The sequence below is a fragment of the Chitinophaga filiformis genome, from assembly GCF_021646545.1.
Classification (GTDB): Bacteria; Bacteroidota; Bacteroidia; order Chitinophagales; family Chitinophagaceae; genus Chitinophaga; species Chitinophaga filiformis_A.
Genome location: NZ_JAKIRP010000001.1, coordinates 1,499,457 through 1,582,912, shown reverse-complemented (window position 1 = coordinate 1,582,912; position 83,456 = coordinate 1,499,457). Strand labels below are relative to the sequence as shown.

Here is an 83,456-nt window from a genome sequence, read left to right as displayed (position 1 = left end):
TTTACCGCCGGCTTCCTTCAGATTCCTCCTCACGGAGGACACCCTTGCCTTGGGTTAACGCTTCCCACTATCAAGGCGCGTTCGGGACTTACACCCTAGAGTTTGCGCCCGTGCCGGGCGCACAATAAACAAAGGCCCGCTCTCATAACAAGAGCGGGCCTTTCTGTTTTATATTAAATCCTACAGTCCTGGTTAGTCCATATTCACCTTCACGCGTAATGCCCTCAGACCACTTACTCCCTGCAGGTCTTCGAGGTCGAGCATTTCCACTTCAGATGCCAATACACCTTTATTCTGCAGGAAGGTGATATACTTCAGATATTCTTCCATTTCCTTCGCATAGGCATATACAATAGAAATAGTACCCGGTTGTGTAAGGCGTTTACCTGTCTGGCGGATGTGTACTTTATCTATCCGTTTCTTCATGATCTCATAACGGATATTGTAAGCACCTTCCACATCAAAGCGGCGTTCATCCTGACGGAAGCTGATATCTATCGGATTGCTGTGCACCAGGATCAGCTGTGTGGTCTGTAGAGGCACTTTCAGCTTGTCTTTCAGCTTATTTGTCATCTTCGCGATCTCTGCCATGGAAGAAAGCTGCCACAGACGGAGGTTGCGCAGGTACAGCAGATCGAATTTGCGGTTCTGGGCGATAGCCTGTCCGATATAGATATTGTATTCAACACCGTCGGTACGGTACTTTTCAAAGTAGCAGGGGAAAGAATGCTGAATATTCTCTTTCTCTTTATCCAGATATTTATTGATCTTCTCATTGATCTTCGCCAGGCTTTCTTCATATTCCTGACGGTGATGCAGGATGTGCCCTTCTGAGGTATCTACCAGGGAGAAATACCGTTCCAGCACCGGCTGCAGTTCAGCATGGCTTTCATGCAGGTGTCGGAACAATGGTCCTATTTCTTCATCGAGGTAGTTGTTGGTCTTCAGTTCATCTTCTGACAGCATGCCGCTGGTGATACCAGTGATCAGCTCATCATTCTTAAACTTCAGTTCCTCCAGCAATGGCAGATAGATCGTGTTACCAATATAATCAAGTGTTTCCCTGATCAGCAGCAACTGTTCCCGCAGGTCTTCATGGATCGCATTGCTGCGTTCTGTAGAAGAGTTCCTGATATCAACAGCGCCATATAAAGGATATACATCTTCAAAAGAGATATTACCAATGTCCTTACGTTCTTCTGCCGGCGTATGGAGATAATGCCAGGCGGCATCTGTAAACTTCCATTCCACTGAAGGTTGTAAGGCAGTGAATTGCTCTTTGATCACCTGCACGATGCGGTTATTCACGATATCGGCCCCTCTTGTCAGCAGCATCATCACCTGCTGATGAGCAGGATATGCCCTGCCAATGGTCTCGGCAGTGATCTTATTAGCTTGGGAAGACGCTATTTCAACAATACCGAGCAACTGACCTTCATACCATACAGGCGCCATCAGGTAGCTCTTAATACCTTTTAGTGGCAGGTAACGCAGGAAAGGATAAGACAACAAGGTAGCATCTGTCACTTCGGGGATGAGCAAGGGATCTTTCTGCCGCATCAGGTGTTCCAGCAGTTGCTGGAATAATTGCTGCTGCTGTTTTCCATTGTTGATCACACCCAGCATGACACCACTTTCGCAAAGGTCACATTCCAGTACATACTTACCATTGATCTTTGGGATCGGTACAATATGCACACTGATATCTTCCTGCTGGATCAGTGATTCCAGTTCCTCTTCCATTCTACGGTAGGTCTCTTGCTCGTTACCGTCGTGCATGTTAAGGATCAGGTTCTTCATGGTGTTCTGCACCTCATCTTTTGTGACATCCTGTATAGTCCAGATCACAAAACCTTCCAGTGCAAAATTGCTCAGTGGCAGCAATTCCTGTAATGTTTCAAGCGCGAAATGCTGCTGGCAGATGTTATCATATTTCAGATTAGGGATCTCTCCTTTCACTTTTACATCTACGAAGCGTGCGTCAATATGTAGTTTTACATACTTCTTCAACCCGTTACTTTCGGGCAGGGTTACATGATGGATGATCTCATTCTGATAATCCATCGGGAACCCATATACTTTTTCAAGCAAGAGTTTGTATAACCATTCCAGTTTGTCTCTTTTTACTTTCTCAACAGAGATCCCTTCCGGCACTGCCACCAGCTTATCGCCATTAGCGGCGAAGAGCTTCTTGAACAGATCGGAATAATAGAAGATGGCAAACTTATGCGGCACGCCTATGCCATATATGTCTTTCTCCATGTCGACGGTGACAGGGAATATTGTGGCGATAATGAGGTCGAGATACTCCTGGTAGGCAGACAGATCGTCCGCACCGGCGATGGGGCCCAATAAAGCAGGGTTACCTTCAAACTGCTTAACTATCTTCTGATAGTAAGCAGAACGCGCGTCCGATGTCTTAGCAGCCTTTTCTTTCAGAAACTTAACGTAAGGTCCAAATGAGATATGGCTGTCTATCATTACTTCCTCTTCCCTGAACACTTCGGAGTTAGCTGATAAAACTTTCATAAACTATAATGTGTAAAAAATACTCATCGTATACTATAACAGACGAATGGAACAATAAATTATTTTATTTCATGGCAGTATAGACAGTGTGCAGGTAAAAGCAGGATTACAAGGTGAATAATCCTGCAAATTTATGTTAAAACTTGTTATCACACTTCAAAAAAAATGCAGATTTGCTTATACAAATCTGCATTAGTAACTTAAGTATTAACTATTTAGTTATTATAACTCGATCTGGTTGCGCAGCAGGTCTTCCAGTACATCCCGCTTACGGATCAGCTGTGCTTTGCCGTCCTTTACCAGTACTTCTGCCGGTTTCAGGCGGGAGTTAAAATTGGAGGACATTTCGAAGCCATAGGCGCCGGCATTGTAAAACACCAGGTAATCTCCTTCTTTCACTTCATTCAGCTTACGGTCCCAGCCAAAAGTATCTGTTTCACAGATATTTCCGACAATGGTATAGATACGCTCAGTTCCTTTAGGATTGGAAATGTTGCGGATCAGGTGGAAAGCATCGTAGAACATAGGTCTGATCAGGTGGTTGAAACCTGAATTCACTCCCACGAACACGGTAGCTGTAGTCTGTTTGATAACATTCGCCTTTACGATGAAATAGCCGCACTGGCTTACCAGGAACTTACCTGGCTCAAACCATACCTGCAATGGACGGTTGTAGGTCTTGGTGAATTTATTGAAGGCCTCTGACAGCTTTTTGCCCAGGAGGTTAATGTCTGTTTCGGGATCGCCGGACTGATAAGCAACTTTGAAGCCGCTACCCAGGTCAATGAACTCAAGGTCAGGGAAATGTACTGCCTGTTCGAACATAATCTCAACGCCGCGCAGGAATACATCTACATCCTTGATCTCAGAGCCGGTGTGCATGTGCAGGCCCGTCACTTTCAGCCTGGTGCTCTTCACAATACGCTCAATATGGCGCAGCTGGTGAATGGAGATGCCGAACTTGCTGTCAACGTGCCCGGTAGAGATCTTATAGTTTCCACCGGCCATGATGTGCGGGTTCAGGCGGATACAGATAGGGTAAGTATCGCCAAACCGGTTGCCAAACTGCTCCAGGATGGATATGTTGTCGATATTGATATGAACACCGAGGTCTTTCGCAGCGATAATCTCGTCCAGGTCCACACAGTTAGGGGTGAAGATGATGTTATCAGGCGAAAAACCTGCTTTCAGCCCCAGCATCACTTCCTGGATGGATACGGTATCCAGTCCGCAACCCAGCGAGTTGATGTACTTCAGGATGTTGATATTGGTAAGTGCTTTACAGGCGTAGAAAAAGCGGGCATCCGTTTTATGGAAAGCGCCTTGCAGCTTTTCGTACTGGATCTTTATTTTTTCAGCGTGATATACATATACCGGTGTTCCAAATTCTTCTGCCACTTTCACGAGGAAGTCGGCTGAGAGAAGATCGCTTTGCTTAGACATTTATGGATAATGATTTACAAATTTTCACATGCAGGTGGCTGATTTTCTGCAAAGGCCGCCTGAAAAGTCTGCGAATTTACTACTGAAACCGGAGATTTTTAGAAATCTTCTTCGCCGCCCATGAAGTCATCCAGTTCACGGCGTTCCTTTTTGGTCGGACGGCCGATCTTGCTGGGACGCTTACCTGTCTGGAACACAGAGGCTTCACGGTGCTGTTGCTTGTCTTCTTCGGGGGTGATGTCGTTATAATACTTTATCGCTTCCGTGAACTGTACACGGTTGGCCAGCAGGCCAGTCACCTGTATCACCCATTTACGGCCTTCAGTCCTGATCTCGTAAATATCGTTAACAGCTACGGAGCGGGCAGCTTTTACCGCTACTCCATTCATCTTCACCCTCCCTGATTCACAGCCGGCAGAGGCCAGGGAACGGGTCTTAAAGATCCTGATAGACCAGAGGTATTTGTCGATACGTACTTTTTCTACTGCTTTCATCTTTGAGATATGTATAAGGCCGGCCCGTAGTAACGAGCCGGCCTTCAAATTTATCAATAAATAGCGTTATCAGGCTATTTGCTCATTTCCGCGAAATACTTGTGGAAGTACGGGATGGTCTCAATTCCTTTATAGAAGTTGGCCAGGCCATACTTTTCGTTTGGAGAGTGCAGGTTATCGCTGTCCAGGCCAAAACCCATGAGGATGGTCTTCAGTCCCAGTTCCTTCTCAAACAGTGCTACGATAGGAATACTTCCACCGCCGCGCATTGGGATCGGACCTTTACCGAAGGTAGACTTGATAGCTTCGCTGGCTGCCTTGAAAGCTATGTGATCTGTTGGCGTTACGTAAGGGCTGCCACCGTGATGGGTAGTTACCTTCACCTTCACGCTTTTCGGAGCGATCTTTTCAAAGTGCGCCTGGAACAGTGCAGAGATCTCTTTCCAGTCCTGGTTGGGCACGAGGCGCATAGAGATCTTGGCAGAAGCTTTGGACGGCAATACCGTTTTGGAACCTTCGCCGGTATAACCGCCCCAGATACCATTCACTTCCAGGGTAGGACGAATGCCGGTACGCTCGATAGTAGTATACCCCTTTTCGCCCCACAATTCATCCACACCCAGGTCAGCCTTATATTCAGCTTCGTCGAAAGGAGCGGCGTTCAGGGCTGCACGCTCTTCTTTCGTCAGTTCCTGTACTTTATCGTAAAAACCAGGAATAGTGATGTGATTGTTTTCGTCGTGCATGGAAGCGATCATCTTACACAGGATGGTAGCCGGATTAGCTACAGCGCCGCCATAAACACCGCTGTGCAGGTCGCGGTTCGGACCGGTCACTTCCACTTCCATATAGGAAAGACCGCGCAGGCCGGTATCCAGTGAAGGATTTTCCAGGCTGAGCATCGCAGTATCGGAGATCAGCACCACGTCTGCTTTTAATTTTTCTTTATTATCCCTGATGAAGACGCCGAGGTTGGCAGATCCAACTTCCTCCTCTCCTTCTATCATGAATTTGATATTGCAGGGTAAGGTGCCGGTTTTGGCCATGGTTTCAAATGCCTTTACATGCATATAAAACTGTCCTTTATCATCGGCGCTGCCGCGTGCATAGATCTTCTCTTCCTTGATAACGGGTTCAAACGGACCGCTATGCCAGAGCTCCAGCGGATCTGCAGGCTGTACGTCGTAGTGCCCATATACCAACACGGTAGGCAGTGCAGGATCTACGATCTTTTCTCCATATACTATAGGATGGCCCGCAGTAGGGCAAATCTCCACTTTCTCGGCGCCAGCTTCCTGCAGGCGCAGTTTCACAGCTTCCGCACAGGCTTTAACATCCTTGCTGAATGAGGAGTCAGCACTAACAGAAGGGATGCGCAGCAGTTCCAGCAGTTCTTCGAGGAAACGATCTTTGTGTGTAACCTGGTAATCTTTCCAAACTTGCATGTTCCAGTAAATTAACTTTTAGAAAGGTGCAATTTAAGGGAAAGTCGGAAATATTGATTTGTCTGTTTCAGCTGATCAATTTGACCACATTAACACCGTATTAACAATTTTGTTGAACTTTTGATCGAACTTAACCTTACCAAACCGATACACACTACACAATCCCAAATAGTATGCAAATCAGCGAGGACATCACAATGTTATCAGCCCTCCAGAAAGATAACAGACTTGAGGCTTACCAATACTTCTTTATGAAATACTATAAGCCCCTTTGCTTTAAAGCCTGCCAGATGCTGGGGGACCAGGAGCGTGCGAAAGAGGTAGTGCAGGAATTATTCATAGAGGTATGGAAAAAAAAGAGCTACAGGCAAATAGCCCATTCACCCGGAGGATTTTTTTACCATCTTTTACTTGAACGATGCCGAAGGATACAACAGGCGCCAGCCAGTCCTTGTCCGCCCTGCCAGACGGGACCTGCCCTTGTACCCCAGGCCTTATCTTCGCAACTGGCAGTAATGCTCGACTCATGAAGAACACCACATCTACATCACCCAAAATAATCCTCTCACCAGAAGATGAAATACGACCAAGAGTATATATACACATTACTCCTGCGTAAGCAGCTGGGCGAATTAAGTGAAGTGGAAGAGACGTTGCTGCAAAATGTTATACACACCGATGAACAGGTTCGTAAATGTTACTATGAACAGGAAGAAGCGAAGCTATATACTGACAATGCTTTTCTTGACGATCTGCGGATAGAACATGACTGGTGTAAAGTAGCAGCTGTACTTGCCCCTAAGCCCTTACACACGAGGATCGCGCTGTTTGTTAAACGGAACAGCGCTATTGCAGCCGCCTTCGCTACGGCTGTTGTATGTGCGGCAGGCTGGCTGGCCGACAAACGGGGTTATTTCCAGAAACCTACCGAAGCCCCGGCATATGCGTCAATGGTATATCATAAGGCGCCATCAGTAGTAAAAAAGACTACCCCGGCGCCCGATGTGGTATCGCCCGACACTACCGTTTGCGTTGGAACTAACCCTGTATTGATCGCCGGAAATTTTCCATTGGGGCCGGCTGAAGATACTGCAGCCTCCCAGCCCATCCATCCGCTTTCCGGCAGGCAGATCACGCACGACAGCATTTACCAGAGCAGCACCATTGAGTGGAATACACTGGCGGTACCTCCGAGAATGGATTACAGGATTGAATTATCCGACGGTACGGAAGTGCACCTGAATGCCAGTTCCACCCTGCGGTTCCCGTTCATATTCCCTGGCAGGACCAGGGAGGTTTACCTGGAAGGAGAAGCCTTCTTCACGGTAGCGCATGACCCGCAACACCCTTTTATTGTACATACGGGTACTACTTCCGTGATCGCATTGGGCACGGCGTTTAACGTAAATTCTTACGATCATAACATGATCACAACCTCCCTTGTCACAGGCAGTGTGGTAACAGATGTAGGTGATAGTCTTGATGTAACCCTGAAACCGGGTTATGAGGCCATTTACAAACCGGGTGAACGTTTTAAGGTAAAACGTTTTGACGAGAACGTTACCCTTGGCTGGAGAGATGGGATCTTCCGCTTTCACAATAAACCGCTGGAAGATATAATTCCGGTCATGAAGCGCTGGTTTGGCCTGAAGGTATCATTTGCAACCCCCAGCATGGCTAACCTGCTCGTTTCCGGTGATCTTGATAAGGATAAACCCGTTGCTGACTTTCTGAATGCCGTCTGCCAGGAAAAAGGTCTTGATTTCAAAATCTATGACGGTACCATTCACTTTACCGTAACGAAAAAATAGGCGGAGGAAATCAGGAAATCAGTTTCTGCCGTAGCAGGAATTCAAGTTTCTCGTTCACATCCAGCAACTTGGCTGTTAGCTCTTTATTCTCTTTCCGGAGGGAGTAAACTTCGTATGCCTTGTCTATATTCTGCTTCAGCTCATCATCGTTCCAGGGTTTTGAGAAGTATTTGTATACCTGCCCTTTATTGATGGCATCTATTACAGCATTGATATCGGCATACCCGGTTAACAGCATCCGGATCGGTTCCGGATATTTATCGAGAATGGATTCGAAGAACTCTATTCCCGTCATCTTGGGCATCCGCTGATCAGAAACGATGATGTGTACCTCCTGCTTGGCCAGCACCTCTTCCGCCTCCTCTGCAGAAGTAGCCGTAAACACTGTGTAGAGCCTACGGAAAGATGCCTTGAAAGCATTTAAATTGTGTATCTCATCATCAACATACAGGATATGGATGTGTTGTGCACTCATTGACGCAGCCTTGGATTCAAATAATTAAAAAAATGCGTTACAAACGAATGAAAGAAGGATAGACACTGAAAAACAAGCGCTTATATTGACCCATTCAAGGATAACATCCTCATATACAAGCTGTTCCGTACCTTGCTACCGTGAAATATTAGTAAAATTATAGAGAAACGTACATACCACTGCCGATTTTTTTGACAATGACAATATCTTTTCTGTGAAAGTGAAATAACGCCGTTTTATCGTTTAGCACTACACCCTTGAAGATTAAAAAAAAGCTCCTATGTTTGCTCTTGCTATCCAGTTTATTTCATGGAGGTCTGACCGGATGCCCCCAAATTGCATTCTAAGTTACGATAAACCAAAGTGATATAGTACTGTTGTATTTTAAACTGCAAACCATAGATTAAACTTAAATCCTTATTGACATGAAAAAAAACACGCTTGTTATCTTAATTATCATAGCCGTAATCGTAATACTCGGTGGTTGTGGTGTATCAAAATATAACAAAATCGTAGGGCTGGACGAAACCGTTAAAACTTCCTGGGGTACCGTACAGAGCCAATATCAGCGCAGATCAGACCTCATCCCGAATCTTGTTGCAACTGTAAAAGGCGCTGCCAACTTCGAGCAGGAAACACTGACCAAAGTGGTAGAAGCACGTGCCAAGGCTACGTCCATCAACGTGAACCCTGAAGACCTCACTCCTGAAAAGATGCAGCAGTTCCAGCAGGCACAGGGCCAACTGAGCACCGCACTGGGAAGATTACTGATGGTGACTGAAAACTATCCTCAGCTGCAGGCTAACCAGAACTTCCGTGACCTGCAGGCACAGATAGAGGGTACTGAAAACCGTATCGCTGTTGCCCGTAAAGATTTCAACGAAACCGCAAGAGTATATAACAGCACCATCCGTACTTTCCCGAACAATATCGTGGCAGGCTTCGGTGGCTTCCAGCAGAGACCTTATTTCGAAGCACAGGCAGGTGCAGAAAATGCCCCTAAAGTGCAATTCTAAACGCAAGCTGTATGAGCATATTCCCATTCAAAAAAAAGGAGCTCCTGACAGAAGCTGAAAAAGAACAACTGGTACAGGCTATACGCGATTCTGAGCGGCTTACCAGCGGTGAGATCAGGCTGTATGTGGAAAGCCATTGCAAGTACGTCAATCCCATGGACCGTGCACAGGAAATATTCCTGCAGCTGGGCATGGACAAGACCAAACGCAGTAACGGTGTTATCCTGTACATCGCTATGAAAGACCGCCAGTTTGCCATCCTGGGCGACCGGGGCATTCATGAGAAAGTAGGCAGCGACTTCTGGGTAAAAGAAGGAGAACTACTGGTCAGCTATTTCCAGAAGAAGGACTACGTTGGCGGCATAGAAGCCTGTATCAGGGAAATAGGAGAATCGCTTTGCAAGTATTTTCCTTTTGAAGGGAACGACGAAAACGAATTACCCGACGACATAGTGTTTGGAAGATAAGCGGCGGGTGAGAATCCTCCGCACTGTAAAATTTTATATGATGAGGAAAATATGCTGGTTATGGCTGGTTATACTGTTGTTCACCGGATGGAAAGTACAGGGGCAGGATATTCCACCCCGTCCTAACCCTCCACGGCTGGTAAATGACTTTGCAGGCGTATTGATAGGCAACGAAGCAGAAATGCTGGAGCATAAGCTCCGTGCCTATTACGATAGTACCTCCACACAGATCGCGATCGTAACGATGAACACCATCGGCGACTACGAAAGCAGTGAAGTGGGTTTAAAGATCCTGCGTGACTGGGGCATCGGTACCAAAGGGAAAGACAATGGTATCCTGATACTGGCAGTCATACAGGACAGGAAAGTGCGTATTGAGACCGGCTACGGCATGGAAGGAGTAGTGCCAGACGCTATTGCCAACCGTATCATAGATGAAGCGCTCAAACCTAATTTCCGTCAGCAGCATTATTACCAGGGCTTTGACGAAGCGGCTGACAAGATTATTGCAGCTGCTGCAGGAGAATACAAAGCAACTCCCGGTAGCCGCGGAGGCAAAGGGAAAGGCAGCAATGCGCTCTTCATGGCCATCTTTGTCATTATCATCATTCTTCTCATCATGAGGAACCGCGGTGGCGGTGGCGGCACCACTATCAGCAGAAGAGGATCCGGAGGCTGGATAGGCCCCACTATAGGAGGTCTCGGAGGCTTTGGCGGTTTCGGTGGTGGAAGCTCCGGCGGAGGCTGGGGCGGTGGTGGTGGAGGCTTTGGTGGCTTTGGTGGCGGCTCCGGAGGCGGAGGCGGCGCCAGTGGGAACTGGTAACAACACATAAATACCGTATAAAAACAAGAGGCTGTCCGCATAAATGGACAGCCTCTTGCTTTTATACCTCCGTTAGCGGGAACCAGACACTCACTCTGGTGCCACAAGGTTGTCCCGCTTCGTCGTACAGGTCTTCTATATCAAATGTGGCATCCAGATTAAAGCGCCTGTTATACAGTGCCAGCCTGTCTCTTGTAATCTGTAGTCCGCGGGAATGATGCTCATTTCCCTGCTGCCGCTGTGCAGCGGCTTTCTCCCTGCCAATGCCATTATCTTCTATCATACACAACAGACTTCCTTCCCGCTGATGGAAAGTAATGGACAGCCGGCCATCCCCTTTTTTATGTAATAAGCCATGCCAGATGGCGTTCTCCACAAAGGGCTGCAGGATCATAGTGGGGATATCTGTAAAATCAGGATCCAGCGCATCATCTACCATAATGGTATAACTGAACTGGTCTCCAAACCGTAATTTCTCCAGTTCCAGATAGTTTTCGAGCATCTTCAGCTCTTTTGATATGGGGATGCTGTTCAGCTGCGAATTGTCCAGTACATTCCTGATCAACCTTGCAAAACGGCTCAGATAGGACAATGCCTGCTCTGTTTCCCTCTTCATCATGAAGGTCTGGATAGAGTTCAGGGCATTGAAAATAAAATGAGGATTCATCTGTGCACGCAGCGCTTTCATTTCCAGCTGCGCTATCTGCTGCTGGATGACCGCCCGCCGGCGCGCTTCCTTCTTAATAGCGTTCACCCGCAGTTTAAAATAGATATAGATCAGCACTATGGTCAGCAGTGCGCACAATACCCGGAACCAGGCCGTTTGCCAGAAAGCGGGTAAGATATTGATGGTAAGGGTGGTAATACCGGTTGAAAATGTTCCGGCAGGATTTACACTGCGCACCTTGAACCGGTAGCTGCCGGGTGGCAGATTGGTATATCTTGCTACCAGCAGGCCTTCTGCCTTCACCCATTCTTCGTCTACCCCTTCCATCTGGTACAGGTAGCCAACCGATTCATGGTGGTACTGCAGGCTTTTGAACTCAATACTGATAAAGTTCTGCCGGTGCGATAAGGTAAGCGGCGAATACCGGCCACGCTCGGCCCCAATATTTATCACACTGTCCATGGTCCGGAAACTCAGAATAGTTACATCCGGCGGGGGCGGCGCCACCTCCAGTACTGTCGGATCAAATATTACAAAGTGATCCGAAGCACCAACCATTAGCCGGCCGTCCCGCAACTGACTTACGGAGCGGCGTACCTTCCTGTTATTATCTATAATATCTCCCGACTGTACAAAAGTCTCAATAGTTCCCTGCTGCCGGTTGAAACGGTAGAAACCATATTGGGTAGTGAACCAGACTCCTGTCTTTCCGATTACCTGCAGGTTCAGCACCCACTCGTCGAAAAGGGCGCCGTTGATCATCAAAGGCCTTCCCTTCGCATTGACAGTGTTATAGATCCAGAGGCCATGATCGGTTCCTGCTACAAGCGTACTATCGTCCAGGAATTCAATACAGGTAATATTGCTGACCGTTAGTTTATCCTGCAGGAAAAGTGCGGACTTGCTCACCTTTCCCGTCTTAATATTAAACCTGATCAGCCCTGCATCGCTGGTAGCCATCCACAGCAGTGAATCATGCTGCCGGGCTATATCCATTACTGTTATAGGCCTTCTGACATACTCCAGCAGGCCGGGGTAACGCACGAATTCATTGGTACGCGTGTCCCATCTGACAAGCCCTCTCTTATATAGTCCTATCCAGACGGCAGTATCTTTTTCGGGCAACATGGTCATCAAAGTCTGCTCTCCGAACGTTGGCGAATGGTAGTGATTCACGAACATGCCCTTTTCCGGATCAAATACGGAGAGGTGGCCATTTTCCTGACCTATCAATACTTTTCCGTCCTGCATTTCAGCAAAACTCCAGACAAGGCTCCGCTCTTCCGGCAACTGGTAAGCGGGGCTTTTGGCATCATGCAGGAATTGTGCCTTCAGCTCGAGCGACGGATTTAACCAGCTGAAGCCTTTCCCCCAGTACCCCGCATATATATTTCCCCTGCTGTCCTGAAACAATCCTGTTACCTCCGCCCTGGGCAAACGTTCGGCAGTGCCCTTGAACACCGTGCGGTGATCCATGATGCGGAAGGAGTTTTCCGGCGTATTTAAGATGTTAACACCCAGATCTGTTCCTATCCAAAGGCGGCCGTTGCGGTCGTTCAGGAAACAATTCACTTCGAAATCGTAATGCAGGCTCTGGTCGTCTTCGTTGTTGGCGCGGATGTTTGTAGTGAATTTGCCGGTGCTTTCGTTAAATCTGTAAATACCTCCTGTTTCGGTGGATACCCAGATATTCGTCCCTTTGTCAGACACGATGTCTGTCACCATATTCCCATCGCCGGAAGGCAATGAAAAGGAAAAGGCTTTCAGCTGACGGGTATCCGGATGATATTGATAAAGGGTATCTCCTCCCCTGGCGGCCACCCACATGCGTTGCTGGCCGTCTATGTAAAATCGCTTAACGCTGCTCATGATAGCAAGCAGGGGGTGATGATGGGGATTATTTGCATGATAATAGAGATTCTTACGGGGAGGATCAAACATGTAGATGCCTGTGCGTCCGCTGATCCAGAGGTTACCTTTTGCATCTTCTATAATCGTGCTGTACAGGTCTTCGCGTATAGCTTCCGGGATATTAGCGGGCTTGATAAAACGGCGGTTCGTCTCATCATACTGCAGGAGCCCTTCCTGGGTAGTGGCCCATATCACACCGGCATGATCCTGTATGATACGGCTGCAATGCAGGCTGCCATGCAAAGAGGGCGCAATATCGATCTTCAGTACGGACACCGCTGATGCAGCAGGGTCATAATAACGGATATTATCCGGAGCCCCCATCCAGATCCGTCCTTTGTTATCTTCACACAGGCAGATATCGTCATAGTAGATAGATCCCGGCACTTTATCAAAACTGGCGATCGTCACCAGGTTGATGCCGTCATAACGCTGTAATGCGGTGCTGGCGATCCATATGAAGCCTTTGCTGTCCTGCAGGATGGCGGAAACGTGATTACTGGCCAGACCATTTTTACGGTCAAGGTGTGAGAAGGTATACGCAGTGCCTTGTGCCTGCAAACCCAAACAATACCATGCCATCAGCCATAGTAACAAGACTGAGACAGATAAACGTTTCGATAAATGCAGTTTCTTCAAGTGGTGAAAGCGTTAAATTGTTTTGTGCACCCTGGCTATACCGACAGCTGCCTGGTATTTCCCTTCATCGAATGCATTTTCACTTTTTGCCATCACAATGGTAGCCACGCCATTTCCGATAAGGTTAGTAATAGCACGCGCCTCAGACATAAAACGGTCTACGCCGATCAGAATGCCCAGTCCTTCGATGGGGATCACCTTAATAGCAGTAAGAGTAGATGCCAGTACAATAAATCCGCTGCCAGTAATACCGGCAGCTCCTTTTGAGGTTATCATCAATATACCGATGATGGTTAGCTCCTGCCAGATGTCCAAATTTACGCCATAGACCTGAGCCAGGAATATTACTGCCATAGAAAGATAGATGCTGGTACCATCCAGGTTGAAGGAATAGCCGGCCGGTACTACCAGCCCTACTACCTGCCTGGCGCATCCGAGATCTTCCAGACGCGCCATCAGCCCCGGTAATGCAGATTCGGAAGAGGAAGTGCCCAGTACGATCAGTATTTCATTGCGGATAAATTTAAGATAATGCCACAGGCTGAAACGGTAAATACGCGCAATCCCACCCAGCACCAGGCCAATGAACAACAGCATAGTGAGGTATACACAACCCATCAGTTTCAGCATAGGATATAAAGAAGCCAATCCGAAGCTGCCCACGGTATAGGCCATCCCTCCGAAGGCGCCCAGTGGGGCCAGTCGCATGATAAATTTCAGGATGTTGAAAAACACTTCAGACAATTTCTCGAAAGTAGCCAGCAGCGAATTGCCGACGCCATTCATTTTTGTAACGCCGTAACCAAACAATACGGCGAAGATCAATACCTGCAGGATGTCTCCTTTTGCGAAAGAATCCACCACATTGGAAGGAACGATATGCATCAGAAACTCCGACCATTTAAACTCCTCCGCCTGTTGCTGGTATTTGGCTACTGCGGATGTATTCACATGTTCAAAAGCCCTTCCCACCCCTGGCTTCAGCTGATTGGCCACCAGCAATCCGATAGCGATGGCCAGGGTGGTAATGATCTCAAAGTATAATATAGCTTTACCTCCTACACGACCTACTTTCTTCATGTCTCCCATACGGGCAATACCGAGCACGATGGTGAGGAAGATGATGGGGGCGATCAGCATTTTGATGAGGTTAATGAAGACTTCACTCATGAACTTACCTGTGGTAGCGATGGAAGGGAATAGGGCGCCGGCAAGTATGCCAAGGATGATTGCAACGACTACCTGGAAGTATAAATGCCTGAAAAGTTTACTCATATAGTCAAGATACAAAAAAACGCTTAACGCAGCATGCTATTTGCATGCGACGTTAAGCGTTTATAATATGGTGTGTACTACTATCCCTTGATAGCGGCAATACCTGGAAGGGTCTTACCTTCGAAGAATTCCAGCATAGCGCCACCACCGGTAGATACGTAACTTACTTTTTCAGCCAGGCCAAACTGGTTTACTGCAGCTACGGAGTCACCACCACCTACCAGGGAGAACGCGCCCTGTGTGGTAGCAGCTACGATAGCATCAGCTACAGCTTTGGTACCTTTCTGGAAAGCTGGCATTTCAAAAACACCCATCGGACCATTCCACAGGATAGTTTTTGACTGTTGGATCGTTTCGCTGAACAATGCCACAGATTTCTCGCCTATGTCCAGTCCCATCCAGCCGGCAGGGATGTTGTCGTTGCTAACGATCTGGGTGTTGGCATCAGCAGCAAATTTATCAGCAGCTACTGAATCGACAGGCAGGATCAGCTGAACGCCTTTAGCTTTGGCTTTAGCCAGCAGTTCCAGCGCCAGTTCCAGCTTATCATTTTCGCAGAGGGAGTTACCGATCTCTTTACCCTGCGCCTTCAGGAAGGTATAAGCCATACCACCACCGATGATGATGTTGTTGGCTTTTTCCATCAGGTTCTCGATGATCAGGATCTTGTCGCTCACTTTAGCGCCACCCAGGATGGCGGTGAAAGGCTTTCCGGCACCGTTCAGTACTTTCTCAGCGTTACCTACTTCGGCTTCCATCAGCAAGCCAAACATGCGTTTGTCAGCAGGATAGAATTCAGCGATAACTGCTGTAGAAGCGTGTGCACGGTGAGCGGTACCGAAGGCGTCGTTTACATATACATCGCCCAGTTTGGACAGTTTTTCCGCAAAGGCTTTATCACCTTTTTCTTCTTCTTTATAGAAACGCAGGTTTTCCAGCAGGAGCACTTCTCCGGCCTGCAGGTTAGCGGCTGCGGATTCTGCTACAGGACCGATACAGTCTTCAGCAAATTTTACAGTAACACCATCCAGCAGTTTTACCAGGTGGTAAACCAGGTGTTTCAGGGAATACTTCTCGGTAGGACCATCTTTCGGACGACCCAGGTGAGACATCAGGATCACGCTACCGCCATCTTTCAGGATTTTCTTGATAGTTGGTACGGCAGCTGTCATACGGGTATCGTCGGTGATCTCGTATTTATCATTGAGCGGCACGTTAAAATCAACACGTACCACAGCCTTATGGCCGTTGAAATTGAAGTCGGAGAATTGACTCATTTGCAATTATTTTAAAAGATGGAGAAGTAATCTGAGAATAAAATATAAATGGTGAACAGTGAATGGTGTGTATAATCACCATTTACCATTCACCACTTACAGTATAGCAATAAGCTTATTTGCTGATCAGACCGGCGAAGTACTTAACAGTACGTACCAGCTGAGATACATAGCTCATTTCATTATCGTACCAGGATACGGTTTTAACCAGTTGTTTGTCGCCCACAGCAACGATCTTGGTCTGTGTAGCATCAAACAGGGAACCGTAAGTGATACCGATGATATCGCTGCTCACGATTTCGTCCTGAGTATAACCGAAAGACTCGCTGGAAGCGGCTTTCATTGCTGCGTTGATTTCATCAACAGTCACTTTCTTCTTCAGAACGGTTACCAGTTCAGTCAGGGAGCCGGTGATAGTTGGAACACGCTGTGCGCTACCATCCAGTTTACCTTTCAGGCCTGGCAGTACCAGACCGATAGCTTTAGCAGCACCGGTGCTGTTAGGAACGATATTAGCGGCAGCAGCACGAGCACGGCGCAGGTCACCTTTCGGGTGAGGAGCGTCGAGTGTGTTCTGGTCGTTAGTATAAGCGTGGATAGTGGTCATAGTACCCAGTTCGATACCGAAGCTGTCATCCAGTACTTTCGCCATCGGAGCCAGACAGTTTGTAGTACATGAAGCGCAGGAAATGATGGTTTCGCTACCATCCAGGATATCATGGTTCACGTTGAAAACTACTGTTTTCAGGTCGCCGGTAGCAGGAGCAGAGATTACTACTCTCTTAGCACCAGCAGTCAGGTGAGCGGCTGCTTTATCTTTATCTGTAAAGAAACCTGTAGATTCAATCACTACATCAATACCATGCTCTTTCCAGGGAATTTGTGAAGGATCTCTCTGTGCGTATATTTTTACTTCATTACCGTCAACGATGATCGCGTTATCAGAATGTTTAACTTCTGAATCGAAACGACCCTGTGCAGAATCGTACTTCAACAGGTGAGCTAATACAGCGGGACTTGTAAGGTCATTAATAGCTACCACGTCTATACCTGGCATCTTGTAGATCTGACGGTATACTAAGCGGCCAATACGACCAAAACCATTAATACCGATTTTAAGAGTAGTTCCCATTTTACACTGAGTTTGTTGAGATTGAAAAAAATTGAGTAGCGAATTTACAAGCTATAGCGGGATAAAGCAATATAAATTTAAGTTAAGCAAGTTTTTTTTGAAAATATCAAAAATGCGATTACCTTTGCAGTCCTCTAAACATGGTGAGCATGTTTAAATGGGGGATTAGCCGCGTTGGTCAATCGGCTAAGACGCCTCCCTTTCACGGAGGAATGACGGGTTCGACTCCCGTACGCGGTACCAGCACGGAAAAGGGAACATCAAATGATGTTCCCTTTTTCATTTTTGGCCGATTCCTTTTCCGCCCCTGATATCTTACCCTTATTTTTTCATTATTGATAGTAAGGAAACTTGATCATAGATTTTGGCCCCATTCTTATCTGCAACAAAATCTATCTTCTTATCACCTAACCTCCCCACAAAGACTTTATAGTTCTGCTGTTGGCTTATTAATAAATGAAATTAACCTATTAGTAAATAGTGCCCGTTGTATCAGTTTCATGTATATCCTAAACTAAATCGCCTCCCATCACTGGGCTTAGAGTCTGACATTTCAATTCCTATTTTTGACCATTCATCCGCAGTTGTCTTTGTATCCCAATAAGTTTTACAGCCAACTACGTATACAACTTTTTATACATACTTAGTATATTAATTTATATAATGGAAGTGAAATTAAAAATACCTCAGTATACGATAGGGAAAGGATTATCATTGGGAAAATGGTTTTGACATTGAGATCGGGATTAAGAATGGAATAATCAATATCATTGCAAATAAAGAGGGCCTTATTTCACTAGCAGGTCATTTATTAAACCTGTCACAAGAGGGTTTACCTTCAGGTTATCATTTACATTTTGATGAACATAATTCCTTAAAGGAAGGTTCTATGGAACTAATTATTCAAAAGAAGTAGAAGCAGAAGGACCTGATAAAACTTGGATATTTGCTTCAATCCTCCGTCCAATAATTCGACACTTGTCCGGACCAAGCCGACCTCAGATCGCTGATCAAAAAAAGTCTCATTTACCCACAGGATTTCAAACATCTTTTTGCTAGGACATTTCTTAAAAAAATAGTGAAAATTGAGCTGTATAATTTCGTCTGTCTGACTAAATCCCATACGTGGTAGCGGGGCACTGATATCACTAGCCTAATATTAATAATTTAGCCCTAACACAAAAGTGCAATAACACACATCGCTTATTCACAATATATTTGGCTTCAAACGTTTAAGCTATTATGTTCGTTATCCGAACATTGTAATTGTTAACAAATGCATAGTTAGCCTCTAAACATAATTATTCACTCATTTTTTATTCTGAATGAAAAGATCCCTCTGCCTGGGCTTGCTCTGCATATTGCTTGGCAGCTCACATCACTTATTTGCGCAGGTAGACCTCCCCACAGGAAGTGCGCAAGTCAATTTTCCTTTGTATAATTATAGTAATGACGGCAAACTAGGACTAAATGTCAGCTTGAACTATACTGGCGGGAATGGCATCAAAGTTACAGAAGTTGCTTCCAGTGTCGGTCTCGGTTGGACCATACAGGCTGGCGGCGTAATTAGCCGCTCAACCCGGGGAGAGCCCGACGATCAGGTGGGAGGAATTCTCGATGGAGACAATATCCCTACCGGCCGTATATACAGCAACTACGCCTATACTACTATGCCGGTAAAAGCAGGATGGATCCCACTGCAGGATTATGTCGTTCACTATTATCGCGGTGATGCCTCGGTTATCGATGATAGAGAAGCGGATATACTTACCTACTCTTTCAATGGCCGTCAGGGTAGTTTTATGATCGGTCCCAATGGATCAGCTATGGTACTGGACAATTCCAAATTGAAAATTGAAAAAGTAGACGAAAACCTTAGTACGAGTAACATCCTCACACGTTGGAGTAAATTCATTGTAACCGATGAAAATGGTATCCGATATACCTTTAGCGAAAAGAATCTGGATCGTATCATTCTTTACGAAACCTACGGGCAAAAAAGATTTTTCTTTGACCCACCTGTAGCAAACATCCAGACTTATACTTGTAAGCAGACTTACAAAGTGACCAATTATTCTGCGGTCAATAACTGGTACCTTAGTGAAATTTTAGATCCTCTCACCAACAAAAAAATCACATTTACTTACGAAAATTATAATCTCGACTACATTTCCGGTATTCAGGCCAGTTACAGCGTCAATCCCGCCGATGACGGCCAGCAGCAAATAGTGGCGCAACGAATAGAGCCACATTATACAGGTACCGTGAAACGACTCACTAACATAGATCTTCCTGACAACAACCAATTAACTTTCTCTTATTTTAGCAATGAAAGAGCTGATCTGCCAGGTGATAAAGCCCTGTTTAATATTACCATCAAGAAAGCGGGTTCAACTCAGTATGGCTATATTTTTAACTATCAGTACTTCTCCCAGACCAATGTAAGGGACTTTTTCTATGGATTTACTTCCGCCGAAGCAGCTTACTCAAGATTATGTCTACAGTCGTTTAATAAATTTGGTGTAGGTAATTACCCAGATCAAAAATATACATTCACTTACAACACCGGCACCTCCTCACGTGGCGTCCCAGGTAGGAACACCCCTGCTTTCGACCATTACGGATACTATAACGGTAACACTACATATGACTGGACTACAGATATTGGCATCTATAATAATGCACAAAACCTTTGCCTACCCAATAAACGGGTCGTAATCGGTAATGTGGATTACATGGGAGCAGGCATGTTGACAAGTATAAAGTATCCAACTGGTGGTATTCTCAGCTATGAATATGAAGTGAATGACGCACGTGATGGCGCTTCTAACGTAAAAACAGGCGGGCTGCGTGTTAAGAAAGTCATCTCCAGTGATGGCATAGGCGCCAATCCTGACATCGTCAAAGAATATAAATATGTGCAGGAAGACGGTACCAGTTCCTCAGGCTGGGGCTATGAAGCACCAAGATATCTGGATACATCAAGGACTGTACTTGTCATTCCTACAAAAGGGTCATATATCGCTGCCAATCTGGCCTATTCTGTAGCAATGCCCACTGCCCAAACGCTCTTCAAGATTTATGCAATGAAATCAAATTTGATGGCCGGTATTGCCAAAGGAAAAACTGAAGCAGGCATAGCTACTTCACAGATCAGTAGTCTCACCACATCGCTTGCTTCTTCTCTTGTCTTTATTGCCGTCAGCTATCTCGTAAGAGACGCATTTACTTCCGATTCCAGGACTACTATTTTTGATAATCAGGTTTACTACAGCGCACACGCTGCCAATCAAAACCCTCTGCCTATGCTTTACCGCAGGGTGGAAGTGTATGAAGGCACCAGTACCGACAATCTTGGGAAAACAATATATGAGTTCACTTCAGATCAGGACTTCGCAATCAATCACCCGATCCGCAATTCCATCAATGCCCCCAAACAACGTTATCTGCCTGGATTATATGGCCTCCTGAAACGACAGGTGATATTGAATAGAAATGGAGAACTGGTAGAAGATAAATACAATAAGTACACCGCTGACATAAAGGTAGAAGGTGATAACAGCATATTTACCTCTACTACATACAGAGCAAATCAAATGTTGGTTACTAACACCGAAGGATATGCGTATAATTACTCCCGCATTAGTTTTGCATCAGAGAAACATAGTCCTATCTCAGGCAACGCCATGCTAGCTTATACTATCGATAAAAAATATACTGGCAACAACTATCAGATGAAAAGAACGGATTACGAATATGATCCCACCTACTATAATCTGAAAAAGATCACCGTCCTGAATAGCTTCAATGAGAAAGAAGAAAAACGCTTCTATTATCCATATGATTATACAGCCAGTGGGGTTTTCAAGACCATGCTAGACAATCATATCTATAACATTCCTATCTCTTCTGAAACCTGGATACTTAAACCCGGAGGGGAAGAACAACTGGCCGGCGCAGAGATCAAAGAATATCAGCTACTCAACTCCGGGCATATAAAGCCATCAAAAGTATACCTGCTCTCTACAAATGCTCCTATCCCCCAAAGTACCATTGGCGCGTTCAGTTCATCTACCCTTGTGAGGAACAGCACTTATTTTAAAGAAGCCGTGAACTACAGCTATAATACAGCCGGTTATCTGGCCACCACTTCTTCCCTGAATAGCCTTACCTCCTATATCTATAATGACGATAATGAAGTAATCATCGCACAGGTAACCAATGCAGGAATAACAGACATCGGCTACAGCAGCTTTGAAGCAGGTGCAAAAGGGACATGGACAGTCAACGCATCAGGAACAGCTTCCACCAGTATAATTAACAATACTTCTCCTTCAGGCCAGTATTGTTTAAGCATGCCTGCAGTATCATCTGTGACAAAAACCGGGTTGAATACTTCTAAAAAATACCGCATCACTTATTGGCAGAAAGATGGTACCATCAATGTTTCCGGAGGTACAAAAACGGATCAAAAGGCTCTCTTGGTCAGAAACGGATGGACCCTTATGGCCATGACTATCACACAGGCAACAAGTATCACGATTACCGGAACAGGTCTCATGGATGAGCTGAGACTTTATCCAGAGCAATGCCAAATGGTTTCATTCAGTTATGACTCACACTTCAATGTGATCACTACCACCAGTCCGGATAATACTGCCATTTACTTTGAGTATGATTTGTTAGGCAGGTTAAAAAACACCTATGATGCGGATCGTAATCTCGTAAAATCAACAGATTACAAATATGTACAACAGTAAAACTCTATCATGAAATTATTCAATAAATATTTAAGACATCTGCTTTTGATGCTGGTGCTCCTGATTACTGACATAGAGACCCGAGGACAATGTATTACCGACTTTCCTGTAACCGTTGGCACTGTTAGCAGTTATGAATTTAGTGGCTCCGGTATTGCTACAAATATTACCTGGTCTGTCTCCGGCATAGGAACTATAATTAGCGACAAAAACACACGAGAGTGCGACGTCCGCTGGAACCAGATTGGAACAGGTACAATAGCTGTCGAATGGTATGAAAGCGGTCAACAAATGAACCAATGTTGGACCAGATCAGTAGTAGCTGAAATGCTAGGTGGTACTATCACTTCCTCAGTTACATCCTTTCCTCTCAATCAAATTTTCTCCTATACGGTACTTACCAGTACTGAGGGCGCATCAGGTGGCATAGGAAAAGACTACAACGTTCCATACACTTATAAATGGCAAGAATCAACAGACGGTAACAACTGGACAATGGTAGTTGGCGCCGTAGGATTAAATGGTTCTGGCAGTATACTGTTTGACAAGACCATGTATTTCAGAAGACAGGCATTTGATGGATATAATTTTGCTTTTTCCAATGTACTAACCGTTACGCTGGCAAATAATGTCACGGGAGGCATCATCTCAGCTGCACAAAAAGTACTGCCAGGCAATCTTCCGGCGAAACTGGTTAACACCATTTCGGCGGCAGGAGGGAATGGCTCCTTTGCGTACCAGTGGGAATCAAGTACTGACGAAGATACATGGGCGGTCATCAGTGGAGCTACTGCAGCCGATTATCAACCAACAGCACTGTCAAAAACCACCTGGTTCAGAAGGAAGGTCACATCCCTGGCGCAAACAGCGAATAGCAACGTGATTCAGATTCTTGTGAAGTCTGCCATCACAACCAGTATTCCCGATGGTTCACTACCTCAGTCGACACAAACCAAGATAAGTCCCCCAAACTATTCTACGGTAAATACCAGTCTGCTGAATACTATAACCTCTTATGATATTCTTAAACCCGGTATTACGGAGACTTCTCAGATCAACTCCCTGACTAGTCAACGGGATATCAGAACTACCACAGAATACATTGACGGGCTAAGAAGAGTATTAGAAACCGTACAGCAGAATGTCGGTTTAGCTGCTCAGGATGCCGTTGCCCTTAGTCAGTTTGACAAGTATGGCAGGCAAACCATTCAGCACCTCCCCTATCTGGCGGCAACCAATACCACCAACAAAGGCACATTCAGAGTTGATATAAACACGGCACAACCTGCTTTTTTCAATACGATTACTCAGAATAACGAAGACTTCTTTTATCAGCAAATGCTAACAGAGCCTTCCCCTGTAGCTCGTTCTGGCAGAAGCATTAATGCCGGAAAAAGTTATGGAGGCAATAATATTGGAAACAGACAATCTGAGCGTACTAATACTGCTGCAGACCACGTACGTCTATGGAGAATTGGCAATACTATCACAGATTACCCTGTCAGCAATATTGAATATGATCCTAATACTTTAACCGTTACTGTTACCACTGACAATGATGGATTCAATACATACAAGTATTTTGACAATGACGGAAAGGTTGTAATGACTGCCCGCCAGGGAGTTACTCCGCTTTATACGGACGAGCTCAGGACCTACTTCGTATATGATGATTTTGACAATGTCCGCTACATCATTCCCCCCTTGGCAACTAAGGACTGGTGGTCTAAAGCAGTATGGGATTTTAGCAGCACCGATGTAACCAAAGCTGCCTTAAAATCACTGGCCTTTAAATATTATTATGATGCCAAAGGCCGTATCATAAATATGGAAAAGGCAGGTATAGACAATGCTTACTCTTTTGTCTACGACAACCGCAACCGTCTCGTTTTGGTGCAGGATGCCACATTGAAAAGCCGCAACAAAGGTGAATGGTACCTGTATTTATACGACAACATGGATCGACAAACAATAGTGGCTATTTATACAAATACTTCCGCTACCAGAGAATCATTGCAGGCTTCTATGGACCAGGCACCTGCCACAGGCATTGTTCCCATCACAACTCCGCTCGTTAAGGACCTCGTTATTTACAACAATGAACATACGCCAACATATGTAGCTGGCAATTCGATTACCGCTATGCCCGGATTTGAGACGGATGCCGGTGAGGAAGCTGATTTTTCGATTAATACAACCACCAATACCATTACAGAAAACTTAACGGTCACTAATCCTCTGCCAGGATTAACCGGATATACACCACTGGTAATTTATTACTATGACAACTATACGTGGGATGGAGTCCAGGGCTTTGACAAAAACTATACGCTTAATGCAGGAAATAATCCTTACGCACAAACCTTCAGCACTCCCTCACAAAACATTTATGGCAAACTAACCGGTTACAAGAAGATCATCTCCGGAACTAACAACTGGATTAAAGGCACGCTTTACTATGATGAAAAAGGTCGTACCGTGCAACAACTGGAAAGCAATGTCAAGGGAGGTACTGATGTTACTACCAATCAGTATGACTTTCAAAACAACCTACTCTCCTCCTTTAGCAGGATCACAAATCCTCAGAGCACCACAGATCCGATTATCTATATACAGGAAAGGATGGAGTATGATGGCAATGGCAACATGCTGCAACAATATCATTCTGTCAGTACCAGTCTTACTCCGACATCAAAGCTCGTCCACGAAATGACCTATGATGACCTAAACAGAATAAAGACCTGGAAGATCGGGCCTTCGCTGGAAACCCTCACCCTCGATTATGACCTGTTCAACCGCGTTACTGGTGTCAACACAGCATATATCAATGATAAATCCGCCGGTAATTACTTCGGCATGCAACTATTTTATAACAGTGGATTTTCTGGCAAAAAACTGGATGGGAATTTGTCTGGTACCATCTGGCGCCGTAAAGGAGATGCGGATGTTGCACATGCCTATGGATACACGTATGACACCCACAATAGACTGGTAAAAGCCGACTATTCACAAAAAGCAAGCAGCTGGACCAATAGCAGCGAAGACTATACCGTAGCCATATCCCAATATGATGAAAATGGTAATATCGTAAAAATGAAACAGGAGGGCATGCTGGCAGGTAAAGCTAAAGCCACTATTGACGACCTCACTTACGATTATCCGGCGAGTAGCAACAGATTAAACGGCATTACTGATACACAAGGCGATAAGAATGTAGGCGACTTCAAGAACTACAGCGGCAGAGCAGCAGGCAGTATCGATTACATCTATGATGCCGCTGGTAACATTACCGGCGATAAAAACCGCAGTATTACTTTCTCCTATGATTTCCTATTGGGAAAGCCTCAGAAGATCAGCTTCGACAACAATGCCAATAAGTATATTACCTATACGAATGATATCACTGGTAATTTGCTGGAAAGGACGGTAAAAAATGAAAGTACTACGAATACATATACTTATATCAACGGTGCCGTTTACAAGGACAATGTGCTGCAATATGTATTGTTCGACGAAGGCCGGGTACGTAAAACAGCCAATAATACCTTCGTATATGACTACATCCTGACAGACCAGCTGGGCAATACCCGTACAGTGATCACAGAAGAAACAAATACTTACGGGTATAAGGCGACTCACGAAACCAATCCCAATCCTGCCCCTGCTGTACCTGAAAGAGAACTGTTCAGTTTCCCCGTACAGGTCGATGATATTCCTTCGGGAAATAAGTTCTATGACTACAATGGTACAACGAACCGAAAATTTGTAAAGCTGAATTATACTGATCCAAATCGCCGGGTTGGTACTGGCAAGGTATTAAAAGTGATGGCCGGAGATCATGTAGATTTGGGTGTGCTTTCTTATTACGCTACAAATTCGGATGCCAATAATACTGTCAACCAACCTCTGACAGACATTCTGAGTCAGTTAGTGAATGTATTATTAGGCCCGGCCAGTGTTGTCGCAAACGGCAAAGGAAATTTGCTGCAAGGCGTTAATGGTTCTATTCTGAACCAGCAAGACTTCCTCACTTTTATTCAACAGAACCAAAACAATAATCCGCCTTCAACAACCCCCAAGGCTTACCTTAATTATGCCTTATTTGATGATAATTTCACCATGGTAACCGGAGGAGCCCTCAGAGTCAATACCCCTGGAGATGTAGTACCACTGGCTGCCCAGTTGGATATTAGTAAGAATGGATTCCTCTATGTGTATGTAAGCAATGAAAGTAACAGCGATGTGTATTTTGACGATCTGGCAATCAAACATACAACAGGCCATCTCTTACAAGAAGACAGCTATTATCCATTCGGACTAGAAATACAGGCATTGGGTAGTGCTGCATTAAATCGCCTGCAGCATAACTATTTGTTCAATGGTATTGAGAAGATCAATGATCTCGACCTCCAGCTATATCAGACCTTTTATCGTACTTTTGACCCGCAAACGGGCAGATGGATGCAGGTAGACCCAAGAACGGAAGAATTTAACTCGATCTCCGGGTATGCAAATAACTTTAATAATCCGGTTAACCTCAGCGACCCATTTGGAGATGCTCCTTTAGGCATTGATCCTCCATGGTGGTCTCAGTTTTTCCAGGGTTATGGCATGAATGGGAATTCCCCTATTTTGCTGAGTACATTTGAAGTGATAGGCACTAATGTGGCCAGAGCAAATGCCTCTGAACAGATCATGAACTTTGCGACAAATGACTACCTTGATATAGAACGGAGAAAACAGTTATATGCACAGATGTATTGGAAAAAGAGAATTCAGGCTTATACTGCGGCCAAAGATGCGCAGCGACGGAAGTTTTTTGAGCAACTTCAGCAGATAAGTAAGATCAATAACATAAAGCCTCCCACCAACATCGATCCCGGTACGATCCGTGAATATGTACCTGACTGGAAAGACAAGTGGGCTGAAAGCGATAATTTTTTTGCGCAAGCTACCTATGAGCCCGTCGATGATGGATGGGTATTGACCCAGAGCTTGATACCCTTCCTGAGCATCAATGGAGTGACCCACATTGATGGTCAGACTGCCAACAACAACGATAAGGTCAAAGGTTTGGTAGGCGTGGCCAATACTGTGGTAGGCGATCATGTGGGGGGGATGGTAGTCAAAGGCATGGCAATACCTCTAATAGGTAGGTTGGGAAGAGCTGCTGAGAAAAGAGGGTTGTGGGCACTGACTGAAAAAGCGGCGTCAGTCGTCAAACAGCATAGAAATAGTTTTTTTGGAAAATTTTATAAGAGCGCTTCTGATGGATTGTGGTGGTCAGTAGACAAAACAGGACATGGAAAAAGTAAATTTAAAGTATTCAAAGAAACGGCCAAAGGCCTGGAATGGATCGCAGATGCAGACGAATTCGGCGATTTCATCATCGGCAAACACAAAGGAGATACAGGAAAATTCATAGAATGGAAAGATTTATTTTAAATATATGATTATCAACACATTACCTCTTTTATATTTTCCTCTACCTTGGGCAAATCTGGAATATTACCCGGACAGCAAGGCTTTCCGGAGGGAAATTTATACGCATGCTGATGGCCATGAAATGGAGGAGCTAGCTATGCTGTTTCATCATCTTTTTGGTCCCCTGAAAGATAAAATTAATATCTATGCGCCTTCATGGTGGGACCTATGTCTGGATACATGGAATACGCAACTTAATGTTTATGATTATTCCCCCGAAGGTAAGTCCCCGGAAACAGCCGCATATTTGACGATGCTGGCCGATGCGAATATTCCGTCTGATTACTCAGGCTCTGTACGTTGCCTGGGTTGGGATGAATTCTTAAATATCATCCTTCGCTGTATAATCAGCCATGCAGCGCCTTACAGTCCCGTTTTTTATAGTGAAGAGGATCAGCTATTTTTCTACTTTCATCATACAGGTAGCATCGGCTTTTATTATGAAAAGGAATCGGATGTAGTAGAGGGAATTTTGGAAAGAGCAGCGGAGCGCTATGAAATAGTCTCACACTAATATTCTGGAGAATCCCTCAAGGTACTGTTGGGGGATTTTTTTTAGATATTAGCCGAACTTGCATAAATCCATCATAATCCTGACACATTTTCCCAAATCACTCATATAGAAGTTCGACACTTGTCCGGCCTGTTGTACCAAAGATGACGGAGATAGTACGAAAGTATTATCTCCGTTTTTCTTTTGAGATAGTTTCGCCGCCTGTCGGACTATGTTGAGGAAAAAACCGGATCAAGTTGAAAAAACCTTTCATTTACGCGCTAACCAATTTACATTTCCACAACTGGCTGTTGCACTAACCAGTTTAAATAAGCAGGCAATTGTGTTCCCAAATAGTAAGGTAGGTTCATCAGTAAATATGTAACAAAACAAACCCAATTTAGCGCAGAAATTGTAATAAAATCAACTCAATGAACCCATTTTTAGTGTGAATGCTTACGAAACATCCTCGCAAAATTTGATACTGATCCGGCCTGCTATAGCCCAACAATACCTTCCGTGGCAGCTCCATTTTATCTGGGTCAATTACTTTACAATGTCACCTCAATGCGAAACTGTCCCCACAGCTGTGTACGGTACCCGTACCCTTATCACCTATATAAATCAGGTATTTATACGCTTTTCAAAAATTACCAAACCCGGTATTTTTGCTCTCACAATTCCACAACGAGCTGCTGATTTTTCAACCCCAAACATAATATGTCATGAATTTCACAAATCTTCAGGAGCAGGTTATTCAAAAACCTTTCGTAGATGAATTATTCCTCTGGAACAATTTTTACTCAAGTACAGTGCTTAACTTTAATATGGAAGCGCAGACACAGTCAAACTGGTGCTGGGCCGCGACTTCCAAAAGCGTGTCCTTCTTTTATTCAGCACTGTTAAATCCCTGGACACAATGTAAGATCGCATCTGCAGAACTCGGACAGACCTGCTGTACATCACCCGTTCCCGGCCCCTGTAATGTGCCCTGGTACCTGGACAAGGCACTGACACGTACCAAGAACTTCGTTGAACTGAGAGGCGGTACGATGACCTGGGAAGCTGTTAAAGAACAAATTGATGCCGGCCTTGTGGTAGGTACCCGCATTGGCTGGTCCGGTGGTGGCGGACATTTTATGGCTATATACGGCGTGTCAAAAATATTTAACACCAAGTATTTCCATATTGATGACCCCATCTACGGCAAGAGCATACTCACCGTTAGCCAGTTTTCCAACAATTATCAGGGCAGCGGTTCCTGGACACATAGCTACATCACGAAAAAACATTTTTACTTTATGTGGATCAAAGACCTCGTATTCAAACCGGAACTACTCAAGCCAATCCCTGAAGTTCGTCCGCTGATCCGTTTACAGCGTCCTAATCTAAAGGTTGACAAGAGCGCTGCCGAGCTGGAATTGAGCTTTGCACATCACGCATATGTCATAGGATTAAAAGACATCGACAGGGATATTACAATTCCAGAAAGACCCAGCTCCCTGCGTGTGATAGAACTGGATCAGAAGAAACCTGTGGCACTCTATGACCTGGCTACCACGGAAGAAGATCCACAGGTATTACAGGTAAACACTGACGACGACTACCTCAATCGCATCGAGCATGGCATGGAAAAAATAAAATCCAGCTTACAGGAAAAAGAGGTAGAAGGAGAAATGAGAGTACTGAAATTCCCTGCGCTAAACCTCGAAGCACTCTGGCTGCGTACAGAAAATAAGGAAAATGATCGCTACTACATGCTTCGCCACTTTGGACAGGAAGATACCGTACTCAATGAGGGTAGCTTCAAAGAGCTGGTGTTCCGACAGAAAGCTGTCACAGAAAAACAAGACGACCTTATGGGTGCTTAATATTGCAAATCGCCAGCCTGAAACGGGCTGGCGATTGTGTTTTTGTCAGGTACTATTTGTTTATGCAGCGGTCGATCCCCTCCTTGCCAAAAACATACACATATCCATCTCCAGGCTTCACCATACCACAGGAATAACTAATAACCTTCTGACTATCCAGTCCGTTGGGCGTGGTACGCTCAGCCTTCCATTCCGTACCTGTGCTTTGTGTCAGGCGATAGAGTGACTGACCGGTGATGTCCAGTCCCTGTCCTTCTCCGCAATGCACATATACTTTGTCGCCAATCTTGATACCGGGGCCAGCCCAGCTCCATGAAGTGCCGGGTTGTATATTAAACACCTGCCGGGGCTTACCGGAAGTACTATTATTGATAGTCATATTGGGTGCATGCTCCGGGTCCCAATCCGTTTTAGCCGGCTGGATCAGCACTGAATTACTATACCTGTGAAAATCGCCACAGTTGAACATTTTGTTGAGTTGCAGCTGAACGCCATCCCATGCGTCCTGTGTCACCCACAGCACTTTCCCATTATTGGCGTTCCAGGTGAGCGGAATACTATTCCCCTGATCAAAGGCAGCAGAACCTTGTGTGGTATTATTCCGGTAGTGTTTTCATGATACGTGGAATTTTGAATAAGGCAGTCATATCTGCCCATATACAAGATAAAAAACAAAAAGCTATCATTTCTGACAGCTTTTTATTCACACACAATCTACTCAGTAATATACTCAACGCGCTATAACAACCTTTCCCCTACTTTGGCCTGAGGCAGCATATTCATGCGCAGCCGCAACCTCTTCAAAGGAGAATTTCCGCTCATCTACCAATACGTTCACTTTCCCCTGCTCCACCCATTCTGCAATACGTGCCAGGTTCCTGCCGTATGCCTGCTGACGGACATCCATATTATACGCAATAGGAATCACCAGGAAAACTACATGAAAATTTACCGCCTTCAAATGCAGTGGAGACAGGTCCTGCGGCGCCATTGCGATCGTAGAGATAATATTTCCGAAAGGTTTCACTGCCGCAAAGCTATTAGTATGATTAGCCCCTCCTACCGTATCAAACACAATATCAAACCCCGTCCCATCGGTATATCGCTGCACATATTCGGCTACAGACTGCTTATTATAATTGATTACGTGATCGGCGCCAAAGCTGCGCGCAGTAGCTATCTGCTCATCTCTTGAAACAACTGCATACACTTCCGCGCCGGCTAATTTAGCGAATTGCAGCGCCAGATGACCAACACCTCCTACTCCGCCGTATATCAACACTTTCTGCCCGGCGTCTATCTTCACTCTTTCGAACAGTGCTTCATATGCCGTCAATGCCACCAACGGTATTGCGGCTGCATCAGAAAAGCTAAGGTTAGCCGGCATCCTGGCCAGCAAGCGCTGATCTGCCCGCATAAATTCACTTAACGCACCATCCTGATGTCCGAACCCGCCGGTCCATCCATATACATGATCACCTTTTTTGAAACCCTTCACATCTGCGCCTGTTGCTTCGACTATACCCGCCACATCGCCATGCAGCACGATGGGGAAAGGACCAGGCAGGGCCCCCATATGCCCCTCACGCAAATGCCCGTCTACCGGATTATAGGAAGTAGCCATTACTTTGATCAACACTTGTCCCGGACCGGGTGCAGGAATTGCCTGCTCTGTGCTTTCAAATACAGACACATCCCCGAATTTATTTATGACAGTAGTCTTCATATCTGCTTGTTTACTTACCTGCTAGAGACGTTATCCGGAGATTCCCTCAGGTATCCCCGGATACATAGAAATGATTAAACTGCTCATTTGGAGTTAAGTGCTGCCAGCAACTTCTCAGCGGTAGCTTCTGATGAAGCTGGGTTTTCGCCTGTGATCAGCAGACCATCCTGCACTGCAAACGGGGTCCATTTCTCAGTTGCCTTTTGATAGTTTGCACCACGTTCACGCAACATATCTTCCAGCGAAAAAGCCCCTTTTTCTCCTGTCTTTCCTGCTGATTCCTCTTCGTTGGAATACCCTGTGACAGTTTTACCTTTAATCAGATATTCGCCGTTTTTAGTCTTTACATTTTTCAATGCCGCAGCAGAATGGCATACAAACGCAGTGGGTTTCTGCTGTTCAACAAATGACTGGATCAAGGCAATAGATGCAGCATTGTCAGGCATATCCCAGGTTGGTCCGTGACCTCCGGGATAGAATACAGCGTCATAATCTTTCGCTTTTACTGTGTTAAGTTTAAGGGTATTGTTCAGCCAACGCTGTGCTTCCGGATCATTCAGCGCCTTTTTCGCAGCGGGTGTGATCAACTGTTCGCTGACACTTGCAGGGTCAATAGGCGTCTTTCCACCTTTGGGAGAAGCCACTGTCACCTGTACGCCGTGCGCTATCAGATAAAAATAGGGAGCAGCAAATTCCTCCAGCCAGAGGCCGGTTTTAATATCCGCGCTCACTGTTTCGAAAGAGGTTACTACGATCAGCACCTTCTTCGCTTTTTGGGTCTGGGCGCTTACTGTCATGCTGGAAAAAGCCAATGCTATCAAAGCCAGGAATGCTGTCACATATTTGATCTTCGTTTTCATATATATTTAATTTTCCACAAAGCTAGCTTCACACAGGCCCTCAGCCCAAGGACCTGGCTCACACATTTCATGTGATGTAGATCACACCATATTTTTTGTTAAGTTTGATGCATTCAACAGATCTGTATGCATCCAACGCTTAGAAAACATTTCGAGGAATTAGTAAAACTGACCGATGCGGAAGCTGAGCGTATAGGCGCCTGTTATCATCTCAGGAAATTCAAAAAACACTCGATCATTCTTCAACCAGGAGATACTGTCAACCATGAATATTTTGTGCTGAAAGGACTACTGAAAACATTCGTGATCGATGACAGCGGGAAAGAACATATCCTGCAGTTTTCCATGGAAAACTGGTGGGTGTCTGATTACACCGCACTGCATACCGATGGAAAATCATCTTTTATTATCCAGTGCCTGGAAGATGTGGAGTTATTATATATATCGTATGCCGACAGGCAACGACTATGCGATGAGATACACCAGTTTGAACGTTTCTGCCGCTTGAAGATCACCTCAGGCTTTGTTAGCATGCAGAAAAGAGTAATGGCATTATTGAAGAATGATGCCCAGTCCAGGTACCAGCAGTTACTCGAGCAATATCCAACGCTCTTCCAGCGTGTCCCTAAAGCCCTTATTGCGGCGTATATTGGTGTTTCAAGAGAGACCCTGAGCAGGTTGCATGTTTAACGGGGTATGCCGTCAGTAATCGGCACAAAGTTATCGTGTACCCCAATTACCGCTTGCCAACTCCTGACCATTCGCCTATAACTCATTGTAAATGAACTACTGACATTTTCTTAAAAAAATTTTCATCCCACATCAAAGTATCCCCCCTTCCCAACTGTCATTATACTGGCTAGCCAAAATTTTTGATCCTTCAAGTAAACCATTATTTATGCAAAAACTCACAATCATTATTGCGGCATTAGCCATTTTTACAAGCTGCAGCAAAGAAGCTGCGACAGCAACAGATAACCCATCAACAACGATAACCGCAGATGGCGGCGCCCGTAAAGCAGCCGCTGCCGCTGCCACCACCATCAGTTTCAGCGGTTATACCTGGGAAGTAAGAGAACAGGGTTCCTCTGGTCCCGGTCCTAACTACTGGAGCGCCAGCAACGTATGGGTAGACAGCGAAGGTCACCTGCATCTGAAGATCAGAAAAGATCCCGCTACCGGCAGATGGTTATGCGCTGAAGTAATTTCCCAGCAGAGTTTCGGATACGGTTCTTATATATGGAAAATAGAAGGCGCTGTGGATAAACTGGACAAAAACATCGTACTGGGCCTGTTCAACTATAAGGCAGGTGACAACGGGCACCATGAAATGGATATTGAGTTCGCCCGCTGGGGAAACAGTGCATGGCATAACTATAATTATACCGTGTATCCTGCTTCCGGCTCCGGTAGCGTATCACAGACCTATGAGCTGGGGCTGAACGGCACTTATACATCCTATAAATTCGTCCGTAACAGCACTTCTGTGTCTTACAAGGGCTACCACGGTCACAACCTGGATGAAGCCAATTCATTTTTCCCCTGGACAACTCCATCGGGATTTAACGTAAGCACATTATCTTTACCAGTACACATGAACCTCTGGCTGTTTAACGGTAATGCTCCGTCTAACCAGCAGGAAGTTGAAATTATTATACACTCATTCGCATTTATCGCTGGATAAGTATTGTAAGTCTTGTAATGGAGAGGGTTACGCCAGGAAGGTTTCTACCTTCCGGTTAACCCTTTTTCTTTTTCCACCTCAGGCAATTCTACTCCTATCCTCACAATCGCGGGTGCGGAATCTGGACACATTACACCCGGTCTTTAATTTAAAGAACCTGCTAAAATGGGCGGGGCTTTCAAAGCCAAGACTATAACCTATTTCTTTGGCTGATTTGTCAGTATAATAGAGATACCTTTTAGCTTCCAGTATAATTCTGTTGTGTATTAGTGCGGAAGGTGAAGGGCAATTACAGATACGGAAAACATTGGTCAGTGTTTTGGGAGATTTATTCATAGCTTCTGCATAAAACATCACCTCATGTTCCTTCCTGAAATTGATTTCCAGCAACAGGTTGAACTGCCGGATAATGTCCATTTTATCTTCCGTCACCCGTTGGTAACACGCCGTCTGCTTCCTGGCAATCCTTGTTACATTTATTATAACGCGTTTTAACAGGGTTCGCAGCATTTCTCCCTGCATACTGTCTCTCAGCTGCATGTCTTCCAGAAACAGCTGCTCAATAGTTGCAAGACTTTGCATCTCCTCTGCACTGAGCGGGATAAACATGGGATGTTTGATGCCATAAAAGATAAATCCCACACAGCTGACTTCCGCATCGTGGTCCATGATACAATAAAACTCCCGGTTAAATTGCCAGGCCAGCAGCAGCTCCGGCTTTTCAAAAAGGAAGTGCTGATTAGCCACCAGTGGCAATACGGAATGTGGAGGCATGGTGTATACTATCTCATCAATAGTAACCTGTTGCTCTTCGCCTTTGTTGATAACGAAAGTATTAATGGTGCTCTTCTGCCCGTTCATTACCCCCTCCCCTCTGAACGACTGATCGTTCACTCTCATGACAAAGCGGCCCAGTGTTGATTTATCTGTAAATTCCAGCTGCATCCTTGTGGCATTTAACTACAGGTTAAAAGTGTTACAATATATTGGCAGGAGGAATGTATGGGCTTCCCGGAGACTTGTTGATTCTTCCCGGGCGGGGCATCTAAGGGGGATAAAAAAAGGAAGCCCCGTTATTGGGGCTCCCTCATGACAAGATTGGTCATTTAATGGTCACCTTCACGATATTGCTAATAGCCGGAAGCGTCGTGAAAGCATTGGGATTAGGGATCTCGCTGATTGGCTTGCTCTCTACAGAGGTAACGCCTCCCAGGTTAAATTGCGCGTTCCCTGCGCCGGGGAACTGGTCGATAGCAGTTCCATCATCAAACAATTTAATGCTTGTGGAGATGTCGCCGGCCTGAGTAGCATCGACACCGTTATCTGCAGAAGCAAAGAACCAGTCATTCGAGAAGCCGTACATAGTAGCAATAGCCAGGCGGTCGCCCTTTACCACATCCAGGTCTTGCGACACCATACCTCCCGGCTGATTACCAATCACCGGCAGCAATACCTTTGATGAAGGTGCCGGAAGCACATATACCTTTTTTACTCCATTCAGTTTCTCCAGTGCGGCGGCCAGTATACTGGCATCTCCCTGTTGCGCCAGATTCTTTAATCCCTGCGCACGGTCATTCTCGCCTGTTTTGTATATCGGGTTGTCAACGCCATTGTACACTACTACCAGTACCGGTGACAATGGGGTGAAAATGCCAGTGTTCTCTTTTACATAATTATAAAGCTGAGAATTGTCTCCTGCCTCGGCCAGCGCAGTAAGGCCATTGGCTGTCGGCTCACCGGATTTATAAAGCGGCGTTTTATTCAACAGATCACCGCCTGCAATGTAAGATATGGCCCATACCCCGGGACTGAGCGGTGTTTCATTGGCTGTACCGCCAGACGTGTTGGTCAGGGTCAATGTAAAATAAGAGGCGCCGTCATACTTCAAGGTAGCCTTTACAAGCGACGAAGCAGGCAAATAAGTATTCCCCTGCGCATCAGTTCCATTCACTTCGGTGACGCTCTTTGCGTCTGCCACTCCGGGATGACTCACCCCGACACCGGGTTTCTGGTTGATCCTGGTGCCATTATCCCACAGCTTTACCTGGGCGGATACATCGCCTTCTATTGGCTCCTTCTTCTCATTATACAAGGCGATGCCCGGGTTTGCAGGAGCAAAGAACAGATCATTGGACCATCCATACATGGAGGCAAAGGTCACCGTCTGACCGACCGAAGCGGAAAAATGAAAGCTGACTGACTGCCCGGGAAGGATCAGGGGCGGAGTTCCTTCGCCCTGATAAGAGCCTGATTCTACCAAGGTTCTGGAATTCAGTACATTTTCAACAGTGATTGTTCTCTTTTCTGTACCTTCCGCAGGATTATTGTCGTCATTCTTGTTGCAGGCAATAAAGGTCAGGGGGAAAAGCACTGCAGCCATCCAGCCCAGGCGTGGCGTATTCATTGTCATGGTATTCCTTTTTGTTTTTAGGATAATCACAAATTTATACGCATCAGGAGGGGCGGGGAATGACAGTCCTTCCCGAACAATTGACGATACCGCCCGAAGGGGGAAAAATTATACCTGTAAACAATCTTAGCCGGAAAGGGCTTTATTTTAAAAAGAAACTATTAATTTAAGTACTGAAAACTGTAATAAAGAATATGGATAGTAAGGCTAAAATTATTTTTTTAGCAGATGATGATCCTGAAGACCAGGAAATTCTGAAAGATGCGATTTTAAGATTGGATCCTACAGCGGACATTCATTCAGTGGTAAATGGGCAACAAGCCATTGAATATCTGCTCAATTGCCCGGATAACTCTTTACCGGAGCTGCTCATTTTTGATTATAAAATGCCCATCTACAATGCAATAGAGGTACTGGAGAGAATTCAGGACGTCCCTCGTCTCAGATCTATTCCCAAGGTGGTATGGAGCACTTCCAACCAGCCCGAACATGTCAAAAGTTGTATGGAGAAAGGCGCTCTTCAATACTTTGTGAAGCCTACCAAAACAGATGAATTGAACAACATCGCCAGGCAAATGCTGGCAGCCGCTAGCTGAGATCTTATTCGCATGGAATATAGATGTCAAACCTGGCGCCCTGCCCGGGATTACCGTATGCCTTGATGATACCGTGATGGTTCAATACGATCTTCTTGCAGATTGCAAGTCCTATTCCCGAACCTGTAATACCGGGTTGGTTATGTATGCGCTGGAAAAGCTCAAAGAGCTTATCTGCATAGTTAGGTTCAAAGCCAATACCATTGTCAATGATGGAGAACCTGTAATAACAGATTTCGGATAAGCCTGCGTTTCTGACATCGGGAGGCGCCGTTGTTTTTTCAGCGCTGATGAAGATGTGCGGCTGACGTTCCTCATGCCGGTATTTCAAGGCATTACCCAGCAGGTTGTCAAACAGCTGGGCAAACTGGAAGGGAATAACACGCATAACGGGAAAGCGATCTACATCAATGATCACATCGTTTTTTTCAATGGTGTCATGATGTGATGAAATAACCTCACTGATGACCGTATTCAGGTCTGTATCCACCATTTCCTGGGAGAAGGAAGACGCCTGTGAATAGGTCAGCAGATCGTCAATAAGGCCGCGCATCCGGGAGGCCGCGTTGATAGACCGGGTCAGATATTCCCGGCATTTCTCCGGCAGCTGCTGACCGGCATTATCGAAAATAAAGTTATTGTAAAACTGGATCTTCCGCAATGGCTCTTTCATATCGTGTGCAGCTGCATAGGCGAATTGTTCCAGCTCTTTGTTCTGAAACTCCAGTTCATTTGCATATTGCCTGATCTTATCTTCCGCTATTTTTTTCTCCGTCAGGTCGCGCGTTACTTTGGAGAAGCCGATAACATTGTGTGCTGTATCATGTAAGGCTGTTATGACAATACTTCCCCAGAACCTGGTGCCGTTTTTGCGCACACGCCAACCTTCCTGCACAGCTTTTCCTGTTTGCGTTGCTTCTGCGATCAACCTGTCGGGAAGATGTTTTGCCCTGTCTTCTGCCTGATAAAAAATACTGAAATGTTTTCCAATAATCTCTGACTCATGATATCCTTTGATCTTTTCCGCTCCTTTATTCCAGTTCTGGATGACGCCCGATCTGTCCAACAACAGGATAGCATAATCCTCCACCTCTTCGATCATTTTATGATAGCGCTCTTCGCTCCTTTTCAGCTCTTCATTCAGCCTTTTGTAACGGGAAATATGCTCGTCAATTTCCTGCACAGATGCATTGGTCCCGGCAACTTCCTGAAAACAGTGAAGAACAGCCACCATCGCTCCAAATTTATCTTTCAAAGGAAGAAGATTTCCTTTAAGAAGAACTCTTGATCTGTCGGGGCGTTCCATTACCACCTGCCAGTCATTGCAGGGCGCCCCTTCTTTTATCAGGGCAGTAAGTGTGGCTGCGTCGTGTGGTAGATATATCCCTTCTGCTGTGTAATACGGAACAACACCATCAAAAACATTATTTGCCTGTGCCATTTCCAGGTTTCTTCCCCACAACCTGGCAGCAGCTTCATTATAAAACAAGACCTTTCCGCTGGCATTGTATAAGCAGGCACCTATAGGCAGTAACTGCAGGAAGTCAAGCTGTAATATTCCTGCGTCTGTAAGAAAAGCGTTTGATATGGCTGTATTAAATCCACGATCCATTCCTTGAAATTAGGTAATAGTGAGCTAATTTTAGTACGATTTACTGTGGCGCATTATTTTGATAGGCGGCTACCAGCCTAAACCGTATAATGTCTACCTTTATCTTCTTATACATATCTCCATTATAACTAACTCAATAACTATCACATGAAATTCAATTTCGCAACAATTATCGCGCCTGCAGCTATTGCATTGTGCATGACAGCCTGCAACAATCAGCCAGCAACATCCGGACACGAGGCCGACAGCACTGCCACACAACCGACCATTACAGAAGAAACTGTTGCTATCCAGGCGGACAGTGTAACAATGAACAGTATTGTTGCTTTCAGCGATGACACCACAGCTAAAAAGCCGATCGTACTGATCGTACCCGAGTGGTGGGGTCTGGACGACTATATTAAGGGCAGGGCCAAACAGCTTGCTGAGCTGGGTTACCTGGCCATCGGTATAGATATGTACGGTGGCAGCAAACACGCTGACAATCCTGATCAGGCGAAAGCATATGCTATGCCGTTCTACACTAATCCACAACTGGGCTTCAGCAGACTGCAGGCAGCATTGGCAAAAGCCAAAACTTATCCGCAGGCAGACACTACCCGTATTGCAGCCATCGGTTACTGCTTCGGCGGTTCCATGGTACTGAATGGTGCTAAACTGGGTCTTCCTGTAAATGGTGTGGTTAGCTTTCACGGCGGACTGCAGGGTGTCACTCCTGTAAAAGATCTGACCAAAGCACAAATTCTGGTGTGCCATGGCGGAGCTGATCCGTTCGTACCTGCGCAGGATGTAGCTACTTTCAGAAAGCAGCTGGACTCTCTGAACATTCCTTATACTTTCAAGGAATATGCAGGCGCCAGTCATGCGTTCACTAATCCGGCCTCTACTGCAAACGGCAAGAAATTCAACCTGCCAATTGCATATAATGCTGCAGCTGATACCGCATCATGGAATGATATGCGTTCCTTTTTCGGTGTAATATTCAAGTAATATCCAGGCATACAAAATAAATGGAGCGTCCCGGTCAGCGACGCTCCATTTATTTTATAAGTCAGCAACAAACGGTTTAGTAACCGTACCCTAATTTATCTGAACGTCTTTCTCCCAATACTTTATAATCCATTTTGTCGAGGGCTTCCACCACTCTTGCCCTGTCTTTGTACAATGACCTGTGCTGGAAATTGAAGATTCCCAACCCGATATGAAAGATGATGCCGCTGATGATAATGACACGCAGCAATTGTATGAAGAATGCCTTTTTTGATACCAGCCATTCATAACAATAGAAAGAGTAGATCATCGGCAATGGCAGCAGCATACAGAAAGTATGCGAAGACGGCCCTTTGATCGAGAAAAAGAAGCTGGCAAACACCAGCAAGTAAGTGAACAGGTTCAGCCATCTCATTTTCTTCCACTCCTCATTATCCGTTTTGATGAAATAGGAAAGGATGAACAATCCTACCTGTGCAAATCCCACCACCAGCAGGAAAAAGAAGAATGGTGCGACCCACATCTGTTCTTTCATCAGCTGCCATTTTTCTTCGGAATTGCCTACTACATAGGGCACTTCAAAAGAAGCGAAAGACCAGTACCTGGTTAGTATAGTTACAATATTTTCAATGTTCTTCCAGTTGAATACGACATTGGATGCCACCTTACCTGCTTCCGCATCCGGGTGCAGCCAGGTGGGGATAAGGGTCAGGGCTCCCACGATTAATCCAGTCAGGTACAACATCAACCGTACGGAAGTACTTTTTAATCCTGCCAGCCGGTAAGAAAAGAGCAACGCTATTCCGGCGTACGGTAACAACAGCACCCATGACAGATGCAGCTGCATGATCATGGTTGTGGTAAGGCCCATCACAAAGAAAGCCAGTCCGGGAGAGATAAATTTGTCTTTGCTCATAGGTAATATCTCCAACAGGCAGATAAAGAAAGGGATCGCCAGTGCCATTGTGTAGGATGGGTTTACCACCCGGGTGGGGTAATACAATGCCCAGGGAGTGGTCAGACACAACACCCAGATCATCCAGGCGGGAATCCCCTTTACCCGGCGGGTAATATAATAAGCCAGTAATGACAAGCTGGCAAAAGATAAAATGTTCAGGATGAGGGCAGGCATCTCGGGCAGCTTCGCAATATAGAATCCGGCGCTGACCAGCAATCCCTGCAAGGCCCCGGGAATTTGTGTATTAGTATACACGACATCCGGACCATAGGTCGGCCAGGTACCGGTAGTATAGGACTTTAATCCGATCAGGTAAATTTGTAATTCATCAGGGAACCAGAATTCCGAGCACAATCCATAAATAACCCGGAATATAAAAAGAGCTAAAAGAAGCAGAAATAGGTTCTTCCTATTCATAAGTAGTAGTTTGTTGGTTGCGGAGGGGCCAAATTACATAACTTTCTCAATTGTTCTATCCCGGATTCGGGACAAACGCAGCTACACTCTATCCTGACAGTGAATTGTTTTTCAAAACCTCTCATATAAATATTTATCCTCAAGCAATTCAAAATATAGAATTACTATCTATTATAAATTCATTTATTAATTAACTGATAATACAATAGACATTTTTACACTTCCTTGTAAGCCTGCTACCATAGCTCATTTCCTGATATAACCCATATATAACCCATATATAAGCCATATATGACCCATATATAACCCATATTTATAGAGGTATGGGTTATATATGGGTTATATATGGGTTGCCGATGGTTCGTATATGAGTTGTTAATAAAAAACGAGTGGAATAGCACCCCGTTCTGAGGCGAGATACAGGCAATAAAAAAGCCATGACTTACGTCATGGCTGAATGCAATTGGTATAAAAGTATGGCAGGCCGGCCTGGAGGGGCTGGTTAGCAGTATGGTAAGCGGAATGATTTATTCCCCGAGTAACAGGTCATACAGTTCTTTGGCCATTTTCTGATAGCCAGGAGCGTTATCAGGCTTAATGAAGTGTTTTAAAGCGCCCATTTGCTGGCACTTTTTCTCCTCGCTGCCGCTATCGGAGGCAGAGTAGGTCACTACCGGAATTTCCCGGAACGCATCACTTCTTTTAATGTAATAAAGGACATCATACCCATGTCCTGCGGCTGACAGGATCACATCCGGGAACAGGATATCGGATTCCTCCATGATATCTTTCAGGATCTTTCCATCTTCTGCCACTGCCACCACATTAAATAGCCCTGTATCGGCAAATGATTCCTGTATCAGGACCTTACCATTTGCATCGTTTTCTGCTATAAGTATGTTTAGTTTTCCCATAGTAGTACAAAGGTGGGGTATTCTCTCCTTTTTGAAAATATTTAAAAAAAATTTTGCGGAATGAAGTATTTCACTACCTTTGCAATCCCAAACGGGAAAAGCCGCGTTGGTCAATCGGCTAAGACGCCTCCCTTTCACGGAGGAATGACGGGTTCGACTCCCGTACGCGGTACCAACACGGACGGAGATAGTACGAAAGTATTATCTCCGTTTTTATTTTGGGGTAGTTCCCATCCCTGCTGCTATTTCATCACCGGAAACACTCAACATATCAATAATGAAGAAGGTTGCTCAATCAGCAACCTTCTTCGTTATCATTTCTTCACCGGAATACCGGCCGGATCAACATTCCCAAAATTATAGACCGGTTCATGATAATATTCTTCCAATGCCGCCATTTCTCTTTCATTCAGTAAGCGAACGACTGGCTTCATTACCTCCCGGGTAACGGGATATCCTCTGGTATAATCACGGATCTGTTTTATTTCATAAAAATGATGGACGTCGTTGTCTCCTGTTTCAGACACGTTGTTACTATAGTAGATCACTTCCACATAATCATAAGGAAACTTTTCAATTGTCTTTACTAAAAATCGGCCGGGTGTGCCATGGGTAATAGCGCGGGCGCCGGGCATTTTATAAATGGTAGTGTCTCCTTTAACAAGGAAGCTTTCAGGAGGTCGGACTGTATACTGTGCCAAACGGATCTGGGGGATCATTTCTGTTCCATATATATACCAGGAACCATTTATCCTATCCTGAAAAAAGTTGCCGCTCAGGTACCGGAAAATACCCTTTTTCTCATCGTAGTAAACGAGGAAACGTCCATCAGAGGGGAAATACTTATTATTGCTGTCATACTTTTTTGAATATAAAGTATCTGTCAGCTTGCCATTGTACGGACGGAAGGAGTAATTCAGTGCAAAACGATTCTCCGATTTTGTTACGATATAATAATGCGCCAATGGAGTCCCTTCCGGCCATCTGTCAACATGCATTAATAACTCCGGTGCGTCATAAACTTCCGGGTCTTCAAATAATATCCAGGCTGCGTCCTTATACAGCGTTTCATTGCCAATCTTTTTATAGATCTTGTCCGCTTCTGTCAATTCAGGGTTATAGTCAACCCGGTATTGAAGAATGGCAGCACTTACCTGCGATATAATATATCTGGACACACTATCCGGCACTCTTTGATAAGTTCCGCTTTGTCCGTATAAAAAAGTACAGCTTAAAACAAAGCAGAACAGTGTCGTCAATAATTTCCTCATAATGATATGCTTCCTGGTGTGGGTTCTGGTATATACTTTTTTTGCTCGTCACAGGTTTTCTGATCTTCCGGGTTATATTCCTCATGCCCATCAGCCATACTACAATCGCTGGTTCCCAAACCATATCCGTATTTAGTCCGCTTCTCCCGGATTATAACCCATTTCAATACAGAATAGTAGTTCGTTGAAGTAAAGTATACGTGCATCATTTCATGAGCAGTGATACTTGTAAATCTATTCTCAGTAGTTATGGGAGCCTTTGTGTCCAATGCGAGTATTCCGTCATAGTTGAGATATATAAGCTTTTTAGTTGTCAAGCCTCCAAAATATGTGGATAATACTTTTTTGTCATCCGGAATAAGCTCATAACATTCATTCAATGCTGCATCAGTCAGCTGGCCGGACTGAATAAGAGCGCGAACCTTGTCTGACATATTTTTATCTGTCTTTGCCAATCTCGTCAGAATAGGCTCTGCCTGGCTTTTACCCTCAGCAGTTGGAGCACTTGATGCATCTAACAGTGTTTGTCTGTCACTGCCATAAATCCTGACAACAAGTGTTGCATCCTGTACTATTCCCTTATTTGTCTTCTTTATATCAATCACGTCAAGATGGTCAGATCGATATGTTGCAGCCAAATGTTTATTGGCAAATCCCAGTAAAACGGTTCTTTCGCCTGCAGGCCTTGCCAGCAAAGGATCGTTTCCGGGCAATACGTAAGATTGGATCCTTGCATTATTGCTAACAAAATAACTCGACAATGCTTTATTCTTATCCTTGATAGTCCCAAGTGCATCCTTAAACAGGGATTTTGCATAATCTTTGCTTTCCTGTGCCGGCAATGCATCTACATTTATATTTACAAACGAATATTCAATTTCCTTTTCTTCAGGTTTTTGATAAGAAAAGTCAATTATTTTCACATTCTCATCTTTCCCTGACTTCACCATGATACTGTTCTTGCCATCCACAATTGTCACCCTATAATGATCGGCAGTCACAAATTTCTCATTGTCAGTCGTCCACATAGCTGTACTTATGAGCTTCTCCGTCTCTCCCTCCTGTTTAAATAAATACAGGTCTACCTTATCTCCAATTTTTAACGTCGGACGACCGTCCTCATCTCCGATCTTTTCACCAAAGTTGACACGTTCCGGTTCTTTTCCTTTTCTGCCGGCTTTGACAAAGAATTTATTGCTGCTATATGAAAACTTAATTTCCAAAGTCGTTGTCGGGTTCTTTTTGTCGTAGTCTGTCCCTACATCTGTGCTGATTGTAAATATATTTTCTCCATCCTTTAAAGTATACTTGCTGGCTGCATCTTTCTCCGCCATAAACGCAGTAAACATAAAGATCCTATCGGTTGCAGCCATTGTCTCCATTACTTTATCATTCAGTTTCCACGTTCTATTCGCTTCTTTATTCTGACGGAGAATAAAATCATCTGTCATCCTGGCTTTATAAGCATATACCATTTCCATTCTATAAATAGCGAAATCCTGATCCCTGAGCTTATAATCGATTGGGGTAAATTTAATGTCCACCACATTTACACGTTCTTTAATTATTGTCTTTAACTTCTCTTGCTCGTCGTTTGTAAGGTTGGCCAAACCTGCTGCCGGATCAGCGTGTATGTATCCAATTCCATCAACAATCATTATCAACAACGGAATCATTTTAGGATATTCATCCTCGACAATACTGCCAGCACCACTTTTATTTACAGTTGTTACCAGGACAGAAGTATACTCTTCCAGGTATTTATTATTAGTAGCAAGTGTCTGATCATTAAAATCAAGTTGCGCCGCAGGCGAGTAGTTTGTAATTACTTGTCTGATTGAAGCCGATATTCCATCCCCGAAGACAAATTGGCGTCCCTCCAGGTGTTTCATATGCGCATTTCCATCAACTACCTCTGCTGTTTGCACAATGTTGTCCAACACCAGGATCGTATTCGCTTTGTCTTCCAGTTTATCAAAATAACTCTTTACTGTTATGAGATCAGCAGCTTGTTGCTCAATAAGCGCATGCTGCAGATGGTCCGGGCTGGCAACAAACTCTTTATTCCGTAATTGTGTAAGGGTTGTCTTCTCATCGATGAGACTTTCAGGAGGCATGATAAAAGAGCGCAACGGCATATATATAACTTTATAAGGCTTGTCCACCGCCGTCAGCGACTTATCAGCAAATTGCAGGCTTTCTTTTGAAAAAGGCTGTGAGGACCTGGTAAGCAGCACTTGCCCCGTTACCGATTGGAGTAAAAACAAAAAAAGTACGAGCAAATAAAGTTTCATAGGTTAAACACTCGGGTCAGGGAAGGAATAAAGATGTAAATATATAAAAATTTAACTATGTCACAAATACAGATCAACAGGGGATAGCCGTCGCCCTGTCTATTAACTTTTCACTATTATGCTGTTCCAATCCTTATACAAGACGAAAAAATAATCCTGTACCTCGCATTATTTTGTTTGTTAACATCACTAACTCATTCGTATAAATCAGACAATCCAACTGAACGCGTTATTGAGATTGCGTGGCTATCCTGCAGACATACGTGTGAGTCCACTACCCCTGCTTTATCATTGAAGCCAATCTCTCTCTATTCTTAATAATAATCGTTTTCCCCGACAGCTCAATAATATAATCACCCGAGAACTCGTTCATCACCTTAAATATCGTCTCATACGTTGTTCCCGCATAAGATGCAAGGTCCTGCCTGGTCAGTGTGCCCTTAATAGTGCCATCCTTATCACAACCAAACACGTCGGCGATCTTTAGTATCGTATCCGCGATACGGCTTTTTACATCCATATGCACCATGTTCCGCATGCCCTTTTCAGCTTCCTGCAGATCGTGGGCATAATAGAGCATCAACTGGTAAGTAAGTTCAGGATTTATTCGCAGCGTAGTTTTAAGAAACGCTGTGGTAATAAAACAAACCGACGCATCTTCTATGGCCGTAGCAGAGACCGGATAATGCTGATTTGCACCGATCCCCCTGTGTCCGAGTACATCGCCTTCTTTTGCTAATTTGATGATAAGTTCTTTATCGTCTCCCCACCTCTTGTGTATTTTAACCTTGCCTTCATGTAGGAAATAAAATCCCGTAACAGGGTCATCCTCCCGGAATATTGTCTGCCCTTTCTTGAAATTCAACTGCTTAGAATTACTGTCAATAGCCGCTTCCCACTCGGGTAAAGAATATTTTTTGAGAAAGCAATTAATATGTTGATGCATAGTCAAAGGTAGAAAATATTGCCTAAACAATGTTTTTTAATGTCATTTTTGATCAAAAATTCAATAAAGTGTTGTTTTCGCAATATTTTTGCAGTGTAAACGACATTTTATGCACGATAAAGATATTGATGAATCTATTTCAATAGCGCCGTCCCTTGACCTTTCTATTGCCAGAGAGCAGGAGGAGAACCGGCCGCTGGTTTCGAAACGAGTTTTATTCCTGAGCGTTCAGGTAATATTTAATGCTATTATAATCGGTTTCATCGCAAAGGCCCTGGTCGCATTGATCAGCCTGATCACTAACCTTTCATTTTACGGGAAATTTTCGCTCGAGGAAAGTAGTCCTGCGCACAATCAGCTTGGCTGGCTGGTCATCTTAATACCAGTGATAGGTGGCCTGGTAGTGGGCATTATGGCACGTATCGGGTCTTCCGCCATACGCGGTCATGGAATACCGGAAGCCATGGAGCAGGTACTTACAAATAAAAGTCGTATAAAACCTATCATTACATTATTGAAGCCGCTTTCCGCCGCTATTTCAATTGGCACTGGCGGTCCCTTTGGTGCTGAAGGCCCTATCATTTCGACAGGTGGTGCATTCGGCTCACTGGCCGGCCAGATCATGCATATTTCGCCTAATGAGCGGAAAATTATGCTGACTGCGGGCGCCACGGCTGGTATGGCCGCTATTTTCGGTACGCCGGTAGCAGCAGTGTTACTGGCCATCGAATTGCTGTTATTTGAGTTTTCTCCCCGTTCCATCATACCTGTCGCATTAGGTTGTGCCACAGGCGCTGCCATGCACTATGCGCTCTTCAGTGATGCGCCCGTATTTTCAATGCCGGATATTCCCCCTGCAGGTACAGACGCAATGATCTGTTATGTAGTCATGGGTGCAGTTATAGGAGTGATTGCAGCTTTTGTAACCAAGAGTATTTACTTTATTGAGGACCTGTTTGAAAAATTACCCATCCACTGGATGTGGTGGCCCCCGATAGGCTCTCTTGCTGTGGGTATAACCGGCTATTTTGCTCCCTACACAATGGGTGTTGGTTATAGTAATATTTCCCAACTGCTGAGTGGAAGCGTCAGCATTCAGCTGATACTGGGACTGTGTTTTCTTAAATTTATTTCCTGGTCCATTTCTTTAGGAAGTGGTACTTCAGGAGGAACACTTGCTCCGTTGTTAACTATCGGAGGCGCTACCGGTTTGGGACTTGGCGTGATTGTGACATCACTGTTTCCGCAGATCAATATCAGTTTGCCTACCTGCGCACTTATAGGCATGGCCGCAATGTTTGCCGGATCAGCAAGAGCGCTGCTCACTTCCATCGTTTTTGCTTTTGAAACAACCTTACAACCACATGGTTTATTGCCATTGCTTGGGGCATGCACCGCTTCTTACTTTGTTTCCTTCTTTATGATGAAAAGCTCTATCATGACGGAGAAAATTAACCGGCGAGGCGTACCAACACCTGATGCATATGAGCCGGATATTTTACGGGAACTGAATGTAGAAGAGGTGATGGACAAAAACGTTCCGGCAGTAAGGGTGAATGAAAACATCAAAGATGTGTTGGAAGCATCAGAAGGTAAAATACAAAACGGATATGGCGCAATCATTCTGGATAAAGAAGATAAGATACGCGGAGCAATAAATTTAAAAGATCTGTATCAGGGACTATTAAAAGGAAGTACTGCTATATCAGAGCTGAAATATGACGAGGTTTTTGTTTTCCCCAACAGTACCTTACTTGCTGCCATTATATTAATGGAAGAACGTAAACTGGATCTACTACCTGTGGTTTCCAGACAACACAAGGAAAAAGTACTCGGGGTTATTACCAAAAATCTGATACTTTCCACTTATCGCAGAAGGCGCGAGGATAGTGATGAACATCAACAGGAAATTTCTATAAAGCGAAGCGGGTATAAATTCCTGGCTAGAACGAAAAGGTTGAGAGAGGAACAGTCTAAAAGACTCTTCAGAGGAACGAAATAAACCTACCATACCGAGGAGTTACGGCAGCAGTACTGATGTATTGTTGCCGTTTTTTTTACTTTCTTTAACTCTTTGCGTATTTCCGCAAAATATTTTGGTAGCTACCGCAACAGAATTTGATATTCTTGCTAATTACAGGCCGGGGCTTTCCTTCTACTTTTATGGCATATTGATCCACCAAACATTCACAAGATGAAAGCCTCAAAGTTATTTTTAAAATCAGTTGCCAAATTAGGAATCAGAAAAGTCTTCGGCATTGTAGGCGGAGAAGCACAGGCCATGCAGTTCGATGAAGAAGCATCCCTGGATTTTTACCTCACCCGTCATGAATTTGCTGCCGGTATTATGGCCGATGTATTTGGCCGCATGACAGGAGAGCCACAGATGTGTTATTCCACTTTCGGCCCCGGGCTCTCCAATCTGTCTACCGGTATAGTGTCTGCTATTCTTGACAGATCTCCAATGCTGGCTGTATCAGCACAGATACCAAGAGCGGAAGTACATTTTAACCAGACCCACCAGTGCATTGACAACGTATCCATGATGCGTCCTATTACCAAATTCGCTGCGCAGATAGAAAACATCCTCGAAATACCCGAACTACTTAAAACAGCCCTCGAAATAGCAGTTAACGATATTCCAGGTCCTGTATACCTGAGTTTCCCTACTGATGTAATGGAACAGGAAATACCTGATGAAGAAGCAGAATCCTTGCTGCAAACCCTCGCTCCTGTAAAAAGAAAACCGGCTCCCCTGCCTGATTTCCGTCAGTTAGACGTAGTGCTCAGCAAGATTAAAAATGCAAAAAAACCACTGGTCATTGTTGGCAATCAGCTGATCAGGGACAATTGCTGTGAAGAACTGGTGGAATTCATCAACGCGCATAATATACCCGTTATCTCCACGCTGGCATCAAAAGGTATTGTTCCGGAAGATCATCCGCTGTTTATTACCCCCTGCAATAAATACATAGACAAAATATATCATGATGATCTGGTGTCCCAGATCTTCGATAACAGCGATCTGCTGCTACTGATCGGTTATGACTTCGGAGAAGACCTGAAGTCAGGTTTGTGGAAAAATAAAAAAGAGACCATCGTTATCAATACCCATTATAATGATATGGGTAAGGTATTTCAGCCAGATATCCTTTTTACGGGCGACCTGAAACAGGTGTTCCCTTACATCATGCAACAGGGCATAACTCCTAAAGAAGACAATGAAGCACTGCTGGAATTAAAACAACTTTTCGATAAAAGAACACCTTTTGTAAGCGAAGAGTTTTCGAATATTCCGCTGATCATCCAGTCTGTCCGCAATGCGCTGGGCGAATCAGGAGTATTGTGCAGCGACATCGGCTTACACAAACAATACGCTGGATTGCTTAGCAAAACCTATGAGCCGGACACTTTTATGTGTTCCAATGTATGCGGAACATTCGGCTTTGGCTTGCCTGCAGGCATGGGCGCTAAACTAGCCAGACCTACTGAAAGAGTAGCTGTCATCTGCGGAGATGGAGGCTTCCACTCTACCAGCCAGGATCTTGAAACCGCTGTGCGTTACAATATTCCGATTGTGATCGTTGTCCTGAAAGATAATGCCTTTGGCCTGATCAAATACTACCAGTTCCTGGAAAGAGAAGAGATCTTCAAGCGCAGCGTTGAATTTGGCAACGTAGACTTTGTAAAACTGGCCGAAGCCAATGGCATGAAAAGCATACAGCTGGAGGCGCCAGAGCAGCTGGAATCAATGATGGAAGTTGCATTTTCTACCAATAAACCGATGCTGATAGAAATTCCTATCGTATACGACTACAGATTCAGAGAAGTTGCAGTACCTGAAGAAATGGAGATCAATGACTAAGTATAATGCCAATCATACGCCTCTTAGCCCCCTGCTGTTCCTTGAACGGGCTGCTGCTTTTTATAAAGATAAAACAGCCGTTGTACAGGACAATATCAGAAAGACATATGGAACATTGTACAGTGACTGCGTCCGTACTGCCACACGCTTCAGGGAACTAGGTGTACAACCGGGGGACCGCATTGCTTACATCAGCAGGAACAACCACCAGCTGCTGGAAGCACATTATGCGGTCCCCATGTGCGGGGCCATCCTCGTACCCATTAATTACAGGCTGAATGAAAAGGAAATCAGCTATATCCTGAAACATGCTGCCGTAAAAATTCTGGTTACAGAGGAACAGTACTACCATGCATCTTACAGCGAGGTAGTTGAAGTACATATGTTCATCAACAGCGAAGAGCTTTATAAAAATGAAGGGCGCTATAAACATAAAGTTCCACGGATCAGCGAAGACGATACCATCTCCCTGAATTATACCAGCGGTACAACCGGGCATCCCAAAGGAGTGATGTACTCGCACCGGAGCACCTACCTGAACACCTTGGGAGAATGTATCACGGCCTCGCTGACAGCCGACTGTAACTACCTGTGGATACTTCCCATGTTCCACTGTAACGGATGGTGTTATACCTGGGCAGTAACCGCAATAGGAGGAACGCACTTTTTTATAGACAGCTTTGATCCTGAATATATTGTTTCCTATATCACCAGTCAGCAGATCACCCATTTGTGCGCTGCACCTACAGTGCTTATACAGTTGCAACAGGCTATCAATTTTTCTCTGCTGGGAAGCTACGGCAAACTGACTATCATCACGGCAGGCTCCGCACCGGCGCCTGATACCATCAGGAGATTTGAGGAAAATGACGTCAAAATCATTCATGTATATGGACTGACAGAAACACATGGACCTCATTCCGTGTGTGAAAGCAACGACAGATCAAGGCAAGGCATTGCCAGTGTACATGGGGTGTTCATGAACGTTGTAGATGATCAGCTGCGTCCTGTAGCCTGGGACGGTAAAACGATCGGAGAGGTGGTGGTACGTGGTAACAATATTATGCAGGGCTATTACAAAGATATAAAGTTAACCCGCCAGGCATTTAAAGGTGGCTGGTTCCATACCGGCGATCTTGCAGTAATTCATCAGGATGGACATGCTGAAATAGTGGATAGAAAAAAAGATCTGATCATCAGTGGCGGTGAAAATATTTCCTCCATTGAAGTGGAGAACGTATTGTATCAACACCCTGACATCCTCCTGGCAGCGGTCATCCCGGTACACGATCACAAATGGGGTGAGATACCCAAAGCCGTCATTGAACTGAAAAAAGGGAGGACCGCTTCGGATCAGGAGATCATTGCATTCTGCAGAGATAAACTAGCGCACTATAAATGCCCCAAAGCCATCATCTTCGATACAATCCCCAGAACCAATACAGGTAAGGTGCAGAAAAATAAGTTAAAAGAAAAATATTACTATCATGGAAAATAATACCCTTCAAACATCGCTTACAGATCTTTTTAACATAACTACGACTGGTACTCACCAGGTACTGGAATTTAAAAAAGGTATTAATAACGTTATTGTATTTGACCCCGGCGCTAATCATACCAGCTTCTGTAAAAGCAGTATCAGCCGCATTGATGGAAAAACAGGCCAGTTGTTCTATGGCAGCACTCCTATTGAGGAAAAGATCGGTGAAACAGACTTCGAGGGCCTCGCATTCCAGTTAATTACACAGCTTGATAACGATCCTTCAGGAGAACTGCAGTTTAGCAAAGGGATGCACCAATACTTCGTATTAGATGCCGGGATACAGGCAGTGCTACAACATTTACCGGCCTCCATTCATCCGATGGATTTTCTGTTGGTAGGCGTAACCGCCCTGTCAGGCATTGAAGAAAAATATATTCCCGGCAATGAGGATCCGTTGGTGCAGGCCCAGTTCATTATCGCCCAGCTTTTTGTAATTGCGGCATACTATTATCAGTTGCAACATAATATCACATGGAATAGCAGTACCTCAGCCCAACCTGTTTATCACCGTTTCTTACAGCAGGTATCTCCTGAAAAAGCTGATCTGTATGCACCACTCTTTAACATCATCCTGATGCTGCATGCTGAGCATGGACAAAATTGCTCAACAGCAACCGTCCGTAATATTGCCAGCGCAGGAGGAGATATCTATACAGCGATAGCCAGTGGTATTGCAGCATTTAAAGGAAGATTGCACGGTGGTGCCAGTCAATATGTATCACAGATGTATAACGAGATTATACAAAGAGGTATCAGCGCCAGCGAGTTTATTGCTGAAAAAATGGGGCGCAGGGAAGTAATTTATGGTTTCGGACACCGCATTTATAAAAACTGGGATCCTAGAGCAAGGATCATGTACAATATGTTACAGTCTGACGATCCGGTATACGTCAGCGTAGATGTGATCAGAAGGCTGGCGTTTGAACTGACAGATCGTGTAAGTAACGACACTTATTTCACCAGCAGATTCATCTTCCCTAATCCTGACTTGTTCAATAATGTGTTTTACACTTTGTTCGGGATGCCTTCTTCCATGAACACAGTGATGTTATCACTCAGCAGAGTAGCTGGCTGGATCGCACATTATTACGAGAATCAGTCCGATCGCCTCCCTATTATCAGACCACAGGAATTATACAAATAACGTGAGCAGAAAAATACAGCATATTATAGTAGTAGGGTGCGGCCTGCATTTCAGGGAACGATACTATTCTGTACTGCAGCAGCAAGCAGGAATAAAGATCAGTATGGTGATCGATCTTGAAGCGGAAGAAGAACGCATCCTACGTTTCTTTTCAGGTAAATCATTACTTCCTGAACAATATGTTTTTCTTCCGGACGAACATCGTAATGATCTTACGCCTGAACAACTGGATAGCCTGTTATGCGGCAGGATAAACAAAAAATTAATAGATGCGGTGATCATCTGTACAGAACCCAAAGCTCATAAAGCATATGCTATATGGGCTGTCAGGAACAACCTGCATGTATTTACAGACAAGCCACTCACGGCCTTTTCATCCAGGCAATCATCCGAATCGTTGTTACAGGACTTCTATGATATAACGGAAGAAATCCGGAATGATCAGCTGAACTTTGTTATTTCCTGCGAGCGGCGTGCACATACCGGGTACAATTACGTCAGGCAGTTTCTTTCAGATCTGATCAGTACCTATCGCGTGCCTGTCACATTTATAGACATCCATTTTGGAGGAGGTATGTGGAATATGCCGGATGAACTTTTCTACAGAGAAAACCATCCGTATAAATATGGGTATGGTGTAATGTTACATTCGGGCTATCATTATATAGACCTGTTGTTCAGCCTGATGTCGCTCAACAAAATACTATATCCTGATATGCATGCGTCTACCCTGCATGCGTTAGAGATCTCACCAGCCGACCACCTTGGGATGATCGATCAGACAGTGTATGAAAGATGCCTGCGTACCGACCGGTTCAGCGAATACTTTCTACCTGAAAATATCAGCCGGCTGCATGATTTCGGAGAAACTGATGTTACACTGACGGGGGATTTCAAAAGTAATGGTAAACGGATCTCTCATTATTGTCTTAAGTTGATGGAAACATCCGCCTCCAACAGAGGCTGGCATCAGCTGCCTGAGAACACCTACATCAGTAATGGTCGCCTCAGGCAGGAATCTGTGATCATACATGTTGGTCCTCTCTGTTCTGTTCACATCAATAGTCATTCGCTGTCTAAACAACAGTCGGCAGACAAAACGGAGCACTTCACCATAGAGATCATCAACAATACAAGTGTTACAGGTCGTACAGGTTATATACAGCTCAACAGACAGGATCTTACTGAGCTGTATCCCGAACTGCCACTAAACAAAGGTATGAACGTAGCAGCCCGGCAATGGCAGTTGCAGGATTTCCTGCAGGGCGGTGATGCGCATTCTTCCCTGTTATCGCACAGGGAAGGAATTGCGTTTATAGACAAAGTTTACAGACAGCTTCAAACAAATATGAAATATGATAATGCCGCAAACGAACGAATACATGTTTGACATAGTATACGACAGGCGGTTTACGGATTCCCACAAATGGGATAAAATACCCGAAAACAGTTTATCGATGTGGCTGGCCGATATGGATTTCAGAACACCGGGGCCTATACTGGACGCCCTACGGCAAAAAATATCCACAGGTTTTCTCGGTTATCCGGCAGTCAATGAACAATACCTGGAAACAGTGTTGAACTGGTTTACCGCTTTTCATCACTACAATACAGAAGGAATCAGCATTAATCCTGTCTCCGGTATTATACCGGCCTTGTCTGCCATCATACAGCGATACACTTCCGAGGGTGCTGAAATTATTATACAGGCGCCGGCGTATTATAGGTTCATGGAGATTACCAGGAACCGGACCATTTTATTCAACCCTTTAAAAATTGATGAACACGGTGAGTACCAGATGGATTTTGAACACCTGGACTCACTTCTACCCTTACGACCGCAGATCTTCGTGTTGTGCTCTCCACATAACCCTGTAGGCAGAGTATGGAGTTATGAAGATCTGCTACGCATTGCGGAATACTGTCTTGAAAATGAGATCCTGCTGATCGCAGATGAGATACATTGTGATCTCGTATTACCGGGATATCAATTTACCTCAGTTGCCACGCTGCCAACACCTTATTTACAGAATACCATCATTCTTCATTCTTCCACAAAAACTTTTAATATTGCAGGACTGAGAGGCGGACATGTCGTTGTATTTAATCAAAGGATGCAGCAGGAACTATCAAAAGTCTTTGATCTTTATGGCATCAATAAAGTGAATACTACCTTCCTTACCGCAACAATGGCAGGTTACACCCATTGCCGCGACTGGATGATCTCATTAAATAAGTATGTTGCCCATAATTATCATTACGTCCGGACATTTATACAGGAGCATATTCCTCAATTGAGAACGTTTCGGCAGGAAGCCACATACCTGATGTGGATTGATTACCGTGCGTTACAGATCAGTGAAGATGATTTCTTTTCTACACTGGACCAGGAACTGATTGTATCAAAAGGAACAATATTCAGTGAATATGGGAGAGGCTTTTTCCGAATAAACATTGCCTGTCCGCTGGACATTATAAAAAAGGCGATGCAGATATTACACACTCAAATAAACCATTTATGAAGATCCATATTGTAGGGGCATCCTGCTCAGGGGTTACCAGCCTAGGAGAGTATCTTTCAGCAACGCTCAATGTACCATACTTTGATACAGATGAATTTTACTGGGAGAAAAGTGATCCTCCTTTCACAATAAGAAGAGATCCTGCAGTACGAAACAATATGATATTACAGGAGTTCAGTCAACATAACGGCTGGATACTGGGGGGGTCTGTCATCAAATGGGAACTGGATGCGGCATTTGACCTGATCGTTTTCCTGTGGCTGCCGCAGGATATCAGGATTGAGCGGCTGAAAGCGCGGGAACTGGAAAAGTATGGAGATATTATCTACACAGATGCAGAGAGGAACAAACAATTTAATGAGTTTATTGCCTGGGCATCGGGTTATGACGACAATACCGCCCGTGGGAGAACCCTGCAGGCGCATCAGCAATGGCTGGCTGCCTCTCCCTATCCGGTACTGGAATTAAAAGGAGACCTGTCCATTCAGGAACGTGCAGTAAAGGTGATGGAGAAATTATCTGCTATAAAGCAAGAGATGTCTTTGAAATGAATACGACATATCTCACAAAGACATTTTCCAGTCTGATCCGACACAGGAATTACAGGCTACTTTTTCTTAGTCTCAGTATTTCACAGATAGGCACGAGTATACAGGATATTGCCCAGTCATGGCTGATCCTTGAAAAAACGCATTCTGCACAAGCTATTGCCCTGCTCACTGCCTGCCTGTTTACACCATATGCCTTGCTGGGACTGATCAGTGCACCACTGCTGGAAAAGTTAAATCCACGGATAACGATGATCATATGTCAGTCATTATCCATGCTATCTGCCATTGTGCTGTCGTTGCTCTGCTTTACAGGGAAGATCGAATTGTTCCATCTGTACCTTTTGGCCCTGTTAAGGGGATTTATTGTTGTCATCAACAACCCCGTACGCCAGTTACTGATCCGGCAGTGTGTGGAGCGGTCGCAGGTACCCAATGCCATTGCCCTGAATACTTCGGTTTTCAATCTCGCGAAAGTGCTTGGCCCTGCCATAGGAGGATTGCTACTGGCGGGCATGGGCGCAGCGTATTGTTTCCTGTTCAACGCAGTGTCTTTCGCATTTGTTATACATAGTCTTTTTATCATGCAGGAACAGGAGCTGTATCCTTATGCAAACAATAAATCAAAACAGTCGCTATTGAGTCGTATCAGTGCCGCATTGGGTTATGTTTTCAGCAACCGGCAGCTATCAGTGCCATTTGCTGTACTTTTCCTCGTGTCCTTGCTCTGTATCAATTTTTCTGTTATCCTTCCCATCATCTCAGGCATATTGGTACAGACTAATGCCAAAGAGTTCGGTTACATCAATGCCTTGTTCGGACTGGGTGCATTTGCAGGCGCTATTATCTCCGCTTATCTATCAAAGGTGAGCTTTAATTTCATGATGGTCTCATCAGCCGGATTAGGTATAATGTTCATGCTACTTGCGCTGGCAGGCGATATCTGGCTGACCGGCAGTCTGCTGGTCCTTACCGGCTATTTCTATACGACCTATACAACCGTGACCAGCGCCTACATTCAACTTCGTTCGGAAGAAGAATACCAGGTCAATACAATTGCATTGTATACTTATATCCTTACAGGTATCAATCCGCTGGGAGCTTTCCTGATAGGGTTTCTTGAAAAGACCGGAGGTGCTGCCACAGCATTGGTCATCCCCGGCATTGTTGCCCTGTTGTCATCCCTTTATGGATACCTCGCCAATAAATCGTAACAAAATGACAGCGAATAAATGGACGCCTGCTCAACAGGTATTATTCAGGTTCTGTTTTATCTTCTTTATATTAAGCCTGTCCCCTTCCACTCATCAGCAGTATTCATTCGGTATGCAATTTACGGATATGCTGATGCTGGCAACCTATCATCCCCCATCCCTGGACACGCTACAATATATAGTACTGATATCGGTTGCCGGCACCATTATCTGGACAGTTACGGCCTCCGGGCGGTATGATATGGATATGCTGTACTACTGGCTGAGAGTAATACTCCGATACCGGTTGGCACTTGCTTTTATCGGGTATGGATTTGTTTACTTTTTCCACATCCACAGTCCTTATCCTTCTATCAGTCATATGAACACCAATTACGGTGAATTTACACGGTGGAAGATCTTTTCCATGACACTAGGCGTTGCACCGGGGTATTCCTGTTTCCTTGGTATCGTACAATTAACTATTGCCCTACTGCTGCTTTTCAGAAAACTGACACTGCCTGCGGTGATCATAGCCCTTATATTTCTCGGTAATGTGCTGCTGAGCAACTGGGCTTATGAGGGTGCCGATGTGGTGTATAGCGCTTATCTGTTGGCCATTGCTTCATTCCTCCTGGTATATGACCTCCGCGAGTTCCATACGCTGTTTGCGCTTCAGCGCCCGGTTGCCTTGCGACGCACAATACCTCCCTTTAAATGGGAGTGGGCGCCAAGGAGCATTTTCCTGCTGTTCTTCCTTGTATTGGGTTACACCAGTTATTCCAGTTACAGGGAAGGCACCTACCAATATCCTCATACGGTAACACCGGCAGGGCTGACAGGCCTTTACGACGTGAGCACTTTTCGCATTAACGGGCGAGAGCTACCTTATTCTCTAACAGATACGGTGAGATGGGAAAATGTAGTATTCGAAAAATGGGCAACTGCCAGCATCCGTTCTCCCAAAAAGGACTCGTCCGCAGCACCAGTGTATGCAGTGCCCGATGTACTGGAAAAGCCCTCGTCTTATGAGCAGTCGGGTAACAATGGAAGAAGCTATTACTCCCTGGAAACAGATACCGTACAGCATACGCTGGTAATGCGACAGACAAACAACATGTATGTATTTCACTATCACCAGCCAGACAGCAACAGGATCGTACTCTCAGGATTCAATCAGCAACGAGATTCTTTGTTGATCGTTTTAAAAAAAATAGATAAAAGATACCTGCTGGAAGAAGCAGGTACTGGCAAAAACAACCCTGCTAAATTATAATAACATGCAGCCCTGGACCAACCCCGCCAAAGTAGCATTCCGGATATGTTTTATATTTTACCTGATCATGTGTATTCCGTTCAGCAAGGAATGGTATGACCGGCTGTTTGCCATTCACTGGAATGCGCTTCACTACAGGGACATCTATGACATCACACGTTTTATGCCCGTCATTATCAGGTTCAGCAACAGTAGCTGGAATCTGATGGGATATACAGACTGGCTGCTGATACTCGCCATTTCCACAATAGGTGGATTGATATTCTCTTATCTTGACAGAAAACGGCCATCATATTATACACTCAACTACTGGTTACAAGTGCTGATCCGTTACAGAGCGGCGATAGGTATTATTGGATTTGGTTTCTTAAAGATCTTCCCTGTTCAGATGCCTTTTCCTTCTCTGTCGATGTTAAACACAGATTTCGGACAATATTCCGCGCAGAAACTATACTGGGTATCTGTAGGTATTGTACCCTGGTATCAATCATTTGCCGGCGTCTTTGAAATAGTGACCGGCATTTTACTACTGTTCAGGAAAACAACCGTTTATGGAGCTATTTTATTGTTTGCAGCCATGGCAGATATTGTATATGTCAACTTTTCCTATGATGGCAATGTACATATCTATTCCTCTTACTTTGTTATTCTGGCGGCTTACCTGTTAGCTTATGACCTTCCCTACTTCTATACTTTCTTTATAAAAGAACGGTACGTGATTCCTTACCACTATTATCCCTCCTTTTCTGAAAAGTGGCAGCAATATCTGAGAATAGGGTTGAAATCGGGACTGCTCTGCCTGTTTGTAGGTGTCACCGGGTATCTGCAGCTAATGAACTTTTTATATGATCCCTATAAACAGCCTTCTCTCAAAGGAGTGCCCGTACTGAGAGGAAATTACCACGTAACATTTTTTAGTATCAATAATAAAGAAATCGCTTACGATCCTCTCGATACGATAAGATGGCAACATGTTACATTTGAGAAATGGTCTACTTTCACTTTTAGCACCAATCGTCAGCAGCATCTTGATCTGTCCAACGGTGTTGCGCTGCCGATGAGAGATATTAACCGTACGTTCGAGTTAACGGGCATGGCCGGCAGAAGAACATATTTTTATTACGAAGCAGATACAGTTCACCATATACTTCATCTGCACAATAAAAATCCATTAAATAAAAAAGCGGGGATTACCAGCAATTCCTTCCACCTTGCAGGCGGCCGCAAACATATTGTACACGATACGATCACTGTCATTCCGGATGTTATCTGGAAAGAAATAAGTGGTATAGACAAACGAGCGCAGTCATGGCGCAGGCAGAAACATATCCTGCTGGAATACGCCAACGCAGAGCGGGAAGAAGACATGACCTTACACTATACCACTAACGACGGATCCAGGATTATTATGACAGGTATTACCCGCAACAGAGACTCTCTTTATATCGTATTGGACAAAGTAGAAAAACATTACCTGCTTACTGAAAGTTCACTAAATGCCGGCAATTACTAGATAATTAAATTACCATTAAATTGGGCGCCTGATCTTGTCTGAAAAATAATTTCAGACTATATTACATGTACTTAAAATACATTACCTTAACCCATAAAGCCCTGTAATAATTGTGTTGCCCGTTAATCCAAAAACAGCACAGCCCTCAAGCTAAAATGCCACAAATTCAGCGCCTGTAATTTAAATAATACTCATCCTTAGTTCTTATTTTATGCCAGCGACACACATTAAATTAGCCATTTTAGATAACTACACGCTATTTATCAAAACATTAAAAAGTTATCTCTCAGAAAGAAAAAATATCACCGTTGCTATTCAGTCGTCCAATGAATATGACCTGTTGCAGCAACTAAAACATACGCAGATAGATGCGTTGCTGGTCGATATATTAATGCCCACACTTACAGACACTATTTTATTGATCCGCCAGGAATATCCCCGCATAAAAATACTACTGCTCGGAACGGACAAAGACATCCACCTTATGTGCGACCTGCTGGAGCTGGGAATATATGGCTTCATTTCCAAATCAGGAGACCCTGAAGACCTGCTGCAGGCGATAGATGCCGTAAAAGAAAACAGAGTGTACAGAAATAGATTATTTACAGACGTGTTGTATGAGAATACGCAGTATGAGAATAGTCGTAATAAAACAAAAAAAGAAGCCACACTGAACGACAGAGAGAAAAAGATCCTTCAGTTATTATGGGATGAAAAGAGCAATAAGGATATAGCTGCTCAGTTGTTTGTAAGCATCCGGACAGTAGAAAAGACAAGGCAGGATTTGAAAGATAAGTTGGGGGTAAGGTCTACTGTTGGGATTTTGAAGTATGCAATAAAAAATAAGATCATTGTAAATTAATCAGCTCATCAATCCTGCTTAACAACCTTCTCCCAAAACCCATCTCCAATTGCATGAATAGCCTCACGGGCTTTGTCCTGTTCCCTCCGGAGCTTGCTGGCCTTTGCTTTACCTGAACCGTGCGCTTCCAACAGGTCAACAGCTACGGCCGCGTCATGCCATTTACCTATGGCATCCTGCATCTGATCGAGATAGTCAATTTTTAACTTCAATTCAGCTGCTAATGGTTTGTGAAGGATACCATGCACATATATGAGATTTTTTATTTTCTTACGCGCCTCATGAAGCTGATCGCTGGATGCGGCGGTTACAACAATTGCGATTTTCTTCAATTGTCCGCTGAACCATTGTTTGATATCGCGACTATGAACCGGGTGTAACGATTGCAATAGAGATATGACTGTATTCCTGATATCATGATCATAACGGGTTTCATGCAAACGGAACTTCGCGCTTTCTTGTTGGATAATGTTAGTTGCTTTGATACTGAACAGCGGCTGACAAATATCGAACTGCCTTATCATTTGCAGATTAATACCGGCTTCTCTGATGATACCTGCACGGTGGAATATTTTCTTGATATTTTTTTTAATAGTAGCCTCTTTTTCTCCTTTGTATAATTTCGTCAATTCGGAGAAAGCCTTTAGTTTTTTTATCTCCACCCGCAGTTTGTGCAATGCTTCCTGACTTCCGGATGCGGCAAAAGTATGTAACTGGTCCCGCAGCTCCAGGCACCGTTTAACGAGATATTTACGTTGCCTTTTCCTTCTAAGCATACCCACTACTTTACAGTTAAAGTTACCACTAATTCTCCACTGATGTTCCGGCCGCTACTGCCCGGACCTCCACAAATCCCTCTATGTTTTCACTCATCAAATATTCTACACTGCCCATATTTATTTTTTTACATTAGGCTGCCTATTCTAAACTTCTATCTGCAAAAAACATTAAACTATAAACAGGTCACATCGTTATGAAAAGGAGAGAATTTATCAAAACCGGCGGTCTTGCTGGTGTAGGAGCAGGCTTAACCATCCTTAACTTTCCCGTATTCGGGAAAAATGCTCCCAGCAATAAGCTGGTATTAGGCGTCATGGGTGTCAATTCCCGGGGAAACTGGCTGGCCCAGTGTGCAGCGAAGCTGCCAGGTGCTGAAATTGGCTATATCTGCGACGTGGAAGACGGCGCAATTGCCAAAGGCCTGAAGGCCGTTGCCGGCGCACAGGAACGTAAACCCACTGTGATTAAAGACATTCGTCAGTTGCTGGAGCGTAAAGATTTTGATGCGCTGTTTGTGGCTGCTCCGGACCATTGGCATGCTCCTGCAGCTATAATGGCCACCGCAGCGGGTAAACATGTGTATGTGGAAAAACCCTGCGCCCACAATCCGGCGGAAGGCGAACTACTGATAGCGGCAGCAAAGAAATATAACCGGCTGGTCCAAATGGGTAGCCAGCGCCGTTCCTGGCCCAATATGCAACAGGCTATAAAAGAGGTAAAAGAGCAACATGTCCTGGGTAAGATATATTATGGCAAAAGCTGGTATACGAATAACCGTCAGCCTATAGGTATTGGTAAAAAAATAGCCGTGCCGGATACCCTGAACTGGGATTTATGGCAAGGTCCGGCCCCGCGCCGCGACCACCTCGACAACATTGTCCACTATAACTGGCACTGGCGCTGGCACTGGGGTACATCAGAAACGTGTAATAATGGCACCCATGAACTGGATTGCCTGCGCTGGTTCATGGACCTGGAATTTCCCACTAAAGTAACCTCTGCCGGCGGACGTTATGCCTATCCAAAAGACGACTGGGAAACACCAGATACCCAAACCCTCAACTTTGAATTTCAAGGCGGCAAAGCCATCTCCTGGGAAGGACGCAGCTGCAGCTCATTTAACCTGGAAGGCAGCGACCGTGGTTTTGCCATTTTCGGCGACAACGGCACCCTGTACAACTCCGGAGGCGACAGCTACAAGATAGTAGATGTAAAAGGAAAGACCGTCAAAGAAGTGAAGCAGTCTACCAATACCAATCAGAGCGCCGTTAACACGGTTAGTCCTGCCGGGGAATATTACGACGCAATACATATCAACAACTTCCTGGAAAGCATCCGCGGCAACGCCAAACTTAACGCGGAAATAAATGTCGCCTACCGCAGTACATTACTCCCTTTGTTAGGCAATATTGCACAGCGTACAGGCAGGGTATTACATACTGATCCCACCAACGGTCACATCCTCAATGATGCCGATGCCATGAAATTGTGGAAAAGAGAGTACGAAAAGGGATGGGGTCCCAAGGTATGACGGCTGAAGGAAGAGACTGAAAACTTTTTTACAGTCCGCGTAGGGGTATGTTCGGCCCTTCGTGTTGTACTATTATATCATTGTGCCAACAAGCATTGGGTAATTAACGGTATTGGAGAAACGAGATAAATCTGAGCTGTTCCTGCATCTTTTTCATACCTGCTATGAAAAGCTGCACAGGTATGCCTATACATTACTGAGGGACAGCGAGGAGGCCAATGATATTGTACAAACTGTATTTGCCCGGCTGTGGGAGAAACGGGAAGCCGTTGTCTTTGAAGAAGATATAAAAGGATATCTCTATCGTTCTGTTTATAACCTCTGCATGAACAATATCCGGAAGGACGGAGCAAGGGACAGGTACATGTCCTACAAAACCGGAGACAAGGATAATATCATGCAGGGGGGCACAGAACAGCAAACGTTGGCCAGAGAGCTCGAAAAACACATCATACAGGCCACCGGCGCCTTACCCGAACAATGCAGGATCATCTTCCTCAAAAGCCGAGAAGAAGGTAAAAAGTATGCCGAAATAGCCGCAGAACTGAATATCTCAGTTAAAACAGTGGAAGCACAGATGAGCAAGGCGCTAAAACTGATGCGGGAAAAACTGGCCGATTACCTCCTCACCATTTTGATTTTATTGCATATAAATCATCTTTTGTAAAGCCGGCATGAAATAACTTATCATTGAGTAAACAACAAAACATAGCGATATCTGAAACTCTGCTGATAAAATACCTGGCAGGAGAAGCGAGCCCGGAAGAGGCCATCGCCGTTGATGAATGGGTGGATCAGGCTCCGGACAACAAACGGCTGCTGCAGCAATATCTGCAGGTATGGTCGCATGCAGGCAAAGAAGGAACTTATAACGCTCCGGATCTTCAGCGGGAGCTGCAACGGCTCAATATTGGCGCCACCCCTCCGGAGGGGAATCGCAAAACACCTTTACTACGTACACTATTTATCCGCCGGGCTGTAGCTGCTGTATTCATTTTATGCTTTGGAGCAGCACTCCTCGTTTTCCTCCATCCGTGGCAACCCACGAAGGTCCCTTCTATGCTGGCGCTTACATCTTCTGATGATATCCTCCGGGATACTTTACCCGATCATTCGAGTGTGACATTAACACCGGGCAGCCGGCTGGAACGCCCTGCTTCCTTTGATGATGCTGGAAGAACAGTACACCTGCACGGAGAAGCTTATTTTTCTGTCGCTCCTGATGCTAGAAAACCTTTTATTGTACATACTGGTTCCGCTGACATCAAAGTGATAGGCACGGCATTCAATGTGAGAACTAACAAAGACAGCGTCACGGTACAGGTAGACAATGGGGCTGTACTTTTCTTTGATAATAATGACAGCGTCATCGTAAAAGGTGGGATGCAAAGTACATACCTGGTGGATACACATCACTTTTCCACAACAAAATTGGAAGGAAGCAATGACTATGCCTATGCTACCAAAGTCTTCCGGTTCCAGGCAACCCGGCTGGCATCAGTGGTTGGTACCCTGGAAAAAGCTTACAACGTGAAGATCGTACTGGAAAATAAAAAACTGGCGGACTGCACACTCACGACTTCTTTTACCAATATGCCTATTGAGTATGTAATGGAGGTCATTACAGCATCATTGTCTATTCAGTATCGCATGGAAGGGCCTACTATTTATCTGCAAGGGAATGAATGTAATTGAGTTATTTCGAAAGGCATGCCTGACGGCGATATGCGTATTACTGTTAACCGGCGCCAGGGCACAGACAACCACGCCATCGTTAGACAAAAAAGTACGTGTACCGCTAAAGGAAGTGAATATTACTACCCTGGGGGATATGATAACAGCACAAACAGGTTTCATACTATCCTTTAACGCCCAAAAGATAATAGCCTGGAAACAGCTTCAGCTCCGGCAGTCTTCTTATTCCATCCAACAGTTGCTGACGATGATCAAGGAAGCCACAGGTTCAGAATATGTCATTTACCAGGATCATGTCATCTTTCGCCAGATAAACAACAAGCGTGCTGCTAGCCAAACGGCCGCTTTTACACAAACAACCAAACAGATCGCAGCACGCAAGCCAACAGGTATAAGCCGGCAGGCGGTCAGCATAGCAGGCAAAGAGATCAGCATGCCGGCATCTAAACAAACAGATCATATTGCCACTCGTAAAAATACTGCCCGTTATCATACGGGCGCCCGTACGGCCAGCCAGATGGGGCCCAATAAAGGATCAGAGACAGGGGCATCATCTCACAGCGCATCTAACAAGAACAATAATAATCGCCGGAATATTCTTACAGATCGTACCAGCAAAGCAAAAGATATTAAAACGGCCATTAAGCCTGATCGGGCTGTAACAACACCGGCAACAGATATGGCTGTGCATCTTATTCCCAATTCATTGTCCTGCATCGCTCCACTACAGATCACTATTCCTGCTATAAAACCGGTATCGCCGGCATTAATCCCCCTTAGTCCACCTGCAGGACGGGAAAAAAAACGGTATATCTATGAAAAGCCGGGCCTTTTCAAACCATTTGTACAGGCAGGCTTTGCGGCAGATGATGCGCTTTATGCCAACCTGCAGGCCAAAGCAGGTATAACATTGGTTTACGGTATTGTGTCGTGGAGTACCAATTTTTCAGTATCGGGCTTCCGCTACGGAGCCGGCATCAGTTATCCTCTAAATAACGGCTGGCTGATAGAGCTGGAAGCAACAACGGGAAAGCTCTTTAAGGAAACACCTATACACATTGATGATGACACTACCAATACAAGACCACCGCTTTTTGTGAACAGCCGCTTGCAAAGGGTCTGTCTTTTTGCACAGAAAAGTATAGCGCCACACCTGTCAGTATATGCCGGGCCTGTATTCAATCATCTGAAAAGCACCTACCAACTGAGCACCTGGTCCTTAAGCGTGGCCACCCTCCAGGAGATATCATTAACTCCCGAAAAAGACTACATGACTATCAGACCTCCATATACACTTCACAGGTCTCCTGCCGAAGAAATAGAAGATATCAGGGTATGGATTGGTTTCCAGATCGGCATAAGTTACCGGCTCTAACCCATCGCTTGTTTCAGTTCATCCAATAATCGGAACGTATCCCTGAATGTACCGGGTGCTGCGCGGTGCAGCATTTTACCCTGTTGTACCTGTGTAACGAAATAATGGATCTCATCACGATAACCATACTGTACTATAGGATTATTCCCCGCCACCGGTGTTGCCGTTGTATAGTTACTTTCACTTAGCTGGCGCCGACTGTTGTAGATCTTATCAAAGGGTACTCCCGCAAACTGCCTGCCCAGAGGCGTAATCCGGAAACTACCCGGATAGGTTATTTCAATTACGTTACGGGGAGTGAGGCATTGCAGTGTATCGGTAAACAATGACCAGGAATAGCAGGTGGACAGTTCCAACATGCCGGTTGCCTGGCGGTGCTTTACCAGCAACTGCAGATGTAAACTTCCATTTGCGTCTGAATGATGTAACAGCGTATATTGCTCTACAGGCCCGAAGAACGCTAATACATTATTAATAGGATGACAGAATAACTCCATTATAGCATCTCCTTCCGGATAGGCACCTGTAATATAACGGGCCTGATAACTGTAGGTATTGGCGATATTCTTCTTCAGATGCCGGTTCAAAGGACTGAAACGCTTATTGAATGCAATCATGCATTTATCTGCATGAGGATGGGCCATCAGTTGCTGCAGGACCGCATAGCTGCTGACAGCCGGCTTTTCCACAAACACGTATTTGTCTGCATCCAGGCAAGCCTTTACCAAAGGAAGCTGGTGTTCATTCTTCAAACAGATAAAAACACCCCGTATTGCCGGATCATTTAATATCACAGAGAGCTCGGATATACCTGTGCATCCGGGAAAAAGACGCGCAGCCTGTGTAGCAACCTGTAACTGGCGGGAGTAAAGGTATTTAATACGGACGCCCATATTTAATATTACGGGATATAAATTGTCTATACTATGCTGCCCTACTCCTATAAAAGCGAAGGACGGGCCGTCGCTAAACAGCCCGCCTAACATCTTCATTCTCCGCCATTGTTTATATGTATCGATAACCAGCTTCAACATGTACTACACTTTTGCCATTACAGCTTTAAAACTTTCTTTCTGTTTGTTCCACTGATAATCACCAAACAACTTCTCTGTGATCAGGTTGCCCAATAACCGTTCTGATTGCCGGAGCAACGTTATATCGTACTTACGATGGAAGTTGATCCAGCAACCATTACAGTTATGACAGTGATGTTTCTGTACAGCATTAGTAGCGGCATCATTAAAGATATGGTCGAGTGTATGGTTGTACACATTTCCCAGCTTCAGGTCAAGGTTCTGACAGATGGGAACATCTCCATTGGGCAATACTACAAGGCTATCGAAAATGGAATAACAAGGCATTTTCAATTCCCCCTGCTGCCAGTATTTATACAGTTGTAGGAAATCGAGGTTTTCATCAAACCCCTGCAGGCTTTGAATAATATCAGTAGGTATTTCAAGACGGGCGGCAGTAGCGGCAGGTACTTCACTGGAAATAACATTGTCAGTATGCGCTGTTTCTACTGTATCGAAATAGGAGATATTGTTGTAGATACCGATCCGCAGATCTGTTCCATATTCGGCACACACCTGCATTACATGCCGAAGGTCATCAAAACTGTTGTAGGGAGACAACGTGAACATGACAGAGATAGCCTGTTCTTTATGCAGCTCTTTGATTACACGTAACACTTTATCGTAGCCATCCTTTCCACGCATGAACTGATACGTTTCCTTATTGCCGTCCAGGGAAATGAACAGGCGTTTGGGTGCATATTCTTTTGCCGCTTTAATTACTTTTCCCGGATCCAGGCAATTCGACAACAGATCATATACAGGATGAAACCGGCTGAACCACTGCAAGATCTCAAAAGCCTGCGGATGCAGCAGGAACTCACCTCCTTCCAGACCAATATTGGTAGATTTGCTGATACAATCACTCTGCATGATCTCCACGATCTTCTCCATCGGAAGATGTACGACCGGTCGTTTTGCCCATATCAGACAATGCTTGCAGCGGGACTGACACAGATCTGTAGCATAGAGCATCAGGGTGGACAATTTCTTTGAAGTCGGCTGTAGCTGGTTACGCACGAACCTTGAGGCCCGAGATACATAGTCGGCAGTAGTATACATGAATGTTACTTAAGAGAGCGAATAAATAAGAATAGCTATGATCACAATAAACATAAAGCTTAAAAAAGGCAGCACCAGGTAACCCAGCATTTTTGCCAGCACCTCATGCTTCTGATGTTCTTCATATTCCATAGGTCAGTCATTAAATAGTATTTAACAGGCATTCTTTACTATAACAACACAATGGGAGATGTATACCCTTACGCGTGGGAGAAAAAATAAAAGCCGCCCTGTGACCGGACGGCTGTAACGTTATCAGACCTGTAATGCCGGTTAGTGCTGCGGCATTTTTATAAAATACTTATGCTCTTTGTGGATACCTAATTTCCTGATCCGGTGATTAAGCGTCGACACATGTAGTCCCAATACTTCTGCTGCACCTCCCGGCCCAAACACTTTTCCTCTGCACTTATTCAGCACACCGAGAATGTAATCCCGCTCAACCTCCGCCAGCGTTCTGCTGTAATCCCCCTCAGTCTTTGCCTTATTCTCTGCCCCGGCCTGCGGGGAAGATAAATGGATTTCCCTGATAACATTACCCTGCATCAGCAGGATACTCCTTTCCAGCACATGTTCCAGTTCACGGACATTACCCGGCCAATTGTATGCCTCTAACTGTTTCATGGCAGTACTTGACAAGCGGACGTTCTTCTTACCAGCAGTACGGGCAAAGCGGTCAATGAAATGGGCAGCCAGCAATGGTATATCTTCCTTTCGTTCCCGTAGCGGCGGTAGTACTATAGGAAATACATTCAGCCGGTAAAAAAGATCGCTCCTGAAACGCCCCTCAGTAACTTCTTTCTGGAGATTACGGTTTGTTGCTGCAATGATCCTGACATCTGTCTTAATAGTATTCTTCCCTCCTACCCTTTCAATCTCTTTTTCCTGTATAGCGCGCAACAGTTTGACCTGCAGTCCCGGAGGCAATTCACCTATTTCATCAAGGAACAGCGTACCATGGTTAGCCAGTTCAAACTTTCCAATCCTGCGTTCCAGGGCGCCTGTAAAGCTCCCTCTTTCATGCCCGAATAACTCACTCTCGATAAGGTTAGGCGGTAATGCGGCGCAATTGACCTTTACCATCAATTTATCCTTACGCGGGGAAGAATTGTGAATGGCCCGCGCAATCAGCTCCTTTCCTGTACCCGTTTCTCCTAATAGCAACACAGTACTCTGGGAAACAGACACCTGGGATAACATGTAGAATAACTGCTGCATTTCTGCCCCTGCACCTATGATATCCTTGTATGTATATCCACTACTGATCTCCTCCTGCAGATACAGTTTTTCCTCTTCCAGTTTTTCCTTATATCCTTTGATCTCTTTCAGCTGCCGCTTGATCCTTTCATCAGCGAGGATATTGGCCAATGCTACCGCCAGCTGATCAGAGATGCCTTGTAACAAGCGCAGATCTGTATCGCGAAAAGCATTCCTTTCCTCAGAAAGTATTATCAGAAATCCTATTTCTTCATTCTGGTTCACCAGCTTTACACCCGCCAGTTCTCTAATGCCGTGCTCATAAATGAATTGGAACCCGGCATGTTTAATCGGACAATTCCTAAGCACTTGTTCAACATCAAAGACCTCTGGACTGTCTGAAGCCAGCAGCGCATCATGAACGCCATCTGCCACCGGATATTCGGCGAAAACGAGTTCCTGATAAGCGGGATCAGATGAACGTATTTCTTCTGTATCTTCTGCTATTACTCTAAAGTGCGTTTTGTTGCTGCTAAGAAGACTAATAGTAATATCATTGAGATATAAAATGCTTTTCAACCTGCATCGCAGGACAGTGATCAGGTCCTGCAGCCCTCTCGTTCTGGCAATATCCGCACTAAGCGAAAGCAGGATCTCCTTTTCTTTTTCCCGCTGACGGATGGCCTCATTGGCGAGTATGTTTGCCAGGGAGCCTGAAAGGTGATAGGAGAATCGTTCTATCTGACGCAGATCTTCCTTAGAAAATGAGTCAGGTGTTTCTGACAATAGAGCCATGCCAGCAAAGACTTCATTATTATGCATAAGCCGAATACCCGCTATTTCCGCAATGCCTGCTGCATGAAGGAAATCAAACTGGATAGCACCTTGTTTTTGTAGTTCCGGCACTGAAAATAATACAGCCGTTGCCGATTGCATCAGTACATCATGCAGGCCGTCTCTGATCGGATACTCACGGGAAGCCATCATTTCAAAATCGTCGTGCTGCCGGGTCTTTTCACAATCTTCCAGGAAAACCTTGTAGACGCCTTTCTTAAGGTTATACTGGACAATAGCAATATCAGAGAACCGGAGGAAGGTCTGCAAAGATTTCTTGATGGTGTGGATGAGCCTTTGCTTTTCCTGTGGACTGGCTATTGTATGACTGACCGCCAGCAACCTGGCTATGTCTGTCGTAAGTGACAACAATACTCTTGTCAGCATAATATCATCTCTGCCGGACATTTCAGTGATATCCGGCAACTCGTGTGGCATGTCAGATTTTCGTAAACCCATATAAACAGGTGGTTTCGTGGGATGAAAAAGGTATGGTGAGCTCAGCAAGTGATGTACCATTCTCATAAAACACTGAACCATACTCAGTTAATTAACAAAAAGCCCATATAATTGTTCATATATGAACAATCGGGTAAGGGATTCAGCGATATAAAACAAGGAAGCTGTTAATTCGCAGGCAGATCTTGAAATAACAATAATGCACTGACCAATTAGCCATATATGATCAATGATTTCAGTGCATTAATCCTATAATTAAATACGGATCAACAAGTTACAGCATGGCATCAGATTAGCATATTATCAGTTGAACTGAAACTACACTTTATGAACGCCACTACATATGTGTTACCCAATGCACCCCTGCATGTCAGGTCCGAACGGGACAGTCATTTTGAGATACATACATTGGAAGAGATGAGACGCGACAGGCTTCACTTAAATGAACAACCCGAGAGACTGCAGTATTTTGAGATCATCTGGTTAAAAGCCGGCAATGGGCAGATCACTATTGATACTGTTCAGCATTCTGTCGGACCAGATATGATCTTTTGCCTTACCCCTGGTCAGGTGAGGATTTGCCGGTTGCAGGAAGGTGCGGAGGGGCATTACCTTTCATTTTCGCAGGATTTCCTCTATCGCTGGGCCACGTATACAACCGGCAGCACCTGGCTGGATACCAACATTTACGGCATGAGCATACCGGTCGTAAAAGCCGATGAAGAAATGAAAGCCGAAATGAAAGACCTGATGGAGAAAATGGAGAAGGAATATAATCATCATTATCTTTTGCGGTCGGAAATACTGGCGGGATTGCTGAATGTATTGGTGATCTATATCACGCGGAAACTGCAGCTCCGTGTGCATGAACTGGTCCAGTCCAAGGAAATTGAACTGGTGCAGAAATTCGTCTCTCTGGTAAAAGTGCATTTCAGAACAATGAAATTTGTGGCGGATTATGCCGGCGAACTTTTTGTAACAGCCAATCATCTCAACCGGATCGTCAAAAAGATCACGGGCACACCTGCCAGTTCGCATATACAACAGCATATTATTATGGAAGCCAAAAGACAGGCGCTGCATTCAAATGTGAGCATGAAAGAAATAGCTTATCTGCTGGGCTTTGAAGACCATTCTCATTTTAGTAAGTACTTTAAGAATAACTCGGGAATGAACTTCTCCAGTTTCAAGAAAGGGCTGATAACTGAACTCATTCCTGTGACCCGCGATTAGATAGCCTGCTCATCCATTCTTTTCCCCGTAATTATACAACGGACGCCGTCATTCTGCCATTGACGCCAGTATATCTATGCAATAGATTTGTGGGTATCCATATTATTAAACCCATAAAAAGATAACAATATGACTGAACATCTAATCGCTGTTGGCGATACTATCGCTGTATTGGACCCAGCTATCGACCCGGCTATTGATACACGCATCAAGGCTTTTTTAAATGTATTAAACGGTGCTGGCGGCGATCCTATGGAAACGATGACACCCAGCGATGCCCGTAAAGTATTGGAAGGAGCGCAGAAATCCGTAGAAGTAGATCTCTCCGGTGTGGAAGTAACTGAAAAAACGATCAGTGAAGATGGTCTGAGTGTAAAACTGTTTATTGTACGTCCGGCAGGACAAACCGGCGTACTGCCTGCTTTCATGTTCATTCATGGTGGTGGCTGGGTATTGGGAGACTTCCCCACGCACCAGCGCTTTGTCAGGGACCTGGTAGTTTATTCCGGGCTTGTTGCCGTATTTGTGGAATACACCCGTTCTCCGGAAGCGAAATATCCTGTGGCGCTCAATGAAGCATATGCTGCCACTAAATGGATCGCTGCTAATGGTGCAGAACTGAATATTGATGGAAAACGCCTGGCGGTGGTAGGTAACAGCGTTGGTGGCAACCTGACTGCTGCTACTGTGTTAATGGCAAAGAACAAAAAAGGTCCTGAAATCAAATTCCAGGTGCTTTTCTGGCCGGTGACTGACGCTAACTTCGATACTGTTTCTTATCATCAGTTTGCGACTTCACGTTTCCTGACAAGGAACATGATGATCTGGTTCTGGGATAATTATATGCCGGAGGCGCAGCGTAAAGAGATCTATGCATCTCCTTTGCAGGCGAGTGTGGAAGAGCTGAAGGGATTGCCACCTACATTGGTGCAGACAGCCGAGAATGATGTGTTGAGGGATGAAGGTGAAGCCTATGCGAGAAAGATGGATGAGGCAGGGGTACCAGTTACGCTTGTTCGTGTGCAGGGCATGATCCACGATTATGGTTTGCTGAACCCCATTGCAGATGTGCCGGCGGTGCAGTCTGCATTGAGGCATGCGGCAAATGAGCTGAGGAATGCATTGAAGTAAAATTTGTCTTTACAACGGTTGTGTAGCTGGAGACCACCGGATGGCCGGCAGTCTCCGGCTACACAACCGTTGATACTTCCGGACAGCCGGTTGGTGGCTGGTCCGCTTATAGCTTCAGGGACTGTATCTATATTAGTCAGGCATTATTTGTAATGCTCTTTGGATGTTATTGCCAGCTCCGTCCGGAGCAATTTTGTTCGTAGTACAACCATATTATGTTGGTAGCATCTCATCGTTTATAGTATCTCACCGTTTGAGGATTTAAACCCATTTAAACATAAATCCGACAACTATCACTGTGTGAACGTAGCCGAATTATAAGTATCTTTCTGGCCAATAATCATCCTTCCATGACTAATACCACCGTTGAATGGATGCGCTCCATCGAGTCACTTCAGGGCGTTCCCGACAACCAATTGCAATGGTTCATTGATAATAGTGAACGGCAGGAATATCCGGCCGGTAGTTATATGTTCAAAGTCGACGACATGATGCTCGGAACCCAACTCATTGTGTCCGGCCTTGTGAGAATATGCCAGAAGCAGAACAATGAGCTACGCGAACTGCTTATAGTAGAACCTGGCAAGATAGTCGGATACCTCCCTTTTTCCAGAGGAACTGTATACCAGGTAGCGGGAGAAGTGATTGAAGATACGGTAGTACTCAATCTGCCTATTGAGAAAATACAGGAACTGATCCGCAACCATTTTGAGCTTACCCAGGCGCTTGTGCACATTATGACCAATCGTGTAAGAGATTATACTTCTTTCCTGCGGCAGAGTGAAAAAATGATGGCATTGGGTAAATTGTCGGCCGGACTGGCCCATGAGCTAAATAATCCTGCTGCTGCCGTTGTAAGAGGAGCACATTCCATGAAGAAACACCTGCAGTTACAGCCGGAGTTCTTCAAAAGGATCATGGAGATCCGTATGGATGCAGCAGCTATTGATCTTGTGAAAGAGAAAATGTTTGAAGTGCTTTCACAGCACAGGTCACAGCAATCTACTATGACACTTGTACAGCGCTCTCAGAAAGAAGATGAATTAACAGAGTGGCTGGATGAACTCAATGTAGAGAACAGCGTGGAACTGGCAGAGAACTTCGTGGAGTTTGGCTTTACCAAAGAACGCCTCGATGAATTCAGGCAACGGCTGGGGGCTAATGATATCTCGCCTGTCTTCAACTGGATCAATAATAACCTGGTTACGGAAAAAATTGTATCTGATATCGAGGAGGCATCCAAACGCATTGCGGACCTGGTAGGTTCCGTAAAATCATTCACCCATATGGATAAGGGGTATGATAAACAACTTACCAATATCCATGATGGTATCCGGAATACGCTTTCCATTCTGCACTATAAATTACGCAAAGGGAATGTTGAACTGGTAGAGCAATATGATACCACTTTGCCTCCCCTTCGTGCACTGATCGGGGAACTGAACCAGGTATGGACCAACCTGATCGATAATGCGCTGGATGCGATGGAAGTGAATAAAAGAGGTAAACTTATCATCAGAACGGAACGAGACAAGGATTGTGTGAAGGTTATCATCACTGATGATGGTCCAGGTATACCGGAAAATATCATCGCCAAAATATATGATCCGTTCTTTACAACAAAAGATCCGGGTAAAGGCACAGGACTTGGACTGGATATTGTATCACAGATAGTCCGTCAACACAAAGGTTATCTGAATGTAGAATCCAAACCCGGAGAGACCCGTTTTATCGTGTCCCTTCCCATTCATGGATAATTGTATTTATAAGTTAATTTTGAATTGACTTATGCCATTCTAAGAACAGAACAATATGAATCACAATCAGCCATATATTCTCTGTATTGATGACGATGCACAAGTGTTACGTGCCATTGTGAGAGATCTCAAGCAGCAATACCGCGATAACTATAAAATAATAAGCACGACCGTAGTCAGTGAAGCACTGGAGTCTTTACTGGAACTGAAGAATAAAGGGGAAACGGTAGCTATGTTCATTTCAGACCAGCGTATGCCTGAAATGGAAGGTGTGGAATTCCTCGAAAAAGCGATGGAGTTTTATCCGGATGCAAGACGTGTGTTACTGACGGCCTATTCTGATACGGATGCTGCTATCAGGGCTATTAACTCTGTACAACTGGACTATTACCTGGTGAAACCATGGAGTCCGCCGGAAGAGAAATTGTATCCCATCATCGACGATCTGCTTGGTAACTGGCAGGCAATATACCGTCCGGATTTTAAGGGGATCAAGGTACTGGGGTATCAGTTCTCGCCAAAGTCGCACGCCATTAAAGACTTCCTGGCAGGCAACCTTATTCCCTATCAGTGGCTAGATGTGCAGGCATCAGAAGAAGCTACGCGTCTGCTGAATGTCAATAACCTTTCCATTAAAGATCTTCCGGTGGTTATTTTTGACGATGGAGGCTGTCTTTCATGTCCATCTATCATTGACATAGCCCGTAAAGCCGGTTTGAATCCACAGGTGAAGCTGGATGTCTATGATGTGGTGATCATCGGGGCTGGTCCGGCGGGACTGGCGGCAGGCGTATATGGCGCTTCTGAGGGTTTGAAAACATTATTGATAGAAAAACGGGCTCCCGGCGGACAGGCCGGTACCAGCTCTCGTATTGAGAACTACCTGGGTTTCCCCAGCGGACTAAGTGGGGCGGAACTGACGCGCAGAGCAATTGCACAGGCCACCAGACTGGGTACAGAATTCATTACGCCACAGTCGGTAAAAGATATCAGGCAGAAAGACGGTTATAAAAAAATTGTGCTGGAAGATGGTACGGAGATCAATACACGCAGTGTAATTATTACTACCGGCGTGGATTACCGCCAGCTGGAAACCAAAGGAGTGTCTGACTTCACCGGCGCAGGTATTTACTATGGCGCTGCCACCACTGAAGCAGCTGCCTGTAAAGATAAAGAGGTTTACATTGTAGGAGGAGGTAACTCAGCCGGACAGGCTGCTATGTACCTGTCTAAGTTTGCGAAGAGTATTTATATCATCATCCGCAGAGAAGATCTGACCAGTACCATGTCGGCCTACCTGATAGAGCAGATTGCAGGTACACCTAATATTTCTGTACTGCCCAAGACGGAAATTGCGGAGGCCATGGGAACGGATAAACTGCAGCAACTCTGTCTCTGTAATATTGAGACGAAGGAGCGCAGGCAGGTACATGCAGACGCGCTTTATATATTCATAGGCGCCAAGCCATTCACCGATTGGATTGAGCTGGACATCATTAAAGATGATAAAGGGTTTATTGAAACCGGCAGGGACCTCAAAAACTACGACTCGTTTGGTAAGATCTGGAAACAGAACCGCGACCCTTACCTGCTGGAAACCAGCTGTCCGGGCATCTTTGCCGCAGGAGATGTACGCGCCCATGCCATGAACAGGGTGGCCGCAGCGGTAGGGGAAGGCTCTATGGCGATCAGCTTTGTGCATAAATACCTGGCAGAAGTTAAGTAGCTTTCTGTCTATTTATACGACATTTGCATCCCTGTTTAATTGACTATGAAGGTTTGCATTGCTGAAAAGCCAAGCGTAGCCAGAGATATCGCAGAGATTATCGGCGCTAAACAACGTAAGGATGGATATTATGAAGGCAATGGGTACCAGGTGACCTGGACCTTCGGGCATTTCTGTACCCTGAAGGAACCACATGACTACACAGAACAATGGAAGTTCTGGCGGTTGGAAGACCTTCCTATCATTCCATCCAGCTTCGGCATCAAACTTATAAATAACGGCGGTGTAGAAAAACAATTCAAAGTCATAGAGCAACTGGTACAGCAATGTGAAGAAGTGATCAACTGCGGGGATGCCGGACAGGAAGGAGAGCTTATCCAGCGCTGGGTATTGCTCAAAGCGCAATGTACCGCTCCCGTCAAAAGATTATGGATCTCCTCCCTGACAGAAGAAGCTATCCGAGAGGGCTTCCAGAAACTGAAAGATGCTGACCAGTACAATAACCTCTATGCCGCCGGCAGCGCCAGGGCTATCGGCGACTGGCTATTGGGTATGAATGCCACCCGGCTGTTCACCAAGAAATTTGCAATGGGGAAAACAGTGCTCTCCATCGGGAGAGTACAAACCCCTACGCTCGCCATGATCGTAGCCAGACAGAAAGAGATCAATGCCTTTGTGTCTGAGGAATACTGGGAGTTAAAGACGATATACCGGGAAACAGAATTCACCGCTACCATCGATCGTATCAAAATATTGGACAGGGCTCAGAAAGGGCTGGCCTATCTGCAGGAGCATCCTTTCGAGATCACTTCCTTCGAGAAAAAAGAAGGTAAAGAGGGTAATCCCCGCCTGTTTGACCTCACGGCATTACAGGTAGAAGCCAATAAGAAATATGCTTATTCTGCCGATGATACGCTGAAATACATCCAGAACCTTTACGAGAAAAAGCTGGTCACCTACCCCAGGGTGGATACCACCTATCTCTCGGAAGACCTGCATCCTAAGATTGCAGGAATCATGCAGGATATGACGCCTTATGCGGCATTAACAGCGCCAATTCTTGCCAAGCCTATTCCTAAGCTAAAAACTGTTTTCGACGACAAGAAGGTAACAGATCACCATGCCATTATTCCAACAGGCGTTTATCCGGCCAACCTGGGACTGGAAGAGAAACGTATTTACGACCTCGTGGCAAGGCGTTTCATTGCAGCTTTCTATCCGGAGTGTAAGATCTCCAATACCACTGTACTTGGTAAAGTAGGACAAGTAGAGTTTAAAGTGACCGGTAAGCAGATTCTGGAGCCCGGCTGGAAAGAAGTATATGCCAATGATGTAGCTCCTAAGAAAGAGGGAGAAGAAGAGGAAAAGATCCTCCCAGTATTTGTGGTGGGTGAAAGTGGGCCTCATACTCCGAGAATACATCAGGGAAAGACCTCACCTCCCAAAGCATTTACAGAGGCTACCTTGCTACGTGCGATGGAAACTGCGGGTAAGCAGGTGGAAGATGAGGAAATGCGTGAACTGCTGAAAGATAATGGTATTGGCCGTCCTTCCACACGTGCGAATATTATAGAAACCCTTTTCCGCAGGAAGTATATAGAGAAGCGTAAGAAGAATATTTTCGCTACACAAACGGGCATAGATCTCATAGATACTATTCAGACGGAACTGCTGAAAAGTCCGGAGCTGACAGGTATGTGGGAGCGTAAGCTGCGCCTCATTGAAAAAGGCGAATATGCCATGGAGACGTTTAAGCAGGAACTGATCCAGATGGTCATAGATCTGACCAAAGAGGTAAAAACGGCTAATTATAAGGTGATCACCATTGCTCCTGACCAACCAGCGGAAAAAGAAAAAGACAAGGAAGAAAAGCCTAAAAAAGAAGCGAAACCCAAAGAGCCAAAAAAGGCTGTTGTAATAGAAGAGCAACAGTGCCCTAAATGTAAAGCGCATCTTTTAAAGAAGGGCAATACTGCCTATGGCTGTGCCAATTTTAAGGTATGCGGATTTAAAGTACCCTTTGAAGTATTTGGCAAGAAGCTGACAGATAAACAGATCGCAGACCTCTTAACCAAAGGAAAAACCGGTAAAATAAAAGGCTGGAAACTGACAGGCACAGAAAGTGAAACGGAAGGTAAATTGATTCTCAATGCCGCCTTTGAACTGGCAATAGAGCAATAGTGGCTTGCGCTATTACCTGACAATGCCTCCAAATTCCGTCCGGGTACTATTTTATACACCGGTTGCAGACTTTAATGGTTGCTCCTGCGTGATTGTGGCCGGAGGTATATACGGAATACACGACCATCGTCATCAAAAATGGCTTAACTTACATACATAATTTTTACCCTATATGATGAAAAGTTTTAAAGCCCGCATCTGGGGACTGGTGCGTTGGGCCTCCCTTGTTTTCCTCGTGTTGTTCATTTTCAGGTTTATTTATGGCTATGTTGCCCCTGATGGTCGCCAATCTGGTGACTATAGCAATGACTTCTTTGAGAGCATCAGTAATCTCCGGAAAAACTATGCATCTGAAAAGGTGCAGTTCAAGAGCCAGGGAATTCAGCATCAACCAGATATGGCTGTTTCGCCCAGTCAGAAATATGAGAAAACTGCCTCTGTTAAAACAAAGTCTTCACACTTCGAGCAGGACAGCAGGCAAATCGCGGCACAGACAGAAGCCTTTAAAGCCATTGTGCAATATGAACAGGCACTGGGGCTGAAAGGCAGCAGGGAATTACACCTGATGATCGGTGTGAACCCCGAAGCATTTGATTCCTTTTATCTCGCTGTCCAGAAAATAGGTGTGATCAGGGCAACCCAGATCACCAAAGTAGATAAGACCAATGAGTATCGTCAGCTGAATGCGCAAAAGGCGTCCCTGTTGAAAACGCTGGAATCCCTCAACGAATTAAAATCAAAGCCAGGCCCCATTACGGACCTTGTAGCATTGCACGACAAGATACTTGAGACAGAGGGGAAACTACAGGATTTAGGCGTAGAACTGGGCAATTTCGATACGGAGAATGAGTTCTGTACAGTGAAGCTATCATTGTATGAAGGAGCAACAGAAAAGAAGATCAGTCTTATCCACAGGGTGAGAGTAGCATTGGAATGGACGATACATTATTTTACTTATCTCGTGTTTGCAGCATTGGGCGTATTGTGTGGAGCGTTTGTACTGCTGGTGATCATTGACAGGTTGAAGGTGATTAGTAAGATTGCGAAAAAACTGGAAGAGTGACAACTGTCACCATAAAAACATTTTCCGTTTTGGAGTCCCCATCCTCGGCATATATTCTTAATTTCATATTGTCACCTTAAAACGAGAATCTATGTCAATAAATGAAGCACAGGATAAACTGATCGAGGATGTTCTCCTTTTGGACGATGAAGAAAGCCGTCAGCATTACATAGAAAATATTGCCAGGTCATTGCCGCCGATAGAAGATAAATATAAACACGATCATTATCGTGTACAGGGTTGGATTTCAGATATGTGGGTGCGTGCCGTCTATATCAAGGAAAAAGTATGGTTTACTGCCTGGTCCAGTGACAAAGACAGCAATGGCCTGCTCGCCATGTTCAGCCGGATCTTGTCTGGCAACCATCCAAAGGATATTGCTGATGCAGATATTTATTTCATGAATGAAATATCTGGTCTCTTTCAGCCATTCTTCTCTGTACAGTGGCCATTAATATTGCGTAAGATGAAATCGCAGGCCGTTGCCTACCAGATACAGTTATTACAAGCCATGTAAAAATAAAAGGTCCCGCGGAGTGCGGGACCTTTAAAACAATATGATAAGATTACTCACGGGTTGGTAGACCATAAACCGGCCTCCTTCACAAATGTTCGCCTGTTCAGTTTCAACTGCATTACGATCAGCTCCGCAAAATCTTCAGGTTGCATCACCTTCTCAGGATTACCATCCGTCAGTTTCAGCTCTATCGCCATATCCGTTGCAATTGTACTGGGCGTTAATGTCGTTACCCTTATATTGGATTTACGTACTTCCTGCATCAGCGACTCAGACATACCTATGAGTCCGAATTTAGATGCACTGTATGCGCTGGTCACCGGTGCGCCTTTCTGTCCTGCAGTAGAAGATATATTCACAATATCACCGCTCTGACGAGACAACATGCCTGGCAATACTGCACGTATTACATAATAAGCACCAAACAGGTTCACCTTTATTACCTGTTCCCATTCTTCAGGTTCCAGCTCCAGGAACTTTGCAAACTTACCGATGCCTGCATTGTTGATCAGGATATCAATGCTGCCAAGTGCTGTGCTCATTTTTTCGATAGCTGCTTCTACCGCTTTCCTGTCTGCTACATCAGCAACAGCATATACCACCTTTACACCTGTTCCTTTCAACTCATCAGCAACGGCTTGCAGATCTTTCTCCGTGCGTGCCAGCAAAGCGAGGTTCACTCCCTCTGCAGCCAGTTGTTTTGCCACCGCTTTACCTATTCCCTTTCCGGCACCTGTTACCAGGGCGTTTTTACCTTTTATTGATTCCATGTTTACATATTTGTGGTTTCACCTGCAAAGGTAAGGTTCTACTATAACTTAACTCTTCCCATCGCAGGGTCACTGAATGTGACTTTTCCATTTTCCACATGTCCGGCGTATCTTCTTTCAAATGTCCTGTTCCCAATGATACGTACGCTGAAATCGTACCAGCCGTAGCTCTTGCTTAGATCAAGCACTATAGAAGATTTTGCCCCTGCCGCCAGCACCTTTTTATGATTACCGCTTTTATATGCATGATCAGTGATCTCTACAGTATATGCATGTGTAGTATCAAGATTGTCCAATTGCAGAGAAACGTTGCCCGTAAATGCTTTACCTTTCCGCTCATATCCACACTTCACATCCACCAACGGATCGTTCTCATCTCCCATAAATTCCCTGTAGAAACCATTGGGACCATATACCCGCAGATGATACGAGCCGTTTTCAAATGATGCCAAAGGCCATTTGTCCGTCAGACTGTCTCCTGCTTTTACTGCATAAGCCCATGTTCTCACTGCCTCATAAGTGCCCTTATTTTCCGACAGATACTTACCCGGTGCATATACATTAAACGGTACGCCGGCAGACTGCTTTCCAGCCAGTTCTGTACCGGCTGTGAATTTTATCTCGAAAGACTTCCTGTCACCGCCCGGTTTTCCGTCGACATACAATTCATATGGCAATGCGCATGCCGGACGAATGCCTTCTTCCTGTCTTGCCATATGAGGAGCAGCCGGATCCTGGTTAATAGCTGCGATCTCTGCTGCTGTCAGCTTTTTGAAACCAGAAGGCACTTCTTTAAACTGTGCCTTGTGGATATTTTCAATGAAAGTGTCTTTATCGCCAAACACGGGCAGACGCATTTTCTCCCCGTTATATGGACGAAACACAGCCGTCAGATCTCCACATACAGTGCGACGCCATCCACTGATGTTGCTTTCAACTATTGACTTACCTGTTTTATGACTCAGGTAATGTTCCAGGAACTGCAATACGGATGTATGATCAAATACCTCTGAACAGGCAAGACCTCCACGGCTCCATGGAGAAGCAATGATCAATGGAACACGGTAACCCAGACCAATAGGGCTTTCTCTTACATCCTTTTCGTCCACGCCCTTTTTCCGCAATTCCTGCTCACGGGTCACATACTCCACGCTGGTGTCAATACCGGCAGAGGCGAGACCTGTGCCCGGCCCATGCGGTGGTACAAAAGGAGGCACATGGTCAAAATCACCATCATTCTCATCGTACGCGAGTACAAAGATTGTTTTCTTCCATACCTCCGGATTTTGTGTCAGGATGTCCATTACCTCTGCGACATACCATGCGCCATACCAGGGCGCTCCCGGATGGTCAGAGAAATTCTCCGGCGCCACAATCCAGGACACCATAGGCAGTTCTCCCTTTTTTACATCCTCCCTGAACTGATATAGAATGTCCCCCTTAGGCACTTTCATTGTACGTTCTGTATTACCATCATGATACTGCAGAGTGGTCAGCTGATGATAATCAGGATCTTTTTCATTGGTAGTGAATGCCTTTCTATGTATGTTCTTTTCCCTTTCGGAAAGCAGCTCAAATTTCTCCGGACGCCATTTTACTTCCTCCTCTTTCAGTCTTTCCAGCAGCGTCTGCTTCTCTTTCAGGTCCTTACTCCGCATATCAGTGACGTTGCCAGCCAGGATCTCGCCTTCCAATGTCTTGATAGCAGTGGTCAACCGGAGGATGCTTTGCTGTAAATGTTTATAGTGGGCTATCGAAAACTGAGGTCTATACTGTGAGAAGAACTCAAGCGGATTGTCGGTAAAATTAGCCAGCCAGGCATCCTCTTCACCAGTGAAACCTACTCCCACGCTCAGCTCATTCTGATACACTTTCCAACTAATGCCGTGCTCTTCCAGTCTTTCAGGAAAAGTGGT

General features: G+C 45.0%; 62 protein-coding genes and 2 tRNA genes (1 of these 64 only partly in view). 37 read left to right on the top strand and 27 right to left on the bottom strand.

The features are described 5' to 3' along the window. Window positions 1-192: 192 nt before the first annotated feature. The 4 genes from L3C95_RS06575 to L3C95_RS06560 all read right to left on the bottom strand — a co-directional run bounded on the left by L3C95_RS06575 (window position 193) and on the right by L3C95_RS06560 (window position 5,911). Window positions 193-2,529 (bottom strand): GAF domain-containing protein, encoded by a 2,337-nt coding sequence (locus tag L3C95_RS06575; protein ID WP_236386004.1) that lies wholly within the window; start codon window positions 2,527-2,529, stop codon window positions 193-195. 222 nt (window positions 2,530-2,751) lie between these two features. Continuing rightward, a complete protein-coding gene (lysA, locus tag L3C95_RS06570; RefSeq protein WP_236386003.1) occupies window positions 2,752-3,972 on the bottom strand; it encodes a diaminopimelate decarboxylase in 1,221 nt (406 codons plus the stop codon). Window positions 3,973-4,070: 98 nt separating this feature from the next. Next, window positions 4,071-4,466 carry an RNA-binding S4 domain-containing protein gene (locus L3C95_RS06565; protein WP_236386002.1) on the bottom strand — a complete coding sequence of 132 codons (396 nt, stop codon included), beginning with the start codon at window positions 4,464-4,466 and terminating at the stop codon, window positions 4,071-4,073. A gap of 74 nt (window positions 4,467-4,540) precedes the next feature. Further along, a complete protein-coding gene (locus L3C95_RS06560; protein WP_236386000.1) occupies window positions 4,541-5,911 on the bottom strand; it encodes a dipeptidase in 1,371 nt (456 codons plus the stop codon). A 173-nt stretch (window positions 5,912-6,084) separates the two neighbouring features. Between L3C95_RS06560 and L3C95_RS06555 the strand changes: the two genes are divergently transcribed. Together L3C95_RS06555 and L3C95_RS06550 are read left to right on the top strand one after the other, a co-directional pair. Continuing rightward, window positions 6,085-6,441 carry a sigma factor gene (locus tag L3C95_RS06555; protein WP_236385999.1) on the top strand — a complete coding sequence of 119 codons (357 nt, stop codon included), beginning with the start codon at window positions 6,085-6,087 and terminating at the stop codon, window positions 6,439-6,441. 45 nt (window positions 6,442-6,486) lie between these two features. Then, window positions 6,487-7,722 (top strand): FecR family protein, encoded by a 1,236-nt coding sequence (locus tag L3C95_RS06550; RefSeq protein WP_236385997.1) that lies wholly within the window; start codon window positions 6,487-6,489, stop codon window positions 7,720-7,722. Window positions 7,723-7,732: 10 nt separating this feature from the next. Here the strand turns inward: L3C95_RS06550 and L3C95_RS06545 are convergent, their stop codons facing one another. Continuing rightward, window positions 7,733-8,197 carry a response regulator gene (locus tag L3C95_RS06545; RefSeq protein ID WP_236385996.1) on the bottom strand — a complete coding sequence of 155 codons (465 nt, stop codon included), beginning with the start codon at window positions 8,195-8,197 and terminating at the stop codon, window positions 7,733-7,735. A gap of 425 nt (window positions 8,198-8,622) precedes the next feature. On the opposite strand from L3C95_RS06545, the gene L3C95_RS06540 reads away from it, so the two are divergent. The 3 genes from L3C95_RS06540 to L3C95_RS06530 are packed head-to-tail and all read left to right on the top strand — an operon-like array spanning window position 8,623 to window position 10,503. Next, a complete protein-coding gene (locus L3C95_RS06540) occupies window positions 8,623-9,213 on the top strand; it encodes a LemA family protein (RefSeq protein ID WP_236385995.1) in 591 nt (196 codons plus the stop codon). Between the two features lie 11 nt (window positions 9,214-9,224). Beyond that, window positions 9,225-9,680, top strand: coding sequence for a TPM domain-containing protein (locus L3C95_RS06535; RefSeq protein ID WP_236385994.1), 456 nt, complete (start codon window positions 9,225-9,227; stop codon window positions 9,678-9,680). A gap of 37 nt (window positions 9,681-9,717) precedes the next feature. Continuing rightward, window positions 9,718-10,503, top strand: coding sequence for a TPM domain-containing protein (locus L3C95_RS06530; protein ID WP_236385993.1), 786 nt, complete (start codon window positions 9,718-9,720; stop codon window positions 10,501-10,503). Between the two features lie 61 nt (window positions 10,504-10,564). Here the strand turns inward: L3C95_RS06530 and L3C95_RS06525 are convergent, their stop codons facing one another. From L3C95_RS06525 to gap, 4 genes are all read right to left on the bottom strand, one after another. Further along, on the bottom strand, window positions 10,565-13,663 hold the full coding sequence (locus L3C95_RS06525; RefSeq protein WP_236385992.1) for a two-component regulator propeller domain-containing protein: 3,099 nt from the start codon (window positions 13,661-13,663) through the stop codon (window positions 10,565-10,567). Between the two features lie 69 nt (window positions 13,664-13,732). Then, window positions 13,733-14,995 (bottom strand): C4-dicarboxylate transporter DctA, encoded by a 1,263-nt coding sequence (dctA, locus tag L3C95_RS06520; RefSeq protein ID WP_236385991.1) that lies wholly within the window; start codon window positions 14,993-14,995, stop codon window positions 13,733-13,735. Window positions 14,996-15,075: 80 nt separating this feature from the next. Next, window positions 15,076-16,272, bottom strand: coding sequence for a phosphoglycerate kinase (locus L3C95_RS06515; protein WP_236385990.1), 1,197 nt, complete (start codon window positions 16,270-16,272; stop codon window positions 15,076-15,078). Between the two features lie 115 nt (window positions 16,273-16,387). Continuing rightward, window positions 16,388-17,404 (bottom strand): type I glyceraldehyde-3-phosphate dehydrogenase, encoded by a 1,017-nt coding sequence (gene gap, locus L3C95_RS06510; RefSeq protein WP_236385989.1) that lies wholly within the window; start codon window positions 17,402-17,404, stop codon window positions 16,388-16,390. Between the two features lie 168 nt (window positions 17,405-17,572). On the opposite strand from gap, the gene L3C95_RS06505 reads away from it, so the two are divergent. The 5 genes from L3C95_RS06505 to L3C95_RS06485 all read left to right on the top strand — a co-directional run bounded on the left by L3C95_RS06505 (window position 17,573) and on the right by L3C95_RS06485 (window position 30,012). Next, window positions 17,573-17,647: transfer RNA gene (locus tag L3C95_RS06505), tRNA-Glu, on the top strand. A gap of 1,082 nt (window positions 17,648-18,729) precedes the next feature. Beyond that, window positions 18,730-22,164 (top strand): hypothetical protein, encoded by a 3,435-nt coding sequence (locus tag L3C95_RS06500; RefSeq protein ID WP_236385987.1) that lies wholly within the window; start codon window positions 18,730-18,732, stop codon window positions 22,162-22,164. Window positions 22,165-22,173: 9 nt separating this feature from the next. Next, complete coding sequence (locus L3C95_RS06495; RefSeq protein WP_236385986.1) at window positions 22,174-27,609, top strand: DUF6443 domain-containing protein; 5,436 nt, start codon at window positions 22,174-22,176, stop codon at window positions 27,607-27,609. A gap of 4 nt (window positions 27,610-27,613) precedes the next feature. Next, the gene (locus L3C95_RS06490; protein ID WP_236385985.1) at window positions 27,614-28,162 is read left to right on the top strand and encodes a hypothetical protein; all 549 of its coding nucleotides are present in this window, start codon (window positions 27,614-27,616) and stop codon (window positions 28,160-28,162) included. Window positions 28,163-28,866: 704 nt separating this feature from the next. Then, window positions 28,867-30,012, top strand: a complete 1,146-nt coding sequence (locus L3C95_RS06485; protein WP_236385984.1) for a papain-like cysteine protease family protein — start codon at window positions 28,867-28,869, stop codon at window positions 30,010-30,012. A 52-nt stretch (window positions 30,013-30,064) separates the two neighbouring features. Here L3C95_RS06485 and L3C95_RS06480 read toward each other — a convergent pair whose 3' ends face one another. The 3 genes from L3C95_RS06480 to L3C95_RS06470 all read right to left on the bottom strand — a co-directional run bounded on the left by L3C95_RS06480 (window position 30,065) and on the right by L3C95_RS06470 (window position 32,598). Next, window positions 30,065-30,526 (bottom strand): hypothetical protein, encoded by a 462-nt coding sequence (locus tag L3C95_RS06480; RefSeq protein ID WP_236385983.1) that lies wholly within the window; start codon window positions 30,524-30,526, stop codon window positions 30,065-30,067. A 216-nt stretch (window positions 30,527-30,742) separates the two neighbouring features. Beyond that, window positions 30,743-31,738: a zinc-dependent alcohol dehydrogenase family protein gene (locus L3C95_RS06475; RefSeq protein WP_236385982.1), complete on the bottom strand. Its 996-nt coding sequence runs from the start codon at window positions 31,736-31,738 to the stop codon at window positions 30,743-30,745. An 83-nt stretch (window positions 31,739-31,821) separates the two neighbouring features. Further along, on the bottom strand, window positions 31,822-32,598 hold the full coding sequence (locus L3C95_RS06470) for a type 1 glutamine amidotransferase domain-containing protein (protein WP_236385981.1): 777 nt from the start codon (window positions 32,596-32,598) through the stop codon (window positions 31,822-31,824). 126 nt (window positions 32,599-32,724) lie between these two features. Here L3C95_RS06470 and L3C95_RS06465 point away from each other — a divergent pair, with 126 nt between their 5' ends. Both L3C95_RS06465 and L3C95_RS06460 read left to right on the top strand, forming a co-directional pair. Beyond that, complete coding sequence (locus L3C95_RS06465) at window positions 32,725-33,288, top strand: Crp/Fnr family transcriptional regulator (RefSeq protein WP_236385980.1); 564 nt, start codon at window positions 32,725-32,727, stop codon at window positions 33,286-33,288. Window positions 33,289-33,496: 208 nt separating this feature from the next. Next, the gene (locus tag L3C95_RS06460) at window positions 33,497-34,282 is read left to right on the top strand and encodes a glycoside hydrolase family 16 protein (protein WP_236385979.1); all 786 of its coding nucleotides are present in this window, start codon (window positions 33,497-33,499) and stop codon (window positions 34,280-34,282) included. 78 nt (window positions 34,283-34,360) lie between these two features. Here the strand turns inward: L3C95_RS06460 and L3C95_RS06455 are convergent, their stop codons facing one another. Both L3C95_RS06455 and L3C95_RS06450 read right to left on the bottom strand, forming a co-directional pair. Beyond that, complete coding sequence (locus tag L3C95_RS06455) at window positions 34,361-35,227, bottom strand: AraC family transcriptional regulator (protein ID WP_236385978.1); 867 nt, start codon at window positions 35,225-35,227, stop codon at window positions 34,361-34,363. Between the two features lie 157 nt (window positions 35,228-35,384). Further along, window positions 35,385-36,692, bottom strand: coding sequence for a spondin domain-containing protein (locus L3C95_RS06450; protein WP_236385977.1), 1,308 nt, complete (start codon window positions 36,690-36,692; stop codon window positions 35,385-35,387). 194 nt (window positions 36,693-36,886) lie between these two features. Here L3C95_RS06450 and L3C95_RS06445 point away from each other — a divergent pair, with 194 nt between their 5' ends. Further along, window positions 36,887-37,288 (top strand): response regulator, encoded by a 402-nt coding sequence (locus L3C95_RS06445; RefSeq protein WP_236385976.1) that lies wholly within the window; start codon window positions 36,887-36,889, stop codon window positions 37,286-37,288. Between the two features lie 4 nt (window positions 37,289-37,292). On the opposite strand, the gene L3C95_RS06440 is transcribed toward L3C95_RS06445, so the two are convergent. Continuing rightward, the gene (locus L3C95_RS06440) at window positions 37,293-38,900 is read right to left on the bottom strand and encodes a PAS domain S-box protein (RefSeq protein ID WP_236385975.1); all 1,608 of its coding nucleotides are present in this window, start codon (window positions 38,898-38,900) and stop codon (window positions 37,293-37,295) included. Between the two features lie 147 nt (window positions 38,901-39,047). Here L3C95_RS06440 and L3C95_RS06435 point away from each other — a divergent pair, with 147 nt between their 5' ends. Beyond that, window positions 39,048-39,890 (top strand): dienelactone hydrolase family protein, encoded by an 843-nt coding sequence (locus L3C95_RS06435; protein ID WP_236385974.1) that lies wholly within the window; start codon window positions 39,048-39,050, stop codon window positions 39,888-39,890. A 76-nt stretch (window positions 39,891-39,966) separates the two neighbouring features. On the opposite strand, the gene L3C95_RS06430 is transcribed toward L3C95_RS06435, so the two are convergent. Continuing rightward, complete coding sequence (locus L3C95_RS06430; RefSeq protein ID WP_236385973.1) at window positions 39,967-41,265, bottom strand: hypothetical protein; 1,299 nt, start codon at window positions 41,263-41,265, stop codon at window positions 39,967-39,969. 527 nt (window positions 41,266-41,792) lie between these two features. Next, complete coding sequence (locus tag L3C95_RS06425; RefSeq protein ID WP_236385971.1) at window positions 41,793-42,179, bottom strand: response regulator; 387 nt, start codon at window positions 42,177-42,179, stop codon at window positions 41,793-41,795. Window positions 42,180-42,279: 100 nt separating this feature from the next. Between L3C95_RS06425 and L3C95_RS06420 the strand changes: the two genes are divergently transcribed. Next, window positions 42,280-42,354: transfer RNA gene (locus L3C95_RS06420), tRNA-Glu, on the top strand. A 139-nt stretch (window positions 42,355-42,493) separates the two neighbouring features. On the opposite strand, the gene L3C95_RS06415 is transcribed toward L3C95_RS06420, so the two are convergent. From L3C95_RS06415 to L3C95_RS06405, 3 genes are all read right to left on the bottom strand, one after another. Next, window positions 42,494-43,450, bottom strand: coding sequence for a hypothetical protein (locus L3C95_RS06415; RefSeq protein WP_236385970.1), 957 nt, complete (start codon window positions 43,448-43,450; stop codon window positions 42,494-42,496). Further along, window positions 43,447-45,744: a hypothetical protein gene (locus tag L3C95_RS06410; RefSeq protein WP_236385969.1), complete on the bottom strand. Its 2,298-nt coding sequence runs from the start codon at window positions 45,742-45,744 to the stop codon at window positions 43,447-43,449. The genes L3C95_RS06415 and L3C95_RS06410 overlap by 4 nt, the downstream gene beginning before the upstream one ends. A 274-nt stretch (window positions 45,745-46,018) precedes the next feature. Next, the gene (locus tag L3C95_RS06405; protein ID WP_236385968.1) at window positions 46,019-46,690 is read right to left on the bottom strand and encodes a Crp/Fnr family transcriptional regulator; all 672 of its coding nucleotides are present in this window, start codon (window positions 46,688-46,690) and stop codon (window positions 46,019-46,021) included. Between the two features lie 109 nt (window positions 46,691-46,799). Between L3C95_RS06405 and L3C95_RS06400 the strand changes: the two genes are divergently transcribed. The 11 genes from L3C95_RS06400 (at window position 46,800) to L3C95_RS06350 (ending at window position 61,156) form a co-directional block, all read left to right on the top strand. Further along, the gene (locus L3C95_RS06400; RefSeq protein WP_236385967.1) at window positions 46,800-48,692 is read left to right on the top strand and encodes a chloride channel protein; all 1,893 of its coding nucleotides are present in this window, start codon (window positions 46,800-46,802) and stop codon (window positions 48,690-48,692) included. 192 nt (window positions 48,693-48,884) lie between these two features. Next, complete coding sequence (locus tag L3C95_RS06395; RefSeq protein ID WP_236385966.1) at window positions 48,885-50,555, top strand: thiamine pyrophosphate-binding protein; 1,671 nt, start codon at window positions 48,885-48,887, stop codon at window positions 50,553-50,555. Next, a complete protein-coding gene (locus L3C95_RS06390; RefSeq protein WP_236385965.1) occupies window positions 50,548-52,053 on the top strand; it encodes an AMP-binding protein in 1,506 nt (501 codons plus the stop codon). The genes L3C95_RS06395 and L3C95_RS06390 overlap by 8 nt, the downstream gene beginning before the upstream one ends. Next, on the top strand, window positions 52,043-53,242 hold the full coding sequence (locus tag L3C95_RS06385; protein ID WP_236385964.1) for a citrate/2-methylcitrate synthase: 1,200 nt from the start codon (window positions 52,043-52,045) through the stop codon (window positions 53,240-53,242). The genes L3C95_RS06390 and L3C95_RS06385 overlap by 11 nt, the downstream gene beginning before the upstream one ends. A 1-nt stretch (window position 53,243) precedes the next feature. Continuing rightward, on the top strand, window positions 53,244-54,632 hold the full coding sequence (locus tag L3C95_RS06380; protein ID WP_236385963.1) for a Gfo/Idh/MocA family oxidoreductase: 1,389 nt from the start codon (window positions 53,244-53,246) through the stop codon (window positions 54,630-54,632). Continuing rightward, window positions 54,625-55,764, top strand: a complete 1,140-nt coding sequence (locus L3C95_RS06375; RefSeq protein WP_236385962.1) for a MalY/PatB family protein — start codon at window positions 54,625-54,627, stop codon at window positions 55,762-55,764. Before L3C95_RS06380 ends, L3C95_RS06375 begins: the two co-directional genes overlap by 8 nt. Beyond that, the gene (locus tag L3C95_RS06370) at window positions 55,761-56,315 is read left to right on the top strand and encodes an AAA family ATPase (protein ID WP_236385960.1); all 555 of its coding nucleotides are present in this window, start codon (window positions 55,761-55,763) and stop codon (window positions 56,313-56,315) included. The genes L3C95_RS06375 and L3C95_RS06370 overlap by 4 nt, the downstream gene beginning before the upstream one ends. Then, window positions 56,312-57,526 carry an MFS transporter gene (locus tag L3C95_RS06365; protein WP_236385959.1) on the top strand — a complete coding sequence of 405 codons (1,215 nt, stop codon included), beginning with the start codon at window positions 56,312-56,314 and terminating at the stop codon, window positions 57,524-57,526. The genes L3C95_RS06370 and L3C95_RS06365 overlap by 4 nt, the downstream gene beginning before the upstream one ends. A 4-nt stretch (window positions 57,527-57,530) precedes the next feature. Continuing rightward, window positions 57,531-58,781 carry a hypothetical protein gene (locus tag L3C95_RS06360; protein WP_236385958.1) on the top strand — a complete coding sequence of 417 codons (1,251 nt, stop codon included), beginning with the start codon at window positions 57,531-57,533 and terminating at the stop codon, window positions 58,779-58,781. Between the two features lie 4 nt (window positions 58,782-58,785). Next, window positions 58,786-60,294, top strand: coding sequence for a hypothetical protein (locus L3C95_RS06355; protein ID WP_236385957.1), 1,509 nt, complete (start codon window positions 58,786-58,788; stop codon window positions 60,292-60,294). A gap of 211 nt (window positions 60,295-60,505) precedes the next feature. Next, window positions 60,506-61,156 carry a response regulator transcription factor gene (locus L3C95_RS06350; RefSeq protein ID WP_236385956.1) on the top strand — a complete coding sequence of 217 codons (651 nt, stop codon included), beginning with the start codon at window positions 60,506-60,508 and terminating at the stop codon, window positions 61,154-61,156. Between the two features lie 8 nt (window positions 61,157-61,164). Here the strand turns inward: L3C95_RS06350 and L3C95_RS06345 are convergent, their stop codons facing one another. Next, the gene (locus L3C95_RS06345) at window positions 61,165-61,932 is read right to left on the bottom strand and encodes a CHAD domain-containing protein (protein WP_236385955.1); all 768 of its coding nucleotides are present in this window, start codon (window positions 61,930-61,932) and stop codon (window positions 61,165-61,167) included. Between the two features lie 197 nt (window positions 61,933-62,129). On the opposite strand from L3C95_RS06345, the gene L3C95_RS06340 reads away from it, so the two are divergent. From L3C95_RS06340 to L3C95_RS06325, 4 genes are all read left to right on the top strand, one after another. Then, window positions 62,130-63,467, top strand: coding sequence for a Gfo/Idh/MocA family protein (locus L3C95_RS06340; RefSeq protein ID WP_236385954.1), 1,338 nt, complete (start codon window positions 62,130-62,132; stop codon window positions 63,465-63,467). Between the two features lie 112 nt (window positions 63,468-63,579). Beyond that, window positions 63,580-64,134 carry an RNA polymerase sigma-70 factor gene (locus L3C95_RS06335; RefSeq protein WP_236385952.1) on the top strand — a complete coding sequence of 185 codons (555 nt, stop codon included), beginning with the start codon at window positions 63,580-63,582 and terminating at the stop codon, window positions 64,132-64,134. Between the two features lie 23 nt (window positions 64,135-64,157). Then, a complete protein-coding gene (locus L3C95_RS06330) occupies window positions 64,158-65,162 on the top strand; it encodes a FecR family protein (protein ID WP_236385950.1) in 1,005 nt (334 codons plus the stop codon). Next, the gene (locus tag L3C95_RS06325; RefSeq protein ID WP_236385948.1) at window positions 65,149-66,537 is read left to right on the top strand and encodes a porin family protein; all 1,389 of its coding nucleotides are present in this window, start codon (window positions 65,149-65,151) and stop codon (window positions 66,535-66,537) included. Before L3C95_RS06330 ends, L3C95_RS06325 begins: the two co-directional genes overlap by 14 nt. On the opposite strand, the gene L3C95_RS06320 is transcribed toward L3C95_RS06325, so the two are convergent. The 4 genes from L3C95_RS06320 to L3C95_RS06310 form a co-directional block, all read right to left on the bottom strand. Then, complete coding sequence (locus L3C95_RS06320) at window positions 66,534-67,571, bottom strand: Gfo/Idh/MocA family protein (protein ID WP_236385946.1); 1,038 nt, start codon at window positions 67,569-67,571, stop codon at window positions 66,534-66,536. The two genes, L3C95_RS06325 and L3C95_RS06320, sit on opposite strands and share 4 nt — an antisense overlap. 3 nt (window positions 67,572-67,574) lie before the next feature. Then, the gene (locus L3C95_RS06315; RefSeq protein WP_236385945.1) at window positions 67,575-68,672 is read right to left on the bottom strand and encodes a radical SAM protein; all 1,098 of its coding nucleotides are present in this window, start codon (window positions 68,670-68,672) and stop codon (window positions 67,575-67,577) included. 9 nt (window positions 68,673-68,681) lie between these two features. Then, entirely contained in the window at window positions 68,682-68,804 is a 123-nt protein-coding gene (locus L3C95_RS34915; RefSeq protein ID WP_262915820.1) for a hypothetical protein, read from the bottom strand. A 141-nt stretch (window positions 68,805-68,945) separates the two neighbouring features. Then, window positions 68,946-71,162, bottom strand: coding sequence for a sigma 54-interacting transcriptional regulator (locus tag L3C95_RS06310; protein ID WP_236385943.1), 2,217 nt, complete (start codon window positions 71,160-71,162; stop codon window positions 68,946-68,948). 327 nt (window positions 71,163-71,489) lie between these two features. Here L3C95_RS06310 and L3C95_RS06305 point away from each other — a divergent pair, with 327 nt between their 5' ends. From L3C95_RS06305 to L3C95_RS06270, 7 genes are all read left to right on the top strand, one after another. After that, the gene (locus L3C95_RS06305; protein ID WP_236385942.1) at window positions 71,490-72,395 is read left to right on the top strand and encodes a helix-turn-helix domain-containing protein; all 906 of its coding nucleotides are present in this window, start codon (window positions 71,490-71,492) and stop codon (window positions 72,393-72,395) included. A gap of 129 nt (window positions 72,396-72,524) precedes the next feature. Further along, on the top strand, window positions 72,525-73,526 hold the full coding sequence (locus L3C95_RS06300) for an alpha/beta hydrolase (RefSeq protein ID WP_236385941.1): 1,002 nt from the start codon (window positions 72,525-72,527) through the stop codon (window positions 73,524-73,526). Window positions 73,527-73,876: 350 nt separating this feature from the next. Next, window positions 73,877-75,283 (top strand): ATP-binding protein, encoded by a 1,407-nt coding sequence (locus tag L3C95_RS06295; RefSeq protein ID WP_236385940.1) that lies wholly within the window; start codon window positions 73,877-73,879, stop codon window positions 75,281-75,283. Window positions 75,284-75,338: 55 nt separating this feature from the next. Further along, entirely contained in the window at window positions 75,339-77,009 is a 1,671-nt protein-coding gene (locus L3C95_RS35095) for an FAD-dependent oxidoreductase (protein ID WP_317207679.1), read from the top strand. Window positions 77,010-77,054: 45 nt separating this feature from the next. Next, a complete protein-coding gene (locus tag L3C95_RS06280; RefSeq protein WP_236385939.1) occupies window positions 77,055-79,190 on the top strand; it encodes a DNA topoisomerase 3 in 2,136 nt (711 codons plus the stop codon). 172 nt (window positions 79,191-79,362) lie between these two features. Next, entirely contained in the window at window positions 79,363-80,253 is an 891-nt protein-coding gene (locus tag L3C95_RS06275; RefSeq protein WP_236385938.1) for a DUF4349 domain-containing protein, read from the top strand. Between the two features lie 91 nt (window positions 80,254-80,344). Then, a complete protein-coding gene (locus L3C95_RS06270) occupies window positions 80,345-80,770 on the top strand; it encodes a SufE family protein (protein WP_236385937.1) in 426 nt (141 codons plus the stop codon). Between the two features lie 53 nt (window positions 80,771-80,823). On the opposite strand, the gene L3C95_RS06265 is transcribed toward L3C95_RS06270, so the two are convergent. Then, window positions 80,824-81,540, bottom strand: coding sequence for a 3-ketoacyl-ACP reductase (locus L3C95_RS06265; protein WP_236385936.1), 717 nt, complete (start codon window positions 81,538-81,540; stop codon window positions 80,824-80,826). A 41-nt stretch (window positions 81,541-81,581) separates the two neighbouring features. After that, a protein-coding gene (locus L3C95_RS06260) for a phosphocholine-specific phospholipase C (RefSeq protein WP_236385934.1) crosses the window boundary here: on the bottom strand, window positions 81,582-83,456 show its 3' portion. It continues 660 nt past the right edge of the window; the window shows 1,875 of its 2,535 coding nt (coding positions 661-2,535); its start codon lies off the right edge, out of view; its stop codon occupies window positions 81,582-81,584.

Bases quoted from the DNA above. Each gene is read 5' to 3' on its own strand.
- L3C95_RS06310 (WP_236385943.1), bottom strand. From the start codon at position 71,162: ATGGGTTTACGAAAATCTGACATGCCACACGAGTTGCCGGATATCACT.
- lysA (WP_236386003.1), bottom strand. From the start codon at position 3,972: ATGTCTAAGCAAAGCGATCTTCTCTCAGCCGACTTCCTCGTGAAAGTG.
- L3C95_RS06555 (WP_236385999.1), top strand. From the start codon at position 6,085: ATGCAAATCAGCGAGGACATCACAATGTTATCAGCCCTCCAGAAAGAT.
- L3C95_RS06345 (WP_236385955.1), bottom strand. From the start codon at position 61,932: ATGCTTAGAAGGAAAAGGCAACGTAAATATCTCGTTAAACGGTGCCTG.
- L3C95_RS06475 (WP_236385982.1), bottom strand. From the start codon at position 31,738: ATGAAGACTACTGTCATAAATAAATTCGGGGATGTGTCTGTATTTGAA.
- L3C95_RS06440 (WP_236385975.1), bottom strand. From the start codon at position 38,900: ATGGATCGTGGATTTAATACAGCCATATCAAACGCTTTTCTTACAGAC.
- L3C95_RS06445 (WP_236385976.1), top strand. From the start codon at position 36,887: ATGGATAGTAAGGCTAAAATTATTTTTTTAGCAGATGATGATCCTGAA.
- L3C95_RS06270 (WP_236385937.1), top strand. From the start codon at position 80,345: ATGTCAATAAATGAAGCACAGGATAAACTGATCGAGGATGTTCTCCTT.
- L3C95_RS34915 (WP_262915820.1), bottom strand. From the start codon at position 68,804: ATGGAATATGAAGAACATCAGAAGCATGAGGTGCTGGCAAAAATGCTG.
- L3C95_RS06535 (WP_236385994.1), top strand. From the start codon at position 9,225: ATGAGCATATTCCCATTCAAAAAAAAGGAGCTCCTGACAGAAGCTGAA.
- L3C95_RS06550 (WP_236385997.1), top strand. From the start codon at position 6,487: ATGAAATACGACCAAGAGTATATATACACATTACTCCTGCGTAAGCAG.
- L3C95_RS06305 (WP_236385942.1), top strand. From the start codon at position 71,490: ATGAACGCCACTACATATGTGTTACCCAATGCACCCCTGCATGTCAGG.
- L3C95_RS06500 (WP_236385987.1), top strand. From the start codon at position 18,730: ATGAAAAGATCCCTCTGCCTGGGCTTGCTCTGCATATTGCTTGGCAGC.
- L3C95_RS06575 (WP_236386004.1), bottom strand. From the start codon at position 2,529: ATGAAAGTTTTATCAGCTAACTCCGAAGTGTTCAGGGAAGAGGAAGTA.
- L3C95_RS06410 (WP_236385969.1), bottom strand. From the start codon at position 45,744: ATGAAACTTTATTTGCTCGTACTTTTTTTGTTTTTACTCCAATCGGTA.
- L3C95_RS06470 (WP_236385981.1), bottom strand. From the start codon at position 32,598: ATGAAAACGAAGATCAAATATGTGACAGCATTCCTGGCTTTGATAGCA.
- L3C95_RS06495 (WP_236385986.1), top strand. From the start codon at position 22,174: ATGAAATTATTCAATAAATATTTAAGACATCTGCTTTTGATGCTGGTG.
- dctA (WP_236385991.1), bottom strand. From the start codon at position 14,995: ATGAGTAAACTTTTCAGGCATTTATACTTCCAGGTAGTCGTTGCAATC.
- L3C95_RS06265 (WP_236385936.1), bottom strand. From the start codon at position 81,540: ATGGAATCAATAAAAGGTAAAAACGCCCTGGTAACAGGTGCCGGAAAG.
- L3C95_RS06375 (WP_236385962.1), top strand. From the start codon at position 54,625: ATGTTTGACATAGTATACGACAGGCGGTTTACGGATTCCCACAAATGG.
- L3C95_RS06560 (WP_236386000.1), bottom strand. From the start codon at position 5,911: ATGCAAGTTTGGAAAGATTACCAGGTTACACACAAAGATCGTTTCCTC.
- L3C95_RS06490 (WP_236385985.1), top strand. From the start codon at position 27,614: ATGATTATCAACACATTACCTCTTTTATATTTTCCTCTACCTTGGGCA.
- L3C95_RS06390 (WP_236385965.1), top strand. From the start codon at position 50,548: ATGACTAAGTATAATGCCAATCATACGCCTCTTAGCCCCCTGCTGTTC.
- gap (WP_236385989.1), bottom strand. From the start codon at position 17,404: ATGGGAACTACTCTTAAAATCGGTATTAATGGTTTTGGTCGTATTGGC.
- L3C95_RS06425 (WP_236385971.1), bottom strand. From the start codon at position 42,179: ATGGGAAAACTAAACATACTTATAGCAGAAAACGATGCAAATGGTAAG.
- L3C95_RS06460 (WP_236385979.1), top strand. From the start codon at position 33,497: ATGCAAAAACTCACAATCATTATTGCGGCATTAGCCATTTTTACAAGC.
- L3C95_RS06315 (WP_236385945.1), bottom strand. From the start codon at position 68,672: ATGTATACTACTGCCGACTATGTATCTCGGGCCTCAAGGTTCGTGCGT.
- L3C95_RS06320 (WP_236385946.1), bottom strand. From the start codon at position 67,571: ATGTTGAAGCTGGTTATCGATACATATAAACAATGGCGGAGAATGAAG.
- L3C95_RS06340 (WP_236385954.1), top strand. From the start codon at position 62,130: ATGAAAAGGAGAGAATTTATCAAAACCGGCGGTCTTGCTGGTGTAGGA.
- L3C95_RS06280 (WP_236385939.1), top strand. From the start codon at position 77,055: ATGAAGGTTTGCATTGCTGAAAAGCCAAGCGTAGCCAGAGATATCGCA.
- L3C95_RS06275 (WP_236385938.1), top strand. From the start codon at position 79,363: ATGATGAAAAGTTTTAAAGCCCGCATCTGGGGACTGGTGCGTTGGGCC.
- L3C95_RS06435 (WP_236385974.1), top strand. From the start codon at position 39,048: ATGAAATTCAATTTCGCAACAATTATCGCGCCTGCAGCTATTGCATTG.
- L3C95_RS06525 (WP_236385992.1), bottom strand. From the start codon at position 13,663: ATGGCATGGTATTGTTTGGGTTTGCAGGCACAAGGCACTGCGTATACC.
- L3C95_RS06430 (WP_236385973.1), bottom strand. From the start codon at position 41,265: ATGAATAGGAAGAACCTATTTCTGCTTCTTTTAGCTCTTTTTATATTC.
- L3C95_RS06530 (WP_236385993.1), top strand. From the start codon at position 9,718: ATGATGAGGAAAATATGCTGGTTATGGCTGGTTATACTGTTGTTCACC.
- L3C95_RS06365 (WP_236385959.1), top strand. From the start codon at position 56,312: ATGAATACGACATATCTCACAAAGACATTTTCCAGTCTGATCCGACAC.
- L3C95_RS06465 (WP_236385980.1), top strand. From the start codon at position 32,725: ATGCATCCAACGCTTAGAAAACATTTCGAGGAATTAGTAAAACTGACC.
- L3C95_RS06485 (WP_236385984.1), top strand. From the start codon at position 28,867: ATGAATTTCACAAATCTTCAGGAGCAGGTTATTCAAAAACCTTTCGTA.
- L3C95_RS06325 (WP_236385948.1), top strand. From the start codon at position 65,149: ATGAATGTAATTGAGTTATTTCGAAAGGCATGCCTGACGGCGATATGC.
- L3C95_RS06385 (WP_236385964.1), top strand. From the start codon at position 52,043: ATGGAAAATAATACCCTTCAAACATCGCTTACAGATCTTTTTAACATA.
- L3C95_RS06455 (WP_236385978.1), bottom strand. From the start codon at position 35,227: ATGCAGCTGGAATTTACAGATAAATCAACACTGGGCCGCTTTGTCATG.
- L3C95_RS06350 (WP_236385956.1), top strand. From the start codon at position 60,506: ATGCCAGCGACACACATTAAATTAGCCATTTTAGATAACTACACGCTA.
- L3C95_RS06400 (WP_236385967.1), top strand. From the start codon at position 46,800: ATGCACGATAAAGATATTGATGAATCTATTTCAATAGCGCCGTCCCTT.
- L3C95_RS06450 (WP_236385977.1), bottom strand. From the start codon at position 36,692: ATGACAATGAATACGCCACGCCTGGGCTGGATGGCTGCAGTGCTTTTC.
- L3C95_RS06355 (WP_236385957.1), top strand. From the start codon at position 58,786: ATGCAGCCCTGGACCAACCCCGCCAAAGTAGCATTCCGGATATGTTTT.
- L3C95_RS06360 (WP_236385958.1), top strand. From the start codon at position 57,531: ATGACAGCGAATAAATGGACGCCTGCTCAACAGGTATTATTCAGGTTC.
- L3C95_RS06415 (WP_236385970.1), bottom strand. From the start codon at position 43,450: ATGAGGAAATTATTGACGACACTGTTCTGCTTTGTTTTAAGCTGTACT.
- L3C95_RS35095 (WP_317207679.1), top strand. From the start codon at position 75,339: ATGAATCACAATCAGCCATATATTCTCTGTATTGATGACGATGCACAA.
- L3C95_RS06405 (WP_236385968.1), bottom strand. From the start codon at position 46,690: ATGCATCAACATATTAATTGCTTTCTCAAAAAATATTCTTTACCCGAG.
- L3C95_RS06540 (WP_236385995.1), top strand. From the start codon at position 8,623: ATGAAAAAAAACACGCTTGTTATCTTAATTATCATAGCCGTAATCGTA.
- L3C95_RS06515 (WP_236385990.1), bottom strand. From the start codon at position 16,272: ATGAGTCAATTCTCCGACTTCAATTTCAACGGCCATAAGGCTGTGGTA.
- L3C95_RS06395 (WP_236385966.1), top strand. From the start codon at position 48,885: ATGAAAGCCTCAAAGTTATTTTTAAAATCAGTTGCCAAATTAGGAATC.
- L3C95_RS06370 (WP_236385960.1), top strand. From the start codon at position 55,761: ATGAAGATCCATATTGTAGGGGCATCCTGCTCAGGGGTTACCAGCCTA.
- L3C95_RS06300 (WP_236385941.1), top strand. From the start codon at position 72,525: ATGACTGAACATCTAATCGCTGTTGGCGATACTATCGCTGTATTGGAC.
- L3C95_RS06565 (WP_236386002.1), bottom strand. From the start codon at position 4,466: ATGAAAGCAGTAGAAAAAGTACGTATCGACAAATACCTCTGGTCTATC.
- L3C95_RS06295 (WP_236385940.1), top strand. From the start codon at position 73,877: ATGACTAATACCACCGTTGAATGGATGCGCTCCATCGAGTCACTTCAG.
- L3C95_RS06545 (WP_236385996.1), bottom strand. From the start codon at position 8,197: ATGAGTGCACAACACATCCATATCCTGTATGTTGATGATGAGATACAC.